This window comes from Aquabacterium olei (assembly GCF_003100395.1).
Taxonomy (GTDB): domain Bacteria; phylum Pseudomonadota; class Gammaproteobacteria; order Burkholderiales; family Burkholderiaceae_C; genus Aquabacterium; species Aquabacterium olei.
Map to the genome: position 1 here is coordinate 281,831 of NZ_CP029211.1, position 84,391 is coordinate 366,221.

At 66.8% G+C, this 84,391-nt stretch carries 75 protein-coding genes, 4 pseudogenes and 1 other annotated feature (1 of these 80 only partly in view); of the genes and pseudogenes, 28 read left to right on the forward strand and 51 right to left on the reverse strand.

Annotated features, from left to right (window positions below; all coding sequences use genetic code 11):
* From DEH84_RS18620 to glnT, 6 genes are all read right to left on the reverse strand, one after another.
* A protein-coding gene (locus tag DEH84_RS18620; protein ID WP_109038704.1) for an alpha/beta fold hydrolase crosses the window boundary here: on the reverse strand, positions 1–818 show its 5' portion. Its footprint begins 28 nt before the window's first position; only the first 818 of its 846 coding nucleotides appear in the window; the start codon lies at positions 816–818; its stop codon lies beyond the left edge, outside the window.
* Positions 811–1,395 carry an amino acid synthesis family protein gene (locus tag DEH84_RS18625; RefSeq protein WP_109038705.1) on the reverse strand — a complete coding sequence of 195 codons (585 nt, stop codon included), beginning with the start codon at positions 1,393–1,395 and terminating at the stop codon, positions 811–813. The genes DEH84_RS18620 and DEH84_RS18625 overlap by 8 nt, the downstream gene beginning before the upstream one ends.
* A gap of 448 nt (positions 1,396–1,843) precedes the next feature.
* The gene (locus DEH84_RS18630) at positions 1,844–3,208 is read right to left on the reverse strand and encodes an FMN-binding glutamate synthase family protein (protein ID WP_109038706.1); all 1,365 of its coding nucleotides are present in this window, start codon (positions 3,206–3,208) and stop codon (positions 1,844–1,846) included.
* A gap of 11 nt (positions 3,209–3,219) precedes the next feature.
* Positions 3,220–3,909 carry a GltB/FmdC/FwdC-like GXGXG domain-containing protein gene (locus DEH84_RS18635; RefSeq protein ID WP_109038707.1) on the reverse strand — a complete coding sequence of 230 codons (690 nt, stop codon included), beginning with the start codon at positions 3,907–3,909 and terminating at the stop codon, positions 3,220–3,222.
* Positions 3,897–4,805 carry a class II glutamine amidotransferase gene (locus DEH84_RS18640; protein ID WP_109038708.1) on the reverse strand — a complete coding sequence of 303 codons (909 nt, stop codon included), beginning with the start codon at positions 4,803–4,805 and terminating at the stop codon, positions 3,897–3,899. Before DEH84_RS18640 ends, DEH84_RS18635 begins: the two co-directional genes overlap by 13 nt.
* An 18-nt stretch (positions 4,806–4,823) precedes the next feature.
* Positions 4,824–6,170, reverse strand: coding sequence for a type III glutamate--ammonia ligase (gene glnT, locus DEH84_RS18645; protein ID WP_109038792.1), 1,347 nt, complete (start codon positions 6,168–6,170; stop codon positions 4,824–4,826).
* A 245-nt stretch (positions 6,171–6,415) separates the two neighbouring features.
* Between glnT and DEH84_RS18650 the strand changes: the two genes are divergently transcribed.
* A complete protein-coding gene (locus DEH84_RS18650; protein ID WP_109038709.1) occupies positions 6,416–7,018 on the forward strand; it encodes a helix-turn-helix domain-containing protein in 603 nt (200 codons plus the stop codon).
* Positions 7,019–7,047: 29 nt separating this feature from the next.
* On the opposite strand, the gene DEH84_RS18655 is transcribed toward DEH84_RS18650, so the two are convergent.
* Together DEH84_RS18655 and DEH84_RS18660 are read right to left on the reverse strand one after the other, a co-directional pair.
* Entirely contained in the window at positions 7,048–7,644 is a 597-nt protein-coding gene (locus DEH84_RS18655) for a HutD/Ves family protein (protein ID WP_109038710.1), read from the reverse strand.
* Positions 7,645–8,832, reverse strand: a complete 1,188-nt coding sequence (locus tag DEH84_RS18660) for an NAD(P)/FAD-dependent oxidoreductase (RefSeq protein ID WP_109038711.1) — start codon at positions 8,830–8,832, stop codon at positions 7,645–7,647.
* A gap of 149 nt (positions 8,833–8,981) precedes the next feature.
* On the opposite strand from DEH84_RS18660, the gene DEH84_RS18665 reads away from it, so the two are divergent.
* The 5 genes and pseudogenes from DEH84_RS18665 to DEH84_RS18685 form a co-directional block, all read left to right on the forward strand.
* Positions 8,982–10,001: a LysR family transcriptional regulator gene (locus DEH84_RS18665; protein WP_109038712.1), complete on the forward strand. Its 1,020-nt coding sequence runs from the start codon at positions 8,982–8,984 to the stop codon at positions 9,999–10,001.
* A complete protein-coding gene (gene hutG, locus DEH84_RS18670; protein WP_109038713.1) occupies positions 9,998–10,816 on the forward strand; it encodes an N-formylglutamate deformylase in 819 nt (272 codons plus the stop codon). Before DEH84_RS18665 ends, hutG begins: the two co-directional genes overlap by 4 nt.
* Before the next feature lie 147 nt (positions 10,817–10,963).
* Entirely contained in the window at positions 10,964–11,302 is a 339-nt protein-coding gene (glnK, locus tag DEH84_RS18675) for a P-II family nitrogen regulator (RefSeq protein ID WP_109038714.1), read from the forward strand.
* A 23-nt stretch (positions 11,303–11,325) separates the two neighbouring features.
* The gene (locus tag DEH84_RS18680) at positions 11,326–12,747 is read left to right on the forward strand and encodes an ammonium transporter (protein WP_109038793.1); all 1,422 of its coding nucleotides are present in this window, start codon (positions 11,326–11,328) and stop codon (positions 12,745–12,747) included.
* Between the two features lie 96 nt (positions 12,748–12,843).
* Positions 12,844–13,480 (forward strand): annotated as a pseudogene (locus DEH84_RS18685) (Rossmann-fold NAD(P)-binding domain-containing protein); the annotation flags it as partial.
* 35 nt (positions 13,481–13,515) lie between these two features.
* On the opposite strand, the gene DEH84_RS18690 reads toward DEH84_RS18685, so the two are convergent.
* The 8 genes from DEH84_RS18690 to DEH84_RS18725 all read right to left on the reverse strand — a co-directional run bounded on the left by DEH84_RS18690 (position 13,516) and on the right by DEH84_RS18725 (position 21,385).
* Positions 13,516–14,517 carry a HEAT repeat domain-containing protein gene (locus tag DEH84_RS18690; RefSeq protein ID WP_109038716.1) on the reverse strand — a complete coding sequence of 334 codons (1,002 nt, stop codon included), beginning with the start codon at positions 14,515–14,517 and terminating at the stop codon, positions 13,516–13,518.
* A gap of 16 nt (positions 14,518–14,533) precedes the next feature.
* Positions 14,534–15,412 (reverse strand): ABC transporter ATP-binding protein, encoded by an 879-nt coding sequence (locus DEH84_RS18695; RefSeq protein ID WP_109038717.1) that lies wholly within the window; start codon positions 15,410–15,412, stop codon positions 14,534–14,536.
* Positions 15,409–16,203: an ABC transporter permease gene (locus DEH84_RS18700; RefSeq protein ID WP_109038718.1), complete on the reverse strand. Its 795-nt coding sequence runs from the start codon at positions 16,201–16,203 to the stop codon at positions 15,409–15,411. The genes DEH84_RS18695 and DEH84_RS18700 overlap by 4 nt, the downstream gene beginning before the upstream one ends.
* Positions 16,204–16,205: 2 nt before the next feature.
* On the reverse strand, positions 16,206–17,630 hold the full coding sequence (locus tag DEH84_RS18705) for an ABC transporter substrate-binding protein (protein ID WP_109038719.1): 1,425 nt from the start codon (positions 17,628–17,630) through the stop codon (positions 16,206–16,208).
* Positions 17,631–17,678: 48 nt separating this feature from the next.
* Positions 17,679–17,924, reverse strand: coding sequence for a 4Fe-4S dicluster domain-containing protein (locus tag DEH84_RS18710; protein WP_109038720.1), 246 nt, complete (start codon positions 17,922–17,924; stop codon positions 17,679–17,681).
* Between the two features lie 18 nt (positions 17,925–17,942).
* Positions 17,943–19,712 carry a fumarate reductase/succinate dehydrogenase flavoprotein subunit gene (locus DEH84_RS18715; RefSeq protein ID WP_109038721.1) on the reverse strand — a complete coding sequence of 590 codons (1,770 nt, stop codon included), beginning with the start codon at positions 19,710–19,712 and terminating at the stop codon, positions 17,943–17,945.
* A 4-nt stretch (positions 19,713–19,716) separates the two neighbouring features.
* On the reverse strand, positions 19,717–20,472 hold the full coding sequence (locus DEH84_RS18720) for a GntR family transcriptional regulator (protein ID WP_109038722.1): 756 nt from the start codon (positions 20,470–20,472) through the stop codon (positions 19,717–19,719).
* Positions 20,473–20,641: 169 nt separating this feature from the next.
* On the reverse strand, positions 20,642–21,385 hold the full coding sequence (locus DEH84_RS18725; protein WP_109038723.1) for a sulfite exporter TauE/SafE family protein: 744 nt from the start codon (positions 21,383–21,385) through the stop codon (positions 20,642–20,644).
* 75 nt (positions 21,386–21,460) lie between these two features.
* Between DEH84_RS18725 and DEH84_RS18730 the strand changes: the two genes are divergently transcribed.
* Positions 21,461–22,417: a LysR family transcriptional regulator gene (locus tag DEH84_RS18730; protein ID WP_109038724.1), complete on the forward strand. Its 957-nt coding sequence runs from the start codon at positions 21,461–21,463 to the stop codon at positions 22,415–22,417.
* Between the two features lie 27 nt (positions 22,418–22,444).
* Here the strand turns inward: DEH84_RS18730 and DEH84_RS18735 are convergent, their stop codons facing one another.
* The 4 genes from DEH84_RS18735 to DEH84_RS18750 are packed head-to-tail and all read right to left on the reverse strand — an operon-like array spanning position 22,445 to position 25,754.
* Entirely contained in the window at positions 22,445–22,984 is a 540-nt protein-coding gene (locus tag DEH84_RS18735) for a PaaI family thioesterase (RefSeq protein ID WP_109038725.1), read from the reverse strand.
* A gap of 47 nt (positions 22,985–23,031) precedes the next feature.
* Positions 23,032–24,426: an MFS transporter gene (locus DEH84_RS18740; RefSeq protein ID WP_109038726.1), complete on the reverse strand. Its 1,395-nt coding sequence runs from the start codon at positions 24,424–24,426 to the stop codon at positions 23,032–23,034.
* Positions 24,427–24,472: 46 nt separating this feature from the next.
* Positions 24,473–25,099, reverse strand: a complete 627-nt coding sequence (locus tag DEH84_RS18745; protein ID WP_342755641.1) for a TetR/AcrR family transcriptional regulator — start codon at positions 25,097–25,099, stop codon at positions 24,473–24,475.
* Between the two features lie 31 nt (positions 25,100–25,130).
* Positions 25,131–25,754, reverse strand: coding sequence for a TetR/AcrR family transcriptional regulator (locus DEH84_RS18750; RefSeq protein WP_109038728.1), 624 nt, complete (start codon positions 25,752–25,754; stop codon positions 25,131–25,133).
* A gap of 117 nt (positions 25,755–25,871) precedes the next feature.
* Here DEH84_RS18750 and DEH84_RS18755 point away from each other — a divergent pair, with 117 nt between their 5' ends.
* From DEH84_RS18755 to truD, 4 genes are read left to right on the forward strand one after another with little or no spacing between them, the layout of a single operon-like run.
* Positions 25,872–27,368, forward strand: a complete 1,497-nt coding sequence (locus DEH84_RS18755; RefSeq protein WP_159099067.1) for an efflux transporter outer membrane subunit — start codon at positions 25,872–25,874, stop codon at positions 27,366–27,368.
* Complete coding sequence (locus tag DEH84_RS18760; protein ID WP_109038730.1) at positions 27,365–28,477, forward strand: efflux RND transporter periplasmic adaptor subunit; 1,113 nt, start codon at positions 27,365–27,367, stop codon at positions 28,475–28,477. The genes DEH84_RS18755 and DEH84_RS18760 overlap by 4 nt, the downstream gene beginning before the upstream one ends.
* The gene (locus DEH84_RS18765; RefSeq protein ID WP_109038731.1) at positions 28,477–31,554 is read left to right on the forward strand and encodes an efflux RND transporter permease subunit; all 3,078 of its coding nucleotides are present in this window, start codon (positions 28,477–28,479) and stop codon (positions 31,552–31,554) included. Before DEH84_RS18760 ends, DEH84_RS18765 begins: the two co-directional genes overlap by 1 nt.
* A 35-nt stretch (positions 31,555–31,589) precedes the next feature.
* A complete protein-coding gene (truD, locus tag DEH84_RS18770; protein ID WP_109038732.1) occupies positions 31,590–32,603 on the forward strand; it encodes a tRNA pseudouridine(13) synthase TruD in 1,014 nt (337 codons plus the stop codon).
* Between the two features lie 123 nt (positions 32,604–32,726).
* Here the strand turns inward: truD and DEH84_RS18775 are convergent, their stop codons facing one another.
* The 4 genes and pseudogenes from DEH84_RS18775 to DEH84_RS18790 form a co-directional block, all read right to left on the reverse strand.
* Positions 32,727–35,120: a GGDEF domain-containing protein gene (locus DEH84_RS18775; RefSeq protein ID WP_159099068.1), complete on the reverse strand. Its 2,394-nt coding sequence runs from the start codon at positions 35,118–35,120 to the stop codon at positions 32,727–32,729.
* Positions 35,121–35,389: 269 nt separating this feature from the next.
* Positions 35,390–37,093 (reverse strand): long-chain-fatty-acid--CoA ligase, encoded by a 1,704-nt coding sequence (locus DEH84_RS18780; protein ID WP_109038734.1) that lies wholly within the window; start codon positions 37,091–37,093, stop codon positions 35,390–35,392.
* A gap of 174 nt (positions 37,094–37,267) precedes the next feature.
* Positions 37,268–38,155, reverse strand: a complete 888-nt coding sequence (locus DEH84_RS18785) for an alpha/beta hydrolase (protein WP_245932810.1) — start codon at positions 38,153–38,155, stop codon at positions 37,268–37,270.
* A 186-nt stretch (positions 38,156–38,341) separates the two neighbouring features.
* A pseudogene (locus DEH84_RS18790) lies at positions 38,342–39,871 on the reverse strand (flavin-containing monooxygenase); the annotation flags it as partial.
* A gap of 128 nt (positions 39,872–39,999) precedes the next feature.
* Between DEH84_RS18790 and DEH84_RS18795 the strand changes: the two are divergent.
* Positions 40,000–41,034 (forward strand): AraC family transcriptional regulator, encoded by a 1,035-nt coding sequence (locus DEH84_RS18795; protein WP_109038737.1) that lies wholly within the window; start codon positions 40,000–40,002, stop codon positions 41,032–41,034.
* Here DEH84_RS18795 and DEH84_RS18800 read toward each other — a convergent pair.
* Positions 40,970–42,544 (reverse strand): amidase family protein, encoded by a 1,575-nt coding sequence (locus DEH84_RS18800; RefSeq protein WP_109038738.1) that lies wholly within the window; start codon positions 42,542–42,544, stop codon positions 40,970–40,972. The two genes, DEH84_RS18795 and DEH84_RS18800, sit on opposite strands and share 65 nt — an antisense overlap.
* Positions 42,545–42,607: 63 nt before the next feature.
* Between DEH84_RS18800 and DEH84_RS18805 the strand changes: the two genes are divergently transcribed.
* Positions 42,608–43,390: an AraC family transcriptional regulator ligand-binding domain-containing protein gene (locus tag DEH84_RS18805; protein WP_159099069.1), complete on the forward strand. Its 783-nt coding sequence runs from the start codon at positions 42,608–42,610 to the stop codon at positions 43,388–43,390.
* 1 nt (position 43,391) lies between these two features.
* On the opposite strand, the gene DEH84_RS18810 is transcribed toward DEH84_RS18805, so the two are convergent.
* The 4 genes and pseudogenes from DEH84_RS18810 to DEH84_RS18825 form a co-directional block, all read right to left on the reverse strand.
* A protein-coding gene (locus tag DEH84_RS18810) for an IS3 family transposase (protein ID WP_109034349.1) occupies positions 43,392–44,617 on the reverse strand; the annotation gives its coding sequence in 2 pieces (ribosomal slippage) (positions 43,392–44,332 and positions 44,332–44,617; 1,227 coding nt in all).
* Positions 44,226–44,342 (reverse strand) — a sequence feature (AL1L pseudoknot). It overlaps the preceding gene by 117 nt.
* A 60-nt stretch (positions 44,618–44,677) precedes the next feature.
* Positions 44,678–44,812: pseudogene (locus DEH84_RS18815) on the reverse strand (transposase); the annotation flags it as partial.
* Between the two features lie 64 nt (positions 44,813–44,876).
* Positions 44,877–45,107, reverse strand: a pseudogene (locus DEH84_RS18820) (ATP-dependent nuclease); the annotation flags it as partial.
* A 454-nt stretch (positions 45,108–45,561) separates the two neighbouring features.
* Positions 45,562–46,452, reverse strand: a complete 891-nt coding sequence (locus DEH84_RS18825) for an AraC family transcriptional regulator (protein ID WP_109038740.1) — start codon at positions 46,450–46,452, stop codon at positions 45,562–45,564.
* 92 nt (positions 46,453–46,544) lie between these two features.
* On the opposite strand from DEH84_RS18825, the gene DEH84_RS18830 reads away from it, so the two are divergent.
* The 6 genes from DEH84_RS18830 (at position 46,545) to DEH84_RS18855 (ending at position 53,596) form a co-directional block, all read left to right on the forward strand.
* Positions 46,545–47,078: a carboxymuconolactone decarboxylase family protein gene (locus DEH84_RS18830; RefSeq protein ID WP_109038741.1), complete on the forward strand. Its 534-nt coding sequence runs from the start codon at positions 46,545–46,547 to the stop codon at positions 47,076–47,078.
* Positions 47,079–47,152: 74 nt separating this feature from the next.
* Entirely contained in the window at positions 47,153–47,884 is a 732-nt protein-coding gene (locus DEH84_RS18835) for a type 1 glutamine amidotransferase (RefSeq protein WP_109038742.1), read from the forward strand.
* A gap of 97 nt (positions 47,885–47,981) precedes the next feature.
* On the forward strand, positions 47,982–48,731 hold the full coding sequence (locus DEH84_RS18840) for an electron transfer flavoprotein subunit beta/FixA family protein (protein WP_109038743.1): 750 nt from the start codon (positions 47,982–47,984) through the stop codon (positions 48,729–48,731).
* 10 nt (positions 48,732–48,741) lie between these two features.
* Positions 48,742–49,674, forward strand: a complete 933-nt coding sequence (locus DEH84_RS18845; RefSeq protein WP_109038744.1) for an electron transfer flavoprotein subunit alpha/FixB family protein — start codon at positions 48,742–48,744, stop codon at positions 49,672–49,674.
* Between the two features lies 1 nt (position 49,675).
* Entirely contained in the window at positions 49,676–51,355 is a 1,680-nt protein-coding gene (locus DEH84_RS18850; protein WP_109038745.1) for an electron transfer flavoprotein-ubiquinone oxidoreductase, read from the forward strand.
* A gap of 126 nt (positions 51,356–51,481) precedes the next feature.
* Positions 51,482–53,596, forward strand: coding sequence for a TonB-dependent siderophore receptor (locus DEH84_RS18855; protein WP_109038746.1), 2,115 nt, complete (start codon positions 51,482–51,484; stop codon positions 53,594–53,596).
* A gap of 15 nt (positions 53,597–53,611) precedes the next feature.
* Here DEH84_RS18855 and DEH84_RS18860 read toward each other — a convergent pair whose 3' ends face one another.
* Complete coding sequence (locus DEH84_RS18860; protein WP_109038747.1) at positions 53,612–54,511, reverse strand: DMT family transporter; 900 nt, start codon at positions 54,509–54,511, stop codon at positions 53,612–53,614.
* Between the two features lie 145 nt (positions 54,512–54,656).
* Between DEH84_RS18860 and DEH84_RS18865 the strand changes: the two genes are divergently transcribed.
* The 4 genes from DEH84_RS18865 to DEH84_RS18880 all read left to right on the forward strand — a co-directional run bounded on the left by DEH84_RS18865 (position 54,657) and on the right by DEH84_RS18880 (position 61,084).
* Entirely contained in the window at positions 54,657–56,009 is a 1,353-nt protein-coding gene (locus tag DEH84_RS18865) for an amino acid permease (protein WP_109038794.1), read from the forward strand.
* A 1-nt stretch (position 56,010) separates the two neighbouring features.
* The gene (locus DEH84_RS18870) at positions 56,011–56,637 is read left to right on the forward strand and encodes a YitT family protein (RefSeq protein WP_109038748.1); all 627 of its coding nucleotides are present in this window, start codon (positions 56,011–56,013) and stop codon (positions 56,635–56,637) included.
* 121 nt (positions 56,638–56,758) lie between these two features.
* Positions 56,759–58,549 (forward strand): methyl-accepting chemotaxis protein, encoded by a 1,791-nt coding sequence (locus tag DEH84_RS18875; RefSeq protein WP_109038749.1) that lies wholly within the window; start codon positions 56,759–56,761, stop codon positions 58,547–58,549.
* 51 nt (positions 58,550–58,600) lie between these two features.
* On the forward strand, positions 58,601–61,084 hold the full coding sequence (locus DEH84_RS18880; RefSeq protein ID WP_109038750.1) for a heavy metal translocating P-type ATPase: 2,484 nt from the start codon (positions 58,601–58,603) through the stop codon (positions 61,082–61,084).
* A 4-nt stretch (positions 61,085–61,088) separates the two neighbouring features.
* Here the strand turns inward: DEH84_RS18880 and DEH84_RS18885 are convergent, their stop codons facing one another.
* The gene (locus tag DEH84_RS18885; protein ID WP_109038751.1) at positions 61,089–61,547 is read right to left on the reverse strand and encodes a DUF411 domain-containing protein; all 459 of its coding nucleotides are present in this window, start codon (positions 61,545–61,547) and stop codon (positions 61,089–61,091) included.
* On the reverse strand, positions 61,544–61,945 hold the full coding sequence (locus tag DEH84_RS18890) for a MerR family DNA-binding protein (protein WP_245932832.1): 402 nt from the start codon (positions 61,943–61,945) through the stop codon (positions 61,544–61,546). Before DEH84_RS18890 ends, DEH84_RS18885 begins: the two co-directional genes overlap by 4 nt.
* Before the next feature lie 221 nt (positions 61,946–62,166).
* On the opposite strand from DEH84_RS18890, the gene DEH84_RS18895 reads away from it, so the two are divergent.
* A complete protein-coding gene (locus tag DEH84_RS18895) occupies positions 62,167–62,418 on the forward strand; it encodes a heavy-metal-associated domain-containing protein (RefSeq protein ID WP_245932811.1) in 252 nt (83 codons plus the stop codon).
* On the opposite strand, the gene ada is transcribed toward DEH84_RS18895, so the two are convergent.
* From ada to DEH84_RS18940, 9 genes are all read right to left on the reverse strand, one after another.
* Positions 62,399–63,265 (reverse strand): bifunctional DNA-binding transcriptional regulator/O6-methylguanine-DNA methyltransferase Ada, encoded by an 867-nt coding sequence (gene ada, locus DEH84_RS18900; protein WP_245932812.1) that lies wholly within the window; start codon positions 63,263–63,265, stop codon positions 62,399–62,401. The two genes, DEH84_RS18895 and ada, sit on opposite strands and share 20 nt — an antisense overlap.
* A gap of 22 nt (positions 63,266–63,287) precedes the next feature.
* Positions 63,288–64,037 carry an HAD family hydrolase gene (locus tag DEH84_RS18905; RefSeq protein WP_109038755.1) on the reverse strand — a complete coding sequence of 250 codons (750 nt, stop codon included), beginning with the start codon at positions 64,035–64,037 and terminating at the stop codon, positions 63,288–63,290.
* A gap of 8 nt (positions 64,038–64,045) precedes the next feature.
* Positions 64,046–65,347, reverse strand: a complete 1,302-nt coding sequence (gene pabB, locus DEH84_RS18910; protein ID WP_109038756.1) for an aminodeoxychorismate synthase component I — start codon at positions 65,345–65,347, stop codon at positions 64,046–64,048.
* A gap of 10 nt (positions 65,348–65,357) precedes the next feature.
* Complete coding sequence (gene fae / locus DEH84_RS18915; protein WP_109038757.1) at positions 65,358–65,894, reverse strand: formaldehyde-activating enzyme; 537 nt, start codon at positions 65,892–65,894, stop codon at positions 65,358–65,360.
* Between the two features lie 46 nt (positions 65,895–65,940).
* A complete protein-coding gene (locus tag DEH84_RS18920; protein WP_109038758.1) occupies positions 65,941–66,768 on the reverse strand; it encodes a formylmethanofuran dehydrogenase subunit C in 828 nt (275 codons plus the stop codon).
* The gene (fhcD, locus tag DEH84_RS18925) at positions 66,765–67,688 is read right to left on the reverse strand and encodes a formylmethanofuran--tetrahydromethanopterin N-formyltransferase (protein WP_109038759.1); all 924 of its coding nucleotides are present in this window, start codon (positions 67,686–67,688) and stop codon (positions 66,765–66,767) included. The genes DEH84_RS18920 and fhcD overlap by 4 nt, the downstream gene beginning before the upstream one ends.
* 5 nt (positions 67,689–67,693) lie before the next feature.
* The gene (locus tag DEH84_RS18930) at positions 67,694–69,385 is read right to left on the reverse strand and encodes a formylmethanofuran dehydrogenase subunit A (RefSeq protein WP_109038760.1); all 1,692 of its coding nucleotides are present in this window, start codon (positions 69,383–69,385) and stop codon (positions 67,694–67,696) included.
* Complete coding sequence (locus tag DEH84_RS18935) at positions 69,382–70,671, reverse strand: molybdopterin-binding domain-containing protein (protein ID WP_109038761.1); 1,290 nt, start codon at positions 70,669–70,671, stop codon at positions 69,382–69,384. The genes DEH84_RS18930 and DEH84_RS18935 overlap by 4 nt, the downstream gene beginning before the upstream one ends.
* Before the next feature lie 248 nt (positions 70,672–70,919).
* Positions 70,920–71,618 (reverse strand): HisA/HisF-related TIM barrel protein, encoded by a 699-nt coding sequence (locus DEH84_RS18940; RefSeq protein ID WP_109038762.1) that lies wholly within the window; start codon positions 71,616–71,618, stop codon positions 70,920–70,922.
* 3 nt (positions 71,619–71,621) lie between these two features.
* On the opposite strand from DEH84_RS18940, the gene DEH84_RS19700 reads away from it, so the two are divergent.
* From DEH84_RS19700 to DEH84_RS18955, 3 genes are read left to right on the forward strand one after another with little or no spacing between them, the layout of a single operon-like run.
* Positions 71,622–72,569 carry an ATP-grasp domain-containing protein gene (locus DEH84_RS19700; RefSeq protein WP_109038763.1) on the forward strand — a complete coding sequence of 316 codons (948 nt, stop codon included), beginning with the start codon at positions 71,622–71,624 and terminating at the stop codon, positions 72,567–72,569.
* Positions 72,562–73,653 (forward strand): hydantoinase/oxoprolinase family protein, encoded by a 1,092-nt coding sequence (locus DEH84_RS18950; protein WP_109038764.1) that lies wholly within the window; start codon positions 72,562–72,564, stop codon positions 73,651–73,653. The genes DEH84_RS19700 and DEH84_RS18950 overlap by 8 nt, the downstream gene beginning before the upstream one ends.
* The gene (locus tag DEH84_RS18955) at positions 73,641–74,243 is read left to right on the forward strand and encodes an amino acid kinase family protein (protein WP_109038765.1); all 603 of its coding nucleotides are present in this window, start codon (positions 73,641–73,643) and stop codon (positions 74,241–74,243) included. Before DEH84_RS18950 ends, DEH84_RS18955 begins: the two co-directional genes overlap by 13 nt.
* Here DEH84_RS18955 and DEH84_RS18960 read toward each other — a convergent pair.
* The 4 genes from DEH84_RS18960 to DEH84_RS18975 are packed head-to-tail and all read right to left on the reverse strand — an operon-like array spanning position 74,183 to position 77,497.
* Positions 74,183–74,956 carry a (5-formylfuran-3-yl)methyl phosphate synthase gene (locus tag DEH84_RS18960; RefSeq protein WP_109038766.1) on the reverse strand — a complete coding sequence of 258 codons (774 nt, stop codon included), beginning with the start codon at positions 74,954–74,956 and terminating at the stop codon, positions 74,183–74,185. The two genes, DEH84_RS18955 and DEH84_RS18960, sit on opposite strands and share 61 nt — an antisense overlap.
* Complete coding sequence (locus DEH84_RS18965; RefSeq protein WP_109038767.1) at positions 74,953–75,561, reverse strand: DUF447 domain-containing protein; 609 nt, start codon at positions 75,559–75,561, stop codon at positions 74,953–74,955. Before DEH84_RS18965 ends, DEH84_RS18960 begins: the two co-directional genes overlap by 4 nt.
* A complete protein-coding gene (locus tag DEH84_RS18970; RefSeq protein ID WP_109038768.1) occupies positions 75,558–76,934 on the reverse strand; it encodes a DUF6513 domain-containing protein in 1,377 nt (458 codons plus the stop codon). The genes DEH84_RS18965 and DEH84_RS18970 overlap by 4 nt, the downstream gene beginning before the upstream one ends.
* Positions 76,913–77,497, reverse strand: coding sequence for a flavoprotein (locus DEH84_RS18975; protein WP_109038769.1), 585 nt, complete (start codon positions 77,495–77,497; stop codon positions 76,913–76,915). The genes DEH84_RS18970 and DEH84_RS18975 overlap by 22 nt, the downstream gene beginning before the upstream one ends.
* A 126-nt stretch (positions 77,498–77,623) precedes the next feature.
* Here DEH84_RS18975 and DEH84_RS18980 point away from each other — a divergent pair, with 126 nt between their 5' ends.
* Positions 77,624–78,103: a dihydroneopterin aldolase gene (locus DEH84_RS18980; RefSeq protein ID WP_109038770.1), complete on the forward strand. Its 480-nt coding sequence runs from the start codon at positions 77,624–77,626 to the stop codon at positions 78,101–78,103.
* On the opposite strand, the gene DEH84_RS18985 is transcribed toward DEH84_RS18980, so the two are convergent.
* The 6 genes from DEH84_RS18985 to DEH84_RS19010 are packed head-to-tail and all read right to left on the reverse strand — an operon-like array spanning position 78,104 to position 84,108.
* Positions 78,104–79,030 (reverse strand): triphosphoribosyl-dephospho-CoA synthase, encoded by a 927-nt coding sequence (locus tag DEH84_RS18985; protein ID WP_109038771.1) that lies wholly within the window; start codon positions 79,028–79,030, stop codon positions 78,104–78,106.
* On the reverse strand, positions 79,027–79,968 hold the full coding sequence (locus DEH84_RS18990) for an ATP-grasp domain-containing protein (RefSeq protein ID WP_109038795.1): 942 nt from the start codon (positions 79,966–79,968) through the stop codon (positions 79,027–79,029). The genes DEH84_RS18985 and DEH84_RS18990 overlap by 4 nt, the downstream gene beginning before the upstream one ends.
* 23 nt (positions 79,969–79,991) lie before the next feature.
* Positions 79,992–80,987: a methenyltetrahydromethanopterin cyclohydrolase gene (gene mch / locus DEH84_RS18995; protein WP_109038772.1), complete on the reverse strand. Its 996-nt coding sequence runs from the start codon at positions 80,985–80,987 to the stop codon at positions 79,992–79,994.
* Positions 80,962–82,125 carry an ATP-grasp domain-containing protein gene (locus DEH84_RS19000; RefSeq protein ID WP_109038773.1) on the reverse strand — a complete coding sequence of 388 codons (1,164 nt, stop codon included), beginning with the start codon at positions 82,123–82,125 and terminating at the stop codon, positions 80,962–80,964. The genes mch and DEH84_RS19000 overlap by 26 nt, the downstream gene beginning before the upstream one ends.
* Positions 82,126–82,135: 10 nt before the next feature.
* A complete protein-coding gene (locus DEH84_RS19005; RefSeq protein ID WP_109038774.1) occupies positions 82,136–83,044 on the reverse strand; it encodes an NAD(P)-dependent methylenetetrahydromethanopterin dehydrogenase in 909 nt (302 codons plus the stop codon).
* A gap of 17 nt (positions 83,045–83,061) precedes the next feature.
* Positions 83,062–84,108 (reverse strand): beta-ribofuranosylaminobenzene 5'-phosphate synthase family protein, encoded by a 1,047-nt coding sequence (locus DEH84_RS19010; protein ID WP_245932813.1) that lies wholly within the window; start codon positions 84,106–84,108, stop codon positions 83,062–83,064.
* Between the last annotated feature and the right edge of the window lie 283 nt (positions 84,109–84,391).

Consider the following 84,391-nt stretch of genomic DNA (forward strand, 5'->3'; position numbering starts at 1 on the left):
GCCTCCGCGGCCAGCAGGAAGGGGAGCAACTCCCCGTGGACTTGCGGGGCACCGGTCAGCCCCATCATGTGTCGCTCACCGGCCAGGACCCGGCACCGGGAGCCCGGGACTGCGGCGGCCATCGACTTGGTCATGTCCGGTGTGGAATTCGGATCGAACTCGCCGGTCATGAACAGGGCGGGGGGCTGCAGTTCAGTCAGTCTTCCAATGTGGGCGCGGTCGCTCGTGGCAAACAGGGCATAGGTGCGGGCATAGCCTTCTGCGTTCACGTCTTCAAGCAGGCGCTTGCACAGCTGTGCCGTTGTTTCCAGGTAAGGCGGGATCGGCTGACCAAACCAGCGTGCCAGCGTGGCCGCGATCCCGCCCTGTGTGTTGGACGTCTGCAGGCTGCGCACACGTTCCTGCACAGCCTCCCGTTGGGCGTCGCTGCGGTTGTAGACCGCATTGAGCGCGCTGACGCTCAGGCAACGTGCCGGCTCTCGCAAGGCAAATTCCAGTGCCACCAGCGCGCCCATGGAGTGGCCCACGATGTGAGCACGAGGCAGGTCCAGCTGGTCAAGCAGACGCTTGACCTGGTCTGCATAGTCCGCAAGTGCCGGGTTTTCCGGCGGGAGCGGGCTGCGGCCATGACCGAGCATGTCGAAGGTCACCACGGTGCGATCTCGGGCGAAGCCCAGGATCTGGGGCACCCACACGTCCTGCTGCATGCCGACGCCGTGTATGAACACGATGGGCGTCCCTTGTCCATACACCGCATAGCTGGTCCCGTCGGGCAACAGACCGCGGGCGCGGCTGGGGGGCGGCTGGAGTTCAGGCATTGTTTTGCAGCTCCGCCATGTCCTTGTAGCGGTCACCAATGCGGTGGTGTGGGCGGCCGCCGATGGAAGCGCCCAGTGCCACGACGATTTCGTCGGGTGCTGGCGCATCGGTGATCGAGAACTGGATCGTCAGATAGTGCGAGCGCATGCCCTCGTCGTGCTTGTGCATCAGGGGAATGGCGATGGGACACGCCGGCCCGCCCCGCACGTTGGTGAAGCTCAGGAAGCTTTTAGCGCCCACGGCGTTTCGGTAGTGGTTGCCGAAGCGGAGCGTATGGGTCAGGGCGGAGGCGTGTTCGACTTCGCCGGACGTGCCGACGATGGCCGCTTTGCCGTAGGCCTCCACGGCCTCGCCCGAGCCGGCCATGCGGATGATCTCCCGCGTCAGCAGTTCACCCAGTTGCGGCGCGATCTCGCGAATCTCGGGCTGAAGGTCCTCCACGAAGCCTCGGCCCGCCCAGGGGTTGCGCAACACTGCCGCAGCGGCAAACAGGCGCAGGGGTTTGGCGGCCACCTTGCCGCCTTCAATGAGGGTGTCTTCCGTATAGGTGACGACTTTGCGAAGGGCGAACGTCATGAGCAGATTCCTTGGTTGTTGGCGCTTTGTATGTTGGTATACCAAGCTGTTGGTGAGTGGATTTGAGCAGAGAGATCTCAGCCTGTGATCCCGGGATTTACCCGAGCTTCTCTCCAGGTATGTGGTTTGGAAGTGCTGTCCTAAACAGCTTTTAAGAAAGTGGTGTCGTATGGCATACCAAGCATGTATCGGGCCTGCTTTTGCCACGTGTCGGTGCTCGGAACATGAGAGAGGTGAAGCACCGGTGATGGCGATCTGCAGTGGCACTTCAGCTGGTGCCTTGAACTGGTTCGGTCTGCCTCGGCTCGGTGCACGGCGGGCAGCCGTGGTGCACCGGCTCTGAAGCAGCCGCATACCGACCGCATCGTCCGAGCATGAAGAAGGCCCCCATGCGGTCGCAACCGCATGGGGGCCTACGTGGCCGAGAGATAACGTCTTCAGTGGGCCATTAGCCGGTCTGACCCGGCACCCAGCTCGTGCCGGCCAGCGGCACCTGGGCCATGGCCGCGGCCTCCACCGTCAGGGCCACCAGGTCTTCCGGCTCCAGATGGTGCACGTCCTGCTTGCCGCAGGCGCGGGCCAGCGTGGTCAGCTCCATGGTCAGCGTCTTGAGGTAGTTCTTGAGGTGCTTGGCACCCCATTCCGGCTCCAGGCGCTTTTCCAGCACGGCGTCCTGCGTGGTCACGCCCACCGGGCACTTGCCCGTGTGGCAGTGGTGGCAGAAGCCGGGCGCGGTGCCCAGCGCGGCGTAGTCGGCCTCGGCGCTGTGCTGCTGGCCGCCTTGCTGGTAGGTGTCGCGGTTGCAACCCAGGGCCATCAGCACGCCCTGGCCGATGGCCACGGCGTCGGCACCCAGGGCCAGGGCCTTGGCCACGTCGGCGCCGGTGCGGATGCCGCCCGACACGATCAGCTGCACGGTGCCCTTCATGTCGAGGTCTTCCAGCGCGGCCACGGCCTGGCGCACGGCGGCCAGGGTCGGGATGCCCACGTGCTCGATGAAGCAGGTCTGCGTGGCGGCGGTGCCACCCTGCATGCCGTCGACCACCACCACGTCGGCACCGGCGTGCACGGCCAGCTTGACGTCGTTGTAGACGCGGGTGGCGCCCACCTTCACGTAGATCGGCTTTTCCCAGTCGGTCAGTTCGCGCAGTTCCTGGATCTTGATGGCCAGGTCATCGGGGCCGGTCCAGTCGGGGTGACGGCAGGCCGAGCGCTGGTCCACGCCTTCCGGCAGGGTCCGCATCTTGGCCACGCGCGGGTTCACCTTCTGGCCCAGCAGCATGCCGCCGCCGCCCGGCTTGGCGCCCTGGCCCAGTACCACCTCGATGGCATCGGCCTTGCGCACGTCGTCGGGGTTGAAGCCGTAGCGCGAAGGCAGGCACTGGTACACCAGCGTCTTCGACGAGCGACGCTCTTCCTGCGTCATGCCGCCGTCACCGGTGGTGGTCGAGGTGCCCATGGCGGTGGCCGCCAGGCCCAGGGCTTCCTTCACGTTGGCCGACAGCGCGCCGAAGCTCATGCCGGCCACGGTGATGGGGGTGTCCAGCACGATGGGCTTCTTGGCGAAACGGGTGCCCAGCACGGTCTTGGTGCTGCACTTCTCGCGGTAGCCCTCCAGCGGGTAACGCGACAGCGAGGCGCCCAGGAAGACCAGGTCATCGAAGTGCGGCAGCTTGCGCTTCGCGCCCAGGCCGCGGATCTCGTACAGGCCGGTGTTCGAGGCGCGGTGGATGTAGTCCAGCGTGCTGCGGTCGAACGACGCGGATTCTTCGCGTTGCAGGCGCTTGAAGGTGATGGGGTGTTCGGTGCTCATGACAGGGCTCCTCAGTAGGTTTGATCAGCGTCTGCGTTCCAGTGGTACAGCGAGCGAGCGGAAGCCACGCGCTTGAAGTCCTGCGGCTTGTGGTTCAGGCCCGCGGCGGCCAGCAGCTCGGTCAGCGCGGTGATGTCGCTGTCGCCCAGCGGCTCCAGCTGCGCATCGGCGCCCAGGCTCTTGATCTCGCCCTTCACGTAGATCACGGCTTCGTACAGCGAGTCGCCCAGAGCGTCGCCGGCGTTGCCGCAGATGACCATGCGGCCGGCTTGTGCCATGAAGCCCGAGAAGCTGCCGACCGAGCCCCCCACCACGATGTCGCCGCCCTTGAGCGAGATGCCGCAGCGCAGGCCCGCATCGCCGTCGATGATCAACAGGCCACCGTGGGCCGAGGCCCCGGCGCTGTTCGAGGCAAAGCCCTTCACGTGCACCTTGCCGCTCATCATGTTCTCGGCCACGCCGGTGCCGGCGCTGCCATTGATGGTCACGTCGGCCAGCTTGTTCATGCCGGCGGCGTAGTAGCCTGCGTGGCCATCGATGGTCACCTTCACCGGGGCGTTCAGGCCCACGGCGATGTTGTGGGCGCCATCGGGGTTCACGACGGTGATGTGCTGACCGGTCAGCTCGGCTGCCGGGCCGTGCAGGTGCTGGTTGAGCGGGCGAACGCCACCCTGGCTCAGGTCAAAGGTCAGGCTTTCCATACGTACATCTCCTCAGGGGCAGGTTCAAAGACGGTGGCGTGCTTCACATCGGGCAGGTGGGCCAGCGAGCGGAACTCGGAGGCAATGGCCACGTAGTCGTCGGTTTCGGCCACCACGGCCGGTTTGCAGGCAAAGGGGTCGCGGATCAGGGCCAGTTCGGTCGAGGTGCCCATCAGGAAGGTGAAGAAGCCATCCAGCGCTTCGAAGCCCTTCTGCAGCGCGTTGTGCAGGGTGTCGCCTTCGCGCAGACGCCACTCCAGGAAGCGGCACGCCGCCTCGGTGTCGTTGTCGGTTTCGAACTTGATGCCACGCGGCTCGAGCATGCGGCGCACGCCGTTCGGGTTCGACAGCGAGCCGTTGTGCACCAGGCAGAAGTCTTCACCGGCGGTGAAGGGGTGCGCGCGGTCCGGCGTCACGGCCGACTCGGTGGCCATGCGGGTGTGGCCGACCAGGTGGCTGCCTTGCAGCTGGCTGAACTGGTAGCGGGCCGCCACTTCAGCCGGCGTGCCGATGTCCTTGTACAGGTCGATGCTGCGGCCCGTCGACAGCAGGTGCAGCTTCGGGCCGTAGGCCTTGACGAAGGCCTTGACCGGCTCGGCCGCACCTTCGAAGGTGATCACGGCGTGGTTGGCCTTGACGGTGGCTTTGGCCTGCACCTTCAGTTCGGTGTTGAGCGCGTCCAGCATGGCCGACCAGTTGTAGTCGCTGCCTTCCTCGGTCAGACCCGAGTACACGCTGATCTTGCGCAGGCCCGCGGGCAGCGGGTCGGTGAACACGGCCAGGCCGGCCGAATCGGGGCCACGCTCGGTCATGCCGATGAGCATGGGCACCATGAGCTCGCCGAGCTGGCTGCGCAGCGCGGGCTTCTTGAGGAGCAATCCAACGATTCCACACATGATGGGTCTGTTCCTTCTTCAGAAAAATTCCAGGTATTGCTTGACTTCCCAGTCCGAGACATGGCGCTGGTACTCGATCCACTCCATGCGCTTGAGCTTGAGGAACTCCTTGGCGACCGGGCCCAGGGCGCCGGTGATGAGTTCGTCGGCTTCCAGCGCATCCAGCGCGGCGCCCAGGTTCTGCGGCAGCAGGCCGATGCCGGCTTCCTTCAGCTGTGCATCGCTCCACTCGTACAGGTTCACGTTGCGCGGGGCACCCGGGTCCAGCTTGCGGTCGATGCCATCCAGGCCGGCCGCGATCACGGCGGCCGTGGCGAGGTAGGGGTTGCAGGCGCCGTCCGGCAGGCGCAGTTCCAGCCGGCCCTTGGGCACACGCACCATGGTCGAGCGGTTGTTGTCGCCGTAGCTGATGTAGGCCGGGGCCCAGGTGGCGCCGGTCAGCGAGCGGCCCACCACCAGGCGCTTGTACGAGTTCACCGTGGGGGCGCACAGCGCGGTCAGGGCCGGCGCGTGGGCCAGCAGGCCACCCAGGAAGTGATAGGCCATGGGCGAGAGTTCCAGCCCGTTGGCGTCGGCCTTGTCGCAGAACAGGTTGCGCTTGCCATCGCCGATGGACAGGTGCATGTGCATGCCGTTGCCCGGGCGGTTGGCGAAGGGCTTGGGCATGAACGAGCACACCAGGCCCATCTCGTTGGCGATCTCGGCGGCCGCCATCTTGAAGAACACAAAGTGATCACACGAGGTGAGACAGTCTGTGTAGGTGTAGTTCAGTTCGAACTGGCCGTTGGCGTCTTCGTGGTCGATCTGGTAGACGTCGATGCCGGTGGCGCGCATGACGTTGGAGAGCTTCTCCAGGTAGGCGCGGGTGCGCGACAGGCCCTTGTAGTCGTAGCAGGGCTTGGCCAGCGTGTCGCTGGGGTCGCAGGGCTCGATGCTGCCTGACTCGGTCCGACGCAGCAGCGAGAACTCGGGCTCCAGACCGGTGAACATGGTCAGTCCACGCTCGGCCAGGCGGGCCACCTGCTTTTTGAGCGTGACGCGGCTGTCGTAGACCCAGGGCTCACCTTCCACATGGCCTTCGCACACGATGCGCGCCAGGCCGGGCTGCCAGGGCACCAGCGAGACGGTCGAAAGGTCGCCCTTGGCCATGAAGTCCGGGCCATGCGGCTCGATGCCGACGCCGCAGATGGCGAAGCCGGCAAACCCGGCACCGTCGGTCAGCACGGTCTCCAGATGGGCCACTGGCACCGACTTTGCCTTCGCCACGCCGTGGATGTCGACAAACTGGGCCAGCACGTAGGACACGCCCTGGGCGCGCAGGTACTGCTGCGCTTCTTCGACGGTGTCGAAGCGTGCAGGGGGCACGAGTTCGCCGGGCGGGGCATCAAGGGGAAGGGGGATGGCAGCGTTCAAGGCAGGCTCCTTCAGATGTGGGGACCGGGCTCAGTCCCGGTGCGGTGCGCGCTGCTTCATGGGAAGGAAGCTTATCGCGGTGTTTCCTGTAATGCAACTAGTGTGCCTACAGGGAAACACCATTTTGGTGAACGAGGCGCTGCGTTTCAGGTGTCCACGTACACTGCGTTCACGGCAATGTTCTTGAGGAGTGAGGCTTGGATAGGGACCAGAGCGGCAACCTGCCATCACTGGAAGAAACGGTGGGCGCAGCCATTCGCGAGCAGCGACAGCGGCACAGCCTCACCCTGGCGCAAGTGGCCGAACAGGCCGGCATCAGCCGCGGCATGCTGTCCAAGATCGAGAACGGGCAGACCACCGCGGGCATGGACACGCTCGCCCGCATCGCGCGCGTGCTCGGGGTGTCGATGTCGATGCTGTTCAGCAAGTACGACGCGACATCCAGTTCGGCGCAGCACATCAAGAAGGGCGCTGGCATGGAAGTGGTGCGTCGTGGCACCAAGAGTGGGCACACCTACCACCTGCTGGCGTACGACCAGGGTCCGGTCAAGCTGTTCGAGCCTTTCCTCATCACCATCGAAGACGACTCCGAGCGCTACCCCACTTTCGAGCACCCGGGGCACGAGTTCCTCTACATGCTGGAAGGCAAGATCGAATACCGGGTCGGGCAGGAGACCTACCTGCTCGAACCCGGCGATTCGTTGTCATTCGAAGGGGAAGTGCCGCACGGGCCCGAGCGCCTGGCCAAGTGCCCGATCAAGTTCCTGTCGGTGATCGTCTACCCGCGCCAGGCCGAGTGAGTGTGGCCTGACGGGGTGAACACACTGTCTCACTCGGTGAGCAAGGTGTGCAGCAGCAGGCTGTCCGGCTCGGTGGCTCGCAGCATGAGCTTGTGCTGGCCGCCACGCCAGTGCAGCCCTTCTTGCGGGCCCAGGTGGATCAGGCCGGGCAGTGGCTGGCCGGCGAGCGTGTAGCCGCCGCGAAGCACCCATACCAGGCTGTGGCCCTGCTCTGGAAGGGCCAGTGCGCCGTGCAGCAGGTGAACGGAGGCCGAGACCCGGCCCCGTGCCGTCATGACGTTCCAGAACAGCGTGTCGCGTTCCGGGGCCGTGTTGTGCAGGGACAGCTCGCCGCCGTAGTGCGCCCGGTCGCCTCGCTCTGACAGGGCCCACTGCTGGTGCGGCGCCACCAGCGAGACCGGTCCGCCATCGACCAGCACCGTGGTCCGGTCCATGCCTGGAAACGCCGAGAAGGGCGCCGCCTCAGTGATCTCCGCCAGGCTCACGCGCCACGACGGTGCGCCCGCGGGGCCGCCCTGCGCCACCGGCCGGGTCCACCCCTTGCCGTTGCGCCACCGCTCGCGCGGCAGGGCGGCCAGCGACAGTTGGGTCAGGCCCTTGGGCAGGGCCACGACGTGCGTGATCACTCAGGACACCGCGCCCAGGCCGTACTTGCCGGTCAGCAACTGACCGGTGCTGAAGCGCTCGAGCGCATAGGGCGCCAGCGACACATCGGTCGGCAGGCCCAGTGCCTCTTGCGCCAGCACGCGGCCGACCGCCGGAGACAGCTTGAAGCCATGGCCCGAGAAGCCGTAGCCCACGATCAGGCCCTGGATGCCCGGCAGGCGGCCCAGCACCGGGTTCCAGTCAGGGGTGACGTCGTAGACGCCCGTCCACGACGAGGCCAGGCCGGCGGTCTCGTAGGCCGGGAAGCGCTCGGCCACCTGGGCACCGACCTCGACCACGTAGTCCATCGAGATGTCGCCCTGCTCGTTGTCCGGCACGGCCAGTGTCTCGCCGACGATGCCTTCGCTCACCAGCATCTGGTTGCCGCCATAGCTGCGGCAGTACAGCATGCCGGGCGAGCCCAGGTCCTTGAACACAGGCATCTTGAAGGTGTAGTGGGCCTCGGCGCATTCCAGGGCCAGCACGGCGTGGCGCTCGGGCACCACGGGTGTCGGGATGCCGGTCCAGCGCTCGATGTCGGTGGCCCAGATGTTCTGCGTGCTGATGACCGTGTTGCTGCGGAAGGTGCCCTGCGAGGTTTCGACGCCGCAGACGCGGCCGTTGTCCACCAGCAGCTTCTCGACGTTGACGCCTTCCATGATCTTGACGCCCAGGCGGCGCGCGGCGCGGGCAAAGCTGGTGGCCACGAGGTAGGCATCGGCAAAGCCGGCTTCAGGCTCGTAGCCGATCAGCGCAGCGTCGTCGAAGTGGGCAATGGGCAGCAGCGAGCGGGCTTCCTCCTGGCCCAGGAACTGCACTTCGATGCCCATGGCACGCTGCCCCTCGAGAGCCGACTGCAGCGGAGACAGCTTGGGGCCGTCCGGTGCGCAGATCAGGTAGCCGCACTTGACCAGGCCGGATGCGGCATCCTCGTCTTCCAGGTAGGCTGAGAAGTCGGTGAAGACCGACCACGAGCGCTTCGCCAGCTCCACGTTCTCGATCACCGAGTAGTGCGTGCGCAGGATGCCCGAGGACTGCGTGCTGGTGCCCGCACCGATCTGCGACCGGTCCAGCACGAGCACCTTCTTCGCGCCGAAACGGGCAAGGTGGTAAGCAACCGAAGAGCCGATCACACCGGCCCCGATCACGATGGCGTCATAGCTTTCCATCGTCAGCCTTTCTGGGTTCAAGAGGTTTGGAATGGCTTCAGCCTAGTCCTGCCTGGCACGGCTCTTGTTAGGTGAAGCAAATCACCACAAGAGATGCGGAAAAACTGAAGTTGTCCGTGTCTGGTCTGAACCACCCGAGGATGCCCAGCATGGCTTTACCCAGAACGCCACCCACCCAGCGCCGGAACACCGGCGTGCCCGATCTGCGCGCGCTCGAAACGTTTGTGGCCGTCTGTGATGCCAGTTCGATGGTGCTGGCGGCCGAGCGGCTGGGCCTGAGCCAGAGTGCCGTCAGCCAGTCGATCAAGTCGCTGGAAGAAGACCTGGGGCTGCAACTGATGGACCGTGAGGTGCGGCCGGCGCGGCCCACGCTGGCCGGGCGTCTGCTGCACGAGGCCTCGGCCCAGCTGTTGTCGCACGCCCGCCTCGCCATGGACAAGGTGCGCGCGTCTGCCCGCCAGGAAATGGAGCAGATCCGCCTGGGCTGCGTGGACTCGTTCGCTGCCACCGTGGGCCCACAGCTCATCAAGGCGATGGCCGGCAAGGCCCGCCAGATCCGAATGTGGTCGGGCCTGACGCCCGGTCTGGCCGACCAGATGCAGGGCCGCGAGCTCGACATGGTGATCTGCACCGAATCGGCGCTGGCGGACCCGCGGGTCTCGCAGCGGCTGCTCTTTTCCGAGTCCTGGGTGGCCGTGTACCCCAAGCATCACAGTCTGCCCGTGCTCGCGTCCTTGCGCGGGCTGTCTGCCGCGGCCGGCAAGCTGCCCCTGATTCGCTACAGCCAGCGCTCGGTCACGGGCCAGCAGATCGAGCGCTTCCTGCGCCATGTGGGCGTCGATGCGCCGCGTTGCTACGAGTTCGATGCCACCGACCCGCTGCTCAGCCTGGTGGCATCCGGCCTGGGCTGGGCCCTGAGCACGCCCTTGTGCCTGTGGCAGTCGCGGCAATACCTGGATGCGGTCAACGTCGTCCCCCTGCCTGCCAGCCGGTTGGGGCAGCGCCACTTCTTCTTGCTTTCGCGCGAAGGCGAGTGGGCGGGGCTGGACGACGAGGTCGTGCGGGTCACGCGCGACGTCATCCGCCTCGACACCGCGCCGGCCATCCGCAAGGCAATCCCCGCCCTCGCGCCGGCGGCCCTGTCCTGTCCTGAAGAGGATTTCACATGAAGATCGACACGCCCACCTACACCTTCACGTCCGGCACGCTGCCGCTGCTGATCTCGATGCCCCACCTGGGCACGCACATCCCCGCCTCGTTGCAGACGGGCATGGCGGATGTGGCCGGGATCCGGCAGGACACCGACTGGCACCTCGACCGCCTGTACGCCTTCGCGCGAGAGATGGGCGCGTCCATCATCCAGGCCAAGGTGTCTCGTTATGTGATCGACCTGAACCGCCCGCCCAATGGCGAAAGCCTGTATCCCGGGCAGACCACCACGTCGCTGTGCCCGATGGACACCTTCCGCGGCGAGCCGCTGTACCTGCCGGGCCATGTGCCGGACGACGCCGAGCAGGCGCGGCGCCTGGAAGCGTACTGGCGGCCATACCATGAACAGATCCGCACCGAGCTGGATCGTCTGAAGGCGTTGCATGGCGCGGTGATGCTGTGGGATGCCCACTCGATTGCCAGCGTGTTGCCGCGCCTGTTCGAAGGCCGTTTGCCGGACCTGAACTTCGGCACGGCCGATGGCCGAAGCTGCGATCCCGCCATCCTGTCGGCGGTTGTCGATGTGGCGCGCACGGGGCCTTACACGCATGTGGTCAACGGGCGCTTCAAGGGCGGCTACATCACGCGCCATTACGGGCAGCCGTCCAACGGCATCCACGCCATCCAGCTCGAGATGAGCCAGCGCCTGTACATGCAGGAAGACGCGCCGTTCTCGTATGAACCCGACGTGGCCGGTCAGGTGCAGCCGCTGCTCGAGGCGATGTTGCGTGCGGGGCTGGCGCAGCTGAATGTGACACGCGCTGGTGCGGCGTGATCCCCGCGATGGGGCGACGCACCGCGTTGCGGCGTGTTTCCTGTGGTTAATCAACGTATCTCAATAGGAAACATTGGCACAGGGGTTGCATGACCTTCATCGGAGCAGTCAGGGGGGCTGACTGCATGAATGAAGACTGGAGTTCCCATGAAGCTGATTACCGCCGTGATCAAGCCGTTCAAGCTCGACGATGTGCGCCAGGCGCTGGCCGATGCCGGTGTTCAGGGCATCACCGTATCGGAAGTGAAGGGCTTTGGCCGCCAGAAAGGGCACACCGAGTTGTACCGGGGTGCCGAGTACGTCGTTGACTTCCTGCCGAAAGTGAAGGTGGACGTTGCGGTCAAGGCCGAGCAGGTCGACATGCTGATCGAAGTGATCCGGCAGGCCGCCTACACCGGCAAGATCGGCGACGGCAAGATCTTCGTCACGAGCCTGGATGCGGCCATTCGCATCCGCACGGGCGAAACCGACGAGCAGGCGCTCTGAGCCTTGCACACCAGGAGTCCATGATGAAGAACAAAGTCCTCCTTGCTGCCGCGGCGCTCGCCGCCGCCTGCGTTACGCCGGCTCACGCGCAGGATGCGGCGACCGCGGTGACGGCTGCGGCCTCGGCCGTCGCACCCGTGGTCAACAAAGGTGACGCCACCTGGATCATCGTCGCCACGGTGCTGGTGATCATGATGGCGGTGCCCGGTCTGCCGCTGTTCTACGGCGGCATGGTGCGCGCCAAGAACATGCTCTCGGTGATGATGCAGGTGATGATCACCTTCTCGTTGCTGGGCATGCTGTGGTGTCTGTATGGCTACAGCCTCGCGTTCACCGAGGGTAATGCGTTTTTCGGGGGCTTCGACAAGGCATTCCTGCGCGGGGTCACGGTCGACACGCTGGCGGCCACGTTCACCAAAGGGGTCGCCATCCCTGAATACCTCTACGTTGCTTTCCAGATGACCTTTGCGGCCATCACGCCGGCGCTCATCATTGGCTCACTGGCTGAGCGAGTCAAGTTCTCTGCCTTGCTTCTTTTCATGGTGCTGTGGTTCACCTTCAGCTATCTGCCGCTGGCCCACATGGTGTGGTTCTGGGCTGGTCCGGATGCCTACACCAGCGCGGAGGCGGCCGAGGCTGCGGGCGCCACGGCGGGCTTCCTGTTCCAGAAGGGTGCCATCGACTTCGCGGGCGGCACGGTGGTGCACATCAATGCGGCCATGGCGGGCCTGGTGGGCGCCTTCATGATCGGCCGCCGCACCGGCTTCGGCAAGGAACCCATGCCACCGCACAGCCTGACGATGACCATGATCGGCGCCTCACTGCTGTGGGTGGGCTGGTTCGGCTTCAACGTCGGCTCCAACCTCGAAGTGTCGAGCACGGCAGGCCTTGCCTTCATCAACACCTTCCTCGCCACCTGTGCGGCCACGGTGTCGTGGACGCTGGTGGAGTGGGTCGCCAAGGGCAAGCCCTCGATGCTGGGCGCGGCCTCGGGCGCCATTGCCGGCCTGGTGGCCATCACGCCGGCTTGTGGCTTCGTGGGCCCGATGGGTGGGATGGTGATCGGCCTGCTGGCCGGCGTGGTGTGCTACTGGGGTGTCAACGGGCTCAAGAGCATGCTGGGTGTCGACGACAGCCTGGACGTCTTCGGCGTGCACGGCGTCGGTGGCATCCTGGGTGCGCTGCTGACTGGCGTGTTTGCCTCGCCGGCCCTGGGCGGAACCGGCGTGTACGACTACGTGAGCAACAGCGTGGCGGCCTACGACATGGCGGCTCAGATGATGAGCCAGTTGTGGGGCGTGGGGGTGGCCGTCGTCTGGTCGGGCGTGGTGTCCTTCGTGGCCTTCAAGGTGGTCGACCTGACCCTGGGTCTGCGCGTGAGCGAAGACGAAGAGCGCGAAGGGCTGGACCTCAGCTCGCACGGCGAGCGGGCGTATCACCTCTGAACCGCATCTGTTGCCGCAACACGAGCCCGGCCGGGATGGCCGGGCTTTTTTGTTTGCTCAGTTGCGCGCGCTCGCGTTGGCCTCGTCGTACTTCGACTGCGCCAACAGCACCGCGTCCATGTGCTTCTCGGCCCAATGCGACAGAATGCAGCTTCGCGCTCCGGCAAGCCGGTGGCGGGCGCAGAAGGCGTGGTCTTCGGCTACGCCAGACCCGAGACGTTTCCCGCGGCGTTCGATGGCGTGGATCGGGCCTACGTCAGGCTACCTGGCGGCCATGTGAACCCGAAGGAGTTGCTGCAGCCGGTGATCCCGGCCGCTGCAGAACGCCGTGTGAAGGTGGTTCTCCAGACCGTGTTCGATGTCGACGCCGACGAGGCGATCCCTTACCGCCAGGTGGAGATCGCGCTCGAGCGATCCGGTACGCCGTATGTGATCCTGCAACCGAACTGGTTCTCGGACAACTTCCACAACCTCTGGAAAGCAGGCATCAACCACGGGCAGATCGCGCGGCAGCCGGTACGGGCATGTCGAGTTTCATCGACGTGCGTGACATCGCGGAAGGCGCCGCTTTGGCGTTGACCACGGACCGCTTCGATGGCCAGTCCTTCAATCTGACCGGGCCTGAGGCGATCAGCTATGCGGACGCCGCGCAGCTCCTGTCCGAGGTTACGGGAAGCCGGTGCGTTATGTCCCGATCGACGACTCGGGGTTTGTGGAAGCGCTCACCTGCGCGTGAGTTGGGTACAAGAGCCCGGTTGCGCTGCTCACTCAGACGGCCACGCGCTGCTGAATCAGCGTGATCGCCAGGCGCGCCATCTTGCGCACTTCCGGGTCCGGGTCTTGGGACCCGACGGTCAGAGCGGGCAAAGCCGACGCATGGCCGATCTCGCCCAAGGCCACACAGGCTTCCTTGCGCAAGTTGGCGATGTCGTGCTGCAGGGCGTGTGTGATCAGTGCGTCCACTGCCTGAACGGCCTTCAGCCGTCCCAAGGCCCGTGCGGACAGTTGGCGCACCTGCCAGTAAGCATCTTGCAGGCTTTGGGTCAGGGGGGTGACTGCCTCGGGCAGCTTCAGCTTGCCCAGCGTGGCAGCCGCTTCTTCGCGAACCCGCCACACCGGGTCCCGCAAGGCGCCCAGCAAGCCCGGCTGCACCTGCGCATCGTGGCCTTGCCCCAGGCCCAGCGCGCCCACCGCGGCGCGGCGCACCTCGGGATCGGGGTCGTGGGCGGCCAGGTGGGTGAGGACCGGCAGCGCGCTTGCGTCCTTGAGCCAGCCCAGCACCCCCACCGCGGCCAGGCGCACGATGGCATCGCGGTCGTTGGTGGCGCGCAAGGCGGCGTTGAGGCTGCCGGGCAAGCGCAGCTCCTTGATGGCGTGCAACAGGCTGGCCAGCACGAACCCTTGAGCCCCTTCCAGCGCGGGCAACAGGAGCGTGCCGCTGTCGGCTTGCTTGATCTCAGCCAGGCTGTAGGCGGCGGCCTCGCGCACGGCCGGCACCTCGTCGTGCAAGGCGTCCACCAGGGCGTTCAGCACCACTGGCTGCTCCCAGTACGCCAGGCGCGCGGCCACATCGGCGCGGATGGCCGGGTCAGGGTCGCGCAAAGCCCAGGCCAGCCAGGGCGCGTGGGCTTCGTCTTCCAGTTCGGCCAGTTCGATCAAGGCTAGGCGGCGCACGGTGGCGTCGTCCGACGTCAGGCGGGGCTGTAGCTCTTGCAGGTCGTCGTCGGAGGGCGATACCTCGGGCGAGGACAGGGCAAACAGGGTACTCATGGGGGAGGTGCTTTCTTCAGAACTCGGAGGAGCGGATGCCGCGGCGGTTCAAGCCGGTCACCGGGTTCAGACGCTCCAGCGGCAAGGTGGTGTCGGGCTCGCGCAGCAGGTCCAGGCAGTGGCGCTTCAGGTGAGCGAACGGTGTGCTGGTCAACCACTCGGACTGACGTGGACGCTCGGCCTCGACGTGGATCTCTTCGACGATGCGGCCCGGGCGGGGGCTCATCACCAGGATACGGTCGGCCATGAAAAGGGCCTCGTCGATGTCGTGGGTCACGAACACGATGGTGGTCTTCAGATGGCCCCACAGGCTCAACAGCAGCTCCTGCATCTTCAGGCGGGTCAGCGCATCGAGCGCGCCAAAGGGCTCGTCCATCAGCAGCACGCGCGGCTGGTTGATCAGCACCCGCGCAATTTCGACGCGCTGCTGCATGCCGCCCGACAAGGCATGCGGGTAGCGCCGCTCAAAGCCTTGCAAACCCACTTCCTCGAGCAGCGCTTGCGCCAGATTCAGCCGCTCGCTGCGCGACACACCGCGCATCTTCAAGCCATAGGCCACGTTGTCCTGTACGCTCAGCCACGGGAACAGCGTGTGGTGCTGAAAGACCAGACCGCGTTGCGGATCGGGACCCGCGATGCGCAGCCCATCGAGCCGTGCCTCGCCATGGGTCGGTTGCAGATGCCCGGCCAGCGCACCCAGCAAGGTCGACTTGCCGCAGCCCGAGGGCCCCAGCAGGCAGACGAACTCGCCGGGTTCGATCGTGAGCGTGACCTCGTCAAGGGCCACGAAGCGCTGTGCGCCTTCGCCCAGGTGGATGGACACCTGGTCGATGTCGAGGCGGCCCGTTCCACTTTGCGTGGCCACCGGGGGAACGCTTTTCAAAACGGCACTCATGCCTGACCTCCTTGTGTGCGATGCCAGGGCATCAGACGTTGCCCGCCCCAGTGGATCAGCGCGCTGCTGCCCATGCCCAGCAGGCCGATCACCAGCATGCCGACGATGATGTTGGCGTAGGCCTGCACGGTGTAGGACTCCCAGGTGTAGTAGCCGATGCCGTACTGACCCGAGATCATCTCGGCCGTGACCAGGCAGAACCAGCAGGTGCCCATGCCGATCGACAGGCCCGTCACGATGCTGGGCGCGGCCGAGGGCAGGATGACCTGACCGAACAGTCGCCAGGGGCTGGTGCCCAGGCTGCGAGCCGAGGCCACCAGGCGCGGGTCCACGCCGTTGACCCCGTGGATGGTGTTGAGCAGGATGGGAAAGAGCGCACCCACGAACGTGATGAAGACCATGCTGCCTTCCGATGAGGGGATCATCAGGATGGCCAGCGGGATCCAGGCCACGGCGGGGATGGGACGGACCACTTCCAGCGGCGCCAGCAGGGCCAGACGCGCCCAGCGTGAACGCCCGATCAGCAGGCCCAGCCCCACGCCCAGCACGCTCGCCGACACGAAGCCCGATGCCACGCGCAGCAGACTGCTCGACAGGTGCTGGCTCAGCTTGGGAGATCCGACCAGTTCCCAGGCCGCGTCCCACACTTCTGCAGGGGGCGGCACGTTGGCAAAGGTGACGAGCCCCAGGTGGGCCTGCTGGGTGGACAGCACATGCCACACCAGCACGCACGCCGCCAGCGAGATCGCCTGGGCGCCCCAGCGCCAGACTTGGCTTGGTGTGGCGCGCATGCTCAGCGTCCCGTCACGCCAGCGCGCAGGCCAGCGAAGTCAAATACCTTGCCTTTGTTGGCACCGGCATAGGCCACGGCCGCATCCCTTTGCAGGAAGGCGCTCACCTGACCCTTGGCATCGGTGGCGTACCAGGCCAGGTTGCCCAGCAGCTTGATGCGGTGGATCAGGTCATGCACATAGACCGCACGCGCACTCTTGCCCGCCTTCTCCAGCTGGGCCAGGTCCTTGAGCGCGTTCTCGATCGAAGCGTAGTGGCGCACTTTGCCCTCGTCCTTGACCCAGATGCCGGCCAGCCGAGCCGTGTCGGAGATGGCCTTCCCAGTGAGTGCATCGTTGGCCTTGAGTGGCGCCTTCGCCGTGTTCTTCAGCTGGGCGTCGTAGTTCAGACCGGACTGTTGGTAAGCGGTGCGGATGAAGCGCTCATCGATCAGCGCGTCGGCGCTCAGCGTCGTGTCGGTACGGCGCAGCAGGCGCAGCGTGTCGATCGCGGTTTGCAGTGCCTGACGGTACTCCGGCTTGAAGCTGTGGTCGCGCGTCTGCAGGCCCAGCGGGCCGTGGAAGAGGTAGTTCACCGGGGCCTCGATGCCGGTGTGCTTCTCGATCAGTTCGCTGTACTTCTCGGGCTCGGCGGCGATCAGCCGGTCGGCCTCAATCGACGCGCGCAGGAAGGCCGTGACCACCTCCGGGTACTTCTGGGCAAAAGCCGTGTTGACCAGGGTGCCGTGGAAAGTGGGCGACTTTGCTTGTGCGCCGTCATAGATCTTGCGGGCAAAGCCACGGAAGGGGAAGGCCTCGGCAAAGGGGACGAAGTCCGCGTGCGCCTCGATCTTGTTGGCCTGCAAGGCCGGGCCGGCCACTTCCGGTGCCTGGGTGATGATGTTCACGTCCTTGGCCGGATCCAGACCTTGGGCCTGGAGCGCGCGCAGGAGCATGCCGTGGGCGGCCGAGGCAAAGGGCACCGAGATCGTGCGGCCGCGGAGTTCGGCCAGCGAGGTCACCGGCGAGTCCTTGGGCACGACGATGCCGTTGCCGCTGCCCAGCGTGCTGCCCGACAACACGGTGATGAACACGCTCTTCTTGCCGGCCTTCTCAAACGCAGCACCGTTGGCCGCACCGGGGAACTCGGCCATCGAGCCGATGTCCAGCTTGTCGGCCAGCATCTCGTTGGTCAGCGGCGCGCCCGAGGTGAAGTTCTTCCACTGCACGTCGTAGGTGACGCCCTTGTACTTGCCGTCCTTGGGCAGGTACTTGTCGAGCAGCTTGAGCTCGCGGATCAGCAGGCCACCAGTGGCGCAGTTGATGGTGGTGTCCTGTGTGCCGATGGCCAGGCGGATGGTTTCAGCGTGAGCGGCCAAGGAGGTGGCCGTGGCGGTCAGAGCGACGGCGACGGCGCGCAGGGCGCGAGGGAAGGAAGGGACGGACATGTGACAACTCCTGGATGCGTAGAGGGGCGGCGTGTGCGCTGAGATGGCTCAGCGCACGAGGTAAGGGATCTCGACCTTGATGGCCTGGGTGGGGCAGTCCTTCTGGCAAGGCAGGCAGTACCAGCACTCGTCGTGCTTCATGTGGGCCTTGCCGGTGGCGGGGTCGATGGCGAGCACGTCCATCGGGCAGACGTCGATGCAGACGGTGCAGCCCTTGTGGGCGATGCACTTGTCCAGGTCCACGGTGACGGCGGCTTCGCCGTACTGAGCGATGGCGGCGGGAGCGAATGGCATAGGGGCTTCCTTCAGATATCAGGCGGCGGCCGGCACGGGCTGACACGCATCCGGGCTCGGCTTCTGAGCCTGTCCGCGCGGAATGCGAAGGCGGTCGTACGCGGTCTTCTCGGTGTCATTGATGGGCACGATGTAGGGCTCGATCTCGCGCTTGACGTGAGCCATGCGGCCCTGCGCGTCCTTGTAGAGATGAGCGTGGCAGAACCAGTCGGCGTCGTTGCGCTCTGGGTAGTCCACGCGCAGGTGGTACAGGCCCCAGCGGCTTTCGGTGCGGAACAGTGAGGCGCGGGCCGCCATCTCGGCGCAGTCGCGGATGACCGACACCTCGGCCGCACGCATCAGCTCGTGCGGGTTGCGGGCGTGCAGGTGGCCGATGTCCTCACCGATCTCTTCGAAGCGTTTGAGGCCTATTTCGTACTTGCGCGTCACCTTGGGCGGCTGCAGGTAGTCGTTGACGAAGCGACGCAGCTTGTACTCGACCTGCAGTGGCGGCAGGCCGTGGTCACGCTGCAGCGGGGCGTAGACGCGGCGCTTCTCGGCTTCGATCTGCTCCGTATCGACCGGGCTGAAGTCCAGCTGGCTGGCGCGCTCGGCCGCGTTGACGCCGGCAAACCACCCATAGGTAAAGGCGCCCAGCATGTAGTTGTGGGGCACGGCGGCCATGTCCCCCACGGCATACAGGCCTGGCACGGTCGTCTCGGCCTTGGCGTTCACGTGCACCCCCGAGGCGCTGTGGCCGCTGCAAAAGCCAATCTCCGAGATATGCATCTCGACCATGTCCTTGCGGTAGTCGGTTCCCCGTCCGGCGTGGAACTGACCGCGGCTCGGGCGCTCGTTGCCGTGCAGGATGGTCTCGATGGTCTGGATGGTTTCCTCGGCCAGGTGGTCGAGCTTGAGGAACACGGGGCCCTTGCCGCCTTGCAACTCCTGGTAGAACTCCAGCATCATCTGGCCGCTCCAGTAGTCGCACTCGATGAAGCGTTCGCCCTCGCCATTGGCGGTATAGCCGCCCAGCGGGCCGGTCACGTAGGCGCAGGCCGGGCCGTTGTAGTCCTTGATCAGCGGGTTGATCTGGTAGCACTCCAGGTTGGCCAGTTCGGCGCCAGCGTGATAGGCCATCACATAGCCATCGCCCGCATTGGTCGGGTTCTCGTAAGTGCCCATCAGGTAGCCCGACGAGGGCAGGCCCAGGCGGCCCGCTGCGCCGCAGGCCAGGACGACGGCCTTGGCACGCACCACATGGAAGTCGGCCGTGCGGCTGTCAAAGCCCATCACGCCGTTGACGCTGCCATCGGCGGCCTTGAGCAGGCGCGTGGCGATGATGCGGTTGGTGATCTCGACGCGGGTGCGCTTGAGCTGGCGGTACAGCACCTTCTTGACGTCGTGCCCCTCCGGCATCGGCAGCACATAGGTGCCCAGGTGGTGCACCTTCTTCATCGCGTAGTCGCCGGTGGCGTCCTTCTCAAACTTGACGCCCCACTTGTCGAGTTGTTCGATGGTGGTGAAGCTGTGCTGCGCATAGGCGTACACGGTGGACTGGTTGACGATGCCGTCGTTGGCGATCGTGATCTCCTTGGTGTACTGCTCGGGCGTGGCATAGCCGGGCACGACGGCGTTGTTCAAGCCGTCCATGCCCATGGAGATGCAACCGCTGCGCTTGACGTGCGCCTTGTCGAGCAGCAGCACGCGCAGCTTGGGGTTGGCCTCTTTGGCCTTGATCGCGGCCATGGGACCGGCGGTGCCGCCCCCCACGACGACGATGTCGTATTCATGTTCGATGGTCTGCATGGGTTCACTCCTGGGGCCGATGGCGATCGACCCGAAAGCGGTACTGAAAGATGTCACTGCGGAAATACAGAAACTCGAAGTCCACCGGCGTGCCGTGGACGTCATGGGTCAGGCGCTCGATGCGCAGCACCGGGTCACCGCTGGCAATATCCAGAGCCCGGGCGATGTCGGTATCGGCGGACACCGCGTCCAGCGCCAGGTCGGCGTGGCCCAGCGGCACGCCGCAGTCGTTCTCAAGGATCAGGAAGATGTCGCGGCCGATCAGGTCGGCCTGGGCCAACTGACGGCCCAGCTCGGGGCGAACCCAGGTCCACTCCAGCGACACAGGCTCGCGGTTGAGCAGGCGCACTCGGCGGATCTGCGTCACCGGCTCACCGGATGAGACACCGAGGCGCTGCGCCACCTGCGCACTGGCCGGCACCTCGCGCAGCTCCTGCAGTTGGTTAAGCACCTCGTAGCCCAGCGTGGCCATCTGCTCGCCAAAGCCCCGCAAGGTGCTGACGTTCTGAAAGGCCTTGGGGCGCGAGACGAAACTGCCTTTGCCCTGGCGGGTGAAGATCAGCCCCTCTTGCTGCAAGGCCGATAAGGCCTGGCGCACGGTGATGCGGCTGGCGCCATACAGCTGACCCAGCGCGCTCTCGGACGGCACGCGGCTGCCGGGGACGTGGTGGCCGGCCAGGATGCCCTCGCGCAGCGCCAGGCGAATCCGCTCATAGAGCGGCTCGGCAGGGGCGGCGTGGGGTGGGCGTGGACTGTTCATTTCTCAACTCGTTATGACAAGTCGAGAGGCAGTCTAGAAATCAACCAAGATCAACAAAACGAAGGAATTCGGTGGTGCATATGCGTTTGCGCGCACAGCATATGAGCTCAGGCCGAAAGCGCATGAGCACACAAAGCACAGGCCCTACAACCGCTTGAGGCCCACACATTTAGCCACCTCTCATCAGGTTCGCCACACCCAGCGCAATGAACACCGTGAACAGTGCCTTCTGAAACGCCGGGCCCGCGAGGCGCCCCCTCAGCATCTCACCCAGCTTCATGCCCGCGAAGGCGCCCCCCATTGCGCCGCCCAACACCCAGGCTGTTTCATCCGACACCTCGCCGAATGGCGCCGAGGTCTGCAGCCGAAATGCCAACGCCAGCGTCGCCACCGTGAATGACAGGCCCAGTGCCTGAACGGTGGCCTCCTTGTCCAGCCGCAGCGATTGCAGATAGGGCACCCACGGCAGCACGAACACAGCGGTCATCGACGTGATCAGGCCTGTGGCGGCCCCCGCCACTGCGCCCAGCCACCGGCCGCGCTGCGAGAGGTCGGGCAGGGTGGGGCGCCACAGGCCCCACAAGCCGTAGCCCACCAGCACACAGCCAAGCCAGCGCGATGCCGCGTCCGTCGGGCTGCTGCCACCCAGGCCGGGCGCGAAGGCCGTGACCATCGCGATCGCCAACCAGCCTGGCCACAGCCGGCTTGCGAGCGGGCGCAGATGTGGCCCGCGGCATTGCGCCACGTTGGTCGACAGCGACGGGATCACCAGCAGCGCGGCGGCCTGTGCAGGGGGCATCCATAGCCCGAGCAGGCTCATCGCCACAGTCGGCAAGCCCATCCCGGTGATGCCTTTGACGCCACCGGCCAAGGCGAACACGGCCGCCACCCACAAGGTCTGCATGATGTCCATGGCGGGTATGGTGTACCGGATCGGTGCCCGCCACCATTCCATTAAGCTGCCCCTATCCTTCGGTGATTCCGAAGGATGAACGCCATGGCCACCACTCCTCGCCGCACCGTTGACTACCGCATCGACCCTTTCGACCTGCACCTTTTCTCTGCGGTGATCGCCCACGGCTCCATCACGGCGGCTGCAGAGGCGGTGAACCTGTCTCTGGCGGCAGCGAGCGCCCGCCTGAAGGCCCTAGAAGACGCCACAGGCGCGCGCCTGCTCAACCGCTCCAAGGCCGGGGCGGTTCCCACCGATGCAGGAAGGGCCCTGGCGCGACACGCGAACCGCGTACTGACGGAGCTGGAGTCTCTGCATGTGGAGATGGCCAGCTTTGGCCGCGGCTTGCGGGGCACCGTCCGGCTGTTGTGCAACACTGCGGCCATGTCCGAGGCGCTGCCTCGATCGGTGGCGCGCTTTCTGTACCATCACCCCGAGATCGACCTCGATGTGCGTGAGACAGCGAGTGATGCTGCGCTGGATGCCCTGCGGCGCGGTTTCGCCGACATCGCTGTCGTGGCAGACCACGTGGACACAACCGACTTCATCGCGCACCCCTGGCTGGACGATCGCCTGGTGGCATTGCTGCCCCGAAGCTGGCCAATGGGCAGGCGACGCACCATCGCGTTTGGCGAGCTGCTGGAGCATGCCCTGGTCGGCCTCCCCTGCGACAGCGGCCTCAGCCGCTTCCTGGCCGCGCAGGCCAGCCGCAGCGGTCGCATACCCCGCCACCGCGTTCGGCTCTCCGGGTTCGATGGCATGGTGCAACTGGTGGCTGCAGGCGTCGGGGCTGCCGTGATGCCGGAAAGCGCGGCATTGCGTTTTCGAGCTGACGGCACGCGGATGCTCACCTTGACCGATCGCTGGGCGAGCCGCAAGCTGCTGGTCTGCATGACATCGCAAGGCGCTGATCTGGCGGCGGTCAGGGCGTTGGCAGATTCGCTGCTTTCATTGAAGCCACCGCTGTTGGCGCTCGCCAAGGTCCGCGGGTAGGGCAACCAAGGGGGCGGGCGAAAGGCATCATGCAGACGACGGATGTTCAAAGACCATGCAGGTGGTCGTCGCGTGCGCGTAGAGCTTGCCATCCGGGCCGACAATGCGTCCTTCGGCCGTGGCCACCTGCCGCCCCGCGTGGATGACTTTGCCTTCGGCGCGCACCAGCGGCACCTTGTCGGTCAACGCGCGGATCATGTTGATCTTGAGCTCCAGCGTCGTGTAGCCGTGGCCGGCCGGCAGCGTCGTGTGCACGGCGCAGCCGACGGCAGAGTCCAGCAGCGTGGCGAACCACCCTCCGTGAACGGTGCCGAGCGGGTTGTAATGCCGCCGCTGCGGGCGCCCCTGGAACACGGCCAGCCCTGGCGCCATGTGGATCGGTATGAAGTCCAGCGTCTCGCCCATGGGCGGTGGCGGCAGCTCGCCTGCGAAAATGGCTTGCAAAGTCTCCATGCCCGACAGTCCCGCGATCCTCAATGAAGGCCGCGGTGCGTCTGCCGGCCGCAGGCGAGCACGAACGGCGTGCTCCTCTCTTCGCCATTGTTCGAGAACGTCGATGTCATCCATTGCTGTTTCCTTCGGGGGTTTGGGGGGGAGTGGGTGATGTGCGCCGCTCAGAGTGGCCGGGTGCTCACGGGCCAGCACAGCAGTGCGGTGATCAGCGCGAGCGCTGCGTGCAGTCCGTAGAGTGCTTTGAAATCGGCGTGGACCAGGCCCGAGTGGCCCAGAAGTCCGACCGTGACTGCCACACCCAGCACGCCACCGATCTGCCGGGTGGCCTGGTTGACGGCCGCACCGACCGCGTAATGCGCCGCCGGCAAGTGACTCACGGCCGCGCCTGACAGCGATGGCAGCACCAGGCCCACCGAGATGCCGCTCATCAGCAGGCCGGGTAGCCAGGCGTGCAGGTAGTCGGGCTGCGTGCAGGGCACCCAGAGGAACCACAGGCTGCTGCATGCATACAGCAGCGAGCCACCGACCAGGAACGGGCGGTGACCCAGGCGTGCGGCAAGCCGCCCGGTGACAATGGCCGTCGGCATCACCAGCAGCGGACCCGGCGTCACCGCGAGCCCGGCCTGCGGCAGCGTGTAGTGCCACACGCCAGTCATGAAGAAGAAAAAGCCGAGGAACATCATCGAGAACGCGGTGCCAAAGGTCAGGGTCGCTGCATTGGCAAAGCGGTAGGTGCGATGGCTGAACAGGGCCAGGTCGACCAGCGGCGTGGGGTGCACGCGCGCCCACTGCACGAACGCGATACCCGCCAGGATGCCGCCACCGGCCACCGCTGCGAGCTGACCCGTGCGCCATGTGGTCGATCCGCTCTCGACGATGGCAAGGGCCACGGCGCCCACCGCGGCCATCAGCAAGAAGAGCCCGACGAGGTCGATGCGGCGGCGTTGCGTCGGCTTGACGGCCTCTTCGACACGCGAGGCACTGCGCCAGAGCGCCCACAGGCCCACCGGGAGGTTGATGTAGAAGGCCCAAGGCCAGCCAGCATGGGCGGTGACCCAACTGCCCAGGCTGGGGCCCACCGCGGCAGCGAGGCCGCCGACGGCGCCCCAAAGGCTCACGACGACGGCCCGGCGCTCGGCCGGGAAGGCCGCCAGCACGATGGACATCGAGGCTGGCGTCAGCAACGCCGCCCCGATCGCCTGCAACACGCGCGCCGCGATCAGCCAGTTCACTGTGGGAGACAGACCGCAAGCGGCCGATGCCACCACAAACACCGCCACGCCGAGTCTGAACACACGCTTGCGTCCGTGGGCGTCGGCCAGCCCGCCGGCTGGAATCAGCATGGCTGCGTAGACGACGGTGTAGGCGTTCAGCACCCACGACAGCTTGGCGACGGAGGTGTCGTCGAAGCTGAGGCGCAGGGCATCGAATGCCGCGAACAGCATCGTCGAGTCCAGCGACACGAGGAAGACCGCGCTGCAGGCGATCCAGAACGCGGGCCAGGGCGACGCCTGGGGCGCCGAGGTGGCAGGCAAAGGATTTATGATGATCGTCATATTTTCGGGCGCGTTGAAGACCGGCGGCAGACCCCGGCTGTGAAAGTCAGTGGTCCAGCGAGGGCTGGTGTTTGTGGATCAACGCTTCACGGGTCTGCGCAAGCAAGGCGCGACCGGCGGCGCCGCCCAATGTGCGGGCAAGTTGCAGGGCGCCGACCATGGTGGCGGTCACCACTTCGCCCTGGTCGGGATCGGTGCCCGCCGGCAGCGCTGCACGCACAAACTCGACCAGTGAGGCGACACGGCGACGGGCCTCATCTCTCACCGCATCGTCCTGGCGCGTCATTTCCGAAGCCAGCGCCGCAACGACACAACCTTGCTCGGGCCGCTCCATGTGCATGTCATGGAGATAAGCCTGAACGAGGGCGGCGAAACGGGAATGGCCTTTGGCCACGCGACGCTCAACCGCCTGCGACAGCGTGATCTGGCTGTCACGGCCGGCCTGTTGCATGGCCTCGACGAGAAGGGCGTCCCGAGAGGCGAAGTGCGCGTAGAAGCCGCCGTGCGTGAGGCCGGCTTCTTTCATGATGTCGGCCACCCCCACGCCACGGTAGCCAGCGCGGCGAATGGCGCGCGCCGCGACGTCGACGATGCGCTCGTGGCTCTGCTCTTTGCGGGACGGATGCGTCTTCATGATGGCCATCATATTACGATCGTCATATTTCCGAGTCAAATCCCAGGCTTCGTCAAATCAGGTCGGCGCCTCAGGTACTGGCGCTCCGCGATAGCCCGAGCTCGACCATCACGATCGCGTGTTCGATGGCTTGCTCCACGACCGCGCGCTTCAGGTTCAGCTTGTGGATGCAGTTGCCATTCAACACGCCAGCCATGCCGTGTACCGTCGACCAGATATAGAGGGCATCCAGATCCACGCGGTCGTTCGAGGCGGCCGCTTCACCATGCAGGCGTCGCAATACTTTGCGCAGGATGTCGAAAGTGTGGGCGGCGTCCCTGAGGAGGTCCGGATGCTCTGCTGATTGGGGCCACTGTGTATCGAACATCAGGCGGTATTCCAGGGGATGGTCCCGCGCATAGCTGAGGTACTGGCGTCCTAGCGCGGCCAGATCCTCCTGGGGTGTGTCGAAGTGCCCGCGTGCATCGAGGTGCGCTGCAAATCGCTGAAAGCAGCGCCGCATCACCTCGGCCAGGAGGTGATCCCGGCTGGGGTAGTGCTTGTACGGTGCCTGATGCGACACACCGAGCCTGCGCGCCACGTCGCGCAGGCTCAGGTTCTCGATGCCTTTTTCTGCGATGACTTCCTGCGCAGCGATGACGCATGCCTCGCGCAGTTCGAGGGGCGCTGCGGGTGAGGGGGGCTTCTTGGGCATGCGGGTGAGTCTAGCGCTGCCATGGGGCGACGGATCAGGCAGTAGAACACCCGAGGTTGACACTGTCTACTCCATGCCCGCACAATGGTAGACACTGTCAACCACGGGCCGACTCACATGTCCACCTCGACCTTGCGATATCGGCGATGGCCGCCCGCGTTTGCCTTGTGCCTGGCCGCCTTGCTTTCGGCCTGTGCGGCCCCTGCGCCCGAGCCGCCTGATGTGTCGGCCACGGTCGATGCTGGCTTCCGCCATGCGCCCGATCTCGTCGCGTCGGTCGACACGACCTGGTGGCGCGGCTTTGGCGACGAAGCGCTCATCGCCTTGGTCGAGCGCGCCCAGGCGGTCAACCACGACGTCCGCATCGCGCAGCAGCGCGTGCGCCAGGCCCGGGCAGGGCAGACGGCGGCGGCATCCCGACTCGGGCCGACCGTGTCGCTCACGGGGTCTGCATCGGATGAGCGTAGCGGCTTGCCGGACCGGGTCAAGCAGGGCAAGCCGGACACACGGGCCTACAGAGGGGCGCTGGAGTTGGGCTGGGAGCTCGATCTGTTCGGCGCAGTACGCGCGGGTGCCGACGCCGCCGAACTGGACGCGCTGAGCGCGGACGACGCAGTTGACGTTGCACGATGGATGGTGAGCAGCGAGGTGGCGCGGCAGTACATCGTGTGGCAAGGCGCGCGACTGAGACTGGCCAAGCTCGAGGCTTTGTTGAAGGCGCAGGTCGACACGGAGCGTTTGACTCGGAGCCGGGAAGCGGCCGGTCTGGCCAGCCGGTTTGACGTGGCCCGCGCGGCAGGCGAGGTGCAATCGCTCGCCGCGCAACTGCCGCCTCTGCGCACCTTTGCTGCCGTGACGGAGACCCACCTCGCGGTGTTGGTGGGGGCCAATCCGAACCAGCCCCTGCGCGAGTTGGAAGAGTCCGCTCCGCCCGCGTTGCCCAAGCCACCCAGTCTGTCGGCTGGGCAGCCGGTGGACCTCTTGATGCGCCGCCCGGATCTGCGTGTGGCGCAACAGCAGCTCTTGGCCGAGGCCGCGCGCCTGCGCGTGGCACACGCGGATCGGTGGCCCAAGTTCTTCCTGGCCGCGGTGCTCGGGCGCCAGGACCTACGCCTCAATGCGCTGGACCTGACACCTGTTGGCTACAGCAGCGCCGCGCTGGCTTTCACGATGCCGCTGTTCGACGCCGGCCGCTTGCGCGCCGCGGTCGAGCGCCAGTCGGCTCAGGAGCGCATGGCCACCCTGCAGTTCGAGAAGGCCGTGCTCGGCGCCATCAAGGACGTGGACGACAGCCTCGTGGCCTTGTCGCAGGACCGCGATCGCCTGACCGCGCTGGCAGCCAGTGTCGAGCAAAGGCGGACGGGCCTGCGCCACGCCGAATCGCTTCACCGAGAAGGTCAGATCGACCTGCTGCAACTGCTGGACGCGCAGCGTGCCGTGCTGGCCTCCGAGCTGTCTGCCCTCGACGGCCAGACGCAGCTGGCGCTCAGCACCGTTCAGCTGGCCACGGCCGTGGGCGGCGGATGGCCATCCACCCAGGGCGCGGGCCCTGCTTCCCCAGTTGCCTCCCGCACCACGCCCCTTCCCAGCCCCGAGTCTGAAAGCCAGCCATGACCCACTTCTTTGAATTCCGCCTGAACAACGCGCGGCCCTCGCTGGCCTGGACGGGGCTGGCCCTCAGCGGCCTGGTGACGTTGTCGGCCTGCTCGCGCCCTGCAGAACAGGCGGCGCCGATCCCGGCTGTCTACGTTTCGACCGTCCACAACGACCAGGGTGAGGACGTGCGCGTCCTGAGGGGCGCCATACGCCCGCGCATCGAAAGCAACCTGGCATTCCGGGCTGGAGGCAAGGTCACGACCCGGCTGGTGGACATCGGTCAGACCGTGCGCGCCGGCCAGCCGCTGGCCCGCATCGATGCGGCCGACTACCAGTTGGCCGCCGATGCCGCAGCCGAACAACTGCGGGCGGCCCAGGTGGATGCCACACAGGCCGCCAGCGATGCAGCGCGCTTCAAGCGGCTGATGCTAGACGGGTCTGTCGGCGCAGCGGACCAGGAGCGTCAGCAGGCCCGATCGGATGCCGCCAGCGCGCGCCTGGTGCAGGCGGAACGCCAACTGGACGTGCTGCGCAATCGGGTGGGCTACGCCGTGCTGTCAGCGCCCTTCGATGGCGTGGTGACCGGCTTGCAGTTGGAAGTGGGGCAAATGGTCTCGGAAGGCCAGCCCGTGATCGTACTGGCCAAGCCCGGCGAGCTGGAAGTGGAAGTGGAGGTGCCCGAGGCCCTTGCCGCCGATGTGCGCAATCGCATCGGGCGAGCACGCGTCGCAGGCGTGCCGGACGAAGTCAGGCTGAACCTGCGCGAGCTGTCGCCCAGTGCTTCGGCGCAGGCTCGGACCTTCCGGGCGCGCTACGCCATCGTGTCGCCGCCAGCGGGCCTGCGCATGGGCGTGACCGCCGATGTGCAACTGGCCCGAAAGGGCGGCACCGCCTCGGCGGAACTGCCGGCTGGCGCGCTGCTCAGCACCCAGAAGGCCCCGTCGGTCTGGCTGGTCAACGACCGGGCCGGCACCTTGACACGCCAGGCCGTGACGCTGGTATCGCAATCGACCGACCGGGTCCGTGTGGCCGGCTTGCCGGATGGCGCCATGGTGGTCTCGGCCGGCGCGCAAAAGCTGGACGCCGGCATGAAGGTGCAGGCCGTCAAGCGCCCAGGGAGCCTGTGATGAAGTCGTTCAACCTGTCGGAATGGGCCGTCACGCACCGCGCCATGGTGCTGTTCTTGATGATCGGCAGCCTGCTGGTGGGCGCGCTCGCCTTCACGCGGCTGGGCCGCCTGGAAGACCCGCAGTTCATGGTGCCGACGATGACGGCCGTGGTGGCCTGGCCGGGGGCTTCGGCCCAGCAGGTGCAGGACCAGGTGCTCAACCGCATGGAGCGCGAACTGCAGAAGATCGAGGGCGTTGATTTCATCCGCAGCTTCTCGCGCCAGGGCTATGGCGCGGTCAACCTGTGGATGAAGGGCGGCACGTCCAAGGCCGATCTCGAGCGGGCGTGGTACCAGGCGCGCAAGAAGATTGGCGACGTGCGTCACCAGTTCCCCGAGGGCGTGCTCGGCCCGATCTTCAACGACGAGTTCAGCGACGTCTACAGCGTGATGTACGCCATCAGCGCCCCGGATCTGAGCTGGCCTGAATTGCAGGTGCTGACCGAGGACATCAAGCGCGACGTTCAGGGGCTTTCCGGCGTGACGAAGGTGGACGTGTTCGGTCGACAGGCCGAGAAGGTCCATGTCGAGTTCTCGAGCCAGCGGCTGGCCTCACTGGGGATCAGCGTGCAGACCGTGATCGAGGCGCTTGCGCGTCAGAACACCGTCAGCCCTTCTGGCGCGACCGAAGGCCGCAGCGATCAGGTGTTTGTACGGGTGGATGGCAGCTTGCGCGACGCACGGGATGTGGCCGACGTGTCCATCGCGGCCGGTGGCAAGCTGCTGCGCCTGGGCGATGTCGCCAAGGTCACGTCGGGCCTGGAAGACCCGCCGACGTTCACCGTGCGGCATGACGGCAAACCCGTGCTGATGCTGGCCATCACCTTCGACCGGCACGGCAACATCCTGAAGCTCGGCCAGGACCTCGAGGCGCGCATGTCCGCGCTGAAGGCCGGTCTGCCCGTGGGCGTGACGGTGGAGAAGGTGGCCGACCAGCCGACCATTGTGGAAGAGTCGGTGTGGGAGTTCGAACGCGCCTTCCTGGAGGCGCTGGCCATTGTGCTGGCGGTGTGTTTCCTCTTCCTGGGCTGGCGCACAGGCATCGTGGTGGCCGCGTCCGTGCCTTTGGTGCTGGCCATCGTGGCCATCGTGATGCTGGCCGCCGGCTGGAGCCTGGACCGCATCTCGCTGGGTGCGTTGATCATCGCCCTGGGCCTGCTGGTGGACGACGCCATCATCGCCGTCGAAATGATGGTCGTGAAGATCGAGCAGGGCTGGGACCGCATCAGCGCGGCCACCTTCGCCTACACCTCCACGGCCTTTCCCATGCTGACTGGCACGCTGGTCACGGTGGCCGGCTTCATGCCGGTGGGATTTGCCAAGTCCATCAGCGGCGAGTACGCCGGTGGCATCTTCTGGGTGGTGGGCGTCGCCCTCATCGCATCCTGGTTCGTGGCCGTTGTCTTCACGCCCTACCTCGGCATCGTGCTGCTGCCCAGGACCATGAAGGCACACGGGGGCGCAGCCCACGACCCCTACGCGACGCCGCTCTACCAACGGCTGCGTCGCCTGCTGCAGTGGTGCATGGCCCACCGCGTGATGGTGTTGGCCGCCACCGGGGTTCTCTTTGTCAGCGCCATGGCGGGCATGGGCCTCGTGCAGCAGCAGTTCTTCCCGACCGCTTCCCGGCTGGAGCTCATCGTCGACCTGCGCCTGCGAGAAGGCGCGTCGTTCTCGGCCACCGAAGCCCAGGTCAAGCGCTTCGAGCACATCCTCAAGAACGATGCCCAGGTTCAGCACTTCAGCGCCTACACGGGCGCCGGTGCGCCGCGCTTCTTCCTGTCACTGCCCATCGAGCTGCCCAACCCGAGCTACGCGCAGATCGTGATCAAGACGGCCAACGTGGCCGATCGTGAGGCCGTGCGGCGCCGGCTGCTCGGCCTCTTTGCCGCCGAGCGTGCCTTCCCCGACCTGCGCGGACGTGTCACGCGCTTCGAGTTCGGGCCGCCTGTGGGCTTCCCGGTGCAGTTCCGCGTGGTGGGTCCCGACACGGGCAAGGTCCGCGAAATCGCCTACCAGGTGCGTGATGCCGTGCGGCAAAGCCCCCTGGTGCGCGACACCCAACTGGACTGGAACGAGCAGGTGAGGACCGTGCGCGTGCAGCTGGACCAGGACAAGGCGCGCCTTCTGGGCATCACCAGCGCCGATGTCTCGGCCATGATGCAGATCGTGTTGAGCGGAGCGCCCGCCACGCAGATCCGTCGCGGCGAAGACCTCATCGACGTGACCTTGCGCGCCGCCCCGAGCGAGCGCCTGGCGCTGGAACAGCTTGGCGATGTGAACCTCTTCACCCGCAGCGGTGCCATCGTGCCGCTTTCGCATGTGGCCACGCTGACGCCCACCTTCGAGGAGCCTGTGCTGTGGCGCCGCAACCGCGACATGGTGCTCACCGTGCGCAGCGATGTGCGTGATGGTGTGCAGGGCCCCTCGGCCACGATGAAGATCTGGCCTTCGCTCCAGCCGATCATCGACAAGCTGCCACCCGGCTACCGCATCGAGCAAGGCGGTGCCATCGAAGAAAGCGACAAGTCGAATCAGGCCCTGTTCGCCGTCTTTCCGCTGATGCTCGTGGTGATGCTGCTGATCCTGATGATGCAGCTGCAGAGCTTCTCGCGCATGTGGATGGTGTTCATGACCGCGCCCCTCGGCCTCATCGGGGTGGTGCCGGCGCTGCTCATCTTCAACGCGCCCTTCGGCTTCGTGGCGTTGTTGGGCGTGATTGCGCTGGGTGGCATGATCATGCGCAACGCCGTGATCCTGGTCGACCAGATCGACAGCGACATCGCCTCGGGCATGCCACAGGCGCAGGCCGTTGTGGAAGCAACCGTACGGCGCGCGCGCCCGGTGGTGTTGACGGCCGCCGCCGCGGTGTTCGCCATGGTGCCCTTGAGCAGCAGCGTCTTCTGGGGGCCGATGGCCATGTCGATCATGGGCGGGCTCATCGCCGCCACCGTGCTGACGCTGGTGTTTGTGCCAGCGCTGTACATGGTCTGGATGAAGCCGTCAGGGCAGGGTGGACTGCCCCCTGTCAGGTAGACAGCCGGTCCCGATCTGCTAACGTGAGCGCCCTCATGACCGACGCCCTCTACACCACCCTGCCGCAATGGCCCCACGCTTATCCGGCCAGCGGTGCCAATGCCACCCTGAAACGCCTCAACGGGGACTTCATCGTGACCGAGCTGCCGCTGCAGCTGCCCTCGGGTGCGGGTGAACACCTCTGGCTGGATGTCGAGAAGAACGGCGCCAACACCGCGTTTGTCGCCCAGCAACTGGCCGCGGCCGCGGGCGTGGAGGAGCGGGACGTGGGCTATGCCGGCCTCAAGGACCGCTACGCCATCACCCGCCAGTGGTTCAGCATCTACCTGCCCAAGGGCGAGACGCCCGACCTGACGCAGTTTCAGCACCCGGAGTTCAAGGTGCTGAGCCAGAGCCGCCACGTGAAAAAGCTGCGCCCGGGCGACCTGCACGGCAACCGGTTCCGCATCGTGCTGCGCGACGTGACCGGCGACCGCGATGCCATCGAGGCGAACCTGAAGGCGGTGGCGTCGCACGGCGTGCCGAACTACTTCGGCGCGCAGCGCTTCGGGCATGACGGCGGCAACGTCGAGCAGGGCCGGGCCATGCTGGCGCGCGAGATTCGCGTGCGCAACCCGAAGAAGAAGGGCATCTACCTGTCGGCGGTGCGATCCTTCGTGTTCAACGAAGTGTTGGCGCTGCGCATCCAGCAGGGGCTCTGGGGCAAGACCCTGCCCGGCGACGTGATGGACGAGGTGGGCCAGCCCACCGGGCCGCTCTGGGGACGGGGGCGCGTGACCACGACCGATCAGGCGCAGGCCCTGGAGAACGGCGTGGCCGAACGCCATGCCGTCTTGTGCGATGGCATGGAACACGCCGGGCTGGATCAGGAGCGGCGCTCTCTGGTGGCAAGCCCGGGCGAGATGGCGTGGGAATGGCCGCACGCCGATCAGCTGGTGATCACGTTCTCGCTGCCTGCCGGGAACTACGCCACGTCGGTGTTGGGCGAGATCCTGTGCACGACCGAGCCGGATCGGCATGCGGAGGACGAGGCGGTGGCGGTCGAGTGATGGGAAACGTGCATCAGATTCTGGATCGGCTGATCACTGCCGAACTGTGCACGCCATGGCCAATTTTGCGGAGGAGCCAGATGCTCGTGGGCTCCAAGGCGTTTGTGCATGCCTTTGCCCTCGCTAGACGTCAGCAATGCACTGATTGCGACCTGTCTCTTTCGCTACATACAGCGCGCGATCAGCGCGTTCCAATGTGTCTGCCCAAGGCTCTCCAACGCGATGATGGGCGAGACCCGCAGAGGCGGTCACGCGCAGTGCCGAGGCTTGGGGCGAAAGCTGTGCCTGGGCAACCGCTACCAACAGGCGGTCCATGGAATGCCGAGATCCGCCCGGCATGACGATCAGGAACTCTTCACCACCCCACCGGCCGACCGTGTCTGTGTCTCGAAAGGCGGTCTTTGCCAGGGCGGCAAACCCGACCAGCACCTCATCACCAACCTGATGTCCATAGATGTCATTGACCTGTTTGAAATGGTCCAGGTCAATCAGGGCCACGCAGAAGCCAGGAGAGCCGATGCCACTGCGGATGGTTTCATGATCAAGGACTTCATGCAGATGCTGTCGGTTGTACAGACCTGTCAACGTGTCAATGGTGGTGAGGCGCTCGACTTCAGCGATGGCCAGTTCAAGCTCTCTGCGCTCTTTTTGATTCTTCTCGCGGTAGAGGGCGTAGTTGTAAGACTGCCAGGTGAGCAACAGCAAGACACCGCAGGCAGTCGCGATGATCAAGCCGTCCGACGCGGCATCGAATCCTGGCCCGCCCCAAAGGGTCATGCCGATCCATGACATGGCGAGCATCACCAAAACGGCGGATCCGGAGTAGCGGGCTTGTCGAGGCGAGAACGCAGGAAACCCGAATGCCTGCACTTGGCAGAGCACGCCCAACAGCGCCCCCTTGCCGATCGGTGAGAAGAAGTACGCCGCCACCAACATCAAGTTGGCCCAGATGCATTGCTCCATCAAGAAGATGGGATCCTTGAAACGCTTGGACCAGCCGCTGCGGATGATCACCAGGGGTGCGACAGCACCGATCGTCAGGTGCCCCAACAAAACAAGTTCCAGCCAGTGGGGGAACATGTGCTTCGGGATCGCATAAAAAATCACGACGAGGAGCCAGAAGAAATACATGCCGGAGACAGCCGCTGCCAGCTTCAGCAATGTGCGCGTCTTTGGGTCGTCTGTCCGAAAAAGCTTGGACAGGGCGCTTGAAGTGGCGCGGCTTGCTGCACTGCACTCCAGCGGTGCTTGGGCCTTTTTGCCGGGGATAAGCATGGGGGGCGCAGCAGGAGCGGGTGTAGGAGGCGGCCCTCTTCCTGCCATTGACGCTTCCACCCGCTCTTGCGAGCCAGCCAGGTTGTCGCCATGCGGTGAAGGGGCATCCACATGGTCGAACTCAGGGCTGATGCGGTCTCTGCCTGCATGCTTGGCGGCGTACAAGGCCTGATCGGCCGCCTCCATCAGGTGTTCGACGGAGCCATCACGGTACGTCGCAAGGCCAGCCGAAAACGTGATGCGCAGGCCCGGGTGCACAGCCCCCCAATCGTGCTGATGAACGGCTGCGCGTAGATTGTGCAAGCGGTGATAGGCCGATCTCCCGTCGGCCCCGGGCATCAGCACGACAAACTCTTCCCCGCCCCAGCGGGCCACTGTTTCGAATGGCTCGAACACCGACGAAGCGATCTCGGCAAAGCGCTGGAGCACCGTGTCGCCCACGGCGTGCCCGTGCTGATCGTTCACGCGCTTGAAGAAATCGATGTCCAGGACCCCAACCGTGAACGGCACGCCAAAGCGCGCTGTTTTGCGTGCTTCCTGTTCCAGGCGTGCCAACATGTGACGCCGGTTGTGCAGGCCCGTCAACGTGTCATGGACAGACAGGAAGTTGAGGGCTTGTAGCGCCTTCTCGCGCTCCGCATTTTGCTGTTTGCGGCGCTTCACCAATGTACGCGCGTGGGTGGAAACCATCGTCAGCGTCGGAAGCAGCAATGCCAGGCAGCCGAGGTTGAGCAACTCGTCGATCAGCTTGGGCCCGTTCGGGTTCGCCGCCCAAATGCTGACGGAGTTCGCAAGCTGGAGCACAGTGGCCGAAGCGATGACAAACCTCACTTGCTTCACGGGCAGGCGACGCATGTCGTACACCACGATCACAGCCAGCCACATGAAGGCCACCCCACGGCTGATTTCAATCAGCTGGTAGGACAGGGCGACCACCACCACACTGAACAACACCTGTGGAAGGACCACCAAGGGGTCGCGCCACTGAAGTGTGCGCCCTGACCAGATCAATGCCCCGAAGATTCCGAGGCCGCCTGCGATGACCACCGCAATCGCATGCGCACGCTCTATGGTGAACAGATTGAGCCACGCGCCGATATAGAGCACGAGCAAAGCCAGCACGTAGCTTGGCAGCGTCAGCACAAACCGGCGCTTTGCCTGGCCATGTACTGTTAACGAAGGCGCCTGAAAGCGGCTCTCGTCAAGCCTGGCCCGCAGGGGAGGGGTAGAGGCTGTCAACACGGCTCAACCAACATCACGATGCCGAATTCAGGTTCGATTCGATTTCAATCGCAGCATCGTCGGACATCGCGTTGTGGCCAGTAAGTGCTCAGTTGAAGGCGTGTGGGCGACTCTTCTGCACGCTCGACATGTCCGCGATGTGGCGAGTCAGCTCTTCGTGTATTCGTCTTCGCCTGCTGTTTATGAAATGCGGCGACTGAACTGATCGAAAAGCCGGTAACGTTTCACGAATTGATGGTGTTCTGCCGGGGCTCTTCCTGGCCGCCGGATCAAGCGGCCTTCTTGTGCTCGTCCCGCAGCTCGCGGCGCAGGATCTTGCCCACATTCGTCTTGGGCAGGTCGTGGCGGAACTCGATGTACTTGGGGCATTTGTAGCCCGTGAGCTGCTCCTTGCAGTAACGCACCAGATCCTCTTCAACCAGAGACGGATCCTTCTTGACCACGAACAGCTTCACGGCCTCGCCCGACTTGGCATCTGCCACGCCCACGGCGGCGCATTCCAGCACGCCCGGGTGCAGGTTGACCACCTGCTCCACCTCGTTGGGATACACGTTGAAGCCCGACACCAGGATCATGTCCTTCTTGCGGTCCACGATCTTGATCAAGCCGTCGGCGTTCATGATCCCCATGTCACCCGTGCGGAAGAATCCATCGGCCGTCATGACCTTGGCGGTTTCGTCGGGGCGATTCCAGTAGCCAGCCATCACCTGCGGGCCCCGGATCGCGATCTCGCCGACCTCGTCGGTGCCCAGCACCGTGCCGTCATCGTCCAGTATCACGACCTCGGTGGACGAGATCGGCATGCCGATCGCACCGGTGAAGCCTGCGCTGTCGAGCCGATTGATCGTGGCCACGGGCGAGGTCTCCGACAGGCCGTAGCCTTCGACGATCGAGCACCCCGTGATCTTCTTCCACTTTTCGGCCGTGGCCTGCTGAACGGCCATGCCGCCGCCATTGCACACGCGCAGTCCCGAGAAATCGAGTTTGGCGAACTCCGGATGGTTCACCAAGCCGTTGTACAGGGTGTTGACCGCCGGGAACTGGCTGACCCGAAACCCCTTCAACGTCTTGATGAACCCGTCGATGTCGCGCGGGTTGGCGATCAGGATGTTCAGGCTGCCCATGCGCGCGCCCACCATGAAGCCGGCCGTCAGCGCGAAGATGTGATACAGCGGCAGCGCGCACACATTGACCAGCTGCTCGTTGCCGTTCTTGTCCAGCTCCGGCTTGAACCAGGCCTCGCATTGCAGGATGTTGGCCACCACGTTGCGGTGCAGCAGCGTGGCGCCCTTGGACACGCCCGTGGTGCCCCCGGTGTACTGCAGGAAGGCGACGTCGTCGGGACGCAGCTGCGGGCGCTTGAACGACGCCTTGCCGCGGCCTTGATCGAGCGCATCGTTGAACTTGGTGACCTTCAGGCCGGCCGGCAGCGTGAACGCCGGCACCATCTTCTTGGCGTGCCGCACCACGAAGTTCACCAGCTTGCCCTTGGCCCAAGGCAGCATGTCGCCCATGGCCGCCAGCACCACGTGTTTGACCGGCGTGCGCTTGACCACCTGCTGCAGCGTGACGGCGAAATTCTCCAGAATCACGATGGCTTCGGCGCCCGAGTCCTTGAGCTGATGCTCCAGTTCACGCGGCGTGTACAGAGGATTCACATTGACGACCACGTACCCCGCCCGCAGCACCGCCGCGATCGCCACCATGTACTGCGGCACGTTCGGCATCATCAGCGCCACCCGGGCGCCGGGCGCCAGCCCGCACGACTGCAGCCACCCAGCCAGCGCCTTCGACGCATCGTCGAGCTGCTCGAAGGTCCAGCGGGCGCCCATGAAGGCCGCCGCGTCACGGCGCGCGTGCTGCTTGAACGCCTGCTCCAGCAGTTCGACCAGCGACGGGTAGACCGAAGCGTCGATGTTTGCCGGCACGCCGGGCTGGTAGTGCGATAGCCAGGGCTTCGAGGTCGCTGTCATGCTTGCCATCCTTAGGTTAGAGAAAATACATCAACCTGCCGCCCCGACCCCGCGTGCATACAAGCCATGCCGATGCTGAGGGATAGAGCGCGCTTGCATGCGGGACGCTCTTCGGCATGCCCAGGATGGATCGCTTGGGCACTGACGTCGCTCGTACCGCTCAATGCACGGCTTTCACGAACGGAGCAGGAACTTCATCTGCAACGCCAGCATCTTGGGGAACAGCGGGTCGAAGTACGGATCGAAGTGGTTGGCATCGATTTCGATGACCTCGATGTGGGGATTGCCAACCCGGTGAACCTTGTCGGACACAAAAGGTGCCACCGTGTCCCCGGTTGCGCCGATCATCAACATCGGGATCTTGACGTCCTTCAATCGCTGCCACGGTCGGTAGAACGGCATCGTGTACAGGGACCTGGCCGTGACCCGGTTGTCATAGCCGTAGCCCTCCCATGCCGCCAGGGCCAGCTCCATGGCCTCCCAGGCGCCGTCGCGGTCCATGGTGCCGAACTCGCCCTCGCGGGACAACGTCGGCACACAAATGGGCGTGCCGGGCTTGAGGAAGTCGATCAGCCCCAGCGTGCTCATCTTCAACATCCGCAGGGGCGGCGTGGCCATGGTGGCGGCCAGCCCGTCGAGCATCGGGACCTGGATGACGGCGCCCTTGAGTTCCGGGTGTTGCGATGCCAGATCGACCACATGGCCTCCGCCGAACGATGTGCCCCACAGGGTGATGCGGTTCGCGGCGACCATTGGCTGTGCCTTCAGGTGAGCGAGTGCTGTGTCGGCCACCCGTGTGCGTCGCCATGGGTTGATGTCCTGCCTCGGAAAGCCGCCGCTGTCGCCCCAGCCGGGGTAGTCGAACTCCATGACGGCAAAGCCCGCTTCGACAAAGCTGTGGGTGTAGGACGAGGTCATGGCGCGTTGGATGCTGCCCCACCCGCCCAGCATCAAGATGGCGGGCAAGGCCTGATCGGGATCGGCGTCTTGCGGCAAGTAGAGCGTCGCGGCGCACAGTGCGCCTTCGGCCTGGAAGGTGGACTTGATGGTGCGCAGTCGCACATGCGAGGTATCAGGGTAACGCCGCAACATTGTTTGCTTTCACTTCCTTTGAGTCTCTCTGAGAGCCGATGTGCGCCTCCCGGGCGCACGGTGGGTGCATGGCAAGTTTCACGTCCTGCGTGCATCGTCACGCTGGGCCCATTCCACGTTGGGTCCAGAAGCGGTGACAGTTGCATCACGCCGCCAGGCAGGGGCGCTCTGCTTGGCGGCCCTCGCCGCGTTGGGCTGGGGGGGCGCCACAGCGCTGAAGCGGTAGGCCCCCAGCGACGAACGCTTGGCCAGCCATCGATAGCTGAAGGTAAAGCCCGGCCAGTTGGTGCTGTTGTGCCCGTTCTTGTCCACATACCAGCTATTGCATCCTTGCCAGACGGTTGACCTCAGACGCGCTTGAACCCAGCTGTTGAACCGGGTGTAGCGATCTGCGTCGACCTCGACGGTTTGGGCATCGGCTTTGCGCGCAGCCTGCAGGCAACGGATCACGTGCGCGATCTGGCTTTCGAGCATGTAGACGATGGAGCTGTGCCCCAGGTTCGTGTTCGGGCCATACAGCATGAAGAAGTTGGGAAAGCCCGGCACGGTCATGCCCAGGTAGGCTTGCGCGCCTTGACGCCACGCTTCGTTGAGGTCCGTGCCATTGCGGCCCGTGATCTTCATTGGCGCAAGGAAGTCGGTGGCCGCAAAGCCCGTGCCGTAGATGATCGCGTCGAACGGATGGTGTCGACCATCCGATGTCTCGACGCCATCGGGGGTGATGCGGCGGATGCCTTCGGTGGCCAGTCGGACATTGGATTTGGCCATGGTGGCCAAATAGTCGTTGGACAGCAGGATGCGTTTGCATCCGATCGGGTAATCAGGGGTCAGACGCTCGCGCAGATCGCGGTCGACCACCTGGCGGCGCAACAGGGCTTTGAAGGGCAGCCCCACCGCCAATTGCATCAAGGACTTGATGCGCGTGAAACTGATCGCGCGCGTTTCGTACTGCATGTAGATGCGTGCGCGATGCAGCTTCATGGTCCAGGGCAGCTTGGCGAACAAAGCCTTGCGCCAGGCTGCATAAGCGCCATCCGGTCGCGGAAGAATGTACGCGGCGGACCGCTGGAACACCGTCAGTTCGCCCACCTTGTCGGCGATGGCGGGAACGAACTGGATGGCTGAGGCCCCGGTGCCGATGACCGCCACTTTCTTGCCGCTCAGGTCATGGGCATGGTCCCAATGGGCCGAGTGAAAGGCGTGACCCTTGTACTGGTCGAGACCGTCCAGTTTCGGGTAGGCGGGTTTGCTCAACTGCCCCGTCGCGGTGATGAGATACCGAGTCTGGAACGCCAGGCCTTGGGCGGTGGTGACCGTCCAGATGGCGCGTTGTTCATCGTAGCTTGCGCTTGCCACCTCGCAGCCAAACTTGATTTTCGAGCGCAGCCTGTGCTTCTCCGCGCAGCGCACCAGGTACTGGTAGATCTCGGCCTGGGGCGCGAAAACGCGGGACCACCTCGGATTGGGCTCGAATGAAAACGAGTAGAGGTGGGAGGGAACATCACAGGCGGCGCCAGGGTAGGTGTTGTCCCGCCACACGCCACCGAAATCGTGCTGCTTTTCCAGGATCAGCAATTCGCCCAAGCCGGCCTTCTGCAAGGCGACGGCCATCCCAATGCCTCCGAAGCCAGCGCCGATGATGATGGCGTCCAGTGGGACATTTTTGTGTTGGCCAATGCTTTTCATTTTCGAATCTCGCAGTGCGGCGTGGTGATGCTCCGTCGGGCTGGATCATCGGCACAACGCGCCGCATCGAGAAGGTTGGGTAGGGACAAATGCTTTATGATTTGGGCCAATCCCCTTGAATGAATGCCATGCGCTTTCTGGATTTCAACCGCAGTGCCGCCAGCGTCAGGATCCTGGTCGAGTTCGGCAGAGAGCGTGGCCTGAAGCCGGCCCAGCTGCTGGCCGGCAGTGGTCTCAAGGAACGGGATCTCATCAACCCCAACGTCGAGTTGAACGCCAGTCAGGAACTGCGCGCTGTTGAAAACCTGATTCGGGCGTGCCCCCAATCGGGCTTGGGGCTGGAAGTCGGGATGCGATACAACTTCGCCTCGTACGGCTTCTGGGGTCTTGGCTTGCTTTCGAGCGCGACCGCGGCGGACGCTTTGGCGCTTGCGCTCCGCTTCATTCCTTTGACCTTCGCTTACTGCCACATTTCCAGTTCGCTGGACGACGAGTGGTGCACCGTGAGCTTCGATGAACCTGAACTCGATCTGGCCGTGCAGCGCTTCCTGGTGGAGCGGGACGTGGCAGCGGCTGCGCGCCTGATCAAGGAAACGTTCGGCTCCCGGTTCGTCCTGTCAAAGTTCCTGCTCAAAAGCACCTCGTGCGTGGATGAGGCCATGTGCACGGCGATCGAAAATGAGGTGGGCGTCCGACCGCAGCTGGGGGCCAGGTCCAACAGCCTCTCTTTTGACAGGCGTTTGCTGTCCCTGGCCTTGCCCCAGGCCAATCCCATCACCGTGGCGATGTGCGAGAAGGCATGCGAAGAGTTGATCGAACGCAGGCGTGTGCGTTCAGACACGGCTGAGCGCGTTCGCCAATACCTCGCCATGACGCCCCTCCATGCCGCGCCAGACCTTGCCCAGGTGGCAGACTGGATCGGCATCAGCGACAGAACGTTGAAGCGGCGTCTTCAGGATGAGGGGACAACGTTCAGAGCACTGACGGCAGAGGTGCGCGGCGGCCAGGCCAAAGAGTTGCTCGCCGACGAAAGGCTGTCGCTGACCGACATTGCGGAGCGCATGGGTTTCAGCGATCTGTCCAGCTTTTCCCAAGCGTTCAAACGTTGGTTCGGGGTGGCACCGAGCGCGCTGCGAGGCGATGCGCGGGGCGGGGATGGTTAAACACGGCGTTTCGCGGATGGGCGATTCCGTCGGTGACTTCGGCCAGCAAGGCCGCGAACTGCACCGTCTCGCGGTCCATGCGCGGCGCTCCGATGATTTGCACGTTCACCGGCAAGCCACTGGGCGTCAACGCGACTGGCGCGCTGGTCGCCGGGAGTCCCATGAGCGTCGCCGGGGCGATCCACATGAACAAATCGGAATAGTGGCGGCGTTGGCCGTTCACGGTGATGCGGCGGTTGGCCATCAGCCCCTGGACATGCTCGAACGCAGGGGTGAAGGTCGGCGGTGCCAGGATGATGTCGTAGCGATTCAGCACCGTGCCAATGAAGGCTTCACGCAGGTGGTTGGCGTGCTCCACGACGTCAAACCAACCGCCTAACTTCATGGTCATGCCGTCCACGAAGCGGTCAAGGCTGTGCGGCAGGCACATGACCTTACCCAGGTGGCGCATCAGCGGTGCCGTCGCCCGGCCAAGGGGCGCAACCATGCCTTGGGCTCGGCGCTCCGCCCCGGTGAGCCAGGCACCCATCAGCGCACCCATTTGCTTGAAATAGGGCGGATAAAGTTCATGGAGGCCCAGGCCGGGAGGCGCGCCGATGTCGATCTGTGCACCGGCAGCCCGCAACCGTTGCGCCAGTTCCTGGTACACCGCCGTCATGTCCAGGTCGATGGGACAGTCCGGATCGTCCACCCACATCAGCACGCGGTACTGGTCGAGCCGTTCGTGGCGGGGCAAGGGCAGGTTGGCGTCCGCGGCCATGATGTCGAGCAGCAGCCGCAGATCCTCGGCCGAGCGGGCCATGGGCCCGGGAACCCCCAAAGGTGGCTCCGACAGGTGGCCAGGCTCGCCCGGGATGTGGCCCCTCAGGGAAATGAGGCCATGGGTGGCCTTGTGGCCGTATATGCCGCAGAAATGCGCGGGGATGCGGATGGAGCCGCCGATGTCGCTGCCGATTTCCAGCGGCGACATGCCCGTGGCCAGCGCCACCGCGGCGCCGCCCGATGAGCCGCCGCACGTGCGGGTGGGGTCCCAGGGATTGCGCGTTGTTCCAAAGATGGGATTGAACGATTGCACGTCCAGCGCCTTGTACGGCACATTGGTCTTGCCGAAGGGAATGGCCCCGGCTTCAAGCACGCGCTGAATCACGGGACCAGGTTGCGTGGGACGGTGCTGGCGGTATTCGGGAGCACCCGCGGTGCAGGTCATGCCAGGCACTTCCCATGTGTCCTTCACGGTCATGGGAAGGCCGTGCAGCGGCCCCCAGTGCTCGCCCTGACGGCGAGCCTGATCGGCCTTGTCGGCGCGCGCGCGGGCTGACGCGAGATTCTGGTCCACGATGGCGTTCAGGCCAGGGTTGAATGCCTCGACCCGCGCAATGTAGCTTTCCAGCAGGTCACGTGAACTGAAGTTGCCTGCGTGCAACCCGGCCAGCGCCTGCGTGGCGCTGAGGAAATGCAAGGGAATGGACGTCACTTGAGGAGCCTGGACATGGTAGGTGATGCAGGACATTGTCTGGGGGGAGGGTTCGACACCACTCTTCAGCTTCGGACAAGTCGCTTATCATTTTTGGCCATGGACCTCCACACCCTGCCTTGTGTGTTCGCACAGACTTACCTCGAATTGGTTTCAGAGTTGGGCTGGTCCAGGCGCGACGTGCTACGGCAGGCGGGTCTCACAGCGAGACAAGTCAATGCCGCCAGCGGCATGGGATTGGAGGCTTACAGGCGCCTGCTTCTGGCGGTCCGTGACGCGGCGCTGCGGGCTGGCAGCGGTACGGCAGTGGGCATCGAGATGGGTTGGCGACTGCCGCCCACGGCCTTTGGCCCGTTGGGCATGGCCCTCCTGTCTTCCGCGACGCTCGGCGATGCACTGGCGCTCACTGAGAAATACTGGCCGCTCTACGGCATGGGTTTGACTTTCCTGGTGCGTCAGGAGCGGGACCTGTGCGTGTTGGAGTTTGCCGCGCTGCCCTTCGTGCCGCCTGATGTGCGAGACATCGTGCTGGAGTCGGTCATGGCCAGCATCTACCGCAGCACAGTGGCACTGGCGGGCGTCAACGCTCTGCGAGGCCAAGTCTGGTTCGACTTCCCGGAGCCGCCCCACGCGGCCGGGGCGCGGCGCCGCCTGGGTGATGTGCGTTATGGCATGCCGGCGACGCAGTGGCGGGTGTCCAGTGCCGGGTTGGACCAACCCTTACCCATGGCCAATGCTGTGAGCCTGCGTCAAGCCATCGCGCAATGCGAACTGGAGCTCACACAGCGCCTGCATACGCGTGCGGGATTGGTCAGTGAGGTAAGTCGGTTACTGGCGCTGGGCGTGAACCGCCCCGGCTTCTGCGGAGGCCAGTTGCTTTGAGTCAGACGTTGATCGCGGCCTGACTAGCGCGTTGGGAATGGTATCGGTCTTCGAACTCGGCAGGTGGCCTGTAGCCCAGGGGTGCCATCAGCCGATGGTGGTTGAACCAGGCGACCCATTCCAGCGTCGCCAGCTCGACCGCCTGCTTCGTCTTCCACGGCCCGCGGCGGTGAATCACCTCGGCCTTGTAGAGCCCGTTGATCGTCTCGGCCAGCGCGTTGTCGTAACTGTCACCGCGGCTGCCGACGGAGGGTTCGATGCCAGCCTCGGCCAAGCGCTCGCTGTAGCGAATCGACAGGTATTGCGACCCCCTGTCGGAATGACAGATGAGCCCGTCCTTCTCGGTCGGCCGCCGGGCGTACAACGCTTGTTCCAGAGCGTCGAGGACGAACTCCGTGTGCATCGAGCTGCTCTGGCGCCAACCGACGATCCGACGGCTGAACACGTCGATCACGAAGGCCACGTAGACCCAGCCTTGCCACGTCGAGACGTAGGTGAAGTCGGTGACCCACAGCTGGTTCGGATGGTCGGCCTTGAACTGCCGATTCACACGATCCAACGGGCATGGCGCCTTCGGGTCAGGCACCGTCGTGCGCTGTCGCTTGCCTCGGCGAACTCCCTGCAGGCCGTGCTGGCGCATCAAGCGCTCCACGGTGCAGCGCGCGATGTCGATGCCTTCTCGACGCAGTTGGTGCCAGACCTTGTCGGCACCGTAGACCCCGAAGTTCGCCTGCCACACGCGACGAATCTGCGGCGCCAGTTCAGCGTCGCGCAAGCTGCGTCGGCACAGCAGCGCCGGGTCGCGTTGACAGGCCGCGTGCCGCCAGTACGCCGACGGGGCGATCTGCAGCACGCGGCAGATCGACTCGACCCCGAATTCTTGGCGATGCCGGTCGACGAACGCCTTCAGGACTTGATGCGGCGGTCGAGCTCCGCCTGGGCGAAAAACGCGCTGGCCAGCTTCAGAATCTCGTTGGCCTTGCGCAGTTCGCGCACCTCGCGCTCGAGATCTTTGATGCGCTGCGCTTCCGCCGTCGTCGGCCCACCGCGCAGGCCGTGGTCGCGCTCGTGCTGCTTGATCCAATTGTCCAGCGTCTGCGCCGTGCAACCGATCTTGCCGGCGATGGACTCGATGGCCGCCCACTGTGACGGGTGCTCATCTCGGTGCTCCAGCACCATGCGCACCGCGCGCTCGCGAACCTCGGGGGAATACTTCGAACTTCTCATCTTGGCTCCATCATCTCAAACGAGGGAGCCTCCTTCAAAGCCGGGGCGGTTCAGCCTGGCCTCATTGATCCACTTGTACAGGCTGTGCGCGCTGACGCCCAAACGACTCGACACATCGGCCACCGTGTGGCCGCGTTCGGTCACTTGCTTGACCGCCTCGATCTTGAATTCTTCAGGGTAACGCTTGGTGCTCATCTCGGCTCCTTCTGGGCCAGTAGTTTGAGGCTCACAAGCGTCTAGGAGCTCCGGGGCGATTCATGATGATGATCCAGTGCCCCTTCCACTGATCCAGTGCGCGACTGAAATCGGACTCTTCTAACCGATAAGCTGCGCGAACCATGTTGTCGTCCAGGAGCAGCCTTATGGCGCGAAGGATGTTGGACTTGCCCGCGCCGTTCTCGCCGATGATGGTATTGACGCCACGCTGAAACGTCAGATTGGTGTTCTTAAAGTTTCTGTAGTTGACCAGCGTAAGTTTGGAGATGTGCATACATTTGGCCCTCGTGCTCCCTGGGGCGCCAGTTTCTAGTTAGTTGTAAGCTATCGTAGCGTACCTGGGATGGCGAGAACGTCGGCCCTGGCGCCAATTGCCATAAGCCCCGCAAGAAGAGCGGTTGTCAACACGAGAGCGCCCGGTCTGGACGGACGTCGATCGCGCCAGCCGTTAATTGCGGATAGCGGCAGTGCTGCTGGAAAAGCGGCACACGAAATGGTGACACTTGGCCTCGCCGCGTGCTAGGCAGTCACTCAGCGCGTTGCGCCTGCGCTAGCCGAGATCACGACCGCTACAGCAGCGATGGCTTACCGCAGGTACTCTCGCGGGATGAAGTGTCTGCAAGCAGATACCCACGAAGTCCGCTAATGGCCGGCAGCAGTCATCCGGCGTCGGGGCCTGACCGACCGCACCCGCTTCAGTTCAGTCCATCAGGGTTGGGTCGTCCCGCTCAACCGCAACCACCCGCCCCCCGCGCCGCCAACCACGCCTTGGCAGACAAGCCCACCGTGCTTGAAAACGCCCGCGAAAGCGCCGCCGCACTGCCATAACCCAGCTCGTCCGCCAACTGCTTCAACGACGCGCCTTCACTCAAGCGGCTTTGCGCCAGCGCCATGCGCCATGCCGTCAGGTACGCCGCCGGGGTCTGCCCCACCACCTCCCGGAACCGCGACGCAAACACCGTCCGTGACATCCCGGCGCGCGCCGCCATGCGGTCCAGGTTCCATGCCTGCCCCGGTGCGTCGTGCATCGCCACCAGCGCCCTCGACAGCTGTGGGTCCGACAAGCCGGCAATCAGCCCCACGGGCCTGCCGATCTGCTCGGGCTGGTCAAGCAGCCACCGCAGCAGCTGGATCACGACCACCTCGAACAGCCGGTCTGCCAGCAGGCGATGGCCGCAACGCACCTGGTCGGTCTCGGCAAACAGCAGCTCCAGCGTGGCAGCCAGGCCCGGCACCTTGTCGAGCGGCAGCGTGATGAAGGGCCCCAAGGCACGCGCCAGCGGATGGCTCGCGCCTCCGTCAAAACGCAGTCGAGCGCAGGTGAAGTCGGAGCCGTCCACGGGCGCGTTGTGGAACCGATGGGTGAACGGCACCGGGTACAGCAGCAGCGTCGGCTCGGTGAAGCGCAGGCGCTGGGTGCGGCCGCGCGCCGCCGGATGGCTGACCTCCAGTTGCCCGCGCCGCAGCACGTGCAGGTAGGCATGCCCCTCGGCCGCATCGAAGTGGGTGATGCCGCACAGCGCGCCTGCGTGGTGCAGCTGTGCACGCACGCGAAAGCGCTCCAGAAGCGAAGACAGGCGGTCGGGTGCGGGCTCGGGCGGTGGCGTACGAATGGTCATGTTTTCAGCACGTTTGGCAACCCATCATACGGGCCGTGTGCCCATACTGCGAACAGCCGGCTGCCAAACCATTCACTCAACTGGAGCACACCATGTCACGCATCAACACCGACACCCACCTCGCCCCCGCCGCCAGCCAGCCCTTGCTGCAGCAGATTCAGCAGGCCTTCGGCAGCACCCCGCACATGTTCAAGGCGGTGGCCAACTCGCCTGCGGCCTTGAAGAGCATGTGGGCCTCATTCGGTGCCCTCGGCCAGGGCACGCTGGGCGCGCAGCTGGGCGAGCAGATCGCCGTGGCCATTGCCAACCGCAATCGCTGCGAATACTGCCTGGCCGCGCACACGGTGCTGGGGCAGAAAGCCGGTGCCTCGCTTGCTGCCATGTCGGCCGCTCAAGTGGGCGAGTCAGAAGACCCCCGGACGGCCGCCGCGCTGCGCTTTGCCTTGAAGGTGGTCGAACAGCGCGCCCACATTGATGCCACCGATGTGGCGGCCCTGCGTGATGCCGGCTTCAAGGACGAGCAGGTGGTCGAGATCATGGCCCACGTGGCCTTGAACCTGTTCACCAACTACATCAATGTGGCGTTCGACGTGCCGGTCGACTTCCCGAAGGTGGCGCTGAAGTAAGCCGACCACGGCATGATGGGTGCCATCGGCCATGCCCGAGCACCCCTCACCGACCCACCTCAGAGCGAACCACCATGCACGTGCACTTCGTCATCCATGAAGCCTTTGAAGCACCCGGCGCGTATGAAACCTGGGTGCAAAGCCGCGGCCACAGCGCGAGCCATTCGCGTGTGTACGCAGGCGATGCCCTGCCGCAGTCGGCTTCCGGGTTCGACATGCTGGTGGTGATGGGCGGCCCGCAGTCGCCAACCACCACCCTCGCCGAATGCCCGCACTTCGACGCGCAGGCCGAATGCCAGCTGATTCGCCAGGCGGTGGAGGCCGGCCGTGCCGTGGTGGGTGTGTGCCTGGGTGCGCAGCTCATGGGCACTGCGCTGGGAGCCCGCCACGAGCACAGCCCGGAGAAGGAGATCGGCAAGTTCCCGATCACGCTGACCGAGGAAGGCCGCGCCAACCCATTGTTTGCGCGGTTCCCGCAGCAGCTGAGCGTGGGGCACTGGCACAACGACATGCCAGGGCTGACGGCCACGGCCAAGGTGCTGGCGCACAGCGAGGGGTGTCCGAGGCAGATCGTGGAATACGGGCCGCGCGTCTTTGGCTTTCAGTGCCACATGGAGTTCACGCCCGAGGTGGTGGCCTTGCTGATCGAGGCCAGTGCGGGAGAGTTCGATGCCTTGAAGGCGCATCGCTTCGTGCAGCAGCCGGAGGCCCTGCGCGCCAACGACCACACCGAGATGAACCAGTACCTCTTCCATTTCCTGGACGCGCTGGCCGAGGCCTGTCAGGCCGCGGGCACCCGCGCATAAAGCTAAGCATCAGAAAAACTGATGCTGTCTGCTGTGGTGATGGGGCTGCCCACAATGCGGGCATTCCTTCCTTTCACCAACCAACAGCAGGCACAGCATGAAGATCCTGGTCCCCGTCAAGCGGGTTGTGGACTACAACGTGAAGGTTCGCGTCAAGTCCGACGGCTCTGGCGTCGACATCGCCAACGTCAAGATGTCCATGAACCCGTTCGACGAGATCGCCGTGGAAGAGGCGACGCGTCTGAAGGAAAAGGGCATCGTCACTGAAATCGTGGCCGTGTCGATCGGCGTGGCCCAATGCCAGGAAACCCTGCGCACCGCGATGGCCATTGGTGCCGACCGCGGCATCCTGGTCGAGACCGACGCCGAAGTGCAGCCCCTGGCCGTGGCCAAGGTGCTCAAGGCCCTGGTCGACAAGGAAAAGCCCGACCTGATCATCCTGGGCAAGCAGGCCATCGACGACGACAGCAACCAGACCGGCCAGATGCTGGCTGCGCTGGCCGACCTGCCGCAAGGCACGTTCGCCTCGAAGGTCGAAGTCGCTGACGGCCACGCCGTGGTCACCCGCGAAGTCGACGGCGGCCTGGAAACCGTGAAGCTCAAGCTGCCGGCTGTGGTCACCACCGACCTGCGCCTGAACGAGCCGCGCTATGTCACGCTGCCCAACATCATGAAGGCCAAGAAGAAGCCCCTGGAGACCGTCAAGCCGGCCGACCTGGGTGTGGACGTGGCCCCGCGCATCAAGACCCTGAGCGTCGCCGAGCCGCCCAAGCGCTCCGCCGGCATCAAGGTGCCCGACGTGGCCACCCTGGTGAGCAAGCTCAAGAACGACGCCAAAGTGATCTGAGGAGTAACCCATGACCGTTCTCGTCATTGCTGAACACGACAACAACAGCATCAAGGGCGCCACGCTCAACACCGTGACGGCCGCCAAGGCGATCGGTGGCGACGTGCACGTGCTGGTGGCCGGTGCCAACGCCGGTGCCGCGGCTTCGGCCGCTGCCCAGATCGCCGGCGTGGCCAAGGTGCTGCACGCCGACGGCGCCCAGTTCGCCGACGGCCTGGCTGAAAACCTCGCCGCCCAGGTGCTGGCCGTGGCCTCGGCCTACAGCCACATCGTCTTCCCGGCCACCGCGTCGGGCAAGAACGTGGCCCCCCGCGTGGCCGCCAAGCTGGACGTCGCGCAGATCTCGGAAATCACCAAGGTGGTCAGCGCCGACACCTTCGAGCGCCCGATCTACGCCGGCAACGCCATCGCCACCGTGCAATCGGCTGACGCCGTGAAGGTGCTGACCGTGCGCGGCACCGCCTTCGACGCCGCCGCCACCACCGGTGGTTCGGCCGCCGTGGAAACCGTCGCCGCCGCTGCAGACGCCGGCACCTCGTCGTTCGTCGGCCGCGAAGTGACCAAGTCCGAGCGCCCCGAGCTGACCGCTGCCAAGATCGTGGTGTCGGGTGGCCGTGCGCTGGGTTCGGCCGAGAAGTTCAACGAAGTCATGTCGCCGCTGGCCGACAAGCTGGGCGCCGCCCTGGGCGCCTCGCGCGCTGCGGTGGACGCTGGCTACGCCCCGAACGACTGGCAGGTCGGCCAGACCGGCAAGATCGTCGCGCCGCAGCTGTACGTGGCCTGCGGCATCTCGGGCGCCATCCAGCACCTGGCCGGTATGAAGGATTCGAAGGTCATCGTGGCCATCAACAAGGATCCGGAAGCCCCGATCTTCCAGGTGGCCGACTTCGGTCTGGAAGCCGATCTGTTCACGGCTGTGCCCGAGATGGCATCGGTGCTCTGACATGACGAACGCGCTGCAGTCCTTCGGCCCGCGCGAGTCGATGGAATACGACGTCGTGATCGTCGGAGCCGGCCCGGCTGGTCTGTCGACGGCGATCAAGCTCAAGCAACTGGCCGAGAAGGCCGGCAAGGAGATCTCCGTCGTCGTGCTGGAGAAGGGCTCCGAGCCGGGCGCGCACATCCTGTCGGGTGCCGTGATGGACCCGATCTCGATGAACGAGCTGTTCCCGAACTGGAAGGAGCTGGGCGCGCCGCTGAACCAGCCGGTCACTGCCGACGAGGTGCTGGTGCTGAGCGAAACCGGCGCCACCGCCACCCCGCAGGCGCTGATCCCCAACAACTTCCACAACCACGGCAACTACGTCATCAGCCTGGGCAACGTGGTGCGCTGGCTGGGCCAGCAGGCCGAGGCCCTGGGCGTGGAAATCTTCCCCGGCTTCGCTGCTGCGGAAGTGCTCTACAACGACGACGGCTCGGTCAAGGGCATCGCCACCGGCAACCTCGGCATCGACAAGTCGGGCGAGCCCACGGGCGACTTCCAGCTGGGCATGGAACTGCACGGCAAGTACACCATCTTTGCCGAAGGCGCGCGCGGCCACCTGGGCAAGCAGCTGATCGCCAAGTACAAGCTCGACGAAGGCAAGGACCCGCAGAGCTACGCCATCGGCATCAAGGAGCTGTGGGAGATCGACCCGGCCAAGGCCAAGCCCGGCCTGGTGGTGCACACCGCCGGCTGGCCGATGGACACCCAGACCTATGGTGGCGGCTTCCTGTACCACCTGGAAGACAACAAGGTCACGCTGGGCTTCGTGACGGGCCTGGACTACCAGAACCCCTGGCTGAGCCCGTTCGAAGAAATGCAGCGCTGGAAGACCCACCCCAGCATCAAGCAGTACCTGGAAGGCGGCAAGCGCCTGAGCTACGGCGCCCGCGCCATCACGGCTGGCGGCATCCTGTCGCTGCCCAAGTTCGTGTTCCCGGGCGGCGCGCTGGTCGGCTGTGACGCCGGCTTCCTGAACGCCGCACGCATCAAGGGCTCGCACGCCGCCATGAAGACCGGCATGCTGTGCGCCGAAGCCATCTTCGATGCGCTGAACGCCGGCCGCCAGCACGACGAACTGAGCGCCTACCCGGCCTCGTTCGAAACCAGCTGGCTCAAGGAAGAGCTCGACAGCTCGAAGAACTTCAAGCAGTGGTTCAAGAAGGGCATGTACGTGGGCATGCTGATGACCGGCATCGAGCAGTGGCTGCTGCCCAAGCTGGGCATCAAGGTCGCACCGTGGACCATCCACCGCACCGAGGCCGACCACACCCGCCTGAAGCCGGCGGCCGAGTGCGCCAAGATCGACTACCCGAAGCCGGACGGCAAGATCACCTTCGACCGCCTGAGCTCGGTGTTCGTCTCGAACACGAACCACAACGAGCACCAGCCGGCGCACCTGACGCTCAAGAACGCGGCGGTGCCGGTGCAGACCAACCTGGCGAAGTACGCGGGCCCCGAGCAGCGCTACTGCCCGGCGGGCGTGTACGAGTTCGTGAAGAACGACGACAACACCGACCGGCTGCAGATCAACGCGCAGAACTGCGTGCACTGCAAGACCTGCGACATCAAGGATCCGACGCAGAACATCGCGTGGATCACGCCGGAAGGTGGCGGTGGGCCCAACTACGCGGGGATGTGACGGGCCGCAGGGATGAAGATTTCGCCGATTAATGCAAATGAGAATGAGTCGCATTAAATGATAGGATGAACGACTGTAAACGGCACATGTCGTGCCGACGCGTTTGCCTATTGCGGGCCTTTCCCAATGCGCTTTTCTCTCCACGCTGCGGCGCCCAGCCGCACCCTGCTGGCTGCAGCGGTTCTCCTGGCGTGCGCCCTTGCAGCCCACGCCCAATCGACCACCGAGGTGCAGGAAATTTCCGTGCGGGACCGCACCGGGTCTTCCAGCTACCAGGGCACCAGGCGCAACACCGCGGCCACCCGAACTGACACGCCCCTGATCGAGACACCGCAGGCCGTGCGCGTGGTGCCGCGCCAGTTGCTCAATGACCTGGGTGCCAGCCGGCTGGCGGATGCGGTGGACTTCGTCAGTGGCGTCTCGCGCCTGAACGACTTTGGTGGCAACTGGGACAACTACGCCATACGCGGCTTCAGCAACACCGATGGCGGCTCGCTGCTCAATGGTTTTGCCTCCGGCCGTGGATACGGACCGCAGCGCGATGCGGCCACCATCGAGCGCGTGGAGTTTTTGAAGGGGCCGGCGGCGGCGCTGTATGGCAGCAGCGAGCCCGGTGGCACGTTGAATGTGGTGACCAAGAAGCCGCAGTTCACGCCGTCGCACACGGTGGGGCTGCAAGCGGGGACACGCGGCTTTCACCGCGCCACGCTCGATTCGACGGGGCCGCTGGCTCAGAACCTGGCCTACCGGCTGAACCTCGTGTCGGAAGACGGCGCGTCGCGCACGTCGGCCGTCGACAACAGCAAGTACGTCATCGCCCCCGCGCTCACCTGGTCCATCGACGCGAACACCGTGCTGCAGTACGAGGCCGAGTTCATTCGCATCCGTGCGCCGCTCGATCGGGGCATCGTGCAGGTCAACGGCAACCCGGGCGCTGTGCCGCGCGACACCTTCCTGGGCGACCCGTCTCGCGGCAACATGCACATCAACGGGGAGACGCATCAGATCACGCTGGATCGCGACCTGGGCCAGGGCTGGCGTGCACGCCTGGGCGCCTCGTCGCGCGAAACGGAGTTCTACGGCGATGCCATCGACCTGCTGGGCACGCTGCGTTCCGACCAACGCGCCCTGACGCGCCGTGACAGCACGCGCAGCCTGCCGTCTCGTGACCATTCCATGCAGGCCGAGGCGGAAGGCAAGCTGAAGCTGGGTGGCATGCAGCACACCGTGCTGGCCGGGCTGGAAGCGTGGCGTCTGTTCATGGGACAGGACATCCGCTATTCGAACCTGACCGCCCAGCCGTTTGCCATCGACATCTACAACCCGGTCTACAACCAGCCGAGGGGCACGCTGACCCCTGGCTTCGACACCGAAGACCGTCAGCGCGCGACGGGCGTATTCCTGCAGGATCAGGTGGACCTGAGCGAGAAGTGGAAACTGCTGGCGGGCGTGCGCTTCGACCGGTTCAAGCAGGACTACACCGACAAGCTGGCCAACCTGCACCGCGAGCAGGCGCACTCGGTGGCGTCGCCCCGGTTTGGTATCACGTACCTGATCGATGCCAACCGGTCGGTGTACGCATCGGCCGGCCGCTCGTTCCGACCGAACGCGGGTGCGGGCCAGAACGGGGAAGCGTTCGACCCCACTTCCGGCAAGGCGCTGGAAGCCGGCGCCAAGTGGCAATCCGCCGATCAGCAACTGAGCGCGTCCGTGGCGCTGTTTCACATCGTCAAGAGCAATGTGCTGACGCGGGATCCGACCAACGCAAGCTACAACGTTGCCGCGGGCGAGGTGCGCAGCCAGGGCCTGGAGGCCGACTTTGCGGGCAAGCTGGACGCGCACTGGCGCATGACGGCCAACTTCGCCTACACCGATGCCGAAGTCACCAAGGACAACAACCCCGCGCTGGTGGGCAAACGCCTGCTCAACATCCCGCGTGTCAGTGGCGGGCTGTTCGCGATCCGCGAGGATGCGCTGCCTTCTTCGCTGGGCCGGTACGGCGTGGGCGGTGGCTTGGTGCACGTCGGCGAGCGCACGGGAACGGCGCTCGACACCTACCGACTGCCTGCCTACACGACGGTCCGTGTCACCAGCTACTGGCAGATCGATCCGCGCACCCGATTGACGCTGGACGTGCACAACCTGTTCGACGAGACCTACTACCGGGCGTCGTGGGGCAACCTGACCGTGCTGCCCGGGCTGAGCCGCCAGATCGTGGCTGGGCTGCAGACGACGTTCTGACGCTACAAGCCGTGTTCAGGGGGCGCGGCCTTTGCCCGCCCCTGCGCTCACCAGGACGATGCCGGCCAGCACGAAGGCGGCACCGACGACGAAGGCGGGCTCGAGAGGTTCGTTCAGAAGCCACACACTGAAGCCGACGCCGAACAAGGGCGTCAGGAAAGAGAACACCCCGAGCCGCGAAGCGCTGTAGTGGCGTAGCAGCCAGAACCAGGCAAGAAAGCTCGCGAACGACACCACCAGGGTCTGAAAGCCCAGGCTAGCCCAGGCAGTGGGGGTCCACTGGATGTGGGTCTGCCCGGTGAAGAAGGCCTGTGCGGTGAGCAACACCGTTGCCCCCATCAGTTGATACAGCAGGGTCTCCGTGGCCGGTGCCGCCGTGAGCGCCGAGCCGCGCACGGAGACCGTGGTCAGGCCCCACGCGGCGCCCGCGAGCAGCCCCAACAGATCCCCGGTGACCGATGTGTGCGCCGTCGTGGGGGCGGACCGGGCCAGGAAGGCGGTGGCAATGCCCGCAAAGGCCATCGCGATGCCGAGCCATTGCAGGGCCCTCAAGCGCTCGGACGGCACGCGGATGTGCAGACCGATCGCCGCAAAGATCGGCGACGTGTAGAGGAACACCGTCACGTGCGCCGCCGTGGTGTGTCGCAGGCCTTCGCTGACCAGCAGGTACTCCATGCCGAAGAGCAGGCCCACAAGCAGCCCGGGCTTCCAGAGCCCGGGGGTGAGGCGCTCACCGCGCGCCGCCATCAGAGCGGCCACCAGCAGCGCGGCCCCAGCCGAGCGCAGGGCAATCTGCATCGCGGGGGCGATGTGGGGTGCAGCGCCCTTGAGCGCGATCTGTTGCAGTCCCCAGATCATGCACAGCACCACCATGATGCTGGCAGCGCGGGTGTCGACGGTTCCTCGTGCGGCCATGTTCTCGTCCTTGGGCCGCCATTCTGACGTGGCCCTGCATGGAAAGCGGGCATGTGGGTTTGCTTATGGCGCCATGTGGTGAGCCACATGGCAGGCATTGCGCACAGAGGCGAAAATGGAGGGTTCGGCTGAGCCTTCCAACAACATGTCCAAGCCTTCCAACCCACCCACGCTGCAGCGCGGTCTCAGCAACCGCCACATTCAGCTCATCGCCCTGGGCGGTGCCATCGGCACCGGCCTCTTCCTCGGTGTCGCGCAGACCATCAAGCTGGCCGGCCCGGGCATCCTGCTCGGCTACCTGATCGCGGGCGTTGTGGCCTTCTTCATCATGCGCCAGCTTGGCGAGATGGTGGTGGAAGAGCCGGTGGCGGGCTCGTTCAGCCACTTTGCCCATCGCTACTGGGGCCGGATGGCGGGCTTCATGTCCGGCTGGAACTACTGGGTGCTGTATGTGCTGGTCAGCATGGCCGAGCTGTCGGCCGTGGGCATCTACGTGCAGTACTGGTTTCCCGGCGTGCCGACCTGGGTTTCGGCCCTGGTCTTCTACGTGGTCATCAACGCCATCAACCTGCTGCACGTCAAGCTGTTCGGCGAGATGGAGTTCTGGTTCGCCATCATCAAGGTCGTGGCCATCCTGAGCATGATCGGCTTTGGCGTCTACCTGATGCTCAGTGGCCAGGCGGGCCCGGAAGCCGGCTTGCACAACCTCTGGTCCCAAGGCGGCTTCCTGCCTCACGGCATCGAGGGCGTGGTCATGGCCATGGCGGTCATCATGTTCTCGTTCGGCGGGCTCGAGCTGGTCGGCATCACGGCCGCCGAAGCGGAAGAGCCCCGCAAGACCATCCCGAAGGCCACCAATCAGGTCATCTACCGCATTCTGATCTTCTATGTGGGCGCACTGGCGGTGCTGCTGTCGCTGTTTCCCTGGCACAAGGTGCAGGAAGGTGGCAGTCCCTTCGTCATGATCTTCCAGGCGTTGGACAGCCAGGCCGTGGCCACGGTGCTCAACATCGTCGTGCTGACCGCGGCACTGTCGGTCTACAACAGCTGCGTGTACTGCAACAGCCGCATGCTGCTGGGCCTGGCCGAACAGGGCGACGCCCCGGCCGTGCTGGCGCGCGTCAATGGCCGCGGTATCCCGGTGCCCGCGCTGCTGGTGTCGGCCACCGCCACCGCGTTGTGCGTGCTCATCAACTACCTGATGCCGGGCAAGGCCTTCGGCCTGCTGATGGCGCTGGTGGTGGCCGCGCTCATCATCAACTGGGCGATGATCAGCATCACCCACCTGATCTTCCGCAAGGCCATGGTGAGCCAGGGGGTGACCCCGCGCTACCCGAGCTGGGCACACCCCATCAGCAACTACCTGTGCCTGGCGTTCATGGTCGGCATCCTTGCCGTCATGTGGGCCACGCTCGACATGCGCCTGTCGGTCATGCTGATCCCGGTGTGGTTGGGCTTCCTGGGCGTTGGCTACTGGCTGCGTCAGCGTAAGGCCTGACGTGGCGCGCCCTACCGCCAGCCCGGCAGACGGGCCTCGCGCACCGCACGCCTGGTACGAGGACGTGCTGGCCCTGCTGATCGGCACGCTGGTCGTCTCGTTCGGCGTGAACCTGTTGCGGCAGGGCGGGGCCCTCACCGGTGGCACGGCAGGCCTGGCCTTTCTGGCGCACTACGCCACCGGCGTGCGTTTTGGTGTGGCGTTCTTCCTCATCAACGTGCCTTTCTACTGGCTGGCGTATTGGCACCTCGGCAAGGCCATGGTGCTGAAGACCTTCTGTGCGGTCGGGCTGGTGTCCTTCTTCGCGGAGATGCACACCGTCTTCATCCATGTGGAGCGGATCGATCCGTTCTATGCGGCGCTGTTCGGCAATGCGGTGCTGGGGCTGGGCTTCATCGTGCTGTTCCGCCACCGGGCCAGCCTGGGCGGCACCAGCATCCTGGCGCTGTACCTGCAGGAGCACCATGGGATCCGCGCCGGCAAGGTGCAGTTGGTGATCGACCTGTTGATTCTCGCGGCGTCGTCGGCGCTGGTCAGCATGCCGCTGCTTGTCGCGTCGGTGGCCGGGGCGGTGGTGCTGAACACGATCGTGGCGATGAACCACCGACCCGACCGGTATCTGGCCTGAGTGCGATTGATCACGCGCCGCAGCGGTTTCCGGGCTCAGGTCTGGCGGTGATCGTCCGATAACCCCGTAGAGGGAAGCCCGTGTTGGGGCGTCCCATCCCATCTGTTCGAGGAATGCGCTCATGTTCAAGACACTCCGTGGCCGGCTCATCGCGGTGTGCGTCACCATCACCGCGGTCTCGCTTTCTGCGGTCTGTGTGGGGATGTTCGCGGTGCAACGTGCGAACACCCTGGCGGAACTGGACGATCGGGTCGGCCAGCTGACCGGGCTGTACGCGGCCGACCTCACCAGCTGGGTGAACGAGAAGCACCGGATCACCGGAGCGCTGGCGTTGGCCGTGAACGAGCCGGATCCCCTGCCGGCCATCCGCGCGGCCAAGCAGGCTGGTGGCTTCGACGATGCCTACATCGTGTATGCGACCAAACGGGTGGTGTTCGATCACCCCATGCCCGACACCTACGATGGCACCGCTCGACCCTGGTACAAGCAAGGCATCGAGACGGGCGGCGCCGCGCTCACGCCCGCCTATGTCGACGCGAGCACCGGCAAGCTGACGATCAGCTTTGTGCTGCCGTTCGGGCCCAAGGGGGCTTACGAGGGCGTGCTGGGCACCGATATGCACCTGGACACCGTGACCAGGACGGTCGACGCGATCCGCCCGATGGAGAAGAGCTACGCCTTCCTCGTCGACGGGGCCGGCAAGCTGCTGGCTCACCCCGATAACGCGTTCACACTCAAGCCGGTGTCCGATCTGACCGCCGAGTTGACGCCGGAACGCGTGAGGCAGATGGCATCGGAAGGGCGCCGGCTCGACACGTCGCTGGGTGGGGCCGACATGATGCTGTACGGCGCCGAGGTGAAGGGCACGCCCTGGACGCTGGTGGTGGCCGTGGACCGGGCGCAGGCGATGCAGCCCGTGCATGACCTGCTGAAGACCGCCGTGACCATCACCGTGCTGTGCGTGGTGATCGCGGTGGCACTGGTGGCCGTGGTGATCCGGCGGCAGCTGGCCCGGCTGGGCACGGTGCGGGATGCGCTTGAAGAGATCGCCTCCGGTCATGGTGACCTGACCCGCCGGCTGGCCGCGGAAGGGCATGACGAGCTGGCTCAGATCGCCATGTCGTTCAACCACTTCACCGACAAGATCGCTCAGATGATCCTGCGCGTGCGCGAGTCGGCCGAGTCGGTGCGCCTGGCCTCTGGCGAAATTGCCAGCGGCAACATGGATCTGTCGAACCGGACCGAGGAGCAGGCCAGCGCGCTGACCGAGACGGCGTCGGCCATGGACGAATTGACCTCGACGGTGCGCCAGAACGCCGACAACGCGCACCTGGCCAACGAGCTGACCAATCAGGCTTCCGCGGTGGCGACCCGTGGCGGTGAGGTGGTGGGCCAGGTGGTGCAGACCATGGGCGGCATCGAGACGTCGGCGCGCAAGATCGTGGACATCATCGGTGTGATCGATGGCATCGCCTTTCAGACCAACATCCTGGCGTTGAACGCTGCGGTGGAGGCGGCACGGGCCGGCGAGCAGGGCCGCGGCTTTGCGGTGGTGGCCAGTGAAGTGCGTTCGCTGGCACAGCGCAGTGCCACAGCCGCGCGCGAGATCAAGGCCCTGATCGACAACTCCGTGTCGCATGTGGAGGCCGGCAGTCGCCAGGTGGTGACGGCGGGCGAAACCATGCAGCAGGTGGTGGACAGCGTGCACCGCGTGACGCAGATTGTTGCCGAGATCAGCCACGCCAGCGGCGAACAGAGCCGGGGCATTGCCGCCATTGGCAGCAAGGTGGGCCACATGGAGCAGAGTACGCAGCAGAACGCGGCCCTGGTGGAGCAGGCGGCCGCTGCGACCCGCGCGCTACAGGACCAGTCGGCGCAACTGGCCGACATCGTGGGCGGCTTCCGGCTCTGATCTGAAGCAGGGGCTTGACCTTGCCGTGAAGGCAAGGTTTAAGGTGTCGACATGAACGCACCTCACTCCGGGCCTGCGCCCCTTGCCCCCCTGAGCCTGCCCATCGAAGGCATGACCTGTGCCTCCTGCGTCAAGCGGGTGGAAAAAGCGCTGGCCAGGGTGCCCGGCGTGCGCGATGTGGCCGTGAACCTCGCCACCGAGCGCGCCATGGTTCACCTCGAAGGCGGCCAGGCTGTGGACCTGAGCGCGCTGACTGCCGCCGTGACCCAGGCGGGATACGCCGTGCCCGAGCGCACCACCGAGCTGGCCGTGGAAGGCATGACGTGCGCCTCGTGTGTCGGGCGGGTGGAACGTGCGCTCAGGAAGGTGCCGGGCGTGTCCGAGGCGTCGGTCAACCTAGCGACGGAGCGCGCGACGGTGCGCGGCGTGGCGCCTTCGGACGCCCTGATCGCGGCGATTGCCAGGGCCGGGTATGAAGCCCGCACGCTGGCCCCCGAGGGCGACCATGCCGAGGCCTCGGCCAGGAAGGATGCCGAACGGGTGGCCCTGCAGCGCGACCTGCTTGTCGCCACGGCGCTGGCCCTGCCCGTGTTCCTGCTGGAGATGGGCTCGCACCTGATCCCTGGCGTCCACCATTGGATTGCAGCGCACATCGGCGTTCAGAACAGCTGGTACCTCCAGTTCGTACTGACGACCCTGGTGATGGCGCTGCCGGGCCGGCGCTTCTACGTCCACGGTATTCCCGCGCTGTGGCGTCTGGCGCCCGACATGAATTCGCTGGTGGCGGTCGGAACAACGGCGGCGTACGCCTATTCCCTGGTGGCCACTTTTGCTCCCGGGATGTTGCCAACGGGCACGGTCAACGTCTATTACGAAGCCGCCGCCGTGATCGTGGCCCTCATCCTGCTGGGGCGCTTCCTCGAGGCCCGGGCGAAGGGCCGCACCTCGCAGGCCATCCAGCGGCTGGTGGGCTTGCAGGCCAAGGTGGCACATGTGGTTCGCGACGGGCGCGAAGTCGACGTGCCGATCACGGGCGTAAAGGCAGGCGACACCGTGGCGGTGCGCCCGGGCGAACGGGTGCCGGTGGACGGCGAGCTCGTCGAAGGTCACAGCTTTGTTGACGAATCGATGGTGACCGGCGAGCCGATTCCGGTTGAAAAGACCGCGGGCAGCGCCGTGGTGGGTGGCACGGTCAACCAGCAGGGGGCGTTCATGCTGCGTGCCACCGCGGTGGGCGGGCAGACGGTGCTGGCGCAGATCATCCGGCTGGTGGAGCAGGCTCAGGGCTCCAAGTTGCCGATCCAGGCGGTTGTCGACAAGGTGACCCTGTGGTTCGTGCCCGCGGTGATGGCGGCGGCCTTGCTGACCTTCGTGCTCTGGCTGGTGTGGGGCCCGTCGCCGTCCTTGTCCTATGCGCTGGTCAACGCGGTCGCGGTGCTCATCATTGCTTGCCCCTGCGCGATGGGGCTCGCCACGCCGACGTCCATCATGGTGGGCACGGGCCGGGGCGCCGAGATGGGCGTGTTGTTCCGCAAGGGCGAGGCGCTGCAGTTGCTGAAGGACGCGCGTGTGGTGGCAGTCGACAAGACGGGCACCTTGACGGAAGGCCGTCCGTCGCTGACCGATCTGGAGGTGGCACCGGGCTTTGATGAGGCTCACGTTCTGCGCCTGATTGCCGCGGTCGAAGCCCGCTCGGAGCACCCCATTGCACGGGCCATCGTGCAGGCGGCCGAGGCGCGGGGCCTGGCGTTGCCGTCTCTGGATGCCTTCGAGTCCGTGACCGGCATGGGCGTGCGGGCCACTGTTGCGGGCGCGCGCGTGGAAGTGGGCGCCGATCGCTACATGCGGTCGCTTGGCCTGCCTGTGGAGGTCTTCGCCGACACCGCCGAGCGGCTGGGCAACGAGGGGAAGTCGCCGCTGTACGCCGCGGTGGATGGCCAGCTGGCGGCGATCGTCGCCGTGGCGGACCCGATCAAGCCCAGCACACCGGCCGCAATCGCCGCCCTGCACGCTCTGGGGCTGAAGGTGGCGATGATCACCGGAGACAACGCCCGGACCGCCCGCGCGATCGCTGCGCGGCTGGGCATCGACGAGGTGGTGGCAGAGGTCCTGCCGGAGGGCAAGGTCGCCACGTTGCAGCGACTGAAGTCGACCCATGGCCGTGTGGCCTTCGTGGGCGACGGCATCAACGACGCGCCGGCGCTGGCCGAGGCCGATGTGGGCCTGGCCATCGGGACCGGAACCGACGTGGCCATGGAGGCCGCAGACGTGGTGCTCATGTCGGGTCACCTGCAGGGGGTGCCCAACGCCATCGCGCTGTCGCGCGCCACTTTGGGCAACATCCGCCAGAACCTGTTCTGGGCGTTTGCCTACAACACTGCGCTCATCCCGGTGGCTGCGGGGCTGCTGTATCCGGCCTATGGCGTGTTGCTGTCACCCGTGTTTGCGGCCGGGGCCATGGCCTTGTCGAGCGTGTTCGTGCTGGGCAATGCGCTTCGGCTGCGGCGGTTCCAGCCGCCGCTGGCCGCGGCCTGAACAGTCAGGCCTTGGGGTAGGCGGCGAACACGGTCGACTGCCCGGAGCGGTCGACCAGCAGGACCTTGAACGGGTCGAGCCGGGGGCCCATCTCCATACCGGGTGAGCCGGCGGGCATGCCGGGCACAGCCAGGCCCACGGCCTGTGGACGGGTCTTCAGCAGGCGCTTGACCTGCTCGGCAGGCACGTGGCCCTCCAGCGCATAGCCGGCCACCTTGGCGGTGTGGCAGCTGCCGAAGCGATCGGGCATCCCCACCTGGCGGCGCACCGTGCCGGTGTCTTCCACTTCCACGACCTTGACCGGGAAACCGGCGGCCTTCATGTGGTCGACCCAGGCGCCGCAGCAGCCGCAGTTGGGGTTCTTGAACACTTCGACCTCGGGAAGCCCGGGGGCAGCGCTCACGGGCAGGGCGGACAGCGCCACGGCACCCAGGGCGTATTGGAGAACGGCACGTCGCTTCATGAGGCTTCCTTGGTGGGAACGGGGTGATGGTGACCACAGCCACCCGAAGAGGGTGCGTGGGAGGCCAGCGATTCGATGATGGGGCACTCGGGGCGGTCGTCGCCCCGGCAGCCGCGCACGAGGTGCTCAAGCGTGGCCTTCATCGCCAGCAGCTCGCGCGCCTTGGCGTCCAGTTCACGGATGTGGGCTTCGGCCAGCGCCTTGACGTCCCGGCTCGGGCGCCGTCGATCCTGCCAGAGCCCGACGAGCTGCCCCACCGCCTGCAGCGAGAAGCCGAGGTCGCGCGCATGGCGGATGAACCGCAGCGTCTGCACATCGGCCTCGCCGTACTGCCGGTAGCCGGCATCAGTGCGCGGTGCGGCAGGCAGCAGGCCCATCGCTTCGTAGTTGCGGATCATCTTGGCCGACACGCCCGAGGCGGCGGCGGCCTGACCTATGTTGAGCACCGGAACTCCTCTTTCGACCAGATGTGCGGTCCAGTCTAAACCTTCCTGCCGGGGGAAGGTCAATGCTTGGAGCAAGGGCGGCATGGACTTGACCTTGCCCTCATGGAAAGGTTCAGAGTGCGGCTTGTCAACCCAGAAGGAGCTTTGCGATGCTTGCTTACCAAGTCCCCGACATGACCTGTTCCCATTGTGTCAACGCCATCACCCGTGCCGTCCATGCAGTGCAGCCCGACGCCGTCGTCGAGGCCGACCTGGCTCGGCACGTTGTTCAGGTCGACCTGCCTGAGGCGCAGGCCGACGCGGTGCGTCAGGCGATCGTGGCGGCCGGCTATGAGGCCGAGCCCGCTGTGGCGGCAGCCGCGGCCCCCGGCGCCCCGGCTTGCGGCGGATGTGGATGCAGCGGCGCTAGCCGGCATCCGGCGTGAACAGCGGCGATTCAGCTTCGCGCTGGAGCAGGGCGCGCTTGCGTTGCACGCCCCAGCGATAACCCGAGAGGCTGCCGTCCGTGCGCACCACGCGATGGCAGGGGATGGCGACCGCCAGCGTGTTTGCGGCACACGCCCCTGCCACGGCCCGGACCGCGTTGGGCAGCCCCACGCGACGCGCCAGTTCGGCGTAGCTGACGGTGGTGCCGACGGGGATTTCGCGCAGGGCCTGCCAGACGCGCTGCTGGAACGAGGTGCCACGGACGTCCAGCGGCAGATTCAGCCCGATGCGTGGCGCTTCGACGAATCCCACCACCTGCGCCATCCACTGCTCGAACACGGCATCGCCGCCCACCAGCTCGGCCTTGGGAAACAGGTCCTGCAGCTGACGCAGCAGGGTTTCGGCATCGTCGCCCAACAGGATGGCGCACACCCCCTTGTCGCTGGCCGCCACAAGGATGTCTCCCAGCGCGCACTGGCCCAGCGCAAAGCGGATGGTGGTGCGAACCCCTCCTGCCCGGAAGGCCGTCGGCGTCATGCCGAGGATGGCGGGCGCCTCCTCGTAGAAGCGGCTGTTGGCGCCGTAGCCGGCACCGTACAGGGCGTCGGTCACGCTGTGGCCGCGCGCCAGCTCGGCGCGCACCTTCTGCGCCCTGTGGGCCGCGGCATAGGCCTTCGGCGTGAGGCCTGTGGTGGCCTTGAACACCCGGTGCAGGTGGTGGGGGCTCAGGCCTGCCAGGCTGGCCAGTTCGCTCAGGGTGGGGGGCGTGGGGGCGGTCTCGATGTGCCGGCACAGACGGGTCACCAGGCTCAGGTGGTCCGTCTCTCGGGGTTTGTCTTCAAGCATGGCGCTGCCTTCTTCGTCCAGCCTACGTGGCGGACCGGTCGGCATGTTGACATGGCCGGCGTGCGCTGACACTCCGATTCTTGCGCTCGTGCGCGGGCGCACCGCGCTGTACGATGGGCCATCCGTGCGTTCTCGCATGGGCCAGCAGGCGCGGATCCGGTGCGACCACGACGGGGTGCGTGACCGCCTGCAGCAGCGGCAGATCGCTGTGGCTGTCCGAGTAGAACCACGATGCGTGATCGGAGAGTTGGCCCAGGCTGCGCTGCGCCAGCCAATCCTGCACGCGATCCAGTTTGTGCGCACCCCAGCATGGCGCGCCGAGGATGCTCACGGCGGACGGGCCGGCGTCACCCGACACGTTGCAGGATTCCGTCGCCAGCAGGGCGTCCATGCCGAACAGCGCCGAGAACCCGCTCGCCACCCGCCGAGCTGTGGCCGTGACGAGGACGCACAGGTGCCCAGCTTGCCGGTGTGATGCCACGATCTGCAGGGCCCACGGGCTCACGCGGGGGGCCATGGCCTCTGCAAAGTCCACCTGCCAGGTTCGCAGGGTTTCAGGCGAGAGCCCGCTGAGGGGCGCCACAAGCAGGTCGTGGAGGTCGTGCAGCGTGGCGTGACCGTGCACATACGCCTGGCAGCACGCCAAGTAGCGCGCGTGGCTGCCCGGAGGGAGTCGGCCAGTACGCTCGTGCACCTCGCACCACGCCATGCCGCTATCGAACCCGATGAGGGTGTGATCGAGGTCGAACAGTGCGAGGCCTGTGGCTGCCATCGTGCGGCTCAGAGCGGGTACGCTGCCGCAGTTGCCGGCGTGGGCTGCGACGTGTCATGCGGTGTGTGCTGGACCACGCCCGTCAGGAAGCGGGCCTTCAGCTGGCATTCCGCGTACTCGGACTCGGCCTCGCTGTCGAGCACGATGCCGCTGCCCACGCCCATCTCGATGGCATGCCGGCCTTCGGCATCGGGGGCCGACACGCAGACAGTCCGGATGGCGACCGACAGGCAGCAGGCCCAGCTGTCCGCATCGGGGCCGGTGGCATCGACCCAGCCGATGCTGCCGGTGTACAGGCCGCGTGGCGTGTCTTCCAGCTGCTGGATCAGTTGCATGGTGTGGCGCTTGGGCGCGCCCGTGATGGAGCCACACGGAAAGCTGGCGCGCAGGAGGTCCGGGAAGCTGAGGTGCTCGCGCAGGCGGGCCGTGATCGTCGACGTCATCTGCCAGACCGCCCCGTGTGGCGCCACGGCAAACAGCTCGGGCACCTTCACGGTCCCGGTCTGCGCCACGCGGCCCAGGTCGTTGCGCAGCAGGTCGACGATCATCAGGTTCTCGGCCCGGTTCTTTGCGTCGTGCCGGAGCCAGTGGGCCTGGGCCTGGTCGACGGATGGGTCGGCCGAGCGCGGGGCCGTGCCCTTCATCGGCCGGGCCGTGAGGGTGCCCTGGTTTTGTTCGATGAACAGCTCTGGCGAGCACGACAGCACCCATGCCGGACGACCTGGCGCAGGCGGCAGGGCGATGAGCGCGCCGTAGGGCACGGGCTGGCGGGCGCGCAGCAGGCGATACAGGGCCACTGGCGAGCCGGTCAGCTCGCCCCGCAGGCGGTGTGTGTGGTTGACCTGATAGGTCTCACCGGCACGGATCGCATCGTGGATGCGCGCGATGGCCCGGGCGTAGGCCTGAGGGCCGAGCGTGGGCGTCAAGGGGCTCAGCCGGGGCGCCCCGCCGTGTGCCGCGGTGAACCCGGGCGGAGAAGCGAGCCAGGCATCGACCTCGTCGCGGCTCAGACGGTGCAGCCGCGCAAACATCAGCACGCGCAAGGCGGGCGATGCGGCATGCTGTTCGGCGGAGGCTGGGGGGCGGGGCGGCAGGCCGACCAGGGCCAGCCCCCATTCGTAGTCGGCCAGCACGACGGCATGCAGGCCAGCCTGCTGATCCCGCTGCACGTCCTGCCAGAGGGCGTCCAGCGTGGCTGCGCTCTCGCAGCGGTGCTCCCGCACGAAGCCGGTGTACAGGCGGCTGCAGGGCTGACCCGGGGTCGCCGTGCAATCGTCCAGCAGCGCGAAGGGCTCGGCGGGGCCGTGCATAACGCTGGCCTCAGCTCCAGTCGTCCATGTCGTGACGGACGGTGTGGCGCTTCGCGATCAGCTCGTCCACGGAGGGCTCGTTGGCCAGGGCCCGGCGGATCGCCAGCTTGGTGGCCTCGTAGTTGGTGCGGTACATGTCGCGCTTGCTGAGTTGCGGGACCTGCGCGCACCGCGGGTCGATCCACACCAGGCTGATGATGCACAGCTCGTTGACCAGGTCACGCGGGATGACGCCCTCGCTCACCAGGTCGACCACGGCATCGGCCGTGGCGGACTGCACCACGCCCCCGAACAGTTCGATGTTGGCGCTGTCCTTGAGGGTGACCTTGGGCACCATGATGGTGGCCGGGCGGACCAGCTGGTTGCAGGCCCGGATGGCGAACATCGCGGTGTGCCCCTTGGTCTGCGCCATCATGTTGGCAAAGGCCTGGCCGACGGGGCCACTGGTGCGGCCGATCAGGACTTCGGGCATGGCGTCGGTGAACTGGCCTTCGGCTGCGAACACGGTGGCTTCGCCGGCGTGGAAGAGGTAGTCAGGCTGGGTCATGGTTTGAAGCGGTTTTCAGGAAATCGAATGAAGGCAGTGCGCGGGATCAACCGAGCACGAAGACGTCGCCGATGCCACTGACGGAGAGGTCACCGGTTCGGCGTGCAGGCGCGCGCCGAGGCAGGTCGACGGCCTGGGGAACGAGCCCGGCAGCCAACGAGGCAAGATGACGGGCCAGCAGTTGCCAGGCCACGCGAACGTCGGCGGGGTTGGGCGCAAACGTGGGGCCCAGGTCAGGGGCGGGGCCCGCGAAGACCAGGGAGCCGCGGCGCATGCCCCAGGCAGGATGGGCGCCGGTGCGGCCGCCCACCAGCACGGTGCCGGCCACCATGCGGGAGGCCAGGTGATCGCCGGTGTCGCCGCAGACCACAAGGGTGCCGCGCCGCATCCGGTCGGCCAGCCGGGCGCCGGCATGGCCGCGCACGATGAAGGTGCCGCCACGCATGCCGTCCAGGCTGCCGACCTGGGCACCGGCTGCGTGGTCCCGCACGTTGCCGTGGACCTCGAGCCGTCCACCGGCCATCTCGCAGCCGGTCAGGTCCCGGGCATGTCCTTCGATGACAAGCTGGCCCCCTCGCATGCCGGCACCCGCCAGATCACCCACTGAGCCTGTGACGACGATGTGGCCATCCGTCAGCCCCTGACCGATGCGATGGAAGCGGCTGAAGTCGCCGTCGAGCGTGAGCGTGTCCGGCATGTCGGTCGCCGTGCTCACATGACAGAAGTCGCCGACGGTGGCCGCATCGCGCCCATGCCGCAGCGGCAGGTGGCCGACCTCGGTGGCGCTCAGGCCGCGCAGCCGCTCGGGGTGCAGCGTGTGCAGGTCGATCGAGAGCGCGGGCTGCGTGTGCAGCCGAAGCAGGTGGCCGCTCATGCGTGCGCTCCTTCGGGCAGCAGATCCCGCAGATGGAAGTGGTAGGGGCCCAGCTTGCCGCCATAGTTGCCGGCGGACACGCGCAGCAGGCCGGCCACCGGAGGCTGGCTGCCGTGCCCTGTCACGGCCGCGATGCCGGCGCGCATGGCCGCGGCCACGTCGGCTTCGCTCAGGCCGTCGATCACGATTTCGAGCACGCTGCCCACCTCGGGCGTCAGCGCGGAGCGCGGGCTCACGTGGAGGAGGCTGGGGCAGAACGCGTCATTGGTCGAGGCGCTCAGGGCCTTGTACTTGCTGCCGACCTTCGAGCCGGAGCGCACCACCCCGCCTGGAAAGGGCAGGATCACGTTGGGAACCTGACGCATGGCGTCGGCCGCCGCCACGGCAGCGGCCAGCGCGCTGTCGGTGTCCCGGGCCAGCAGCAGCAGGTTGCCTCCCCCCACGCCTTTGACCACCGGGGTGCTTTCCTGGGCGACGAACTCGCCGTCCATCACGGGCACTCGCCAGTAGCGCACGCCATCGATCACCTTGGACTGCTGCCAGCCATCGCCGAAAAAGCGCAGGTTCTTGCCCAGCGGCATGGCCTCGCCTTCGGGCAGCCCGGCATACACCGCGGTGCTGGGGCACGTGAGCACGCACTGACCCACGCGCCGTTCGATCTGCTTGGCCAGTTCCTTGCCGGACATCGAGAAGAACAACAGGGCCACGCCCGGGCGGCCGTCCGGCGTGGTGTCGGGCGACAGCTCGCGCTCGATCCCGGCTTCGCAGCCACAGGCGATCACGGAGGTGGCGAAGCCCGTGGCGGCGGTGCCCGCATGGCGTGCCCATTCAAGCGTGTGGGCGGTGACGATCAGTCGCGTGGCCTTCATCGGAAAGGCCTCTGCAAAGCTGTCGTCGATGGCGATCCCTTGGAGATGCATGGGGCTCAGGCGGCAAGAGAGGAGGTTGGAAAGCAGGCCGTGGGCAACAGGCGCCCGCCGCGACCGCAGCTGCACAGCTCGTCGTGGCCGATGACCGCATGAGCGGGGTTCACCGTCAGATGCCGCCGCGCATAGGACTGCAGCGTCTTGCCGATGGACGGATCGAATTCGGGCTCGGCAAAGTGCACGCCGCCGGTCGGCGTGGCGACGATCTCGCCGGCTCGGGCCACCAGCAGGCCATCCTTGAAGACGTAGGCCGGTGTGGTGAACATGGCCTCGATGTCATCCTGGACCCGGTAGACCGCGACGTCGGCCGCGGCGCCGGCGCCCAGGTGGCCCTTGTCCGACAGACCGAGCAAACGGGCCGGGCCCGCACGGGTCAGGATGGCGATCTCGTACAGCGTCAGCTCGCGGCGGATCTCGCGCAGCGGGGCGTGGGCGGCGACATCCGGGTGCAGCCGCGCCAGCTGTTCATCGCGGAAGGCCTTGTCCATCAGCAGGCGGATGAGGTGCGGGTAGCTGCCGAAGGGCCCGCCGTTGGGGTGATCGGTGGTCAGCACCACGCGCCACGGGTCATCGATCAGCAGAAACAGCTCGAGCCCGATGCTCCACTGCAGCGCGTTGACGTAGCTCTTCTCGCGGTACTGGAAGGGCACCACGCCGCAGCCCGCGTCGCACTCGATGTCGGCTCCGCCGAACTTGCGGGGCGAGCCGGCGGGGGCGTTGGCCCATTGCCGCATGGTGTCGCCCGAGATGGTGACCGTCTGCCCGAACATGACCTGGCCCACGTCCACCGAAATGTTGGCGTGGCGGTTGACTGCCTCGGCCAGCTCGACCGCCGCCGACGAGAACTTGTGCGGCCCTTCCTTGCCATAGCTGTGGAACTGCACATGCGTCAGGTGGGCGGGCAGGCCTTCCAGCGCCTCGATGGTGCTCAGGGTCGACGCGATGTTGCCCGGCACACCCAGGTTGCTGGTGTGGATGTGCAGTGGGTGCGGGATGCCCAGGTCCTGCAGGCAACGCGCGAGCGTCTGCAGGATCTGGCGCGGCGTGACGGACCAGTGTGTGTGGGCCTCGTCGACATCGAGCCGGCGCTGGTTGAACTTGAAGGCGGAGATGCCGCCCGGGTTCACCACCTTCACACCGAGTGCCTTGGTGGCATGGATGGTCCAGGCCATGTAGTCCCGGATGCGTTCGATGGGCTGCTGCCGGGCCATCATGTCGAGCAGCAGCTCGTCATTGCCGAGCATCACATAGGCCCCGTGGTCGAGGATGGGCACATCGCCCATCTCGAGGTGGGTGTGGCGGGCGTTGCTCGCGGCCATGGCGGGCTCGAACGCGCTGGTGTAGCCCATCTTCACATAGCTGTAGCCCGTCTGCAGTGTGCCGGGGGCGCAGTGCCCGCACGAGGCCAGCTCCAGCGGGTTGAGCGGCAAGGGGGCGGGATCGAAGCCACGGCGATGGTCTTCCGGCAGCATCAGGCGCGCCAGGTTCATCTTGCCGCCGGCGATGTGCGTGTGCATGTCGATGCCACCGGCCATGACGATGCAGCCGGTGACGTCGATCGTCTGGTCGACGGTTTCGTGGGCGGGCAGGTCCACGATGCGGCCGTCACGCAGGACGAGGTCGCGCACCACGCCGTCGATGCCGTGGGTCGGGTCGTACAGACGGCCGCCCTGGAGTCGGATGGTGCTCATGCCGGGGCTCCGGTGAGTGCCTGAAGGCGTTGCAGCAGGCCCTCGACCACCTCGGCCACCGTGGGCAGGGACGAGGGTCGGATGGGCCGCAGGGGCAGCACGACACCGCCGTCGGCACGAAAGAGGTGGCCGCCGGCCTCGATGCCGGGCGTGGCCACTGGAATGAAGACGACGTCGCCTTCGGGACGGACCAGGCCGGGTCGCCCCAGGATGATCTGCGGCAGGCTGGTGTCGGGTGGGATCAGGCCCGGCTGAAAGCTGGCGACCCACAGCAGCAGGTCCACCTCGCCCCGAGCGAGCAGGCGGCTGCAGGCCAGCCGGACCGGATCGTGGGTCAGCCCGGCCGGGCTGTGCTCGGTGCGCAATGGCAGGCCGGAGAGCCACGTCCATGCCTGGTTGACGGCGTAGGCGCCCTCGCCGCCACCGAGGCTCAGCGTGGTGGCCCGGCCTTGGACATTGAGTTCGGCCACCAGCCGGTAGAGGGCTTCGCCCACCAGTTCGCCGTGCGGGCCAGCCATGCCGGGTTCCCACACGAACACCGGGTAGCGGGCTACGCGCAGCCGATCGACCAGGGGCTGCCATGCCGCCACCCGTGCATCGGCAGCGACATGCCCCCGCACGCAGGCGGCCAGCTCCGACAGCGTCGGGGCCAGCGGCGCCCCGACGGCCTGCGCTTCGCCGTGTACGTGCTCACCCTGTGGCAGGGCTGGGTCCAGGTCGGCCCCCAGGTAGACCACATGACGCCGGGGCAGATCGGTGCGGCCGATGCCGCATCGTTCGTAGAACAGCGGATAACGCGCCGCCGGCTGCGTGCCCACACACACCAGCAGATCGCAGCGGTTCAGGACCTCGGACAGGGTCGTGTAGAAGGTGCCTTTGTCCTGCTGGGCACGCACGGCGTTGTGCAGCGCCTGCCCGTGCGCGTGGTCGGCGACCGCATGGGTGCACGCCGCCAGACGGTACAGGGCGCGGGCCCCGGCCACATCGGTGGCCAGCCCGCCGAGCAGCGGACGGCATGACTGGCTCAGCCATTGAGCTGCAACGTCCAGCGCTTCGGCCACGGAGGCGCGTGTTCCCTTGACCCATGCCTGGGTTGCCTCGGGGTTGTCTGCCGGCAGCAGGTGCGCCAGTGCGCCGTCGGCCCGCGGGCAGCTGGCCCCGCGCAGGCGAGGCGGGTCGGCCAGGTCGACCTGGGCGTGGTCACACAGCAGGGCGCAGTAGGGGCACGTCCAGGGGGGTGTTTCCGCAGCCGGGGTGGCGTGGCTGCTGTCGGAAAGGGCGTTCATGTGGCGGCATGAACGCAATGCACATGCCATGCGGCGCGCCGGGGATCGGCCCCGCACGCACGATCAAGGCGTGGCAGGGGTGGGACAGTCTGTCCTGCGGGCGCGGCTCAGCGGTGCAGGCAAAGTGTGTCGCCGTCGGTGTCAGGGCATCGCCAGACAACGTCAGCGGGGCGATGGCATGAATTCTGTTTGGTCGACGGCATGTCCTGGTCTGCGCAGCCACCCGCTTGCCCCGTCCGCTGCTGCTGTCAGCTGGCGGGTGGAAGCCGCCGCTGGTGCAGTGCGCTGGCCACCAGCCACCCATGGGCGCCGGCCTGGGCGGCCGCGTTCAGGTCGGCGTCATCACGAATGCCGCCGGCCCCCAACACGTGGGCGTCGGGCGCATGCGACCGGATCTGCCGGATCAGGCCGAGGTCGGGGCCCGCTTCGGCACCGACCTGGTCGAGGTTCATGGCAATCACCCGCTCGGGCCAGTCCTGCGGAGACGACCAGCAGGCGGCAGGGTCGATCGGCTGGCCATGTCGATGGTCCAGCGACAGCGCGCAGGCCGGATGGCGCGCGAGACAGCCGCGCAGGGCCTCGAGCGAAGACAGGGACTCGCTGCCCAGCACCGCCACCAGCTGCTGGGGCGAGGGTGCGAAGCAAGCCAGCAGGGCGTCCAGCTCATCCGGGCGCCGGATGCCGGCATCGACCCACAGGCAGATGTCGGGCAGGGCGGTTCTCAGGCGCGCCAGCACGGCGGTTTGCAGTCCCTTGCCCTGCAGTGCATCGAGGTCGGCCAGGTACAGCTGGCGGGCGCCGGTGTACCGGAGCAGCGCCTGTGCCACCTCGATCGGGTCATCGCCGGGGCACAGGTCGGAACGCACGGACTGGTACTGGTCGCGTGCGCCGCGGCGGGCGTGGACCACGCGCCCCTCTTTCACATCCATCACCGGGATCACGTTCATACCATGAGGCCTTTGTCAGTGTTGGTGTACGAACACCTCAGCGCGGGAGCGGAAGGCGATCAAGCCGAGCTGTTGTCCGTGGGGCGGGACATGCGCACGGCCATGGTGTCGTCCCTGGCGGCGCTTCCGGGCGTCACAGTGTCGCACGTGACGGCGCCGTGGGAGGACGGTGGCGTGCGCGCCCGGCCCGGGGAGTCGGCGCCCGCGCTGCTCTCGCGGCTGGCTGCGGGCCATGACCTGATCTGGGCGGTGGCGCCCGAGGCAGAGGGCCTGCTGGCGGCGTGCTGTGCGAGCGTGCCGGCTGCGCACTGGATGGGCTGTGACCCGGATGCCATCCGGGTGGCCACGAGCAAGAGCCTGACGCTGGCCGCCCTGGAGGCGGTGGGCGTGCTGACGCCGCTGGACCCGGCGGTGCGCCAGGCGGCCCGGGCGTGGGTCGTGAAGCCCGATGACGGCGCCGGGGCGCTGGCCACACAACGGTTCCAACGTGAAGAAGAGGCCCGGATGGCCTGGGCCGACCGCGACGCCCGCGGCCTGTCCAGCACCCTCGAACCCTGGGTGGACGGCCTGCCCATGAGCCTGTCTCTGGTGGTGGGCGCATTGGGCACGACGCTGGTCAGCGTCAACCAGCTGCACATGCACGTGGTCTCCGACGGCCACGTGAGCATGGCGGGCCTCACACGCAATGTGATGGGGGAGGGGGATCCGGCACGGGCCCGGCTTGCGCGGCTGGCACGACAGGTGGTGGCGGCCATACCGGGTCTGAAGGGCTTTGTCGGCATCGACTACGTGGACCACCCGGTGTTCGGGCCCGTGGTGATCGAGGTGAACCCGCGTGTGACCTGGGCGTTTGCCGGCCTGTCGGAGGCGACCGGCCTCAGCCTGGGCGCCAGGCTGCTCGATGTCTTTGCGCCAGGGGGACGAGCTGTGCCGGAGAAGGCGCATGCGTGAGCGCGACGGAACCAGCGAGGGCACCCCGTATGTCGGCTGGGACATCGGCGGGGCGCACGTCAAGGCCTGTCGCGTGGCGCAAGGCCGCGTGCAGGCGGTGCGGCAGTGGGCCTGTCCGCTGTGGCAGGGTCTGGACCAGCTCGATGCGGTGCTGCAGGCCGCGCAGCAGCACTGGCCCGACATGGCCCGTGTGCACCATGCGGTCACCATGAGCGGGGAAATGGTCGATGCCTTCGCCCACCGAGAAGAAGGCGTGATGGCCATTGCACAGCGCATGGCTGCGCTGCCAGGCCAGAGTCTTCGGTTCTATGCCGGCGAGGCGGGCTGGCCTGCGCTCGAGACGCTGCACCCTGCGTGGCAGGCCGTGGCCTCGGCCAACTGGCTGGCGACCGCGGCCGTGGCAGCGCGTGCCGCGGGCAGCGGGCTGCTGGTCGACATCGGCAGCACGACGACCGACATCATCGCCCTGCGGGGTGGCGATGTGCGAGCCCTGGGACGGACGGATGCCAGCCGGCTGGCCACGGGTGAGCTGGTTTACCTGGGCGTGGCGCGCACGCCGGTGTGTGTGCTGGCCCGCCAGGTGCCCTTCGATGGGCTGCTGCGCAATGTGACGAACGAGTTCTTCGCGACCACGGCTGATGTGTACCGCCTGACTGGCGAACTGCAGGCTGTGCATGACCAGTACCCGGCGGCCGATGGGGGCGCCAAGGACCTGGATGGCAGCTGCCAGCGGCTGGCGCGCCTGATCGGGCTGGACGGGCGAGACGCCGATCTGCCCGCCTGGCGGGCGCTGGCCCGCACATGGCGGCAGGCCCAGCTGGACTGGACGGCCGAACAGGTGAACCGCGTGTCCCGACAGGCCGGGTTGCCGGCCGATGCGCCGCTGGTGGCGGCAGGGTGCGGACAGTTTCTGGTGGAAGCGCTGGGCCAGATGATGAACCGCCCTGTGCATCGCCTGAACACCGTGGCGTTCTCGATGGCCTCGGATGCCACGCCGGACACGGCCACCTGGGCCGATGTGTGTGCGCCGAGCGTGGCGGTGGCCTGTCTGTGCGCGCAGGAGGATGCCGCATGTGGGTCGTGAAGCTGGGCGGCAGCCTGGCCGAGGGCGAACGCCTGCCCGAGTGGCTGGCCTTGCTCGCGACCGTGGGTCGGGGGCGCGTGGTCGTCGTGCCCGGCGGCGGGCGCTTTGCAGACGAGGTGCGCACGGCCCAGCGGCATTGGCAGTTCGATGACGTGGCCGCGCACAACATGGCCGTGCTGGCCATGGCCCAGACCGCGATGATGATGCGCAGCCTCGTGGGCACGCTCGAGCCGGTGCTCTCGACAGCCGATGTGCGGCGGGTGCTGCGCCGCGGGGGCACGGCCTTGTGGATGCCGATGCAGGCCTTGCGTGACCAGCCCGACGAACTCACCAGCTGGGACGTGACCTCCGACAGCCTGGCGCTGTGGCTGGCACGCCAGCTCAATGCCGAGCGTCTGACGCTGGTGAAATCGTGCGCCGTCGAGCCCCGATGGGATGTCGCGGAATGGGCTGCACGGGGCATCGTGGATGCCGCCTTCGAGCCCATGGCCCGCCACGCAGGCCTGGCGATCGATGTCTTGTCCAGCGATCAGGTCGAGACGCTGCGCAGCTGGCTCACCGGGACGCCCATCGGCACGTCGATGGCGTGAGGCCGCCGCTTGCGCGACAGGCCCCATGTGGCCGCCTGGGCCATCAGCGCCCGTGCCAGGTCTGTCTGCAGGCCCTGCGCCCGGTCTCCGATGCACACGGCGCTGCGGAAGCCGACATAGTTTGGAGACAGCGCGGCCAGATCTGCAAGGTGCCGGAAGCGCAGCGCCCCGGCCAGGCCCGCGCCCTGACCATGGCGATGACAGGCCGAGACGAAGTCCCGCAGCTCGGCCTGCGCCAGCACATCGAACAGGCTGCCCCGGTCCTTGCGGGCCGTGTCCAGCATCAGGGCGGGAAAGCGTGCGCGGTGGGCGCGGTCCAGCAGCAGCGGGTCCAGGCCATCGTCGGCCAGAAACACCGGAATGATGGCGCAGGGCAGGGGCGCGAGGGCATCGATCACGGCAGCGGCTTCCGGGCCGGACGTGATCCCGACCTTGACGATGTCCACCCCGGTTGCTGCCACGGCCTGCACGCGGGCCAGAATAGTGTCGAGCTCGGTCATGGGCACGTCGCCGATGGTGGCGCTGAGCGGACCATGGTGGCCGCGACCGCGCAGGCCGGTGACCACCTCACGGATGAGGGCACAGGGCAGGCCGCCCAGCGCCCCGTCGGCGGGCTCCTTCAGGTCGATCAGGTCCACGCCTGCGGCCTGCGCCCGGCATGCTTCGTCCAGATTGCGCACACTCACCAGCACGCCGTGGAGGGGGGAATTCATGCGGTCGCTCCATTCAGGTTGGACGGGGAGTCCGGTTGCAGGGCGTGGCGGGCCACGGCCTCGCACAGCCATTGCCATGCTTCGCGCTCCTGCGGGCCGGCGGTCTTGTCGATGGCCACCTGCAGTGGACGCATCTCGTTCTGAATCTGGTGCAGGGGCAGCAGGTGCAGGCGGCTTACCAGCACCGCACCTTCGATGACCGCGGCCTGCGCCCGGTTGAATCCGAGGAAAGGGGCATGGTCCTGTGCCTGCACCACCGACAGGGTCAGCACGGGGCGTTGCGCATCCGGCTGCACGTCGGTCAGTTGCAGGGCGAGGTGCCGCAGCGCGCAGGCCAGGCGCACCCCCGCCACGCCGTTCAACGGCACGGTGGGCCAGGTGCGGCGGCCGGTCACACAGCCGGCAAACACCCGGGTGTCCGTCAGCACATTGAGCACGGCAGCCCCCCGGCTCAGGATGTGATCCAGTGTGCGGGACGGCTTGAAGGGCAGCAGGCGCACGGACGGCGCATCGCCTGCCAGATAGCGCACGCCCATGGGGGCCAGGTGTGGTGTGCCCTGTGGGTCCAGTGTGCTCACCACGGCTTCGAAGATCTGGTCGTTCATGCGCGCTCCCGGTCCGGTGGGGCGCAACGGTGTGCGCCATCCTGAGCCGCGTCGACCGCGCAGCCCCAGCTCAGTGGTTGATCCTGCACGTGCCGCTTGCCCAGCTGAAAGGCCACCTGCGCCCGTGCCAGTTCCACGCCCATGTAGAAGGCATGAGAGGCGTCACGCTCCAGGCCCAGCGTGGGCCACAGTGCGAAGGGGTCTTGTCCCAGGCGGTGCCCGTCGCGGTTGTACACGTGGATGCCCTGCTCGGAGACCTGGACGCGGAAGTTCGGGTCGCGCACGGCCGCGGCGGTCTGCTCGATCTCGGCGGGGCTGTCGGGGAAGGGATGCTTGGCGTGCACGGTCATCAGGGCGTCGCTCAGCCCTTTGGGCAGCATGTGCATCTGGTGGGCAGCGTGGTGGATGCGCCGGGCCCAGTCGGCCTCGCGGATGGCACGGCGCGCATGGCCGCTGACCTGCGTCGTGAGAATGGCGGCGATGTCGAGTTCGGCCGCGATGCCCAGCAGCACCGCATTGATGCCGCTCGTGTCCGCCTCCAGCAGCTCCGTGAGGTTGCCCACGCCCATCAGGATGTCGATGTCCGGATGGCGTGCCCGCAGCCCGTGGTAGCGCACCACGGACTCGGTGAAGCCGAAGGGCAGGGGGTCGAGGATGGGGTCGGCCAGGAAGGGCCGGCCTCGGGCCTGCATGCCGGCAATCGCCTCGTCCAGCGAGGCCGTGTCCGTCGGGGTGCGCGGAATCAGCACCGGCACCGAGGCCACCTCGTCGGCCACCCACAGCGTGTCGATGTTGAGGCTCAGCAGGTAGTCGGCGCCGGCCCGGCCGCCCCGCAGCAGCTCCTGGGGGTCAGGGGTGTCCACGCTCACCGTGTGGCCCTCGCGCTTCAGCGCCCGCACGGCGTCTTCCAGGTGAGGGAAGGGCGTGGCCGGCAGACAGCCGAGGTCGATCACATCCGCCCCTTCGGACCGGTGTTGCCGCGCGCGGGCGAGGATGCCTGCGACATCGAGGCGGGGGGCGTCCACGATCTCGGCAAAGATGCGCGTGCGGTACTGCGTGAGGTCGACCGGCTGCTGCGCACGCTTGAAAAAGCGGGGCAGGTCCTTGAGCTCTTCCGGGCCCCGCTCCACCGGGATGCCGTAGTGGGCGCTCAAGGCGGCGACGTCGCCCATGCAGCGCCCGGGCACGATCATCCGGTCGGCCTGGACGGGCGCCGGCACACGGCGGCGGATCATGTCCGCCGTCATCAGGGCGGCCACCTGCAGGCCGATGTCGCGGATCTCCCAGGTGAAGGGCGTCGGGGCCAGGCCGTGCAGCACGCGTTCCAGCGCAGGGTGCGCCAGGTGCCCCGTCAGAAAGACGATGTGTTCCATGTATCGGACACCTTGTTGCGCCGGGCGGCCAGGGCCGCTTCGAGTTCGGGGATGTTGCACACGACCTGGCAGTGATCCAGCTCCCGCAGGCGCGCAACATGATCGAGTTCGATGCGCCGGGGCCGCAGGGTCACCCAGTCATGCGGTGCGCGGGTGACCACGACGGGCTCGGTGTCACAGGCGAAGACGATGCTCAGGATGCCCAGCTTGCCTGCCTGGGCCAGCATGTTGGTGGGCAGCGTGTCGGAGATCCCGAGCGCGCATTTCGCCACGGTGTTGCTGGTGGCCGGGGCGATGACGACGGTGTGGTAGACGCCGGCATACAGCTGGCCCACCGGGATGGCGCTGGCGCTCTTGTCGCGGAAGACCTTGAAGTCGGCGCGCAGGGCATCGAGCGTGTGGCCGTACTGGGGCAGGACCTCTTCTGCCGCGGCGGACAGAAAGAGGTCCACATCGGGCAGGCTTCTGGCCAGCGCCAGGGACTCGACCAGGCCATGGCCCGAGCCGGTGATGGCCCAGGCGATGCGGCTGCCAGCGAGGGGGGAAGGGCAGGGGGCATTCATGGCGTGGTCAGGGGCATGCAACTTGCAGAACGGGGTGTGTTCTCGCCTGCAGGTGCACAAGCCGTGCCAGCCGGGCAAACCCCTCAGTTGGATCGGTGGCCACCAGGCGACCACAAGGAGCACCCCATGACCAGCCTCGAGCTGCTGCACGTCGGACAACTGCCCCGGCATGCGAACCCCGTCCCCGGCGAAGCGCTGGACATCATCTTCATCGAGGGCCTCGTGGCCGACACCGTGATCGGCATCCACGATGACGAGCTGGAAGTCACGCAGCCGGTCCGCATCGACCTGCAGGCGGGCCTGCCCCGCTCGCATGCCTGCGCGACGGACCGCATCCACGACACGATCGACTACAGCGTGGTGCGGGGCCGTGTGCTGCGCCTGCTGGCGGAGCACGGCGTGCAGCTGCTCGAGGCCCTGGCCGAAGACGTGGCCCGGATCCTGGTGATGGAGTTCGGCGCGGTGTGGACGCGGGTGGCGGTGGCCAAGCCCCGCAAGTTCGATGATGTGGTGGCGGTGGGCGTCGTCATCGAACGCCGCGCGGGTGACTTCGCGCCGCCCCGGGGCCGCATCAAGAGCCCGGACGTTCGCCCGGTCTCAGCCTGATCAGTCCGGCATGGCCCCGACCAGGGCCATGGCCGCCTCGGCCCAATCGGGCTCGGTCAGGGCCGCCACCAGCAGGGTCGCCACCGTGAGGTCAGCGCTGGTGCCGGGGTTCAGTCCCCGGGCCTTGAGTGCGCTGTCCCAGTCCTGCCATGCGAGCAGGCCGTCGATCTCCGCGCCGCTGTGGCCCCTGGCCAGCCAGGGGCGGGCCTCGGTCATGATCTGCTGCGCGGTGGCCTCGCCGTGCTTGCGCGCCACATGCGAATCGGGCCAGTGGCTCAGTGCATGCAGAAAGGTCATCTGCACGCTGTGAACGAGTGCGGCTCGGGCCCCATCCCGCCCTGGCGGGCTGCTTTCCATGCGCTGTCGCCAGGCGGAGCGCAAGGTGTTCAGCAGCGGGTGGAACACATCGTCATGCGCCTGCATGTACTGCATGGCAACGCGGTCCCGCGGGGCGGCGAGCGCCATGGCGTCGCGCAGGGTGACGGTGGGGGGCGCGTGCACATCCTGATCGGGCACCTTGCCCAGGCCGCCCGGTGCAGCCAGGGCAATGGCGCGGAAGGCCGCTGCCGCGTCGTCGCGGGTCAGGGCGTGCAGCACGCCTTCGGTGGCCTGCTGCCAGAGCCCGGTCGCCACCGGCTCATCGGGGGCCGCCTCCAGCGCAGCGGCCAGCGGGGCGGTCAGCAACACGATGCCCAGGTTGGTGTTGCAGCCTGCCACGGCGCGCGTGGCCGACACGGCTTGCTCGATGCGGGCACCGACCGTCGCGCCGGGTTGGAGCAAGGCCGGCCCGGCCACCCGGGCGCTGTCCAGAAAGTGTCGGGCCGCCATGCCGTGACCGGGGCTCGCCAGGCTGACGTTGCCCGGCTTGCGCACCGCCACGTCCAGACAGCAGGCCAGCCGGAAGGCCACTTCGGCGCGGGCCTTCATGGGCGGTGCCGCGCGATGCGGATGGCCGGACCGTGCTGCGCCATCTTGCGGTCGATCAGGTCGTTGACGATCAGCGGCGCCAGAGGCTGGTCCATCACCTGTTGCAGCCCTTGCCAGGCTGCCACCCCATTGACCTCCAGCACCTGCAGGTCCGTCGGGCCTTGCGGACCGAGGCGCGCGGCCATGAGGTCGACGCCGGCATAGTCCAGCCCCAGGGCGGCCGTGGCACGCTCGGCCAGCTCCGCCAGTTCGGGCGTCAGCGGCTGGCGTTCGGCCCGTGCCCCCTGGGCGATGTTGTGCACCCAGTGCCGGCTGACGCGCCGCATGGCGCCGACCGCCTGTCCGCCGATGACGAGCACGCGCCAGTCGAAACCGGGCTCGCTGACCGGTGGCAGGTAGCGTTGCAGATAGGCCATGCCGCCATACAGCGACGTGGCCAGCGGTGGCAGGGCCTGATAGGCGCCGTTGACCCACCCGGCCAGTGCCAGGCCCTTGCCCTGCGAGCCGAACAGCGGCTTGACCACCACGGCCCGGCCGGCAGCGGCTTCACGCACCACGATGCGCTCGGCCTCGGCGGGCGACTCGGTGGCCCAGGTGGGCGGGGTTGGAATGCCTGCGGCATGCAGGCGGACGCTGGTGGCGGACTTGTCGACGCTGTGCTCGATGGCGCGGGGGCTGTTGTAGACGGGCACACCCAGGTCGTTCAAGGCGTGCAGCACGCCGAGTCGCTTGGTGACCTGCTCGAAGGTGCCACCGGCCACGGCACGCACGATGACGGCCTGAGGCAGGGCGTCGTCGAAGCCGGGCAACTGCAGCCCATGCCAGGAGACGGTGGTGTCGATGCGGCAGGCCGACAGGTCCACGCAGTGACCCACCATGCCGCGGGCCTGCAGCGCGTCCTGCAGGCGTCGGCAATGCCAGCCCACTGTGTCGGTCATGATGGCGATGCGGTTTGTCACGCTCACTCCTTGAGCCACTGCTGTCTCAGCAGGCCCATGTCGCACTGGCCGGCATGGAAGGTGTGGCCACTCTGCTGGTTGCTGACCCAGACTTCCGCTGGGGCGAACAGGGCCGGGTCGATCTGATAGAAGTCGAAGCCGGCCGCCTCGAACACGTCGGCGAAGGAGCGCCCGTATGCCGGCGAGTTGGATGAAGGCAGGGCCATGGCGAGTTGCCGTGCTTCGTCGTCGTCACAGCGCACCGTGAGGTGAACCTGCCCACCGTACAGGATGGCGTCGTTGGTGCGCCCCATGGCCTGAAGGCCGTCGGGGCTGGGCACAGGCAGCGGGGCCAGGGCGCGGCCGTGCACGATGTTCTCCAGCGGGAAGTGCAGTTCGTGGGCCTTGTGCAAGGCCACTTCCAGGGCCCGCGCCACCACCTGGGTGGTTCCGGCCGGGCTGGTGGTGGGGGTGACGATCAGCGTCAGCCCATCGGCCGGCAGGTGGCAGTCGGCCAGAATCTTGTCGATCACCACCGTGGGCGGAACCCGGTCCACCTCCAGCACGAGCACGCCCCGGTCGGCGCGGTCCTGGTAGCGCAGTTCGTCGAACAGCGCCTCTTTGCCAGCCAGAGCCCGTGCCGGACCCGACCCCAGGGCGAAGAAGCGCTTGCCCCCGGTTTCTTCCTTCGAAGCCGACAGGCTCCAGCCCGCGTACTGGCTGCCCAGGCACGCCAGCACGGGATGGGCGCTGTCGATCTCGACCCAGGTGGGCCAGCCGGCCTGAGGCAAATGCCGGAGCTGGATCTGGCCCAGGTTCGCCATGCAGATCCGGGCCACCAGCAGCCCCGCGTCGAGGCTGCCCGGCACGGCGAGCCCCGCGTCCACCAGGCGGGTGCCGCGGTCATTGACGTGGACCGACAGGCCCAGGGTGTCGGCCTCGTCCAGCAACTGGTCGACCAGCGGCTCGGCGAGGCGGTTGAGGCTGAGGTGTTCAGGCGTGAGGGGCAGGGCTGACATGGAAGGGTCCTGTGGAGGGCAGTGTGGCCAGATGTCTCTGGAGCGTGTCGCGGCGGGCGGACAGCCGGGCGCGCACCTCGGCCGGGTGGCTTCCCTGCGCACTCAGCGTGCACAGCGGCATGTGGGCCGTCAGGCGGGTGCCGGGCTCCGGGATGTCGTGCACCCAGGGCCGCTGCAGCAGGGCGTCGTGCACCGCCGTTGTGATCTGAAGCGGGCGCGACGTGAACAGCGTGGTGAGGCCCGAAGGGGTGGGCGGCGTCTGCAGCGCGGGCAGCGGCTGAGCCAGGCTGGCCGCGACATGGGCGCTCATCAGCGGGCCTGCCTCGGCGTAGAGGGGCCAGGTGGCCGTGGGGCGGGCGTTGACTTCAAGCAGGCGGATCGATTCGCCATCAAGGAGAAAGTCCAGGCTGCACAGGCCTCTGAGGCCGAAGTGGTGGGTGAGGGCCTGGATGGCGTGGCGCAGCGCGTGATCCACCGACGTGGGCAGGCTGACCGGACCGATGGCGCCCTGGTACAGCCAGGGGCAGGGTGCCTCGCCCAGTTGTCCCGGTCGGCTGTCCTGAAGGTTGTGGCCCAGGCACACGGTGCCCGCGGCATGCGCCACAAACAGGGTGGACATGGCCTGACCCGGGTGCCAGCGCTGCCAGTACCGGCCCGGTGCCGGTGTGTCTTGCTCTGAAGCAGGTCGCACATGGCTGCCCCCGCATGCGTGCAGGCTCTTGCACAGCCAGCCGCGTGGCTGCGCGGGCGGCTGCATCCGGCTGTCCGGGCAAGGCAGGGCCAGGTCCTGCAGCGCGGTGAACCAGCACAGCGGGTCACGCAGGCGCTGCAGCGCGGCAGGGGGCGTGCCGATCAGGGGCAGCGGTGTGTCCGCCAACCAGCGAGACAGTCCTTCGAAGCCGCTGCCCGCCACCCACCCGATGACCTCCGCATCGGCGGCGAACTGCGCCAGGGCTCGGCGGGTGCGCTCCGGTGACACGCCCATGCCGTCGGGCTGGCCGATCGCATGCCACGCAGCGGCGCATCGGCGGGTGTCGGTGTCGCCAAAGGCATCGAGGGCAACCACGTCCCAGCCGTCCTGGCTGGCCGCTTCGGCCATGATGCGGGCGCTCAGCCCGGCGACGATCAGCGTGGCCACCGTGCGGTCTTCAGGCTGCCACCAGCCCGAGGTGCTGGGAGGCCACCCGGTGCGCGTCCTCGAAGCTCAGGCACTGCGGCGTGCTGGCCTCGCGCATCCGGCGGAGCAACTGCTGCTGCACCTGGTACTTCACGTTGCCGATGGCCAGTGCGCCGATGCCCGCCGCCTGCCCGCCGCCCAGGGCCACCCCGTCGTCCAGCGGGCCGAGGCCTTCGATGCCGGAGGGGGGCACGGCGTTGAGGTCCGCCGCAATCAGAACGCTGGGGGCCTGCTGCAGTTGCGTGAGCGACAGCACCCGCACGCCCGCAGCGGCCGTGGCCAGGACCACGTCGCACTGCTGCAGTGCCGAGAGCACGTCCTCCGGATGCTGGCCCGAGCAGGCCTGCAGCGACACATTGAAGCGCGAGCCGGTGGCCCGTGCGGCCTGGCTGGCATGGGCCTGCCCCGTGTGGCTCGACAGGGTGACCGTCGCGCCTTCGCGTGCGGCCAGCACCGCGGCGATCCGACCGACCGCGCCTGTGCCGCCCAGAACCAGCACCCGCAGCCCGGCGAGCGAGCGCTCATGCCGACGACGCAGGTGGTGCTGCACGCTGGCCACCATGGCCGCCGCCGTGGTGTAGGCCCCGCTGGGGTCGGCGCACACCGAAACCACGAACGGCGGCACCATGGCCTTCTGCGCGGCCTCCAGCATGTCGGCGGCCAGGAGCACATCCCGTCCCCCAATGAAAAGACCGGTGCGGCTGACGCCCTTGGGCCCCCGCGAGAAGATGGCGTCGTGGGTCAGGCCGACGACCATCGGCAGCTCGACGCCGGTGTAGGGCATCAGCACCTGGTAGCCGGCGTCGACCGCCATGTTGACGTCGAACGGGCTGACGCGGGCCTCGGGCGTGAAGAGGTGGAGGATGAAGGGCTTTTCCATGGGGGGCGCCAGGTGGTTCAGTCAGAGTGAGGAAGCCAGTGCACATCGGCGCCGCGGTTGCGGGCCGACACCCACTGGAGTGCGATTGCGTCGGAGATGAGACCTTGCTGCGCGGCCCACGCCACGGCTTCCTGGCCGCGGGCCAGCGAGGGGAAGATGGCAAAGCCGGTGGGTCCCCACGAGCTCTGGCCGATGGCCGCGCCGTGCTGGCGTTCCAGCGCGTCCAACAGGGGGGCGACGTGCGGGCTGGCCCAGACGCGGCCCTCCTGTGCCGGGGCGAAATGCCCGCCCAGCAGGCGCTGGATGGCGCTGACCCCCTGCGCAAAGGCGGCAAAGTCGGACTCGCTCACCGCAGGCAGCACCTGCATGAGCGCACGGTGGCAGATGGCCGCGGCGTGTGCACGCGGCAAAGGGGGCAGGCTGGCGATGGCCTGTCGCTCGGCCTCGCCGGACAGTCCCCGCGAGGCGGGCTCCTTGATCAGCAGCACGGGCCAGTCCTCGGGGAACGCAAGGCGGCACAGCAGGGGCGCCGCGTGGCGTCCCGGGCCGCCATCCAGCAGCAGCCCGCCCTGTTCGAACGAGGCAATCCCGATGCCGGACCGCAGACCGCGGCCCGTGGCGCGCGCCAGTTCCGCGGCACTGCGCGCGTGTCCTTCCAGGCAGGCCACCGCATGGGCAATGGCCAGGGCCATCTGCGTGCCGGAGCCGAAGCCCTGGTGCTCGGGCAGCAGGTGCTGCAGCCGAAGCGCCACGGGTCGGCTGTCCCGCAGGGCCTGGCGTGTGCGCAGGAGGAAGCTCAGGGCGCGAGCGCCTTCTGCCTCGGGCACGCCCGGGGCCAGCGACACGCTGTCGCGGTCGGCATGGCGTGCCTCGATCACGGTGGCCAGCCCGTTGATGGTCAGCCCCAGGCTGCCGAAGCGCCGTCCCAGCGACGCACCCGGGTCGAGAAAGCCCAGATGGAGACGGGCCGGTGCCTGCACCTGCACGACCTGCGCTGACGCCACAGGCCGATCGGACAGGGCGGCGAGCGAGGGGAGGGCAGGCAGGGCGGTGAGCGCGTTCACGTCGTGAGCCGGTCGGTGGAGAGATGACGCTCACATAGCAAAGCCCGGGCCGCGCGGTGTGCCCGCAGGGGATTCCGCCGTTCGGGGATGCACCCCGGGCCCGCCGCCGCGCCCCGGGGCGACACAGTGTCGCGACCCCAGGACACAGTGTGTGGCGCGGCCCCGGGGCACTGTGCCGGACAGGCCACTACCACCAAAGCGGTACCCCCTCCCGACAATTTCCTCCGGCAAGGCGGATCTCCACAATGAATCCATCTGATCTGGATACCAACGAGGACACGCA

Bases quoted from the DNA above. Each gene is read 5' to 3' on its own strand.
- DEH84_RS18625 (WP_109038705.1), bottom strand. From the start codon at position 1,395: ATGACGTTCGCCCTTCGCAAAGTCGTCACCTATACGGAAGACACCCTC.
- DEH84_RS18630 (WP_109038706.1), bottom strand. From the start codon at position 3,208: ATGAGCACCGAACACCCCATCACCTTCAAGCGCCTGCAACGCGAAGAA.
- DEH84_RS18635 (WP_109038707.1), bottom strand. From the start codon at position 3,909: ATGGAAAGCCTGACCTTTGACCTGAGCCAGGGTGGCGTTCGCCCGCTC.
- DEH84_RS18640 (WP_109038708.1), bottom strand. From the start codon at position 4,805: ATGTGTGGAATCGTTGGATTGCTCCTCAAGAAGCCCGCGCTGCGCAGC.
- DEH84_RS18660 (WP_109038711.1), bottom strand. From the start codon at position 8,832: ATGGAAAGCTATGACGCCATCGTGATCGGGGCCGGTGTGATCGGCTCT.
- DEH84_RS18665 (WP_109038712.1), top strand. From the start codon at position 8,982: ATGGCTTTACCCAGAACGCCACCCACCCAGCGCCGGAACACCGGCGTG.
- hutG (WP_109038713.1), top strand. From the start codon at position 9,998: ATGAAGATCGACACGCCCACCTACACCTTCACGTCCGGCACGCTGCCG.
- glnK (WP_109038714.1), top strand. From the start codon at position 10,964: ATGAAGCTGATTACCGCCGTGATCAAGCCGTTCAAGCTCGACGATGTG.
- DEH84_RS18680 (WP_109038793.1), top strand. From the start codon at position 11,326: ATGAAGAACAAAGTCCTCCTTGCTGCCGCGGCGCTCGCCGCCGCCTGC.
- DEH84_RS18690 (WP_109038716.1), bottom strand. From the start codon at position 14,517: ATGAGTACCCTGTTTGCCCTGTCCTCGCCCGAGGTATCGCCCTCCGAC.
- DEH84_RS18695 (WP_109038717.1), bottom strand. From the start codon at position 15,412: ATGAGTGCCGTTTTGAAAAGCGTTCCCCCGGTGGCCACGCAAAGTGGA.
- DEH84_RS18700 (WP_109038718.1), bottom strand. From the start codon at position 16,203: ATGCGCGCCACACCAAGCCAAGTCTGGCGCTGGGGCGCCCAGGCGATC.
- DEH84_RS18705 (WP_109038719.1), bottom strand. From the start codon at position 17,630: ATGTCCGTCCCTTCCTTCCCTCGCGCCCTGCGCGCCGTCGCCGTCGCT.
- DEH84_RS18710 (WP_109038720.1), bottom strand. From the start codon at position 17,924: ATGCCATTCGCTCCCGCCGCCATCGCTCAGTACGGCGAAGCCGCCGTC.
- DEH84_RS18715 (WP_109038721.1), bottom strand. From the start codon at position 19,712: ATGCAGACCATCGAACATGAATACGACATCGTCGTCGTGGGGGGCGGC.
- DEH84_RS18720 (WP_109038722.1), bottom strand. From the start codon at position 20,472: ATGAACAGTCCACGCCCACCCCACGCCGCCCCTGCCGAGCCGCTCTAT.
- DEH84_RS18725 (WP_109038723.1), bottom strand. From the start codon at position 21,385: ATGGACATCATGCAGACCTTGTGGGTGGCGGCCGTGTTCGCCTTGGCC.
- DEH84_RS18730 (WP_109038724.1), top strand. From the start codon at position 21,461: ATGAACGCCATGGCCACCACTCCTCGCCGCACCGTTGACTACCGCATC.
- DEH84_RS18735 (WP_109038725.1), bottom strand. From the start codon at position 22,984: ATGGATGACATCGACGTTCTCGAACAATGGCGAAGAGAGGAGCACGCC.
- DEH84_RS18740 (WP_109038726.1), bottom strand. From the start codon at position 24,426: ATGACGATCATCATAAATCCTTTGCCTGCCACCTCGGCGCCCCAGGCG.
- DEH84_RS18750 (WP_109038728.1), bottom strand. From the start codon at position 25,754: ATGCCCAAGAAGCCCCCCTCACCCGCAGCGCCCCTCGAACTGCGCGAG.
- DEH84_RS18755 (WP_159099067.1), top strand. From the start codon at position 25,872: ATGTCCACCTCGACCTTGCGATATCGGCGATGGCCGCCCGCGTTTGCC.
- DEH84_RS18760 (WP_109038730.1), top strand. From the start codon at position 27,365: ATGACCCACTTCTTTGAATTCCGCCTGAACAACGCGCGGCCCTCGCTG.
- DEH84_RS18765 (WP_109038731.1), top strand. From the start codon at position 28,477: ATGAAGTCGTTCAACCTGTCGGAATGGGCCGTCACGCACCGCGCCATG.
- truD (WP_109038732.1), top strand. From the start codon at position 31,590: ATGACCGACGCCCTCTACACCACCCTGCCGCAATGGCCCCACGCTTAT.
- DEH84_RS18780 (WP_109038734.1), bottom strand. From the start codon at position 37,093: ATGACAGCGACCTCGAAGCCCTGGCTATCGCACTACCAGCCCGGCGTG.
- DEH84_RS18795 (WP_109038737.1), top strand. From the start codon at position 40,000: ATGCGCTTTCTGGATTTCAACCGCAGTGCCGCCAGCGTCAGGATCCTG.
- DEH84_RS18800 (WP_109038738.1), bottom strand. From the start codon at position 42,544: ATGTCCTGCATCACCTACCATGTCCAGGCTCCTCAAGTGACGTCCATT.
- DEH84_RS18805 (WP_159099069.1), top strand. From the start codon at position 42,608: ATGGACCTCCACACCCTGCCTTGTGTGTTCGCACAGACTTACCTCGAA.
- DEH84_RS18825 (WP_109038740.1), bottom strand. From the start codon at position 46,452: ATGACCATTCGTACGCCACCGCCCGAGCCCGCACCCGACCGCCTGTCT.
- DEH84_RS18830 (WP_109038741.1), top strand. From the start codon at position 46,545: ATGTCACGCATCAACACCGACACCCACCTCGCCCCCGCCGCCAGCCAG.
- DEH84_RS18835 (WP_109038742.1), top strand. From the start codon at position 47,153: ATGCACGTGCACTTCGTCATCCATGAAGCCTTTGAAGCACCCGGCGCG.
- DEH84_RS18840 (WP_109038743.1), top strand. From the start codon at position 47,982: ATGAAGATCCTGGTCCCCGTCAAGCGGGTTGTGGACTACAACGTGAAG.
- DEH84_RS18845 (WP_109038744.1), top strand. From the start codon at position 48,742: ATGACCGTTCTCGTCATTGCTGAACACGACAACAACAGCATCAAGGGC.
- DEH84_RS18850 (WP_109038745.1), top strand. From the start codon at position 49,676: ATGACGAACGCGCTGCAGTCCTTCGGCCCGCGCGAGTCGATGGAATAC.
- DEH84_RS18855 (WP_109038746.1), top strand. From the start codon at position 51,482: ATGCGCTTTTCTCTCCACGCTGCGGCGCCCAGCCGCACCCTGCTGGCT.
- DEH84_RS18860 (WP_109038747.1), bottom strand. From the start codon at position 54,511: ATGGCCGCACGAGGAACCGTCGACACCCGCGCTGCCAGCATCATGGTG.
- DEH84_RS18865 (WP_109038794.1), top strand. From the start codon at position 54,657: ATGTCCAAGCCTTCCAACCCACCCACGCTGCAGCGCGGTCTCAGCAAC.
- DEH84_RS18875 (WP_109038749.1), top strand. From the start codon at position 56,759: ATGTTCAAGACACTCCGTGGCCGGCTCATCGCGGTGTGCGTCACCATC.
- DEH84_RS18880 (WP_109038750.1), top strand. From the start codon at position 58,601: ATGAACGCACCTCACTCCGGGCCTGCGCCCCTTGCCCCCCTGAGCCTG.
- DEH84_RS18885 (WP_109038751.1), bottom strand. From the start codon at position 61,547: ATGAAGCGACGTGCCGTTCTCCAATACGCCCTGGGTGCCGTGGCGCTG.
- DEH84_RS18890 (WP_245932832.1), bottom strand. From the start codon at position 61,945: ATGATCCGCAACTACGAAGCGATGGGCCTGCTGCCTGCCGCACCGCGC.
- DEH84_RS18895 (WP_245932811.1), top strand. From the start codon at position 62,167: ATGACCTGTTCCCATTGTGTCAACGCCATCACCCGTGCCGTCCATGCA.
- ada (WP_245932812.1), bottom strand. From the start codon at position 63,265: ATGCTTGAAGACAAACCCCGAGAGACGGACCACCTGAGCCTGGTGACC.
- DEH84_RS18905 (WP_109038755.1), bottom strand. From the start codon at position 64,037: ATGGCAGCCACAGGCCTCGCACTGTTCGACCTCGATCACACCCTCATC.
- pabB (WP_109038756.1), bottom strand. From the start codon at position 65,347: ATGCACGGCCCCGCCGAGCCCTTCGCGCTGCTGGACGATTGCACGGCG.
- fae (WP_109038757.1), bottom strand. From the start codon at position 65,894: ATGACCCAGCCTGACTACCTCTTCCACGCCGGCGAAGCCACCGTGTTC.
- DEH84_RS18920 (WP_109038758.1), bottom strand. From the start codon at position 66,768: ATGAGCGGCCACCTGCTTCGGCTGCACACGCAGCCCGCGCTCTCGATC.
- fhcD (WP_109038759.1), bottom strand. From the start codon at position 67,688: ATGCATCTCCAAGGGATCGCCATCGACGACAGCTTTGCAGAGGCCTTT.
- DEH84_RS18930 (WP_109038760.1), bottom strand. From the start codon at position 69,385: ATGAGCACCATCCGACTCCAGGGCGGCCGTCTGTACGACCCGACCCAC.
- DEH84_RS18935 (WP_109038761.1), bottom strand. From the start codon at position 70,671: ATGAACGCCCTTTCCGACAGCAGCCACGCCACCCCGGCTGCGGAAACA.
- DEH84_RS18940 (WP_109038762.1), bottom strand. From the start codon at position 71,618: ATGAACGTGATCCCGGTGATGGATGTGAAAGAGGGGCGCGTGGTCCAC.
- DEH84_RS19700 (WP_109038763.1), top strand. From the start codon at position 71,622: ATGAGGCCTTTGTCAGTGTTGGTGTACGAACACCTCAGCGCGGGAGCG.
- DEH84_RS18950 (WP_109038764.1), top strand. From the start codon at position 72,562: ATGCGTGAGCGCGACGGAACCAGCGAGGGCACCCCGTATGTCGGCTGG.
- DEH84_RS18955 (WP_109038765.1), top strand. From the start codon at position 73,641: ATGTGGGTCGTGAAGCTGGGCGGCAGCCTGGCCGAGGGCGAACGCCTG.
- DEH84_RS18960 (WP_109038766.1), bottom strand. From the start codon at position 74,956: ATGAATTCCCCCCTCCACGGCGTGCTGGTGAGTGTGCGCAATCTGGAC.
- DEH84_RS18965 (WP_109038767.1), bottom strand. From the start codon at position 75,561: ATGAACGACCAGATCTTCGAAGCCGTGGTGAGCACACTGGACCCACAG.
- DEH84_RS18970 (WP_109038768.1), bottom strand. From the start codon at position 76,934: ATGGAACACATCGTCTTTCTGACGGGGCACCTGGCGCACCCTGCGCTG.
- DEH84_RS18975 (WP_109038769.1), bottom strand. From the start codon at position 77,497: ATGAATGCCCCCTGCCCTTCCCCCCTCGCTGGCAGCCGCATCGCCTGG.
- DEH84_RS18980 (WP_109038770.1), top strand. From the start codon at position 77,624: ATGACCAGCCTCGAGCTGCTGCACGTCGGACAACTGCCCCGGCATGCG.
- DEH84_RS18985 (WP_109038771.1), bottom strand. From the start codon at position 79,030: ATGAAGGCCCGCGCCGAAGTGGCCTTCCGGCTGGCCTGCTGTCTGGAC.
- DEH84_RS18990 (WP_109038795.1), bottom strand. From the start codon at position 79,968: ATGACCGACACAGTGGGCTGGCATTGCCGACGCCTGCAGGACGCGCTG.
- mch (WP_109038772.1), bottom strand. From the start codon at position 80,987: ATGTCAGCCCTGCCCCTCACGCCTGAACACCTCAGCCTCAACCGCCTC.
- DEH84_RS19005 (WP_109038774.1), bottom strand. From the start codon at position 83,044: ATGGAAAAGCCCTTCATCCTCCACCTCTTCACGCCCGAGGCCCGCGTC.